This is a genomic window from Chelatococcus asaccharovorans (assembly GCF_003201475.1).
GTDB classification, from domain to species: domain Bacteria; phylum Pseudomonadota; class Alphaproteobacteria; order Rhizobiales; family Beijerinckiaceae; genus Chelatococcus; species Chelatococcus asaccharovorans.
In genome coordinates, this window is sequence record NZ_QJJK01000012.1 from 115344 (window position 1) to 230686 (window position 115343).

The window sequence follows — 115343 nt, forward strand, 5'->3', positions numbered from 1 at the left end:
GGACATGTGGACAGGCGATATCCGCATGAATTCTTGCAGTGCCGGGCGGCAGGATGTGAGATGGCCTATAGACAAGGCCGCGAGTTCGAATAGTTTAGACTTGAAATTTTATCTCGTCAAACGGCATGAACCGCCGCATACTGGTCCGTGGCCACCGTCATCTGTACGGGACGCAGGAGGCAATTCCGTGTTGAAACCACATCCGCTCAAAGGTCCCAATCGCTTCAAGCTCGGCGTCTTTTCGGCCAATGCCGACGGCGGTCTGGCGATCACCACGGTGCCGGAACGCTGGCCGGCGCGCTGGACCGACAATCTCACCGCGGCGCAGATTGCAGACCGTGCGGGACTGGAGTTTTTCCTTCCCATCGCGCGCTGGCGTGGCTACGGCGGCAAGAACCGCGTTCGCGAATGGTCGTTCGAGACTTTTACATGGGCCGCGGGTCTTGCCGCGGCCACGGAACAGATCGCGCTATTCATGACAGTGCATGTACCTGTCGTTCATCCGATCTACGCCGCGAAGGCGCTGGCAACGGTCGACCATATCGCGAGCGGCCGTGCCGGCCTCAATATCGTCTGCGGATGGAGCCCGGCTGAGTTCGGCATGTTCGGCATCGCCCTGCATGAGGACGGCTATACCCAGGCCGGCGAGTGGATGGACGTGATCGAGCGCTGCTATGGCGATGACCAGCCGTTCGACTTCGAGGGCAAGTTCTACACCCTCAAGGATGTGGTCAGCCGCCCCGCCGCGCTTCAGGCACCGCGCCCCGTCACCATGAACGCGGCCTTCAGCCCCCATGGCCGGGACTTCGCGGCCGCCCATTGCGATTTCCTCTTCACGACCTTCGGGACCATCGAAGACGCCGGTAAACATGCCGCTGACGTGCGCCAGCGGGCCGCAGCCGCCGGGCGCGACGTGGGGCTCTACACGGTCTGCCACGTCGTCTGCCGGGAGACGCAGGCAGAGGCGGAGGCCTATTACCAGCGCTATGCGGTTGAAATGGCCGACCAGTCGGCGCTCGAAACCCGCATGTCCGGCAACCGCCACTTCGCGAGCGAGTTCGACAAGGCGGCCTTCGAGCAGGCGCAGAAGCGCTTCGCGGGTGGCGCCGGCAGCTATCCCCTCGTCGGCACGCCGGAGAAGATCGTCGAGGATCTCCTTGCCATCTCCGCGCAGGGCTATGCGGGCGCGGCGCTATCCTTCGTCAACTATACCTATGAGTTGCCTTTCTTCACGGATCGGGTTCTGCCGTTGATGCGCGAAGCTGGCCTGAGAACGGCGTGACGCGCGGCGGACGGCGACCCTATGACGGTGTGGTCATGACCACACCGGTGACGGTGCCCTATGCGCGCTATTCCATCGAAAGCGCGCATTGGTGGATCGGCCGGGCGCTCGCTGCCCTTCTCGCGGCGAGCGGCCTGGACCGCACCGATCTCGATGGCTTCAGCCTGGCAAGTTTCACCGTCGGGCCCGACACGGCGATCGGCCTCACCCAGCATTTCCGGCTCTCGCCGCGCTGGCTCGACCATGTGCCCATGGGCGGCGAGCATACGGGCACCCATTTCGATGCACCCATCCACTGGGTGACCGGGCGCCATCTTCCCGACAACGCAGTCGACACGCTGCCGACCCGGCACATGGTGGCGCCGGCCTGTGTCATCGATTGCGCGGCCGAGGCGGCGGCGGACGCGGATTTCCTCCTCACCGTCGCCCATGTCGAGGCCTGGGAGAAGACAAACGGGCGGATCGATGCAGGCGCATGGGTTCTCCTGCGCACCGATTGGGCGAAGCGCACCGGCCGGGCCTTCGCCAATCTCGGCGACGACGGCCCGCATACGCCTGGCCCTGACGCCGAGGTCATGCGCTGGCTGGTGGCCGAGCGTGGCATTCTCGGCTTCGGCACGGAGACGATCGGCACGGATGCCGGGCAAGCCGCCCATTTCACTCCGCCCTATCCCGCCCATCACTACCTGCACGGCGCCGGTCGCTATGGCCTGCAATGCCTTGCGAACCTCGACCGGCTGCCGCCGCGTGGCGCCGTCATCATCGCCGCCCCGCTCAAGATCCTGCAAGGCTCGGGCAGCCCGCTCAGGATTCTTGCCCTCGTTGGCCCGAAGGTTGCTTTGCACAGCCAGGACGCAGGGAAAACGTCCGGAACAAGCACTTGACCGATGCTTTAAGCTTCAACGAATATGCAATTGCAAGGGTCCGGACCGCCCCACGGGTACGGGGTTTCGTTGTCGGCCGATCATGGAGGCCTTGAATGCCTGCCGGTGCATCCATCGACCTGGAGGGGGTCGGTATCCAGATTTCCGGACAAAAGATTGTCTCGGACATCAGCCTGTCGATCGCGGCGGGCGAATTCGTCTGCCTGCTCGGCCCCTCGGGCTGCGGCAAGTCGACCCTTTTGAACGCCATCGCCGGCTTCATTCCGGTTGAGGGCCGGTTGCGCGTCGGCGGCCGGGAGATTCGCGGACCCGGTATCGACCGGGGCGTGGTCTTCCAGAATTCCGATGCCCTGTTTCCCTGGCTCACGGCGCTGGAGAATGTGGAATATGGCCCGCGCATTCGTGGCGTGGACAAGACCGAACGCCGGAAAGCCGCCAGACACTACCTGGAACTGGTCGGTCTGGGGCATGCCATCGACAAATTCCCGGCCGAACTGTCCGGCGGCATGCGGCAACGCCTGCAGATCGCGCGTGTGCTCGTCAACGAACCGTCCGTAATTTTGATGGATGAGCCGTTTGGCGCGCTCGATGCGCAGACGCGCGAGGTCATGCAGCACGAGCTCGACCGGATCTGGCGGGCGACGCGGTCGACCATCGTCTTCGTCACCCATGATATCGGCGAGGCGATCCTCCTCGCCGACCGCGTTTTCACCATGACGACGGGGCCGGCCGCGCGCATCAAGGCGATCGTCTCGATCGACTTGCCGCATCCGCGTGACGAGACCGATCCCGGCGCCATCGCCATCCATCGCGAGCTGCGCGACGATATCGGAGAGGAAGTGAGCAAGGTTCTCCGCCAACAGGGCTTGCGGGAGAAGACGGCATGAACCAGTCGCCATCGGCCGCAGCCAATGCTGCGACGACCGCACCGCGCGCGGCAAAGGGCGCGCGCTTCGCCGAATTCCGGCAGGCCGCGATCGCCATCGTCGCGGTGCTCGGCGGTCTTATCATCTGGCAGGTCCTGAGCCTCAACATTTCCCCGCTCTTTCTTCCGTCTCCCTCCGACACCTGGGCCGCGGCGATCGAGCTCGCCGAGGACGGCACGCTCGCCAAGTCCGTCGTCGCTTCGCTGGCGCGCATCGGCAGCGGATGGGCGCTCGGCATCCTGATCGGCGTGCCCTTAGGGATTTTGATGGGGCATTTCCGGATCATTCGGGAGATCTTCGAGCCCTATATCGAGTTCTTCCGCTTCGTTCCGCCGATCGCCTTCATCACCCTGGCCGTCATCTGGCTCGGGCCGGGCGAGGAATCCAAGGTGGCCCTCATCTTCTACGCCACCGTCTTCATCATTGTGGTCAACATGATCGCCGGCGTGCAGGCGGTCAGCGAGCTCAGGCTGCGTGCCGCCGCATCCTTGGGGGCTTCGCCGCTGCGGACCCTGCTGACGGTCGTCGTTCCGTCGACCGTGCCCTTCATGATCACCGGCGCGCGGCTCGCGATGGGCAACTCGTTCCTCACCGTGGTCTCCGCGGAAATCGTCGCCGCACAGGACGGGCTCGGGGCGCTCATCTGGACGGCCCGCAACTACGGCCGTACGGAGTGGGTGTTCGTCGGCATCATCATCCTCGGCCTGCTCGGCTATACCTGCGACAGGCTGCTGCGGATCTTCGCCCGCACGTTCCTGAAGCGCTACAGCGTGACGGTTTAGTCTCGGATGCAGCGTCCCACCCCCCTCTCGGCCGACGACCTGCCGGCCCGCCTGTGGCGCACGCGCGTGCCGATCCGGTTCAGCCATTGCGACCCGGCCGGCATCGTCTATACGCCCGTCTATTTCGACCTCTTCAATGGCGTCATCGAAGACTGGTTCGCCGATGCGCTCGGATTGCCCTACCGGCTCTTCATACGCGACCGCCAAACGGGGCTCGGCTACGCTCACGCGGCCTGCGATTTCTTCCTGCCGAACGAAATGGGAGACGTGCTCGACGTCGCCGTGGTCGTCGCGGAGGTCGGCCGGTCATCGTACCGTCTGACCCTCCACGCGATGAAGGAAGGCCGCGAGGTCGTGCGCGGCCATTTCGTGACGGTCACGACGGATATCGTCGCGCGCAAACCTTGCCCCATTCCGGAGGACCTGCGGGAAGCACTGGTCGCCTATCACATCACGGCCGGGCAAGGCCGTGGCCTGTGAAGGGCCATAGAGCAAATCCGGCTTAGATGGAATCGTCTGATACCCTCTAAGCGTTGAATTTACTCGTCAATTTTTGATTCGTGCCAAGTCCGCAACAGACGGACTTGGTCTAGGATCAATCGACATTCAGCACTTTCAGCTGTCATGGCCGGGCTTGTCCCGGCCATCCCGATAAGTTGAAGCGTCTTTCCTGTCGGGATCACCGGGACAAGCCCGGTGATGACAATGTAACTCTTGCGGCAATTCTTGAATGTCGATTAATCCTGTCCTACCGTGACAGCAGCAGCGCGATCGCCGCGGTCCAGGAGAAGCTGCCCCCGCCCAGGCCCTCGCCGGTCGTTGGATCGAAATATTCCGCGAAGCCCTGCGCGGCGATGAGCGCGCGCGTGTCGGAGCGGATCGCATCCGCCCCGTCTGACAGTCCGTAGGCCGCGAGGCCTTCGGCGATCATGGAATTGACGACGCCCCAGACTGGGCCGCGCCAGTAGCGCTTCGGCTCGAAGCGCGGGTCGAACGGCGAGGTGCTCGGCACGCCATGGGCGACCTTGCCCCGCCAACGCTTGATCTCGGCCGCCATGCGCTGAGCCTGCTCCAGCGAGGGCACGCCGGCATAGAGCGGCAGGAAACCGGCCGAGGTCGCGACGTCGACAAGGGCCCCGGTGATGAGATCCCGGGGCTGGAAAACCGCCCGCTCCGCGTTCCATAAGCCGGCGAGCGCGCCGGCGCGCTTCGCGATGCGCGCCGCGATCTCCTGGCGGTCGGCGTCGCTGCCGAACAGGCCGGCGAGATGCAACAGGTCCTGTTCGGCGCGTTGCAGAATGGCGTTGATCGCCACGTCCGCGACCTTGAAGGGCGCCTTCTCCCACATCGCCGCCGGGTCCCAGCCGAGAGCGCTGTAGAGATCGACCAGATAGATGAAGCGGCGATAGTCGTCGTCATGCGGGCGCATGGCCGCGCCCACATGGGCGGTGTCCCGGCGCCGGATTTCGGTCGTGGGCTCCGGTGGCACCCGCGCGAAGGCCTCGTCCCAGGCCGGCGAATTGTCCATGCCCGATTCCCACGGATGCAGGATCGCGACGAGCCCTGTGCCCTCAGGGTCGCGCGCATTCGCCCACCAGCGGTGAGAGGCGAGCGCCGCCTGGTAGAGCGGGCGGGCGCGCGCCGCAGCGCCGGGATCGGTCGCGCCCTCGAGCACCACACGCAGCGCGATCGCGAACACCGGCGGCTGGGAGATACCCGAGGTCGGCGGTTCGTGATGGGTGCCCCAGACGTCAGGACCGGGGAAATAGTCGTCACTCGGCGCATGGAAGACGATATGCGGCACCATGCCGTCGTCCCATTGCCCCTCGATGAGCCGCTCGAGCTCGCGCCAGGCGCGTTCCTCGTCGAAGGTGGCCCAGCCCATGGCCACAAAGGCCGAATCCCAGTTCCACTGGAACGGATAGAGCCGGGAGGTCGGCACGGTATAACCACCGCGGTCGTTGGCGAGGAGGACGTCGCGGGCGGCTTGGATATCGATCGGACTGGTCATGCTGCTGTCTCTTGTCGAAGCGCCTCACCGGAGGCGGCATCCATCCAAACGATGCGGTTGGGATCAGGCTTGAGGCCGAGCCGCGTGTCGGCGGGATAGTCCCCGTTCGGCGGCGCGACGACTCGCAGCATCTGGCCGTGCGAGCGGCCGGTGAGCAGGGTGTGGGAACCGAGCGGCTCGGCAACCATCACATCGAAGGCAAGCCCCTCGCCCGAATGGCTCAAGGCGAAATCTTCCGCCCGGATGCCGGCCAGCAGATTGCCCTCGGGCCGCGGCGCGGCGAGCGAAAGGCCGTCGAGATCGATGGCCCCCGATGCGGCGGTGACCGGCAGGAAATTCATCGGCGGGCTGCCGACGAAGCCGCCGACGAAGGTGGTCTTCGGGCGGCTGTAGACCGCCGTCGGCTTGTCGATCTGCACGATGCGCCCGCCATGCATGACGGCGATGCGGTCCGCGAGCCCCATCGCCTCGGTCTGGTCGTGGGTCACGTAGATCGTCGTCGTCCCGGCCTCGCGTAGCACCGCCTTCAACTCCGCGCGCATCTCGAGGCGCAGCAGCGCGTCGAGGTTGGACAACGGCTCATCCATGAGCAGCACGGGCGGCTCGACGGCGAGCGCCCGCGCCACGGCAACGCGCTGGCGCTGGCCGCCGGACAGCTTGGCGGGATAGCGCTCCAGATAGGGCTCGATATGCAGGAGCTCCGCGGCGCGCGCCACCTGCGCCTTGATGCGTGCCTCGTCGGCCTTCTGCATCCGGAGGCCGAAGGCGACATTCTCGTAGACGGTCATATGCGGAAAGACCGCATAGTTCTGGAAGACCATGGCAAGGCCGCGCGCGCGGGTCGGCGTATCGCTGATGTCCCGTCCGCCGATGATGACGCGTCCGGCAGAGCGTGTCTCGAGCCCGGCGATGATGCGCAGCAGCGTGGTCTTGCCGCAGCCGGACGGCCCAAGCAGGGCGATGAACTCCCCGTCGGCGATGTCGAGCGTGATCTCGTCGAGGGCACGCGCATTGCCGAAGGTCTTGGCGATCTTGTCGATTTTGATGTCGGCCATGACTGAACCTGTACTCTTGACGCCTCAGCGATTGGCGATGCCCCACATCGCGAAGAGATATTTCCTCACGGCGAAGATGAAGACGATGGACGGCACGATGAGCAGGAAGCCGCCGGCGAAGCGGAAATGCAGCGGCGATTCCGCCAGCACCGTCAGCAGATAGGCGGTCAAGGTGCGGTTGCGGACGGTCAACACCGAGGCGGCGAAGACCTCGTTCCACGATATGACGAAGGCAAAGATGGCCGTTGCCGCGATGCCCGGCAGGGCCAGCGGCAGCACCACCTTGAGAAAGGCCTGCAGCCGCGTGCAGCCGAAGACCCACGCCGCCTCCTCGAGCTCGCGCGGGATTGCCTGGAACAGGCTCGCCGAGACGAGCGCCGCGAAGGGCAAGGCGAGCGCCGTGTGGATCAGCGCCACGCCGAAAGCCGTGTCGTAGAGCCCGATGCGGATAAAGGCGACGGTCAGCGGCAAAGCCAGGATGGCGAGGGGGAAGGCGCGCGTCAGCAGGATCAGCAGGCGATACGCGTTCTGCCCCGGGAAGGTGAAGCGCGCCAGCGCATAACCGGCCGGTGCCCCGAGCGCGATGGACAGCGCCATGGTGATGCAGGCGGCGATGATGCTGTTGACCATCGCCTGGCCGACGCCTTCCACCTGGAGGAAGAGCTGCATCGCGGCCAGCGATGTATCGGTCGGCAAGATCGACTTCGGCCAGCGGAACACCCCGATGCGCCCGCCGAAGGCGCCGAGCGCGATGAAATAGATCGGCACCAGCACCCAGGCGCAGAGCGCGACGATGCCGGTGAAATAGACGGTGCGGCGGAGCGCGTTCATGCCTGTTGCTCCGGCTTGGTCCTCAGCGCCCAGAGAAAGACGACGGTTGCGCCGAGCGAGATGGCGACGATCAACATGGCATAGGCGGCCGCGACGCCTGTGTTCTGGTAGTTGCGCTGCCAGTTGTAGGCCTCGCCGACGAGCACCGGGAAATTGGTGCCGCCGATGGCATAGACCACCGCGAAGACCTCGAAGGCGAGCACGGTGCGCAGGATGAGCGCCGTCTGCAGGCTCGGCTTCAGCAGTGGCAGGGTGATGCGGACGAAGGTCGTCCAGGGGCGCGCGCCGAAGACCTCGGCCGCCTCCTTGTATTCCTTCGGGATGAGTTGCAGGCCGGCGAACAGGATAACGAGGACGATGGCAGTGGCCCGCCACACCTCGGCGACGAGGACCCCGAAGAACAGCGCCACCGGCGTCTCATAGGTGAGCCAGGCCGTCGGTCCGTCGATCAGCCCGAGGCCATAGAGCGCGCTGTTGAGATAGCCCCTGTCCTGCAGGATGGCGAGCCAGACGAGGCCGGCCGCGAGATCCGAGATCCCGAGCGGGATCGTCCAGATCCAGAGGACGACGTCGCGGCCGCGCGGCAGCTTCTGCAGCATCATCGCCATGGCGAGCGCCATGACGATCTGGATCGGCACGACGGTGAGCACCAGGAGAAAGGTGTTGCGGACGGCAAGCCCGAAGTTCAGGTCCGACACCATCCTTGTGTAGTTGGCCAGCGAGGGCACGCCGTCCTCCGAAAAGGACAGCGTGATCGTCTGGATCAACGGCACCAGGAACAGGGCCGCGAGGAAGGCGACGGAGGGCGCCAGCAGGAGATACGGCAGAAGCCGTGATCGGACTGTTGTCATGGACTGCGGGCTCGCATGGCTAGGGCTGCGACGCCGGCCTTGGCCGGCATCGGAATCAGTTGACCGGGCAAGCACCCTGGCTCGGCTTGTCCGGCGCCCAGCACGGCGCCTTGGTCGCTTCCATCAGGCCCTTCAGCACGGATGCCTGGGCCGCCAGCACGGTCTTGATGTCCTCGCCGCGCAGGACGATGCGCTGGAAGGTGTCGGAATAGACCTTGTTGAACTCGCCGCCCTTGTCGCCAAGGCCGACCGGCAGCAGCGCCGGCAGGGCATCCTTGGCGTTCTGCGTCTTGTCGACGCCCTCGGCGATCAGCTTGATGCCGGGCGAGAGATCCGCCGGCAGCGTTGCCTTGACCACCGGGAAGAAGCCGACCTCGGCCGCCGTCTTCACCTGCGTCTCCGGCTTCGAGATGAAATCGATGAGTGCCGCCGCGCCCGCCGCATCGGGTGCGTTCTTCGGCACGGCGAGGCCGGCGATGACCGGCATGTAGCCGCGCCCCTTGGGGCCGGCGGGCGCCGGGAAGGTGACGAATTCCTCGGGAGCCTGGGTGAGGGCATCCTTGACGCGGGCCACATGGTCGAAGGCCACCCAGACCTCCTCCGCCATCAGCGGCTCCTGCATGAAGTCGTAGCTCGTGGAGTTCGGATTGACGTATTGCCAGAGGCCCTTGAACTTGGCCCACATGGCTTGCGCCTCCGCCGACTGGAAGGGCGTGACCACGCCGCCGGTAAAGGACGGATAGAGATAGCCCTGGTAGAAGCGCGGCATCAGCCCCTTTGGCCCGGCCGGGAAGCCGATGAGGCGCTTGCCGGTCTTCTCGGTGATCGCCTTGCCCCAGGCCTCGAGCTGGTCATAGGTCAGAGCGTTGATATCGGCGCCGGCCGGCAGATAGGGCAGCGCCTTCTTGTTGGCGACCATGATGTAGGTGGCCTGCATCCAGGGGATATACATCTGCTGCTGGGTGCCGAGCTTGCCGAGATCCATCAGGCTCGCCGGAATGCCGCGGTCCTTCAGCTTGGCGGCGATGTCGTCGATCGGCGTGAGATCGCCGGAGGCGACCAGCGGCTGCAGTTCGCCGTGCAGGGCGCCGGCGAGGCTGATGGTGCGCTTGCCGGCCTGGCCCTCGGCCTTCATGCGCACGTCGAAGGCCGGGGGCTCCTCGACGAGATAGGTCACCTTGCCGGGGAAGCCCTTGAGGATGACGCTGCGGACCTTCTGCGCCTCCTCGATCGGCCGCAACTGCGTCGACAGGAACACGACGTCCTGCTGCTGGGCGCTGGCCGGGACCATGGGACCCAGAAGCGCGCCGGCGACGATGCCCGCACCCATCAGGCGTGCGGCTGGGGAAAGTCTCCGCGTGAATGTCATGTTTTCCTCCCTTCGGTTACCTCAAACACTGCTTCTTGCGCGTCGGCCGTCCGGACAACGCCCTCAAGGTTCGTCTCGCCCGACGAGCCGCGCGGCATCTGGACAAGACCGTGTATTTCGGTGAGATCGCGCAGATCGGCCCCGCCGAGCCGTGCGAGCACCATGTCGGCGAGCCGCGCGCCAATGAGGCGCGTCGGCAGTTCCATGGTGGTCAGCGATGGCTGGCAGTAGGACGCGGCCGGGATGTTGTCGTGACCGGTAATGGCGATATCAGACCCGACCGTAAGGCCCCGGTCCGCTGCCGCGCGGATGGCGCCGATCGCCATCCTGTCCGTCGCGCAGATCAGTGCCGTGGGGCGCGCGTGGCTGTCGAGAACGCGATGGGCCAGGGCGAAACCGCCCTCCTCGGTCGGTTCAGCCTCTTCCACGATATCCGCTGCAAGATCGGCGGCCTGCATGGCGCGGCGCCAGCCGGCGAGCCTGAGGCCGGCAAAGGTGAGATGGGTCGGCGCGGACAGGAAGGCGATACGCCGGTGCCCCCGCGCCACGAGCCGCTGCGTCAGCGAATGGAACCCCTCCTCGCCATCGCCGTCGATGAAGGCGTAGGGCTCGGCCGTATCGGTGCGCCCATGGCAAACGAAGGGCACGCCCTTCGCCATGAGATAGGCGATGCGCTCGTCCTGGTGGCGCGTGCGCACGATGATGAAGGCGTCGGCGCGCCGGCCTTCGACGAGACGGTGGTAGACCGCCATCTCGTCCTTGCCGGGACGAGCCGCGAGCAGCATCAGGTCATGCTCGTGCCGCGCCAGTTCCTCACCCACCGTGACGAGAAGCTCGCTGAAGACCGGCTCGTGGAAATGCCCGGGGTCGGTGGGCAAAACGAAGGCCACGGTCTCACCCACCCCGCGCCGCAGCCGCCGCGCCGCCGGGTTGGGGCGATAGCCCATCGCCTTGGCGGCCTGCTCGACCCGCTCGCGGGTCGCGACGGCAACGTCCGCATAGCCGTCGAGCGCCCGCGACACCGTCGTGATCGACAAACCGAGATGCGACGCGAGCTTGCGCAGTGAGGTCATGCCGTCCTTCCAGGCCCCTTCCCAACTGGGCGCGCCTGCTGAGGGGCGCTTTCCAAAACGTTTTGGAAGACAATCGCCAAGTCGCGTGCTTGTCAAGACGCAGCGCACAAAGCGGGGCGGGTCCCGTTTCCGCAGGCGCGAAAGCCGCGCCGGACAGATCCGCGCACGAGCGGAGGCCGGGGCGTGATGTCGCGCCGGTCGTGGTGTGGGGAGAATGTCGGGCCCAGCTCTTGCCGGGTGGGTCAGGCAGGCGTTGCGCGCAGGCCGAACTTGGCGCGGGGCAGCCGATGACGAAAGCGGGCCCTCAGGACCCGCGCATCATTCTTGAGGAGAGGATCATTGTCTGCAGAAGCGGAATGCGCCGGTCACCGACGAACCCGAATAACAGCGTGCGAGGACGCGGGCTCGACGACCCGCGCTTCTCAGGCATGCATCTCACGCATGCATCTCACGCATGCATCTCACTCATGCGCCTCGGAATGCCAGTTCAGCCGGAGGGCAACGATTGTGCAGATGGCTCCCGACAGCAGATAGGCACCGGCCGACAGGAGCCCGAAATTGCTGGAGAGCAGCAACGCGACCAACGGGGCGAATCCGGCACCGAACAGCCAGGCGAGATCCGAGGTCAGCGCCGAGCCCGTATAGCGATACTGGGTCAAGAAACTGGAAGCCAGCGAGCCCGAGGACTGGCCGAATGACAGGCCGAGCAGGATGAAGCCGAGAACCATGAAGACGGTCTCGCCGACCGGGCCCGCGTCGAGCAACTGCGGAGCAAAGCCGCTGAATGCCGCGATTGCGATCGCAGAGCCCATCAGGAGGGCGGGTCGCCCGACGCGATCCGCGACAAGGCCGGAAACGAGGATCGCGACGATGCCGAACATGGCCGCTATCCCCTCGATGATCAGGAAGCGCGTCGGATTCTCCTTCGTGAACAGATAAATCCACGACAGGGGAAAAACCGTGACCATGTGGAACAAAGCAAAGCTGGCGAGGGGAGCGAATGTACCACTCGCGACGATATGGCCTTGCTTGCGCAGCGTCTCGAAGACAGGTGACGGCTCAAGCGCGCGGCTTTCGAAAAGCTGCGTATATTCCGGCGTGACAACGATGCGCAGCCGCGCAAAGAGGGCCACGACATTGATCGCGAAGGCGACGAAGAACGGATAGCGCCAGCCCCAGGAGTAGAAATCCTCCGCGGACAGGTTGCCGACGAAAAAGGCGAACAGCATACTCGCCACAATCAGGCCGAGCGGCGCGCCCAATTGCGGCAGCATGGCGTACCAGCCCCGTCGCTCCTGCGGCGCGTTCATCGCCAGAAGGGAGGCCAGGCCATCCCACGTACCGCCCAAGGCGAGGCCCTGACCGATTCGCAAGATGGCGAGCACCCAGACAACCGCGATCCCGACCCGGTCATAGCTCGGAAGGAACGCGATGGCGACGGTGGAGCAGCCCAGCAGGAACAGCGCGATCGTCATCTTCGCGCTTTTTCCGTAAGCCCTGTCGACCGCAGTAAATATCGTGGTACCGATGGGGCGGGCCACGAACGCCAACGCGAAAATCGCGAAAGAATAGATCGTGCCCGTCAGAGGATCGACGAAGGGAAATACAAGTCGCGGGAAGACGATGACAGAGGCGATTGCATAGACGAAGAAGTCGAAGAACTCCGACGTTCGTCCGATAACGACCCCGATCGCAATCTCACCCGGATTGATCGCGCCATGGTTTTGGGCATGCACCCGCCGCGCGTCTCTCTCCAGTGTCGATGACGCAGGCGCCATGATGTTCGCACCGCTAGCCAATGTCGTTCCTCGCTTGGCATCCTGCCGCTATCTGATAGCGTCCGCAAGTCTAGTGTTTCGTTTCCAACATTTGCATCCCGTTTTGTATCGGCTCCGGGGGCAAATGCTGGAAACAGAGAATCACTAGGATGTTTACGATTCTAGTGGAATTTTCGAATTTGACATTCGGCCTCGCGGCCGACATCAAGCGGGTACCGAATGCCAAATTCACTCCACTGGTCTGAAATCGCCTTGTGTCTCATGCCGGCCCGTCATGGGATTGGACATTTTGTCCAATGTCCCTTTTGCTGCAGTGCAGCTAGCGGTGCCGACGATGGATGGATCTGGCCATGGGTAAGCTTGTGAGCAAACTTCGCCTCTTCGCTCTGTTGCCACTCGCCGCTTTGCTGACGGGCTGCAACTTCGTGGTTCTCAAGCCCGCTGGCGATGTTGCCGAACAGCAGCGCGATCTCATAATTGCCTCCACGATCCTCATGCTGCTCGTGATCGTCCCGGTGATGGTGCTCACCGTCATTTTCGCATGGCGCTACCGGCACACGAACAAGGACGCGCCCTACGACCCGGATTGGTCGCATTCGACGCAGCTTGAGCTCGTGATCTGGGCCGCCCCACTCATGATCATCATCTGCCTCGGCGCGCTCACCTGGATGGGCACGCATCTGCTCGACCCCTACCGCCCGCTGGATCGCATCGCGCCCGGTGAACCGGTGGCCAAGGACGTGAGGCCCCTTAACGTCGAGGTCGTCGCGCTCGACTGGAAGTGGCTGTTCATCTATCCGGAGCAGAAGATCGCGCTGGTCAATGAATTCGCGGCACCGGTGGATCGCCCCATCAGTTTCCGCATCACCTCCTCCTCGGTGATGAACTCATTCTATGTGCCGGCGCTCGCCGGAATGATCTATGCGATGCCAGGCATGGAGACGAAGCTCCACGCCGTCATCAATAAGGCAGGCGCCTATCAGGGCTTTTCCGCGAACTATAGTGGCGCAGGCTTTTCCGGAATGCACTTCACCTTCCGCGGACTGTCCGACGCCGATTTCGACGCCTGGATCGCGCAGGCAAGGGCCTCTTCCGACAACCTCGGCCGCCAGGAGTATCTGCAGCTCGAGCGCCCGAGTGAGAACGTGCCGGTGCGCCGCTACGGCACGGTCGACCCACAGCTCTTCGCGGCCATCGTCAACCGCTGCGTCGAGCCAGGCAAGATGTGTGCGCATGAGATGATGGCGATCGATGCCAAAGGCGGCCTAGGCCTTGCCGGTATCGATCTGATGCGGCTGCACTACGACAAGACCGTCAGGCGCGGGGCGGTTTTCGGGCCGACCCCGAGCTATCTCGTCAGCATCTGCACGATCGAAGAGGCCAACGCCGCCCTCGATCAGAGCGCCGTCCTCAACCTGCCTATCAACGGCTCGCCGATTCTCGGTGCTGGTCTTCCCCGTCCGTCCTTCACGCCGTTACCGTCGCCACGCTCCACCTGGCTTCTCGACGGACGCCGGCCGCAAAGATCCTGATCGGCTCGATTGATATGTCTGATCCCACAACAACCTACAGCTTTCTCCTCGGGCGTTTCAGCCTTGCCTCGCTGCCGCTGAACGAGCACATCGTCGTCGTGACCTTCGTGGTCGTGGCGCTGCTCGGCCTCGCGCTGCTCGGCGCAATCACCTATTTCCGCCTCTGGGGCTATCTCTGGCGGGAATGGTTCACCACCGTGGATCACAAGCGCGTCGGCATCATGTATATGGTGCTCGGCATCGTCATGCTGCTGCGCGGTTTCTCCGACGCCATCATGATGCGACTGCAGCAGGCGATGGCCTTCAATGGCAGTGAAGGCTATCTCAACGCGCATCACTACGATCAGATCTTCACGGCGCATGGCGTCATCATGATCTTTTTCGTGGCCATGCCGCTCGTGACGGGCCTGATGAACTACGTCGTGCCCCTGCAGATCGGCGCGCGCGACGTGTCCTTCCCGTTCCTGAACAATTTCAGCTTCTGGATGACGGCGGGTGGCGCGGTCATCGTCATGATGTCGCTGTTCGTCGGCGAATTTGCCAAGACCGGGTGGCTCGCCTATCCGCCCCTGTCGGGGATCCAGTATAGTCCGGATGTCGGCGTCGATTACTATATATGGGCGCTGCAGGTGGCCGGTGTCGGGACGACGTTATCGGGCATCAATCTGATCTGTACGATCATCAAGATGCGCTGCCCCGGCATGACCATGATGAAGATGCCCGTCTTCACCTGGACGTCGCTGTGCACCAACGTGCTGATCGTCGCGACCTTCCCGGTCCTGACGGCCGTCCTGGTGCTGTTGGCGCTCGACCGTTATCTGGGGATGAATTTCTTCACCAACGATTTCGGCGGCAACCCGATGATGTATGTCAACCTCATCTGGATCTGGGGCCATCCTGAGGTTTACATTCTCATCCTGCCTGCCTTCGGCATTTTCTCCGAAGTGACATCGACCTTCTCCGGCAAGAGGCTCTTTGGCTATACGTCGATGGTTTATGCGACGGTGTGTATCACCATCCTCTCCTATCTCGTGTGGCTTCACCACTTCTTCACGATGGGCTCCGGCGCCAGCGTCAATTCCTTCTTCGGCATCACCACGATGATCATCTCGATCCCGACGGGTGCCAAGATGTTCAATTGGCTGTTCACGATGTATCGCGGCCGCGTGCGCTTCGAACTGCCGATGATGTGGACGCTTGCGTTCATGCTGATCTTCGTCATCGGCGGCATGACGGGCGTGCTGCTTGCCGTGCCACCGGCGGACTTCGTGCTGCATAACAGCCTGTTCCTGGTTGCGCATTTCCACAACGTCATCATCGGCGGCGTCCTGTTCGGCCTCTTTGCCGGCATGACCTACTGGTTCCCGAAGGCTTTCGGCTTCCGGCTCGACCCGTTCTGGGGGAAGATGTCCTTCTGGTTCTGGGTCACGGGCTTCTTCTTCGCCTTCATGCCACTCTATGTGCTCGGCCTGATGGGCGTGACGCGACGGCTCAGGGTCTTCGATGATCCCTCGCTGCAGATCTGGTTCCTGCTGGCGGGCTTCGGCGCCTTCCTCATCCTGTGCGGCATCCTTTCGTTCCTCATGCAGATCGCGGTGAGCATCATGCGGCGCGCATCGCTGCGTGATGTGACGGGCGATCCCTGGCACGGCCGGACGCTCGAATGGGCCACGTCATCGCCACCGCCCGACTACAACTTCGCGTTCACGCCTGTCGTCCATGACGGCGATGCGTGGTGGGACATGAAGGCGCGGGGCTATCAGCGGCCGCTGAGCGGCTACAAGCCCATCCATATGCCGCGGAATACACCGGCCGGCTTGTTCCTCGCCGGGTTCAGCGTCGTCCTCGCGGTCGCGTTGATCTGGTATGTGTGGTGGCTCGCAGCGATCGCCTTCGTGGGTCTCCTGACGACTGCGATCGGTCACACGTTCAACTACAAGCGCGATTTCTACATTCCCGCCGATGAGGTTGCGCATACCGAGGGCGAGCGCACACGCCTTCTCGCGGCGCAGGTGTAAGCCATGACAACAGCCCTCAGCACCGCGAAGGTCGAGCAAGGCGCCACCATCTTCCATCTCGCGGAGGATCACCATCAGGAAGAGGGGTCGAGCACACTGCTCGGCTTCTGGATCTATTTGATGAGCGATTGCCTCATCTTCGCGGTCCTGTTCGCGACCTATGGCGTGCTCGGCGGCAACTTTGCGGCGGGACCAGGACCGAAGGATCTCTTTGAGCTCCCGCTGGTCGCGCTGAACACGTCGATGCTCCTGTTCTCATCGATCACATACGGCTTCGCCATGCTGACGATGGCGCAGGGGCGGGTTGCAGCCACGCAGATCTGGCTTGCGGTCACAGGCCTGTTCGGCCTCGCCTTTCTCTCGATCGAACTCTATGAGTTCACCCACATGTTTCACATCGGCGCGACCCCGCAGCGCAGCGCCTTCCTGTCATCCTTCTTCACGCTCGTCGGCACCCACGGACTTCACGTGACATTCGGTACGATCTGGCTCATCACCCTGATGGTCCAGGTCGGGCGATATGGCCTGATTGCGGCCAACCGGCGGCGCCTGACGTGCCTCAGCATGTTCTGGCACTTCCTGGACGTGATCTGGATCGGTGTCTTCACCTTCGTCTATCTCATGGGGATGCTTCGATGAGCTCCGATAGTCACGCCGCCCCCGCGCACGGCCACGACGGCCACGGCGAGAGCCACGCGGCCGGCCCCTCACACGGGACCCTGCGGAGCTATCTCGTCGGTTTTGTGCTGTCGGTCATCCTGACCGCCGTTCCGTTCTGGCTGGTGATGGCCCGTCCCATCGCCAGCAACGAGATCACAGCGGTTGCCATCATGGCCTTTGCCGTCGTGCAGATCGTGGTCCACATGATCTACTTCCTGCACATGGACTTCCACTCGGAAGGCGGCTGGACGATGATGGCCCTCATTTTCACGCTCGTCATTGTCTTTATCGCACTCTCCGGCTCGCTCTGGGTCATGTATCACCTCGATACCAACATGATGCCTGGCCAGACGATGGGACAGGCTCCGTGACAGGCTCACCCGGCACGGTGATGTCTCCCGGTCTTATCGATGGGGAGAGGCACCCTGCCGGTCGCGGCGGCAGCGCGGACACCGCCGTTGCCGTGGGGCACCGCTCCTCATGGCTGCTCGCACTGCTCGTCATCATCGCGCTCATCGGCGCGGCCGGCTTCACGGCCCTCGGTATCTGGCAAATTGAACGGCGCGCCTGGAAACGCGACCTGATCGCGCGCGTCGAGGGTCGCATCCATGCCCCGGCGGTCACCGCGCCGGGACCGGCGGCCTGGCCTCAGATCAGCATTGCCAATGACGAGTACCGCCGTGTCACGGCCAAAGGCGAATTCCTTAACGACCGCGAAACGCTGGTCCAGGCGGTCACGGCGTTGGGCGGCGGCTACTGGGTGCTGACGCCTTTCCGTACCGCCGACGGCTTCACTGTCCTCGTCAATCGGGGTTTCGTGCCGCCGGAACTCCGAGATCCGGCGACACGCCCGACCGGGCAGGTCGGCGGCGAGACTACAGTCACCGGCGTCCTGCGCCTGACAGAGCCGAAGGGCGCCCTCCTCCGCGAGAATGATCCGGCCGGCGATCGCTGGTATTCACGGGATGTCGCCGCCATTGCCAAGGCGAGGCACCTGCCAGATGCGGCCCCTTATTTCATTGATGCGGACCGCATCGTCCCGCCGAACCCCGGACCGGTCGGCGGCCTGACGGTTACGGCTTTTTCCAACAACCATCTCGTCTATGCGCTCACATGGTTCAGTCTGGCGCTGATGGTGCTCTGGGCGGCTGCCTTCGTACTGCACAGAGACTATCGCTTGCGGCACCAGCCTGCCGGCACGATCAACTGACCTGCTTTTTCTCGAGCTTGCGCGCAAGCGTACGCCGGTGCATCCCGAGCCGCCGCGCGGCTTCGGAAATGTTGAAGTCCACTTCCACGAGCGTTTCGTGGATACGTTCCCATTCCAGCGTCTTGATCGATGTCGGCCTGACCGTCATGGGGACGGTGGGGTCCCCTGCGCCCCGGCCCAGTGCCGCCTCGATTTCATCGGTATTGGCGGGCTTCGCCAGATAGTGGCAGGCCCCGAGCTTGATCGCCTCGACGGCCGTCGCGATGCTCGCAAAACCCGTCAGCACGACGATCTTCATGTCCGGATCGTGGTCATGAAGCATCTTCACGCATTCGAGGCCGGAGCCGCTGGCCAGCTTGAGGTCGACCACCGCATAATCAGGCGCGGCCTGCTGCAGGACAGCGCGCGCGGCATCGATGCCGTCACTCACGGAGACAACATAACCACGGCGCTCGAACGACTTGCGCAAGGCCTTGGCAAAGGACGCATCGTCTTCAATGATGAGAAGAACGGGCTCAGCGTTCACGGCTGCCTCCGGAGGAAAGCGATGCGATCGGCAGCGTGAGTGTCACCGATGCGCCGCCACGCGGATGATTCTCGGCCTTGACGGTGCCGCCCAGCTTGCGCACGACATTGATCACGAGGAACAGCCCGAGGCCGCCGCCCGGCCTGTTCTTGCTGGAACGATAGGGCTTTCCGAGCTCCGCCAGAATCCTGTCGTCAAATCCGGACCCCACGTCGCTGACCGAAAGAACGAGATCGTCCTCATGGCGCCGGACTGTCACGCCGATCCAGTTTGGCGAAGCCTCGTGGGCATTGTCAAAGACGTTGAAGATGACCTGCTTCAGGGCCGGGTCGGAGATGATGGCGGCATCGGGGCTGAAGGCGCTGACATAGTCGATATGGGTTGGCGAACGGCTCGACCGCCACTCGGCAACAAGATCATCGATGAAGGCATTGACCGTCGTCCGGACCGTGCCCTCGCCCCTTGCCTCCCCTGACGACATGAGGATGCCCGATACGATCTGCTTGCAGCGATCGACCTGGCTCTGCATCTCACCAATTTCCTCGAGCAGGTCGGCGTCGGCCTTGAACTCCGGCATGCGCCGCCAGTCGTTCAGAATGACCGAGAGCGTGGCAAGCGGCGTTCCCAGTTCATGGGCTGCACCCGATGCGAGCAAGCCCATGCGGACGATGAGATTTTCCTCGGCAGACTGCTGGCGCATCGCCGCCAGCCGCGCATCGCGGTCCCGCAGATTGCGATTGATCCGCGTGGTGAACAGCACGAGCAGGCAGGCCGCCAGGATGAAGCATACGAACATGCCCTGGATATGCAGGCTGAAAAGCGCGTGCACGTCACTGTGTGGAATGAGGAGCGGCCGATAGATCGCTGTGAGCGCGAAAAAGCAGCCGCTGGCAACAGCGAGAAGCGCCCAGACAAGGCGTTCCTGCAGGAGCGCGGCCCCCAGTGTGATCTGCAGAAGATAGAGAGATATGAAGGGATTGGACGCACCGCCGCTGAGAAAGAGCTGTACGGTGAGCGCCGCGACATCAAGGATGAGCGCCAGGAACAGTTCGGTATCCGATATCGCGGGCGCGAGACGGTGGCGGATCAGACTGCCGATATTGAGCGCCACCAGGAAGAGGAGCACCGCGACCATCGGCGCAAGCGGCAGCGGGATGCCGAACCAGAACTGAACGAAGAGGATGGTGATGACCTGACCGCATACCGCCAGCCACCGCAGATGGATGAGCAGCAGCAGGTTCTTCTTGCTGGTCGTATCGAGAACGGAAATCGCCGCTTCCTCGCTGGTCACTCAAGGCAAGCCGCACGCGTTGCGTCGCCGCGCGCGCTCACATGCCCGCCTTATAGGTGATGCCCAGGGAAAAATCGACGCCTGCCCGGGAACGCCTCGCCTGAGGACGATGGCTTCATCGCGAGGCAAAAAGAAGCCCGGACAGAAGTCCGGGCCCTGGCAAATCTGCGCTGACGCTTTACTCAGCGGCGCGCTTGACGACTCTGGCCGAAATGAGATCGCCCGTTGCCTGGTCGATGCTCGTCCAATACCAGATGAAGCGTTCCTTGATGGCGTCCACCGTCAGCGCATTGTATTGACCGACGAGGGTATCGACCAGGCGATCACGCTGCTCCTGGGTGAACACCTTGCGGATCAAGGTACCAGCCTGCCCGAAATCGTCGTCGTCGCTCCGCAGCGTGTAGGCCGAGCGGACAAACTCTCCGTCCGTCTCCCAACCGCGGCCTTCGGAGGCCAGCGCGGGGTCCGCCTTCGGGCCAGCGAAGGAGTTCGGTGCGTAGACCGGCTGCGTGTGGGCGGCAAACCCGTGGCGCATGGGGCCGTCCTTGGCATAGGAATGGACCTCGGAGACCGGGCGGTTGACGGGCAGTTCGTTGTAGTTCGGGCCGATGCGGTAGCGATGGGCATCCGCATAGGAGAACACACGCGCCAACAGCATCTTGTCGGGGCTGACATCGACGCCCGGCACGAGGTTCGAGGGCGCGAAGGCGGCCTGTTCGATCTGCGCGAAGTAGTTCTCCGGGTTGCGGTTCAGCACGTACTCGCCGACCGGGATGAGCGGATAGTCGGCATGTGGCCAGATCTTCGTGAGATCGAACGGGTTGAACCGGTAGGTCTTGGCGTCCTCATAGGGCATGATCTGCACGGAGACCTTCCACCGCGGGAAATCACCGCGCTCGATCGCCTCGTAGAGGTCACGCAGATAATAGTCGGCATCCGTCCCGGCGATCTGCGCCGCCACATCACCGGAGATGTTCTGCTCGCCCTGCTGGTTGTGGAAGTGATACTTCACCCACACGCGCTCGCCGGCCGCATTGATCCACTGGTAAGTGTGCGACGAGTAGCCGTTGAGGTGGCGCCAGGACGAGGGCAGGCCGCGGTCGCCCATGAGATAGGTGACCTGGTGGGCGCTCTCCGGAGACAGGGTCCAGAAATCCCATTGCATGTCGGCATCGCGCAGGTGACTGCCGGGCAGGCGTTTCTGAGAGCGGATGAAATCCGGGAACTTGATTCCGTCGCGGATGAAGAACACCGGCGTGTTGTTGCCGACGAGGTCGTAATTGCCCTCGGTCGTATAGAACTTGAGCGCGAAGCCGCGGACATCGCGCCAGGTGTCGGGCGAGCCCAGTTCGCCGGCAACGGAGGAGAAGCGCTGCAGCATCGGCGTTCTCACGCCCTTCTGGAACAGTGCCGCCTTCGTGTATTTGGACATGTCCTCGGTCACGACGAGCTCGCCGAAGGCGCCGCCGCCCTTGGCATGCACGACGCGTTCGGGCACCCGCTCACGGTTGAACTGCGCGAGCTTCTCCACAAGATAGACGTCGTGCAGGACGACCGGCCCATCCGGCCCAACGCTGCGGGAATGCTCGTCAGACGCGACAGGCGCGCCAGCGTTGGTGGTCGTGAAATTCTTCGCAGCCATGGCCCTCTTTCCTCAAGCAAGCGAACGCCTCGGCGCGTATCCCCCGCCGGTCGACGACCGCGGATCTCGCGCCTGGAATTTTTCTAAGGAGATTTCTGGCACAGCACGTCCATAGGTTCAAATTGCATTTTCCGCAATCTATGATAGGATTTTCCTATTGTGATAACCATCAAGCAAATGAGATATTTCGACGCATTGGCCCAGGCTCGGCATTTCGGCCGCGCGGCCCAGCTTGTGCATGTCAGCCAGCCGGCCTTGTCGGCGCAGATCATGGACCTTGAAGCTGCGCTGGGGGTAAAGCTCGTCGAACGGAACAGGTCGCGCATTCTTCTGACACGCGACGGCGAGGCCCTTCTGCCGCGCATCCAGCATATCCTCGCGCAGGTCGCGGAGCTTGAACAGGCGAGCCAGCACAAGCACGGCCCGCTCTCCGGCGTGGCGCGCATCGGGGCTATTCCAACCGTTGCCCCCTATCTCGTGCCGAAGCTCGTTCCTTATCTCCGCGCCGTTTATCCGCGCATCGAGATCGAGCTGCGTGAAGCGACTACGGACAAGCTTCTGTTGGAACTCGAAGAAGGACGCCTTGATGCGGTCGTTGCCGCGCTTCCCGTCGCGGGCGATGGACTGTCCGTGCGTCCCCTTCTGAAAGACCGCTTCTACATGGCCGTGGCGGAGACAAGCCGGGACGTGCTCGCCTCGCCGCTGACGGGCGCGGCGATCGATCCGGGGCGGTTGTTGCTGCTGGAAGAAGGCCATTGCCTGCGCGACCAGGCCCTCGAGGTCTGCAGTGCGGCGCGCCCCAACACCGTGATCAATATCAGCGCGACCTCAATGACCACGCTGTTGCAGATGGTGAACCATGATCTCGGGATCACACTCGTTCCGGAAATGGCGCTGGACGCCGAGGTTTCCCATCACCGCCTGCGGGTCGTGCCCTTCGCGCCGCCTGTGCCTGCCCGCGAGATCGGACTGATATGGCGGCGCAGCAATCCTGATATCGCCGATATCGATGCGCTCGCCGAAGCGATCATCGCCACGACGCCCCATGTGGAAAATGACGCCCCGTGTGGTCAATCAGGATAGCGCCTGAGCGCACGAACCGGGCCGCGCCTTTTGTCGAACGGCCCTCCAGTATCCATGCTCTGAACGCCCTCCTTATTGCATGGAATGGCGATGATAGCCCCCGAATATAATTCATAATTGCCACTCGGTATTTCTCTTATTGGGGTGTGTATCATGCCTTCCTATACATTCAACGACTTTATCGATGAGCTTGGCCTCTATCATTCATCCAATCGCTACGATGCGGTCAACAGCACCAATCATTTAGGGCGCTTCCAGTTCGGGGAGGCCGCTCTCATCGACATCGGCATGGTGCGGAACGACGGGAAGCCGTTCGACAACGACTTCAGCGGCGGGTGGACGGGAAAGCACGGAATCAACAGCAAGGAGGAGTTCCTCGCCTCGCATGTGGCGCAAGACACGGCCATCCATGACTTTCTCGGTAAGCAAGCCCATTTTCTGAGGAACTACCTGCATTATGATGGTCAGAGCATTGATGGCCAGGAGATCTCTCTCTCAGGCCTCCTGGGGGCCGCGCATCTCGCCGGAGCAGGCGGGGTCAGGCGCTTCCTGAATTCAGGCGGCGATTACAACCCCAAGGATGCCAACGGTGCCTCGCTCACCGACAGTCTCAATCATTTCAACGGTTACGATGTTCCCTACACGGTCGACCCAAGCCGAAACTATACATTTGTCGGCAGCAACGGGCCCGATACCATCCGTGGCTATGACGGCAATGATTATTTCGCTGCAGGGGCCGGCAGGGACACCTTCGATGGTGGCGACGGTGAAGACACCATCGCATTGTCGGGGCTCAAGTCGGAATTCACGATCACACGCGGCGAGGCACCCGCCACCTGGGAGATCGCGCGCCAGCTGGACGATGGCCGCAGCGACCTCAAGAGCCTGCGGAATGTCGAGCTGGTCAGGTTCGAAGACGACGAGATTGTCGACTTGCGCACCATGCCGTCCGCCGCGCCCGGCGAAGAGCAGATCGTCGCGCCACAAGCTGGTCTAACACCCACGTCCGTCCGGACCGTCAGGGCACTGCCGTCAACGCCGAACGATCCGGGCTTCGACGAAGATGTATCGGTGACACCGGTCGGCTTGCCGGCGAGCTTTGACGCGAGCGACATGCCGATCCTGTGATGCAGCAATCGTTCCCCGCGGCAGGTCCGATACTCACACCAGCGCTCGGTCCCGCAGCTTAGGGCAAGTCCGTCTTTTGCGGATTGGCTCCGCTCAGAAATAGACGAGCAAATTCACCACTAGCCGATGGCTTTTTCCAGCAAAGCCATCGCGCGCGCGCCATCCGCCGCGTTCGGGACGGGCACGCGCTCCCCGCGCGCCGCGCGTATGAATTCGCCGAGAAGAGCGTGATAGCCCTTGTGGTCCTCGTTCGCCGCGGCGGTGAGGTTTGGTTCCCAGACGAGCGTATCCTCGCCGTCGACGAGGCTCGCGTCGAGCTTGGCGACCTTGAATGGTGGATTGCGGTAGTAGCGCACCTCATGGACGTTGCGCACTTCGACCCGGCGATGGTCGCCCATCACCTGCCACCATTCCATCGGCGTGCCGCGCGACTGGTGGGTCCCCATCACCAGGGTGCCGATACCGCCATTGACGAAGCGGAAATCGACATGCAGCAGCAACTTGCCCGGTTCGATCTCGTGGCGCCGCGCGCTGATGTCCGCGACCTCACCCATAAGATGCGGCACGAGATCAAAGTAATGCACGCAATGGTGCAGGTAGAAGCCTGTATAGTCGACGTCTTTGGCGAAATAAGTCGGCGCCGTCATATATTGACCGAGGAAGCTGGCGGTCGCGCCGAATTCCCCGGAATGGATGACGTTCGCCGCAATGCGGTTGGCTGTCGAATAGCGCTTCATGAAGCCGAGAACCACGGGCACACCGCGGGCTTCGGCCGCATCCGCCAGTTCCTGCGCCTGGCGGGCCGTCGGTGCCGGCGGCTTCTCGATGAAGATCGGCAGGCCCCGGGCGACAGCGGCGAGGCCGATCTCGTAGTGGAGCTGCGGCCCGACGGCGAGGCCGACGGCGTCGATATCGTCGCGCGCGAGCAGCGCCCGCCAGTCGGTCAGCTGGTTCTCCGGCGCAACGCCGTAACGCCGGCCGGTTGTCGCCAGCCGCTCGGTGGACATGTCGCACAGCGCTTGAATCACCGCGTCGTGGCGGGTGAGCTGGGGCAGCAGCATCTCATTGGCATGGGTGCCGCAGCCGATCCAGCCGATACGCAGGGGGGTGGTCATGTCAGTTCTCACGCGACAGGGTGAATGGACAGGTCAGGCCGTCTGGCGCGCAAAGGCGAGCGCGGCCTTGAGATAGGCGATGCTGGCGGCGAGCTCGCCATCTTCGTTCACGGTGGGAGCCCGCCACTGGGCGAGCGTCACACCCGCGCCCTCGTCGGACCGGCGGAACGGCTCCAGCACGATCGGACCGGTATAGGCCACATCGCGGATGGCGCGGGCGACGCTTGCCCAGTCGATATGACCGGACCCCACAAAACCGCGGTTGTTCTCGTTCGCCTGGAAATGGACGATCTTCGATCCCGTCTTGCGGATCGCATCGGCGATGTCGAACTCCTCCATATTCATATGGAAGGTATCCAGCATGACGCCGACGGCCGGATTGTCCACGCGGTCGACGATCTCCAGCGCGTGCCGGGCCGTGTTGCAGACGTCGCTCTCGAAGCGATTGAGCGGCTCCACGCCGAAGGCGACGCCCTGGTCTGCCGCGCGCCGGCCGGCCTGCTTCAGCCCGGCCACGACCGCATCGACGCGGCGCTTGCGCTCGTCCGCGGTGATGGGTGTGGGCGCGCGGCCGGCGAAGACCATCGGCGCGCCGTAGAGCGGGCCGCCGACGATGGTAGCGCCCAGGGCGGCGGCGGTATCGACCGTGCTCTCGAGATAGGCGACACCCCCTTTATAAGCGGCCTCGTCGGCACTGGAGAGATCCCGCGCCAGGTTGACGCGCGCGGCCAGCACGCAGGAAAGGCCCGCATCGGCAATCGCGGCCTTGGTCTCGCGAAGGTCGAGCTCGCCCGGCTCGGGGACGAGCAGCTCGACCACATCCGCGCCCGCCTTCTTCATGCGATGGAAGCAGTCGAAGTGGTCGCGCGTGAACGGGCGCGCATAGAACATCGAAATAACACCGATGGCGTTCTCAGTCTCAATCATGATTTCACCGCGCCGGCCGTGAGCCCACCCACGAGCCGCTTTTGCACCACAAGGAAAAGAAGTGTCACAGGCAAGGCAATCAACGTGCCGCCTGCCGTCAGAAGGCCCCACTGGACCGTGAATTCACCGATGAAGAGCTGCAGCGCCACCGTCACGGTCCTGACAGCCTGCCCCGAGAGCATCATCGCGAAGAGATATTCGTTCCAGGACGTAATGAAGATGTAAATTCCCGCCGTGATCAGGCCGGGCAGAATGAGCGGCAACACGACAAGCCGGATCGTCTCCATCCGAGTTGCGCCATCGATCATGGCAGCTTCATCAAGGTCTTTCGGGATGGCGTTGAAGTAGCTCGTCAGCATCCAGATCGCAAAGGGTATCGAGAATGTCGAATGTCCGATGATGACGCCGAGATAGGTATCGATCAGCCCCAGATTCCGCATCATCAGGAAGAGCGGAATGATGAGCAGGACGATCGGGAACATGTTGATGACCAGGAAACCGGTCATAAGGCCGGTGCGCGCCCGGAAGCGGAACCGTGAAAACGCATAGGCTGCAGGAACCGCGACCCCGAGCCCGAGGACGACCGCTCCCGTCGCAATGACGAGGCTGTTGAAGAGGCTTCCGGCGAAAGAGGTTCGGGCGATCAGGTCGCGATAATGGTCGAGCGTCGCGTTCTTCGGCAGATACTGGACGGGGAAGACTGCGAGTTCGGCCTGCGGCTTGATCGAGGTCAGGATCATCCAGACATAAGGCGCGATGGCGAAGACTACGATCAGGAGGATCGGTATCTCGACTTCGATGAGCCTGCGTGTATAGGAGCGGCGTTCGATCATCGCGACAGGTCCCGCGAGGCGCGCCGGACATAGGCCCAGACGACGGCCATGAGCAAAAACGTGAGGATCAGGGCAAGCGCGGCGCCATAGCCGAATTCCATGCCCGTATAGGCCCTGATGAAGGCATAGAGCGGCAATGTGTGGGTGTCGTATCCCGGGCCGCCGCCGGTCATCACCAGGATGACGTCGAGCGAATTCGCCACCCAGATCGTGCGCAGCAGGAGTGCCGTTGCGATGACGTCGGCAATGGACGGCAGGGTGATCGAGAACAATTGTTGTCGGGGCGTTGCGCCATCGATTTCCGCGGCCTCGTAGAGCTCCTGCGGGACGGTCTGCAGGCCGGCAAGGATCGTCACCGCGAAGAACGGAAACCCCTGCCAGATGAGGGCAAACATGATGGCGTAGAGGGCGGTCGACGGATTGGCGAGCCACGCGATCGGCGTCTCGATGACCCCGAAGCGCAGCAGCGCGTCATTGATCACGCCAACATTGAAATCATACATCCAGGTCCACATCAGCCCGATGATCACGCTGGGAAGCGCCCAGGGAATGATGACGAGCGAGCGGGCGAGGCTGCGCCACCAGAAGCTCTGGTTGAGGAGCAGCGCGGTCCCGAGCCCGAGCAGAAACTGCAGGCCGACGACACCGACGATCCAGATGAAAGAATGGCCGAGCGAAATCCAGAACACCTCGTCGCCGAGGATCGCTCTGAAGTTTCCGAGCCCGATGAAGCGCGTGTCATCGGGGGCGTAGAGAAGGTAATCGTGCAGGCTGAGCCAAAATGTCTGAAGAACAGGAACCAGAACAACGGCGGCCGTCACCAGCAATGCGGGAAGCAGAAACCAGAACGGGGTGAAGTTGCGCCGCGATGGCGGCGCAACCGTGTGAGGATAAGACGACGTAATACTCGCCATGGGACTCGTCAGCCGTGGAAGTGCTGTTCGATGGCCTTCATCATATCATCGGGCGAGATCTGCCCGGTGAGCGCGCGCTGCATGTTGGTCGGCCAGATGCGGCCGATGAAATCGGGCGTCTTCGGGCTGTCCGGCAGCGGACCGGCGATCGACACCGACGCGCGGCTTGCGTCGACGAAGCGCTGCGGCACCCAGTCGGCATTGGCCTTCGACGAAACCGGCAGCTGGCCCGTGAGCTTCGTCAGCGCCGTATTGTTCTCGGCCGTCGACAGGAAGCTGATCCAGCGGAACGTCGCTTCCTTCGCCTTGCTCGCCGCAAAGATCGCGTTGGATTCGTCGCCGAAATAGGTCCAGCCCTTGCCGTCGGGACCGACCGGCACACGCTTCGCGGAGACCTTGTCGCCCAGCGCCGCCTGAATTTCGGCCGCGGAACCGACGTGGTGGATCATCATGCCCGTCCGCCCGGCTTTAAAGGCGTCGACGATCTGCCGGAAGCTGTCGGTCGGAGCGGAGGCCGGCACGATCTTGTCCTTCGTCGCGAGATCGACATAGAACCGGTTGGCCGCGAGCGCCTTCTCGGTCACCATGCCGCCCTTGTCGAAGCTCGCGCCGCCACCAAGGACGAACGGCCCCCAGTTGTCGAAGCCGCCGGCGCCGCCGCGCATGCCGAAGCCCGCGACGTCGCCCTTGGTCAAGGCCTTGGCGACGGCCTGGAAGTCCTGGAACGTCTCGGGCGCCTTCAGGCCGGCTTGCTGCAGCAGGTCCTGACGGTAATACAGATAAATCACGACATATTGCAGAGGCAGATAGTACTTCTGCTGCGACCCGCCGCCGACGATTTTCCAAATATTGTCGTCGATATCGGTCCGCGCGTTCCATTTCGCGAGGAACGGGTCCAGCGGCTCAAGCGCCTTCATCGAATGCAGGCGCGCTGCCCAGGACAGGCGCACCATGGCGCTGTCGGGCGCATTGCCGGCGACGAGGGCGGCAAAGAGCCGGGTCTGATAGTCATTGCCGCCGCCCCACGGGATCGCCTCGGCCTGGATCTTGATCCCCGGGTTTTCCTTCTCGAATTTGGCAACGAGGTCGGCGGGAGAGTTCTGCGGGTTATCGAAATGATACCACCAGCGCACGGTCGTCGGCGCCTGCGCGATCGCCGGCGCGGCGAGGGTAGAGGCGAGCGGTGCGCCGACGGCCGCGGCACCCACGAGTTTCAGGAAATCTCTGCGTTCCATGTGTTTTCTCTCCCAGGATATTGTTCTTCGATTGCCGGGCGATCTCAGCTTCGCCCAACCGTCCCCTCCGGCGCCCCCGCCGATTTTTTGGGCGGAAACGCCGCGCCTTCCTGTCTCAGCATGTCAGCGCGCCTTGCCACCGCAGGCTCTCAACGGCGCTCGTCATCCTCTCTGACATGAACCAGCCTTGCCGCCGCCCCTCCTTCGCAGAGCAGAACGGAAGAGGCCATGACGACTATCTGACCGCGTCCGACGGCTCGTCTTCGAGCACGATCGTATCGATATGCAGGCCGAGTTCATCGGCAAGCCCCTTTCCGTCGCGCGCAGCAAGCCGATCAATCAAGATGTCGTGGCGCCGCGCCGTCTCGTCGAGAGATCGGCGATGGCGCGGCGCCCACAGCTTGGACCGATGGGTATGCATGATGCACCGCGCGAGGATCTGCTCGAGCGCCTCGAGCTGCGAGAGCCTGAAGATCGCAAGATGAAAATCCTTGTCCGCCTCGATGAGCTGGAACTCATCGCCGGCGTCCGCGGCTTCGTTCATCGTCTCGCGAATGGCCATGATCGCATCGAGCGAGCGCGCGTCGACATTCCGGGTCGCGCGCTCCGCGCCGCGCATCTCGAGGCGCCGCCGCAGCGCCAGCATTTCCTCCGCCTCCTCGTCTTCCAGGCGCGTGACAACAGTGCCGCGGCGCCCGGTGCGAATGACCAGCCCATCTTCCTGCAGGCGCAGCAAGGCCTCCCGTATCGTGCCCTGACTGCAGCCGATCTCATGCGCGAGACCGAGTTCGGTCAGCACGGACATCGGCTTGAGCTCGTTCAGCATGATCCGCCGCTTGACGATTCCGTAAACGTGATCGGCTGGACGGATGAGTTTAACGGCTGAGCTGTTCATCATTATAGATATCGATAATGACATCGAGAACGATCGTCAAGCTGAGTCATCGCGGGACGCGTGCGAAGAAGCGCGACCGCGTCCCCTTTGCGGGAGCTGAAAATGCGCGCCGGAAAAAGACGAGCGTCCGAAAGCGGGAGCGCAGATTGCCGGGCCGCCGTGCTACCCCCCCCCGGGGGGGGGGGGGGGGGGGGGGGGGGCAGATGCGCTCACGCCTGGACGCGGGCGCGGACGATCGTGAGGACGGTTTCGAGATGATCCCGGATCGCCGCCTCGGCGCGGGCGGCGTCGCGGGCGACGAGGGCATCGGCGATGGCGACATGCTGCTTTTGCAGTTGAACCACCTCGGCAGCGTTACCGGCGGGTGCAAGCTCGCTGTCGGAATATTCGTAGAATTCCTCGATGAGGTTAGCGAGACGCGTGCTCGCCGACAGTTCACCGAGATGGAGGTGGAACTTCCGGTCGAGATTGGCGCGCTGCTGTACCGCCATCGTCGGCAAGGCCTTCAGAATGCTCTGGCATTCCGCGCGAAAGGCGGCCAGCTCCGCATCGCTTGCCCGCATGCAGATCAGCCGCGCCGCAGCGCCTTCAAGGCTTTGGCGCAGCACGATGACTTCCGAGAGCTTCGAGCTGGTGTCCTCCACCACGACGCCACCGCCGGGCAGGCGACGCACGAGCCCTTCCAGCTCGAGCTTTGAAATGGCCTCGCGCACCGGGGTGCGACTGACATTCAGGAGTTTCGCGATGGCTGTCTCGACGAGCCTGGACTGGACGGCAAAGCGCCCCTGCAAGATGGCGCGCCGCAGCTCCCGGTGGACATGCTTGACCACCGGCTCGCGTTGCACAGCTTGCAAAAGCTCGATCTCGCCATTCATTGAGAGCCGAACCCCACTCCTTCGTCAGCATCATGAAAAGCCATAGCTTCCCCTGCCGTCATCGGCCAGCCCCAAAATTGCGTCGCCGCGCGCCCTGCCATCGCGATCATCCCCGCGATGACAGTTTCTGAATGAGGGCGACGAGCCATAACCCGAGAACGGAGATCAGTGTCATCAAGGTGGATACGGCCGCAATGGTCGGATCGATGATCTGCTGAACATTCACCCAGATCTGCCGCGGCAAGGTCGGCGCGGTCAGCTTGGTCAAAAACAGGCTGAGGATGATATCGTCGAAGGACGCGATGAAGGCGAACAAGGCTGCGCTGATGATCGCCGGGCGCAACATGGGAAAGGTGACATGGCGCAGTGCGGAGAGCGGCGAGGCGCCGAGCCCGCGCGCCGCCCATTCCAGCCGCCTGTCGAAACTGTAGAGCGCTGCCGAAATGATCATGACGACATAGGGCATGGCGATCAGCGTATGGGCCGCGACGAGCCCGAAGGTCGTCCCGAGGATCCGCATGCGGACATACAGAAAATAAAGGCCCACGGCGATGATGATCTTCGGGATGATCAGCGGGCTCATCAGGAAGATGCGAACCGCGTTCTTTCCGGGGAAGCTCGAGCGCACGAGCGCCACCGAAACCATGAAGCCCAGCACGAGGGAGAGGATCGCCGTCAAGGTGGCTACCAGAAAGCTGATGCGCGTCGCGGTCATCCACATGGGGTTCGAGACATAGGCCTCATACCAGCGCAGCGAAAAGCCCTGTGGCGGAAACTCCATGATGTCGCCGGGCGAGAACGAGACGACGACGATCACGACGATCGGCGCGAAGAGGATGGCGAGAACCGTGATCGAGAAGGCCGCCAGAAGAATACTGACGGGCGATCGGCGCGAGGGCGCCAGGGTCATGCGTTGCGTGCTCATCGCGCACCTCCCCACATCTTGTCGAAATCGACGTAACGGTTGGCAAAGATCTGGATGGCGACAGAAACGACGAGCAGGATCATCGACAAGGCAGCTGCCAGTGTCCAGTCCAACGCTTCGTTGATCTGCAACGCGATGACGAGCGGCAGGGTCGTCTGGTCCGGACCGCCGAGCAAGGCCGGCGTGATATACATTCCGACAGCCAGCATGAAGACAAGAAAGCTGCCCGCGAATACACCAGGCTTCGTCAAGGGGACGAAGATCGCAAAGAACGCGCGTAACGGTGAAGCTCCGAGATTCCGCGCTGCAAGCATCAGGTTGCGGTCGATATTGTTCATCACACTGAACAGACACAGGATCATATACGGCAGCAAATAATAGGTCAGGCCGACGAGAACGGCCGTATGCGTGCCGAGGAAGGGCATGGGCTCATCGATCCAGCCGAAGCTTATCAGGGTCGTGTTCACAAGCCCTTGCCGGCCGAGAATGACAAGCCAGGCATAGGTGCGCACCAGCCCGCTGCTCCAGAACGGGATGAGCACGAAAGCCATGAGCACGACGGTCCATGTCTTGTTGAGCCCGACGAGCCAATAGGCCACGGGATAGCCGATGCCCAAGGTCAAGACGAGGGTCACCACGCCGATGACCATCGTATAGCCAAGAACCCACCAGTACACGGGCTCACTGAAGAATTCGGCATAACCGGCAAACGTAAAGCCATCACTCCATATGCTGCTCCACAGCATTTGCAGAAGTGGCCAACCGAAGAAAACGACATAGAAGACGGCCGCCGGTGCCATGAGCCAGGGAAAGCGCCCGGCGAGGCGCCTGGGCCCTCGGCCGGCCGCCGCAGGGATCGGGAAGGTGGTATCCGTCATCGGTTGCTCAACCTCATGGAGATCCGGCACGCCGGGGCAGAAACCCCGGCCCGGCTGCACCCGCCGACATCACGCAAGACCATGGTTTGGATTGCCGCTCTATTTTGCTTGGATGGTCTAATACGAACCTGCGTGATCTCTGCCCTTCCGGCGTTGCGCGGGCTTCGCCGGAAGGTCCATTTTCGACTACGCGATCTCGAATGTGCACATACTGGACACGTCCGCTGAGTTGCTTCAGCGGACCGCCAGCCGCGCCCAACCCTTCGCGATATCGGGGCGAGACTTGCTCAGGAACACCGTATCGATGGGACGCCCGAGGGCCACCGTCTCCGGATTGCCGGGCAGGAGTTTGGCGACCTCCGGCGATATGAACTTATAGGCGTCGACGTTGATCGGCCCGTAATTGGTGGGCGCGGCGATCTTCGCAAGGACTTCGGGCTGGCACACATAAGCCAGGAACTTCATCGCATTATCCTTGTTAGGCGCACCCTTCGGGATCGCGAAGAAGTTCGGGAAGGTGAGATGCTGGTTCCAGTTGATCGCAACAGGCCGACCGGCTGCGACCAAAGGCCCGACACGGCCGTTGGGGATGATCACCATGTCGGCCTCGCCGTCGGCAAGGTATTGTGCGACCTGCGCATAGCCATCGGCGAAGATCATCGCGCTGCCGAGCGACTTGATCTTGTCGAAGGCTGCATTCAGATCGAACGGATAGAGCTTCGCAAGGTCACCATTGATTGCGAGCGTGGCCTGCTCGACCGGCGGACGGGTCGCGCCGATCGAGGCGCGCTTGCCCGGGAAGGCCTCGACGTTCCAGAAGTCCGCCCATGTCTTGGGAGCCTTGTCCTGCGGAACCTTGCTCGTGTTATAGGCCATGACCATAGCCCATTGGATGGTAGGCAGGGCAAAGGCCTTCTTCATGTCAGCCGGGATCCCGGCCTGACAGGACGCGGGAATCTTCGACCAATCGATCTTCTCGAGAAGTCCGGCCTCAGCCAGTGCGGTCATCGTATCCGCAGAGATATCGACGACATCCGCTTCGACATTGCCGGACTCGATCATGACCTTGAGCTTGGCGAAATTATAGCCGGAGGCCTCGGAAACCTTGACGCCGCTCTGTTCCGCGAAAGGCTTGAACCATTCTTTGCTCTGCGCGTCCTGATAGCTGCCGCCCAGCGAGAGAACGACCAGTTCGCCGGCGTTCTTATCCTGCGCGACCGCGGCCCCCGCCCCGACCAGCGCAACAGTCACGGAGAGGGCGGCCAAGCTCCGCTTGAGCCGGCCCGAAATCTGACGTCCTTGCAACATGCGAAATCTCCTCTGGATTGTATTTTTTGGATCAGCGAAATTGCGTCGTTCTCGGCTGCATCCTCTTTCAAGTCTGCAGTATGACACTATCGGTCGTTTTCCATCCCACCATCAGTTCATCGCCTTCGACAATTGGCATGCCGATGCCGCGATTCGGGCGTTTGACCTTCACTTCCACGCCTTCCGCGATGCGAACCCTGTAAAGGGAGGAATCGCCTAAATAGATCTCGCCGGTTATGCGTCCGGGAACCTTGTTGGGGAGCGGATCATCGGCCTTGCACAGCCGCAACCGTTCCGGCCGCAGGAAGATGACGGCGGAAGACCCGGCCGGTGCATCCGTCGGCGCGATCGCGACGGAGTGACCGGAGATGAGTTCGCATCGGCGCGCCTCCCCCTGGTCGCCGAGACGGCACGGGATGAAATTCGACTCGCCGATGAAATTGGCAACGAAGCGGTTCTGCGGCCGCTCGTAGATGTCCCGCGGGCTGCCGTAGCTGGAAATGCGCCCGCCATCCATGACCGCGACGACGTCCGACATGGTCAGCGCCTCTTCCTGGTCATGGGTGACATAGATCACCGTCAGGCCAAGCTCGCGCTGGATACCCTTGATCTCTTCCTGCATCTGCAGGCGCAGTCGCCGGTCGAGCGCGCCGAGCGGTTCATCCATCAGCACGAGCGAGGGACTGAACACCATGGCGCGCGCCAGGGCCACACGCTGCTGCTGTCCGCCCGACAGCTGTTGCGGATAGCGCTTGGCCAAGGCCTCCAGCCCGACCAGCTTGACGAAGGTGGCTATCCGGTCCTCCGCTTCCGACCGGGCAACACCGCGCATCCGGAGCGGAAACCCGACATTCTCCCGCACGGTCATATGAGGAAACAGCGCGTAGCTCTGAAAGACCATGCCCATATCCCGCTTGTGGGCGGGTACGCGCGTCACCGAACGGCCGTTCACGAGAATTTCGCCAGCGGTCGGGTCGACGAAACCGGCTATCATCATCAATGTCGTCGTCTTGCCGGAGCCGCTCGGTCCGAGCAAGGTGAGAAACTTGCCTGGCTCCAGATCGAGCGAGACGCCGAGCACGGCGCCACTGCCATCGTAGTATTTCTCGAGGTCGCGTAGGGAAAGGCTTGCACCCTGCGGCATTTCACCCTCGTCATTCCTGGTCTTCGAACAGATGCGCAGCGCGTATTAGCTTCACGCCACAGCTGACGACGGCTCACGGGCGATGCCGAGATCGGCCCAGGTCTTGGGCTTGTCGACGAGCGCGCCATATTTCTGTTTCGGCGCGTAGTGCCCTGCAACGTCGGCATCGGCGACGAGGCGCAGCAACTGCGATGCCCGCGTATGCAGCGAGGCGGTACGCACGTCCCGCCACAAGCGCTCGAGCGGAGCCGTCTTGAAGAGCGCGCGCGTGCCGACCATGTCGAACACCTTGGTGATGACGTGGATCGCCGTCTCGCGAGCCGTGTGATGGGCACGCAGCGAGGCGAGCGCAGCGTCACCGAAGCGCTCCTGCTCCCACAGTGAGTTGGCAATGAGACAGGACCCGCGCGAGGCCTGGACCTCACCCGACAATTCGCCGAGCGTGACCATCAACCCTTCCTCGTTCTGCAGGAACGGCCGCGCCCTGAGCACCTCCAGCACATAGTCGAGCGCGCCCTGGGCCGCGCCGAGCAGGTGGAACGCCTGCGACAGCTCGAGGGTATAGGGATCCTTCTGCACGAAATCGCCGGGTTCGCCCAGAACGTTGTCCCAGGGGATGAAGACATTGTCGAGCTTGGCGCTCCAGCTCACGGAGCTGCGCAGCCCGATGATATCGTCCCAGCCGTGGCGGGAGAAGGTGAGGCCGGGGCTGTCCTTCGTGACGATAGACAGGGTCAGCCCGTCGGTGGCGGCATTGGCCCCCGGGGCAATGCTCCAGTAGAGCATATAGTCCGCGACCGGCGCATTGGAGCAGAAGTGCTTCGCGGCATTGGCCAGGAAGCCGCCCTTTACCGGCGCCATCTCGGCCTGGAAGATCAGCTTCCGCGTCGCATCCTTGGCAGCCGTCTGCTCTTGGTGGTTCACCTCGCTGCCAAGGGAGCCCATGATGGCGCCCTTGGTGACGACATCGCCCAGAATGCGGCGCTTCTGCTCGTCGTTGCCGAGGCGCGCGACCGCACCGCACTGGTGATAGTGAATGATGAGATCCCAGCCGGTCGCGGCACAAGCGCGTGAGACCTGCTCGGTCACCAGGTAAGCCGTCAGATGTGCGTTGCCGGTGGCAGGCCCCTCCCCGCCGAACTGCCGCGGCACAGCAAGGTTCAAGATTCCCGCCTCACGCAGCAGCGCAAATGTCTCGGTCGGAAACGCCGCCGCCTCATCGTCACGGCGCGACGCTTTCGCAATGTCCGGCGCGAGAGAACTGGCAATATCGACCCAGCGCTGTTGCTCTGCGGTGAGGGTGAAAGCCATGACACATCCCTTTCGATAGCGGCAGCTTGAGCCCGCCTTGTAAGGCGCTGGCTTCAGGGAAGCGCGCCGGTTTACTGCATGCAGAATGCAGCACTTTGCGACCAAGTCAAACCTGAAATGCACGGATTCTGTGCGAAAGCGGTGAGGCAAATGCCCATGAATGCGGCGATCTGCGCGCAGGCCAAGTCATCGCCTTGGCATTGCAGGTCTTTTCAAGCTTGCCGTGTGATGTTCCCGCGCGAAAATTCGGCAATACGATTTAGAGCATATTCGGTGAACTCCGGTTCACCGAATATGCTCTAGGCCTTTGTTTTTACGCATTTTCTTCACGCGAACCGATGTCCACTTCGCTCGAAAATGCTCTAGAGCAAAAATCGACGAGCAAATTCACCGGCTTAGATGGTATCAGACGATTCCATCTAAGCCGGATTTGCTCGAGGAGAAGCGCATAGGCTTCCTGCCCGCGGCGGAAATTGTCCAGGCGCAGAAATTCGTCCGGCGCATGGAAGTTCTCGTCCGGCAGGCCGAAGCCGTAGATCACCGTATAGGCATCGAGTTCCCGGCGAAAAAGATCGAGGATCGGAATGGAGCCGCCCGAGCGGGTGTAATAGGGCTCGCGCCCGTAGAGCGTGACAAGAACATCGCGCGCGGCCCGATTAGCGGGATGATCCATGGGAATGAGATAAGGCGAGGCGGCATTGGGCAGGATATTGACGGTGATCTCAATACCATTGAGCCGCTGGCTTTCGAGATGGCGCTTGACGGCCAGCGCGACCGTCTCCGGCGCTTGATCCGGCACCAGCCGACAGGTGACCGCCGCGCGCGCCGACGACGGAATGATCGTCTTCACGCCAGGTCCGGTATAGCCTCCCGTGATGCCATTGATCTCGAAGGTCGGCCGTATCCCGATGCGTTCGCGGGTCGTGAACCCGACCTCCCCCGCCAGCGCCGACACCCCGATCGCGCGGCGATAACGGGCTTCGTCGAAGGGAATGGCCGCGAGCCGGCGCCGCTCGTCATCGCTCGGCGCGCGCACATCGTCATAGAAGCCGGGGATCGTCACCCGGCCGGATGCATCGTGGATACTTGCAAGGAGGGCGACGAGCGCGTGGACCGGATTGGCGACCGCGCCGCCATAGAGGCCTGCGTGAAGGTCTGTCGCAGGCCCCTGGGCCACGACTTCGAGAGCACAGATACCGCGCAGCCCGACACGGAGATCCGCCTCGGTTGCGCTCCACTGCCAGCCATCGGCACTGATCGCCATGTCGCAGGCGAGACGCGTGCGATGAAGGGCCACGAAATCCGGCAGATCAGGACTGAGGATTTCTTCCTGGCCTTCGAACAGCACTTTCACATTCACGGGCAGGCGCCCGTGCGTCTTCAGCAATGCCTCCAGCGCCAGAATAGGCGCCAGCATATTGCCCTTGTCGTCGGAAGCCCCGCGCGCATAGATGCGTCCATCCCGGATCGTCGGGGAGAACGGCGGATCGGTCCAGGCCTCGACGGGATCCACGGGCTGCACGTCGAAATGCCCGTAGATCAGCACCGTAGGCTGGCCGGGCGCGCCAAGCCAATCCCCATAGACCATCGGATAGCGCCCGGCGCGGAGCACCTCGACATCGGCGAGGCCAGCGGCTTGTAGCCTCGCCGCGACCCAAGCCGCGGCGCGATCGACGTCCGGCAGATGGGCCGGATCGGCGGAGATGCTCGGGATACGCAGGAAGTCCTTGAGATCCTCGACAAAGGAGGCCTGTCGCTCCTCGAGATAGTCCCGCCAATCCGCCATCGCTATCCCCCCTCAGGCTGCGCCGTCGAGCTGGCGCTGGAGCACGAGGCTGTCGCGCAGCACCCAGCTCTCCTGGATCTGGCCATCGGCCACCCGGTAGATCCCGATGCCCGGAACGGTTACCGCACGGCCCGTCGCCGCGCGCCCCTGAAACTCGCCCTGATGGGTCGCTAGCATCGTGTAACGGACGACGACCTTCTCGCCGTCAACGAGGACGTCATCCAGCGTGAAGCGCACGTCCGGAAAGGCCGACACGAGCGAATCATAGTTCTTGTGGATACCGGCCGGACCTGCGAGCACGCCGCGGGCACCCGCGTGATTGAGGTATCCGGGGGCGAACAGACTGTCGATGGCATCGGGCTGACGCTTGTCCCAGACCACATCATAATAGTTGAGGACGACGGCGCGGGGTGAAGCGGGTTCGTTCATGGGAAACTCCGGAAGAAAGTGGACGACGATCTTGGACGCGCTTGACAATCGAGAGGCGCCGGTTCCAGATTAAACACACTGCATGCAGCATGCCATAGCCAATTCGCGATGATTGCCCCTCAATCCGGCTTTAAGGGCAGCCGTCGTTCCGCCGCGAAAGTGCGTCCATGTCCGACCTGTTCTCCACGCGCCGCGACCGTGCGCGCAGGGCCCTGCGATCCGCCGATATCGACCTGCTGCTTTTGGGGCCCGGGCCAGGTTTTCGCTATTTCGCGGGGAAAAACGCGATCGCCACCGAGCGCTTCGTCGCGCTCGCGATCGGCGCCGACGGCCGCGACCGGATTTTCACGCCACGCTTGCAGGCGCCGCTTTATGCAGGCATCGCCGGCGTGGACATCGCGATCTGGGACGAGGCCGAGAATCCGCTGGAGCATGTCGCGCTCGTCGCACAGGAGGCCGCCGCCAGGACCGTTGCGGTCAATCCCGAGTTCTGGAGCGGTTTTCTTCTCGCGCTCAAGGCGCTCCTGCCTGACATCGCGCTCCGTAGCGGCGCCTCGGTCATCGACGGTCAGCGCCGCACCAAGGGCGCGGAGGAAATCGCGGCGTTAGAGGCTGCGGCTGCGCGCATCGATGCCGTATGGGCCCGGTTCTGCGCGACGACACCCTCCATGCTCGGCCGCACGGAACTGGAGCTCAGGGCCGATATCGACCGGCTCATGCGGCAGGAGGGTTTCAGCGAGGTCAGCTGGGTCGATGTCGGGGCCGGCGCCAATGGCGCCTCGCCGCTGCACCACGGCAGCGATCATGTGATCCGCGCCGGGGAGCCGGTGGTCTTCGATTTCGCCGGCTGCTTCGACGGCTACTACGGCGATATCTGCCGCGTCGCGGTTTCCGGCGAACCAAGCCCCGAATTTCAGGCCATTTATGACATCGTCCACGACGCGCAGGAGGCGGCGTTCCGGGCCGTGCGTCCGGGTGTTCCCGCTGAGGAGATCGATGCGATCGCGCGGCGGATCATCAGCGACAAGGGGTTCGGATCCTACTTTACCCATCGCCTCGGCCACGGTATCGGCCTCGCGGCCCATGAGGAACCCTATATCGTGGCGGGCAATGCGACGCCGCTCGCGGCGGGAATGGTTTTCTCCAATGAACCCGGCATCTACATTCCGGAGCGCTGGGGCGTTCGCATCGAAGATATCGTTGTCGTCACGGATGACGGCGCCCGGCGCCTGACCCAATCTCCCCGCCATCTCGTTCGCCTCGGCTGAGCCACCGGAAGTATCGCCATGTCCACACCTAAGGTCTTCGCTTTTCCGCTCGAAGAATATGCCGCGCGCGTGGCAGTCCTACGCGAACGCATGAAGGATGTGGGCGCCGATGTGCTCATCATCGATGAATTCGAGCACCTTGCCTATTTCACCGGACATATTCCGACCGCCGCCATGTACCAGTGCTGCCTGATGCCTGCAGCCGGCGAGCCGGTGATGATCGTGCGCTCCCTCGACGGTCCTATGCTCGAAGAAATGAGCTGGACCAAAGATCATATTCTCTTCGATGACGGGGACGATCCGATCGCGATCGTCATCGCCGAATTGAAACGCCGCGGCTTCGGGAAAAGCCGCATTGCGGTGGAAACCGACTCTCACATTCTTCTTCCCAAACGCCTCAAGGCGTTCAAGGCGGCCCTTGATGAGGCGACTTTCATCGATTTCGGTGGCCATATGTGGGAGCAGCGGCTGCGGAAATCGCCCCGCGAGATCGACTATCTCCGGCGCTGCGCCGGCATCTGCGACGTCGCGACGCTTGCCGGTGCAGAGGCATCGCGCGCCGGCGTGCCCGAACGTGAGGTCGCGGCCGCCATCACGAGCGCTGCCCTGAAAGCCGGAGCCGATAATACGCGGCTTCTCCTGATGCAGTCCGGTCCCCGCTCCAGCACCCTGCATGGCGGCCTGGGCAACCGCATCCTGGCCAATGGCGATATCGTCCATATCGAGATGGTGCCGCATCTGCGCGGCTATACCGCGCGCTCCATGCGCCCCGTCTCGGTCGGCGCCCCCAGCGCGCGACAGCGAGAGGCCGCGCAGGCTCTCATCAGCCTCCAGGATGCGCAGTTCCAGGCCATGCGGCCGGGCGCTCATGCCGGTGAAGTCGACGCCATTCTGCGCGAGGGCGTCCTGAAGGCAGGCCTGCGCGACAGCTACACCAACATCACGGGCTACACCCTCGGGCTCGTGACGATCCCACGCACCAGCGATTTCACGCGCGTCTTCCTGGCCAATTCGGCGTGGCGCCTCGAAGAGGGCATGGTGTTTCACATGTATACCTGGGCCGAGGGAATGGCGTTCAGTGAAACCATGCTGGTCACCGCGACCGGCGCCGAACGACTGACGCAGATCGACAGAAAGCTCTTTATTTCCTAGTGATCGGCTTGCGCAGGCCGGCAGCCGAGAGCCCGAAACAGGGCGTCTTTGAGAGCGCATGGAGCACCGACATGCCCGACATTTCGTTCCCCCCATTTGACAGTGCAAGCTTCCGCCGGGCGCTTGGGCATTATGCAACGGGTGTCGCAGTCATCACGGGCCTCGGCGACAAGGATGAGCGCTTCGGACTGACGGTCAGCTCCTTCAACTCCGTCTCGCTCGACCCGCCGCTTGTCCTTTTCAGCATCGATCGCGCGGCACGCAGCCTCCCCCTGCTCCTGGCGGCCGAAGGTTATGCCGTCAATATCCTGTGCCGGAACCAGGACCACCTGTCGAACCGCTTCGCGCGATATGGTGGAGACAAATGGACCTCTGTCGAACACACACACGGCCATGCACAGGCGCCTCTCCTGCCAGATACGCTGGCTCATTTCGAATGTGTCCATTACGCGCATTACGATGGCGGAGATCATGTGATCTGCGTCGGACGGGTGCTGACATTTTCCTGGAACGAGGCGGAGCGCCCCCTCATCTTCTTCCGCGGGGCCTATCGCGACCTTCATCTGGAGGCGTGACGGCTGGCGCAGAGCCTCCGTATTCCAACTGCAGGTCGGCCGTTGGCGCGCGAAACGCGACGGCCACCTGCGTTCGACGCCTGCCGCGCCTGTGGACAACCGGCGATGAGGCCAGCGCAACCCGTGACGCCGATATTGTTCTTCTTGTTGTTCCCTCGCAACATCTTCGCGCCATTGCCGCGCAACTGCGCGGATTATTGCCGGCGCAGGCGACGGTCGTCATCTGTTCAAAGGGCGTGGAACAGGATACGGGGGCTTTGCTCTCGGTGGTGGTCGAGGAGGAGTTGCCGGATCACGCTATAGCGGTTCTCTCCGGCCCCACATTCGCCGCCGAAGTCGCCGCGGGAATGCCATCGGCCGTGACCATTGCATCATCGGATGCAGCCCTCAATCCTGCCCGCTCCCAGGCGGCGCGGGTCGCCAGGGCGCTCGGCACAAAGACGTTCCGCCCCTATGTGTCGGACGACGTGATCGGGGTCGAGGTCAGTGGCGCGGTCAAGAACGTGCTCGCCATCGCGAGTGGAATTGCAACGGGATTGGGCTTTGGCGCCAACACGCGAGCGGCGCTGGTCAGCCGCGGTCTCCACGAAATCCAGGGGTTGAGTGCAGCGCTCGGCGGCCGCCGCGAAACAGTCACCGGATTGTCGGGTGTGGGCGACCTCACCTTGACCTGCTCGAGCGAGCAGTCCCGCAACATGCGTTTCGGCATGGCTCTTGCCACCGGTCGCTCGGCGGCGGATGTCTTCGAGGGCCGGCCCGTCGTCGTCGAAGGCGCAGACAATGCCGTCTCCGTCACCAATCTCGCCCGCCGGCACGCGATCGATATGCCGATCTGCGAGGCCGTTCGCGCCATCGTCGTGGACCGCCTTCCCATTCCCGATGTGATGAATGCGCTGTTGCAGCGCCCCTTCAAGGATGAGCGGGCGGATCTTGGTCTGTCTATTTCTCACAGTATCAGCCGGAATGCTGCCAAGTCCATGGCCGGGATCTGAGGCATGCGGGGCAATCTTGAATGCCGGCGTTGGCTTTCACATTCCACGCTACGCGGTAAGTTTCGTGTCCACGGCGCGCAGTCTCAAGGATGTGGAGATTGTGGAGGAGACCCCGGTGGAGGAGAGCCTGACGCCATGCGGGGCGGCCCTCTCGGAGCCGGTGATGCCGACGCGCCTGCGCCACCGCGGCCATGAGATCCAGATCGATGCGTTTCCGGTGGGCGCCAACGCGTCTTACATTCGCGCGCTCTGCCAGCGCGACCTCACGCGGCAGCGCGAGGAGGCGATCCGCAAGGATCTCGACGGAAAGCGCTTCATCATCTCCGTGGGGCGTACCGACTACACCAAGGGAACGCGGGATATGCTGCTCGCCTTCGAGCGGCTTCTGGAGCGGCGGCCGGAACTCCTGGGCACCATCCAGCTCCTCGTGACATCCGTGTCGTCAAACCCCGGCATGAGCGTCTATCGCAACGTACAGCGCGAGATCGAGCAGATCGCCGGCCGCATCAACGGCCGTTTCGCCACCCTCTCCGGTCAGCCGCTGCTGCTGTTCACGCGCGCGCTGCCCTTCGAGGAACTCGTCGCCTATTATCGGTGCGCGGACGTCTGCTGGATCACGCCGCTGCGCGACGGCCTCAATCTCGTCGCCAAGGAATATGTGGCGGCGCGGCTTGGCATGGGCGGGGCGCTCGTGCTGTCCGAATTCACCGGCGCTGCGGTCGAGTTGTCCAGCGCGGTCCTGACAAACCCCTATTCGACCCGCGCCATGGACGCCGCCATCGACGAGGCGCTCGACATGCCGAAGGATGAGCAGTTGCGGCGGATGGACGTCATGTGGGAGAGCGTCGAGAAATACGACTCGGCCCACTGGGCGAAACACATCGTAAGCCGCTTCGCATTGCCCCTGAAGACTATCGATCCCACCCGCATAGCCGCCGAGTAGACGGCGCAGGTCAAGTGTCCGGGCTGAGGTGTCCGGGCTGAGGTCTTCGGGCTTCCGTTTTTGCTTGCGCCAGGATCCGCGTCCTGGGCGTCGAGCGTCACCGACAATCGGCGGGAAACCGTTTCGCGGATAGACCGTTAACGTTGCGGGGGAAACCTTGCAGGAGAGATATCCGGCGTCTCGACTTCGATAAGGGAGCAACGCGACGATGCCCGCCGCCATCAAGCCTGCTCTCGTGACGCAACTTCTGGCCAGGGGCGTGTTCGTGCTGATCCTTGCCGTGATCCTGACTGTCGCGTTGTTTCCCTTGTATTACGCCTTCGTCTCGTCGTTTCGCACTGGTACGGAGCTCTTCGTCCCGCGGCTGTGGCCGGAGCGCTTTGACCTCACGAACTACACGCTGATCTTCCAGCGCAAGATTGTGACAGGTCTCACGGCCGGTGCCGTCAAGGGATGATGCCAGTCGTCGCGACGACCATGTTGGCCCTACCCGAGGCGTGCCAGCAGCCGCTCGGCGCGCAGAAGATGGGGGCGGTCGAGCATTTCGCCGTCGACGCCCGTCACACCCGCATCGGGATTGGCGCGAAAAGCCGCGACGACCGCCCGTGCCCGCTGAACCGCCTCCGCCGACGGCGTGAACGCCGCGTTGATGACAGGCACCTGCGCCGGGTGGATGGCCATCTTGGCGACGAAACCATCGCGGCACGCCTCGCGGCATTCCGCTTCGAGCCCCGTGAGGTCGCGGAAATTGGTATAGACCGCATCGATGGCATCGACGGATGCGGCAGCCGCGGCAAACAGCGTTAGCGAGCGGGCAAGCCGGTAAGGCTCCGTATAGGCACCGCGCGCGTCACGGTTGGTCTCCGCCCCGACATCAGCGGACAGATCCTCGCCGCCCCAGGTGAGCCCCATCAGCCGCCCGCCGGCTTCGGCATAGGTGCCGAGCCCGAAGATGCCGCGCGCACTCTCGGCTGCAAGCGCCAGAATACGGGTGGCGCCATCGGACGCGCCCGCGCGCGCCTCCCAGACTGCAAGTTTGGCCCCGAGGCGAGCGACGTCTGCGCCACCCGAAGCCTTCGGCAGCACGATGCCGTCGGGCATTGCCATCATCACGCCGGCAAGGTCCGCATCGGTCAGCCCGGTCTCGAGCGCGTTGACCCGCACATAGAGCCGCGGGCGCTCGGCCTCCGCGGTCGCTTCGGCAAGAAAGGCTGAGACCGTGCGCCGGGCGCCGTCCTTCGCGGCGGGCGCGACGGCATCCTCCAGGTCGAGCAGGAGGGCGTCCGCCCCTGCGGTGAGCGCCTTTTCGAGCTTGCGCGGCGAATCCCCGGGGACGAAGAGCAATGACCGCATGGTTCAGGCCTTCATCGTGCTATTGCGCTTGCGCATGAAGGCTTGCCGTACGCATTCGGCGACAAGGGCGTCGTCCTGCTTGTAGGCCCGGTGGATGAGCGTGACGATGCCGGCATCCGGCCGCGATCGCGATTCGCGCTTGGATGCGACCTCCGTCGTGACATGGACCGTGTCGCCCTCGAAGAGCGGGGTTGGAAACTTCACATCCGTCATCCCGAGATTGGCAATCGTCGTGCCGACGGTGGTGTCGTTCACGGAAATGCCGACCATGAGGCCGAGGGTGAAAAACGAGTTCATGAGCGGCCTGCCCCATTCCGTCTCGGTCGCGCAGAAATGGGCGTCGATGTGGAGTGGCTGCGGGTTCAGCGTCATATTCGAGAACAGCATGTTGTCCATCTGCGTCACGGTACGCGTCAGACGGTGCCTGATGACGGTGCCGACGACGAAATCCTCGAAATAGAGTCCACCGCGGGGATGGGGCTGCGGCTGCGCTTCGGACATGCATCGGCTCCAGGCTGGGTTGGCCGGTAAAGACGAGCATCAGACCGCTTGCCCGCGCCGGCACGGCTGCGACGCAGGCAGTATGCCACGGCCTGCGCCATCAGGCATGCCGCATAGGGCTTTCATCGGCAATACCGGCGGCCGCACCCGGGTTTGCCGAGGATCAGATCGGCAAAGACCTCAGTTCGGCGACGGCCGTCATGACACCCCGCAATTCGGCGAGCCCTTTGAGACGGCCGACGGCCGAGTAGCCGGGGAAGGAACCCTTGCCGACATCGTCCAGGAGCTCGTGGCCGTGGTCCGGACGGAAGGGCAGCCGCCAGCGCGGGTCACCGGCATCCAGGCGGCGCTTCTGTTCGGCGAGCAAGGTGGCGATGACCGCCACCATATCCGTGTCCCCGCCCAGGTGATCCGCCTCCATGAAGGAGCCGTCCGGCTCCTTGGCGACGTTGCGCAGATGGACGAAATGGGTCCGGCTGGCGAACTGCCGCGCGATCGCCGGCACGTCATTCTGCACGCCGGCGCCAAGCGAGCCGGTGCACAGCGTGATGCCATTGGCGACCGAATCGACGGCCGCGGTGATGAAGGCGAGATCCTCGGCGCCGGAGACGATGCGCGGCAGGCCCATCAGCGGGCGCGGCGGGTCATCGGGGTGGATCGCCATGCGGATACCGAGTTCCTCGGCCAGCGGGACCACCGCGCGCAGGAAGCGAACGAGATTGGACCTGAGCCCCTCGGCATCGATGTCCCTGTAACGCTCGAGCATCCTGCGCAACGCGGGAATGTCGTAACGGTCGAAAGCACCGGGCAGGCCCGCCATGATGCTTGCGAGCAGCGTCTCCTTCTCGGTGTCCGTCGCCGTGGCGAACCAGTTGCGCGCGCGGACCAGCACATCCGCGGAATGGTCCGCTTCAGCGCCTGGACGCTCCAGCATGAAGCAATCGAAGGCGGCATATTCATGGGCATTGAAACGCAGCGCCCGGCCGCCGCCCGGCAGCGGATGGGCCAATTCCGTCCGCGTCCAATCCACGACCGGCATGAAATTGTAACAGATCGTCTTCACGCCGCAGGCCGCGAGATTGCGCATGGACTGGCGGTAGTTCTCGAACAGCGGCGTGAGATCCCCCTCCCCGAGCTTGATGCGCTCGTGGATCGGCAGGCTTTCGACGACATTCCAGTGGAGCCCGAGGGATGGATCCGCGGCAATCTCCGCCTGCCGCGCCTCGATCGCCTCAACCGTCCAGACCTCACCATAGGGGATCTGGTGCAGAGCGGTCACGACACCACGCGCGCCCGCCTGACGGATGGCATGCAAGGGGACGACATCACCCGGGCCGAACCAACGCCAGCTTTGTTCCATATGCTTCCCGCCCATGTCTTTCTGCGTCGATCCGGCCTGTGGCCGTTCCCGTCCCGTGGTGCCAAGGCGTCCCCCCGGAACATCGGATATAAGCGCCCGAACCTCCTTCCGTATAGAGGCGACTGTCCGCCGGGACTGAAATGGCGGTCAACACAAGGCCCAATGCCTGTCGGAGCCGCACCTCGCCCGCCGATTCGCCCTCATGATCTGCGCCTCCGGTTCCCGCGCCCCGCGAAAAGCGCATGTCCAGGTGCCGGCAGGCGCGCCTGTTGGACCTCATCCGATGGGCGAGTTCCTCTGGAGATGCATCGACCGGTACAGGCCTTTCCAGGGCCGGCGATTGCGCGGCGCGGGAAGACGCCGATGCCGACACCGGCCTCCTTTACGTCTCGTTAACGATTGAAGGCGCTTCCTCGTAGCCAATGAGGTGCGCGGCGGGAGAACCTCTCGCCCCCGTGAGAAGAGCGTGGGCCGGCTCCACAACTCTTCGACAGTGAAAGGACGACCGGCAACCCTGGAGGACGAGATGAGCGACTGGCGCTTTGCCACCCCTGTTCGCCTGACGTTTGGCCCCTCGCAGCAGCGCACGATCACAAATGCCTGGGAGGCCGTGGAGCTGCTCCTCAGGGATTGGCCCGGGCGCCGCGATCACAGGTACAAGGTCGCTCTCCTCGCTTGCCAGGATGCGCTGGAAGGTTTTCGCTCCGGCCGCCTTGCGCGCAAGGCCCTGGTGCGCGCCGCCAAGATGGCCGGCTTCGGCGTGTCATCCACGTAGGTTGCCGCGCACAAGCCGCGGCCGGCGTGGGATGCATCTGCGGGCCGTGGCTTATCCCGACAGGGCTTCAGGCCATGTTCGGCAGCATGGACTTGGTGACCTCATGGCGCAGAGGCGCGCCGGCGAGAAACCGCAGCGCCTCGTCAACCGCGGTCGCGCCCTGGCGCAGATAGGTCTCGTGGGTGTGCCCCGCGGCATGGGGGGCGAGGATCGCATTGGGAAGCGCGCGCAAGGGGCTGTCGTCGGCGAGGGGCTCCTTCTCATAGACGTCGAGCACGGCGGTGAAGCGTCCCTTCCGCAATTCGGCAATCAGCGCCTCCTCGTCGATCAGGGCGCCACGCGCCGTGTTGATGAAAAGCGCGCCGTCCTTGACCCGGGCAAGCTGGGCCGCGCCGATCATGTGACGCGTCTCGGGCAGAGACGGCACGTGCAGCGAAATGATATCGCTTTCGGCGAGGAGTTGATCGAGGCTGACCAGTTCAACGCCGAGCTCCGTGACGCGGGCGTCGTCGAGGAACGGATCGTGCATGAGGACCCGTGCACTAAAAGCCTTGAACTGCCGCACCATCATGCGGCCGATATAGCCTGCTCCCGCAAGCCCAACGGTCTGTTCGCCGAGGAGGCGGCCGAGCAGGCGCGAACGCAGCGCAAGCCATGGCTCCCTGGCGCGCATGCCTTCGGCGAGCTCGACAGGGTGACGCAGGGCATTGAACACCTGCGCCATCACGAATTCGGCGACGGCCTCGCCGATATGGACCGCTGAATGCGTGACGCGCAGCCTGTCGCTCTCGATCGCTGGGAAAGGAACGAGCTGACGAATGCTGCCGGCGGCATGTGCGACGAGTTGCAAGTCATCGCGCTGCGCCAGAACCGCCTCATCCAGCCGCGGCGTTCCCCAGCCCGTTATCGCCACCGTCGCGCCCTCCAGAAGCCCGGGCAAGGCGGCGGCCGACAGTTCACCGTCTGCCGGCGCCACGACGCGGGCCCGCGCTGACAGTTGCGCTTCCGCGCCGGGCGGAATGAGCTGCTTACGCATCTGCGGCGTGAGCAGGATGGCGACAGTCGGCTTCGCTGGTTCGGACATGGATCCATTTCCTCCTGGCACGCGAGCGTCGACCGCGCCGGCTCGCGTTGTTCGTTCTGCATAGCGAAAGGCGTGTCGTGATCGGCTAGAAGCCGACACCGCCATTGATCTGCGTGATCTCGCCGGTGATGTAGGAGGCCCGGTCGGATGCCAGGAACAAAACGGCGTCGGCCACATCCTGCGGCACGCCCTCGCGCCGCAATGGCGTGCGTTCGACGGATGCGGCACGTCCCTGGGGTGTGTTGAAAGTGTCATGGAACCGTGTGCCGATGAGGCCCGGCGCCACGCCATTCACGCGGATGCCGATCGGCCCCACCTCCTTCGCCAGCGCCCGCACGAAAGTCGCCACCGCCGCCTTGCTGGATGCATAGTGGGCGGCTCCCGGGCCACCGCCATCAAAAGCCGCCAGCGACGACATCATGACGATGGCGCCGCGGCCGCGTGGCTCCATCGACTTCAGCACGGCTTGCACGACAAGAAAGGTGCTGAAGACATTGACGGAATAGGCTTCCTGCCAGAGTTCCAGACTCGAGTCCACACAGCGCGCCCGGCGCAGAAGCCCGCCGGCATTGGCAAACAGGACATCGACCGGCCCGAGCTCGCGTTCCGTCCTGGCGACGATCGCGGCGACTTCGTCCGGCTTGCTCATATCAGCTTTGAAGCCGCGCGCGACCTGTCCGTTCGCAGCGCATTCCGCCTCCAGCGCGCGGGCCTCCGCCTCGCTGGTGATATAGGTGAACGCGACCTGGGCGCCCGCCTGCGCGAAGGCCCGCGTCGTGGCGCCACCGATCCCGGAGGCTCCACCCGAAATCAGGACGACCTTCCCAGAAAAATCCATCAGTTTCTTCCCTAGTTCGCGTTCGCGTCTTGCCGATAGGAGCGAAGACTGCGTTTTACGGTCGATGAATTGGGCTTCGCACCCATGAGGACGCCTTTGCGGCGGCGCTCACCGTTGGCTCGGTCCGATATGCAATTCGGCCACATGCGCCCTGGGCGGCAGCCGCAAGACGAACAGGCACGCCGCGGCAACGTCTTCCGGCCGCAGGGCCGATGCGCGTGCCTCCGGCGTCACGGGCGTCGGCCGGCGATCGAGAAGCGGCGTGTCGGTCATGCCCGGGAGGATCGCCGTGGCGCGAATGCCATTCTGCCATTCCTCCTCCATAAGCGCGTGGGTCAAGGACAGCACGCCCGCCTTGGTGGCCTGGTAGGCCGCGCCGGATTTGTCCGGCTTCCGTGCGGCTGTCGATGCAATATGAATGATCAATCCGTTCTCGCGCGCGCGCATGAGGGGCAGAAAGATCTTGGACAAATTGAACGCGGCCGTCAGGTTGCTGTCGATCATCTGTTGCCAGCTCTCCGTCGTCAGTTGATCGAAGGCGCGCTCGGGAATGTTCGTGCCCACGGAATTGACCAGAGTGTCGACCTGGCTCAGATCCGTCCCGGCGGTGGCCTCCGCCAAGGCCGTGGCATCCGATGCATCGGCGACGAGCGTGCGGATGCTACACCCGGGCGCGGCCTCGCGGGCCAAGGTCGCAGTAATATCGAGCCCGGCCTTGTTGCGTCCGAGCAGGATAAGAGCGGCGCCCGCGCGTGCTGCGGCGATGGCGATCGCGCGCCCCATACCGCTGCTTGCGCCGGCGATGAAGACCTCGCGCCCTTCCAAATCGTGACCCATCTTCCGTCCTCCCTGATCCTTGCCACCGTGTCTTGCCGCCGTGTCTTGCCGCCTTGTCTTGCCGCGTGATGTCCGGCGGGCCTACGTCCGGATTGGTGCGGTCGACCCCCTGACGATCAGCTGCGGGGGCACGTGGATGAAAGCCTCGTCGACGGGGATCTCGTCGCCCTCGACGCGGCGGATCAACAGCCCGACGATCTGTTCCGCCATGGCCAGCACCGGCTGACGGATGGTGGTCAGCGGCGGGTAAACGATTTCCGCCATGGCGATGTCATCGAAGCCGACGATCGAAACATCATCCGGCACGCGGTAGCCGAGATCACGCGCACCGGCATAGGCGCCGAGCGCGTACATATCGTTGCCGCAAATCACCGCCGTTGGCGGGTTATCGCGGCTCAAGAGCTCGCGAATGCCGATCCGGCCGAGTTCCGAGCCCTCCATATCGCCGAAGCCGATGACCCCGCCGCCCTGCCAGCGCAGATCCTCCGGCAGCTCCAGCCTGGCACGCGCGAGCGCCGCACGGACGCCGCTGACACGGTCGATACGGCTGTTCGTCTTGATCGGGCCCGTCACCACCCCAATACGCTTGTGGCCGAGACCGATCAGATGCTGGGCGACGAGCATGCCGCTGAGGTGCTGGTCGACGCTGACACTGCAGGCGACACCGTTCTGCTCGACCTCGGCGACGCGCTGGTCAAAAGCCGCGATCTTCAACCCGCGCCGGATGAGGTCGCGCAGGTGATCGAAATTGAGCGGCGACGAACCGAGGATCACCCCCGTGACGCCCGAGCCAAGCAATGTCTCGGCATAGCGCGCCTCGACATCGCGATCGCGTTCCGCGTTGCAGATCAGCAGCCGGTATTGGTGGTTGCGGGCCGCACGCTCGACATGATGGGCGACCGCGCCCCAGAACGGATTGGCGGCCGATGGAATGATCAGGCCGAGCGTCGTGTTCTGGCCCGATTTCAGCTGCCGTGCGGCACTGTTGGGCGTGTATTTCAGGCTCTCGATGGCGTCCAGGACGCGCTGCCGCGTTTCGGGGCGCATCTTGTTGCCACGACCATTGATCACGTTGGACACGGTGCTGGCCGAAACGCCGGCGACCTTCGCCACATCGTGAATTCCAGTCATGTCCCACCGTGTCCGGATCATGCAACAGTTTACTGCAACGATTTACCGATAGGATTGAATGAGCCATTTGTCAAACCCAGAGCCCAGGCGTCGAAGAAATTACGAAAGCCTGAAATCGTCACTATTCGACGGGTTGACGGCCCTTTCGTTTTGGTGTTTCGTTGCACTAATGACGATCGATAACGATGATCGACCGAACGACGATCCACGAAAAGACGACCGCTTAGAGGTCCACATACCCGGAGGAAAACCATGTCGGTGCATTTGAACCGGCGCGCCCTGTTGCGCCATGGCGCGACCATGATGGGTGGCGCCGCTCTATCCAGCTTACCGCTCGCCTCCAGTTTCGCTCAGGACAAGGTTCGCGTCCGCTTCGCCGGCTATGTGGAATCGCAGGAGCAGCTCACGCAGACGCTCGCTGTTCTCAAGCTTTACACGCAGAAACATCCGAATGTCGAAATCATTCCCGAGTTCACCAATTTCGGGGCGTTCACGGACAAGATCGCGACCGAGACCGCGGGTGGAAATGCGCCCGATATGTTCAGCGTCAACGTCGACCTGCTCGCGGAATACGCGCGAAGGGGCGTGACTACACCGCTCGACAGCTATATTCCGAACCCGATAAACCTTTCCGACTATCTGCAGAGCGCAGTGAATGCGGCGAAGTTCGATGGCAAGCAGTTTGCGATCCCGAACGATGCGATTGGCCCTGCCATCATCACCAACGCAAGTGCGTTCGAGAAGGCAGGCATCACGCTTCCGCCCGAGATGTGGACCTGGGAAGAGCTGGCCGAGACGGCGAGCGCCTTCAACAAAGCCTTGGGGCCGCGTTTCTGGGGCGTCGAAGATGCCGGCGGAAACTATATCCCCTGCGACATTTTCTTGCGGTCACGCGGAAAATCCATGTTCACCCAGGATCATCGCCTCGGCTTTGCGCCGGAGGATATGGAGGCCTGGTACGCCTATTGGCAAAAGCTCCGCGAGACGCGCGGCACCCCGCCCGGCGACGTGCAGGCGCTGGCGGGCAACGACGATCCGAGCACTTCGGGCATTGTTGCCGGCCGCGCCGCGATGAATATCACGCTGACGGACAGCTTTGCCGGCTTCCAGGCGCTGACGCAGGACAACCTCATCTTGCATATGATGCCGAACGGGTTCCGCGGCGGAGAGATGAAACAGCGGCATTATTGCTATGCCGGCAATTCAACCACGGTCTCGGCGAAATCACCCAACCAGAAGCATGTCATCGACATCATCCGCTTCATGCATTTCGACCCCGAGGGTGCGAAGACCTACTATGTCGGCAGCGGCATGATCCCATGCTCGAAGGCAGGGCGCGACGCTTTCGCAGCGACCGGCTCGGAGGCCGATCGCAAGATCATCGCCTATCTCGACGTCCTGCAGAAGGAGCCGGCACCGCCGCGCTATCCCGGCGTCCCTGGCATGACGGGAATGCTGACCCGCGCCAACGAAGGCGTTGCCTTCGGCAAGCTCACGCCAAAGCAGGCGGCGGAGCAATTCATCAGAGAGGTCAGCGCACGGCTGAAGAAATAGCGGGGAACCGTTCCAGAAACCGATCGTCGAAACGCTCGACCACCCTGTCTGCACGGCTCCAAACGGCAAACCGCAGTAGACATGTCCGGATGTGCGCCTGGCACGGATGCCGCGGTGGCTTATCAAAGCCACCGCCCCAATTCTCGTAGGGATGAGCAACCATGAGCATGATCGCGCAGGAGAAGCTACCGGTTTCCGCGACGCGACGGCCCGCCCACCGTCAACGCGCGGCAGTCGGCATCAACGCGAACAACAATGCGGCCGCCTTCCTGTTTCTATCGCCGTGGATTCTCGGCATGGTATGCCTGACGCTTGGACCCATCCTGGCCTCGTTCTACCTGTCCCTGACAAGCTATGACATGTTCACGGCACCCCAGTGGATCGGCCTGGACAATTACGTGAAGATGGCTTTCGAGGATAGCCGTTACTATCAATCCCTCAAGGTCACCTTCACCTATGTCTTTCTTTCGGTGCCGCTCAAGCTCGCTTTTGCATTGGGCATCGCGATGCTGCTGAACCGCGGCTTGCGCGGGCTCGGTTTCTATCGCTCCGTGTTCTACCTGCCCTCCCTGCTTGGCGGCAGCGTCGCCGTCGCCATCATGTGGCGGCAGGTCTTTTCCTATGACGGGATCATCAACCAGATCCTGCTGAAATTCGGCATCGACGGCCCAAGCTGGATTACCAGCACCGACTACGCCCTCTACACATTGGTCGCTCTCGCTGTCTGGCAGTTCGGATCGCCCATGGTGATCTTTCTCGCGGGCCTCAAGCAAATTCCACAAGACATCTATGATGCCGCAGAGGTCGATGGTGCCGGCTCGGTTCGCAAATTCGTGAGCATTACGCTTCCGCTGCTCACACCGATTATCTTCTTCAACTTCGTGATGCAGATCATCGGCGCATTTCAGGCCTTTACGCCGGCCTATATTATCAGCGGCGGCAAGGGCGGCCCCGCAGACGCGACGCTGTTCTATACCCTCTATCTCTACGAGCAGGCCTTCACCAATTTTCAGATGGGCTATGCCTCCGCAATGGCCTGGGTTCTGGTCGGCATCATCGGACTGGCCACCGCCATATCCTTTCTCTCAGCGCGTTACTGGGTGCATTACGGCGACGAACGCTGAGCCCGATGGAGTGACAGGATGACCAACGCCGCCACGACCTCACACCACGCCAGGAGCATCGCGATAAGCTGGCAGAGCCTGGCAATCCATGCCTGCCTCATCATCGGTGCGCTGGTGATGATCTATCCCTTGCTCTGGCTGGCGAGCAGCTCCGTGAAGCCGCCCAATCTCATCTTTTCCGATCTCAGCCTGTGGCCGGCACGTTTGAGGCTACAGAACTATGTGGATGGTTGGCGTGGTGCGGCCCTGCCCTTCAGCACGTTCTTCCTCAATTCCTTCATCATTTCCGGCTTTGCCGTGATCGGCAATGTGTTGGCCTGCAGCATGGTTGCCTACGCTTTCGCGCGTCTCAATTTCGCGCTCAAGAAGACCTTGTTCGCCTTGATGATGCTGACCATCATGATACCGCTGCACGCGACGCTCATTCCGCAATACGCATTGTTCTACAACCTCGGATGGGTCAATACATTTCTGCCGCTTATCGTACCGAAGTTTCTCGCGGTCGATGCCTTCTTCATCTTTCTGATGGTTCAGTTTATTCGCGGCATCCCGCGCGAGCTCGACGAAGCAGCGACGGTCGACGGTGCGGGTCCCATACGCATCTACTGGTCCATCATCCTGCCGTTACTTACGCCCGCTTTGGTCACGACGGCAGTTTTTTCTTTCATCTGGACCTACGAGGATTTCCTTTCGCCGCTGGTCTATTTGACGTCGATGGATAAGTACACGGTCCCGCAGGGCTTGAGCCTCCTGATGTCGTCGAAGGGCGCTTCCTCCTGGGGACCACTGCTTGCCATGTCTCTCTTGTCGCTGGTGCCACTCTTTCTGGTGTTCTTCATCTTCCAGCGGCGCCTGATCGAGGGTATCGCGGCCACAGGCCTCAAGGGTTAGAGCATTTCCGGCGAACTCCGGTTCACCGGAGATGCTCTACGTCTTTTTATCTACGCATTTTCTTCACGCGAACCGGCGTCCACTTCGCTCGAAAATGCTCTGGAGGAGATCGTTCATGTCCGCGTTTCCCATCATTGTCTTCACCAAGCCCTGGGTTTCAGAGACTTTGCCCGAGCTTGCCGACAAGATCGCCGCCGCCGGCCTTGATGGCGTGGAATTGGCGGTACGTCCGGGCTATCAGGTGACGCCGGAGACGGCCGCAGGCGGATTGCAGGAGGCGGCGCGCATATTTGCAGCGCGCGGATTGAAGATCGCCAGTATTGCCGGCAGCGCGGATGAAGCCATGATTGCCGCCTGCGGCGACGCGGGAATACCCTTGATCCGCGTGATGGCGCCGATCGACATGTCAATCGGATACCACCGCTCGATCGAGAACCATCAGCGTCGGTTCGATGCCGTACTGCCGGCGCTCCAGCGACACAAGGTCACGATCGGCGTGCAGAACCACTATGGCTTTTTTGTCGGGAGCAGCGCTGGCCTTCTCCATCTCCTTGGGAAATACGAGCCGCGCCATATCTGCGCGGTTCTTGACATGGCCCATTGTGCGCTCGACGGTGAGCCCGTGCCCATGGCCGTCGATATCATCAAGGACCATCTCCATGGTTTGGTGAATTTCAAGAGCGCCTACAGGGCTCGTGTCAACGGACCTGAAGATGAGGCTATATTCAAGGTCAAATGGACGACGCATCGCCACGGCGCCTATTCATGGGGTGAATTCGCGGATTGTCTGCGAGCGATCGGGTTCCACGGCACCTTGTGCCTTCCTGCAGAGTATTCCGATCCCGCCAGCGGAACCCAGCGCATGGGCGATGCGGTTCTCCCCTACCTGAAGAAAGACCTCGCCCATCTCAGCGCGTTGACGTCCGGCTGGTGACGGCCGCTCTCGGGCCAATCGCCTCCACCACCGTGGCAGCGGTCCCGCTTTACGATACCGCCCGTCTCATGTCATATTGATAGGACAAGTTACGCCGTTCGGCCGATCTGTCCCGGGGAATGACATGCTGACGAGAACGCTGGGCCGACCATGGCAGGGCCAATCGATGCCGAGAACGGCCTCAGGACGGTCGTCACTCGTGGAGCCATTGCCGCATCACATCAGCTGCGACGCGATCCACGTTTCGTTTCGGGCAGATCCGGCTGCGATCGCCGCTTTCCTCCCGCCGGGGCTGGAACCGCTGGAAACCGGCGACGGCTGGGCGATGATCGCGGAAATGGCCAAGGTCAGTGCGTCGGCGCCTGACCAGGCCTGGGAGAACCCCGCGCGGTCCACTTACAACGAAGGTGTCGTGGGATTTTATTGCAAGTTCGGCGACAAGGTCGGCCGCTATAGCGCGCTCGTCTGGGTGGATCGCGACTGGTCGATGGGCATGGGGCCGATCTTCGGCTGGTCGAAACGGCTGGCGCAGGTCGACCGCTCCCGCCTCCACGCGCACAACCCGGGCATGGTGAAAGCAGGCCCCGGTGCCGCCGCCGGTGGCACCGTGAGCCGGTACGGAGAAACGGTGCTGCGCCTGTCTGTCCAGGTTCCCGATGATGCCCAGCCCATGACCGCCTTGCCCGGGCATGCAGCGTCCACGTTCCTTTATCGCTACATTGCCAGCCCGAGCCCGGATGTCCCGGACATCGAGCAGCTCTTCGAGCTTGGCCTTGCGAATACATCGATGTCAACCGTCTGGCCCGGCATGGGAACTGTCAGTTTCGGAACAGCGGAGGACGAGGAGTTGTCCGTGCTGGGGGACGTCACCGTGACGGGGGGATACCTCTATCAGCGTGGCTGGACGACATCCGCCTCGGCCAGGTTACTCCATGACTATGGACAAGACGGGCGCTAGAAAAGCCCGGAGCCTCGCCTGTTACTGATGCACCTTCCAAGGAAACGCGTCGCGAACGAAGACCTGCTTCGTCACTATTCCTCAAGACCTTTCACGTCGTTTGCCAGGGATCGACGTCTGATAGCAGAAAGCATGGCAGATCTTCGTATCGAAATTAGGTTCGTACAACAACAAGAAGGGGATATATATGTCAAAGCTTGATCGGCGCACGTTCGTGAAAGCCACCATGGCCTGCGCGGCAGCAGGCCTCTTGCCCATGAGCGCTGAAGCCCAGTCACTGCAGAAGATCCGATATCTCACGCCATTCGGCTTCATCTTCGGCTTCTCGGAAGCGCTGTATGGCCGCACGGGGGGCTTCTTTGCAAAGGAAGGTCTGGATGTCGAGATTGAGGGTGGTCGCGGCTCGGCGATGGCCGTCCAGCAGGTCACGGCAGGTAATACGCTGATCTCGCGCACCGGCGGAACGGATCTCATCAAGGCTTACGCAAAAGATCCCTCCATCATTGCGGTGGGTGAGTGCTACCAGAAGGATATCTTTCACGTCATCAGCCTCGCGGACAAGCCGATCAAGCGTCCGGAGGACATGGCGGGCAAGACGATCGGCATCGTCTCGACCGGCGGCGCCACCGAAAATCTGCTCGATATGATGCTGGTGAGCAAGGGCGTTCCGGTCGCGGACGTGCGCCGCGAAGTCGTCGGCAATGCGCCGCCGGCCTTCGAGTTCATCAAGCTCGGACGCATCGACGCCTTCATTGCAACGAACGACACGCTGTTCTCGCTGCAATCCGACAAGCAGCCCGTCGCCTCATTTTCCGTAGACGAATTCGCGCCGTCTCCCGGGCAAGTCTACATGGTCTCCAAGCGAGCGCTTGACGCGCAGGCGGAGACGATCGCGAAATTCATGCGCGGTTGCTATGCGGCCATCGGCGACATGATCGCCAAGAGGGCCGACCTCGCCCCTGTCATCGCCTCGATGACGAGCGAATTCGATATCGTCGAAGCCAAGCGTCCCGACAAAGGCGTGACGGTGCTCGCCAATGCGGTTACCCAGACATTCGAGCCCGTCTATCGCGATAAGTTCGCCTCGAAGGAGGGACCGTGGGTTTCGGCGGTGGATCTCATGGTCAAGGCCAAGATCGTTCCGCCGCTCGATCCCAAGAGCCTTTATAACGACTCTGCACGAAAGCTGGCTTTCGGCTGAGAAACCTCTCCACGTCGGCCGCCATGGGTTCATGGCGGCCGACGTCCCGAAATTTATCTCTTGGTCAATCGATAGATGCGTTCGACATTGCCGCGCAGAAACTTCTCTCTGACGACGGACTTCAAGTCGAGCGCGGCGATCTCGCGCAGTGTTCTGGCAAAATCGAGGACAGGGAAGTCCGTGCCGAAGATGACCTTGTCCTGGCCGTAGCTGTTGAGATAGTTGACGAACGCCTGTGGCCAGTATTTCGGACTATGGGCGTCCGCGCCAATGAATACATTCGGATGTTTCCAGGCCATGGCGATCATCTCCTCCACCCAGGGAATACCGACATGGATGCCGATGAGGCGCAATTCGGGGAAATCGCAGGCAACGGCGTCGAGCGTGATCGGCCGGCCGACGCTGCGGGTGCGATGCTCGGGGGCGTAGATCATGGACTGCCCAACCTGGAGCTGGTAGGGCACGTCGAGTTCGACGCATTTGGCATAGAAGGGATAGTATTTGGCATGATCCGGCGCGAGATCGAACCAATGCGGATAGCAATGCGCGCCGATGAACCCATCATCGCGGACGGCGCGCTCGAGTTGTCGCACTCCCTCCATCCCCTCATAGGGATCGACGCCGGCGAGTCCATAAAAGCGATCCGGATAGCGCTCGACGGCTCTGGCGACAACCGCATAGGGCAGATGATAGCAGCCCGGCAGACCGACCCGGCCCGATTTCGGTGCAATGAGAAAGGCCTTCTCGATACCGGCGGCATCCATGCGGTCGATCGTCGCTTCGAGCGAGATTCCTTCCATCAGGCCCTGGTCGGCCTTCATCTTGCCGACAAAGAAGCCCGGGCCCCAATTGGGCCGGTGGGCAAGCGCCTCCGGCGTCCAGATATTCACAACGGCGTCGATCGCCTTGATGCTGCCTGACATTCCCGCGCCAATCCTTCCATGTTGGGATTGAGCCCCTTATACCCAGTCCTGAGGGTCCAGTTGCAATGAATCTTGCCTCCCTGCTGCAGTCTCATGCAAGAGGTCGACGCAGCCACCCGGCCATCGAACAAGATGGGATCGCAATATCCTACCATGAGGCGGCCGCGATCACCGGCCGCTATGCAGCCGTGCTTGCCCGTGAAGACATTCGATCAGGCGATCGGGTCGGTCTCTGCCTGCAGGATAGCGCAGACCACCTCCTGCTCCATTATGCGGTGGCCTGGCTTGGTGCGACCATCGTTCCGATCGACTATCGCTGGAAGGAGGCCGAGAAAGTCGCGGTCGCACAGGCCTTTGCCTGCAAGCTGGTCGTCGTCGAGCCGGCGGATGCAGCCATCTCCGCTCTTCCGGCGCTTGCGTTCTCGCCCCATTGGCGCGCGCAAACGGGCGACCTCCCAGAGCTTGTGGATGACGGCGGTCCGATCGTGCTGTCCCTGTCCTCGGGCACGACGGGCCGGCCGACCGGAGCACTGGTCTCCCACGCTCAACTGTATGAGCGCTTCATCAGCCAGTGGGTCGGCATGGGCTTCAACGCCAGCGACCGCTATCTCTTGGCCACACCACTCTATTTCGGCGGCGGCCGTTCCTTCGCCATGAGTACGCTCGCGGCCGGCGGCACGGTCGTTGTCTCCAGCACGCCGCTCAAGGCGGCCGATATCATAGCGACTGTTGCCGACGCCCGGATCACGTCGCTCTTCCTGGTGCCGACACAGATCGGGCGGATGCTGGAGAGCTGGGACGGGCCGGGGCTCGCGCTCCCCCATATCCGCTGCCTCGTCACAAGCGGCGCGGCCATGCGGCCGGGTGAACGCAAGCGCGTGATCGACCACCTGACGCCGATGCTGACCGACTACTATGCGACAAGCGAAGGCGGCGGTATCGCCGTGCTGCTGCCGCACGAGCAGCTGGACTTCGCGGACACGGTCGGGCGGCCCGCATTCCGGGTGGAGATCGAGGTGGTGGATCCCGATGGTGTCGCCCTATCCGAGGGTGACATCGGCATCCTGCGCTATCGCGGTCCCGGTGTGTCGACGCATCTTGTCGACGGCGAGGGGAAGGTCGTCTCCACCGCTCAGGGCGGATGGTTTGCGCCCGGCGATCTCGCTCAGCTTACCGCCACGGGACACGTACGCCTGGTCGGACGGATCAAGGACGTCATCATTCGCGGGGGCGTGAACATCTATCCGGCAGAGATCGAAGCCACGCTCGCGACCCATCCCGATATCATCGAAGCCAGCGTATTCGGCATGCCCGACAAGGACCTGGGCGAGGTCATCGCCACAGCTGTGGTTCTGCGCCAGGGTTCAGCGATCGAAGAGGATGATATCCGTGCTTATGTCAGGGACAGGCTCGCCATCTATAAGACGCCCCAACACGTCATTTTTACGGAAGAGCTCCCGCGTAATCCCAGCGGAAAGGTCGTGCGTGCAGAGCTCGCCTCCCTCCTCGATCGTCGGCGCTGACCCGCTTATTCGGCCAGACGTCGTGACAGCGATCAGCCTGCTGTAAGGCTGTCACCTTCTACGAGGTAAGGCAATATTTTCACGCGATCACCGGACCTGGCTCTCCGCCATTGTCTCTATGAGATTTTAACATTTCGGGCCCTTCCGTCTGATCGAATTCATACAATCAGCCGTCTATATTGCAGAATGCGGCGGCAATGAACGTTCCGGCATTGCTGAGCGACGCAACGCCAGCCAAGGTAAGGAGCAATCCATGCAAGGGCGCGAGCTACATGATTTCCTCCATGGAACGAGTCTAGCCGAACGCAGACATGTACAACGTGAGATGGAAGCAGCCATTTCCCACCCATCGTCGGAAAACAACAATGATCTCGGCATATTCCTGAGGTTGGGTGTGGTCGTCGCAACGGCTTTCGTCGCCATGAGTTGCGCACTCTGGCTGACACAATAGGAGCAGATCCAGCGCGGGGGGCGGCCCGATGCTAGTTTTCAATTGCGTTCTGATCCGTCTTTATCGTTACCAGCACGCCATCGTCAGCGGCCGAGCGCAGCGGGCCTTCACGAACATCGGCGTATCGCGGCAGCGAAATCGAAGTGGCGATGATTTTAAAAACTGATGCGAAAATTCAACGACTTAGATGGCGATGACGATTCCATCTAAGCCGGATTTGCTCTTGCCTTGCGATACCTCGAGCTTGCGATGGCCGTCACCTGCGCGCGGTGTCAGGAAGGATCGGCAGAGGCTCCGCCCGGCCGACGATGAAGGCGTAGGAGAACGCGCCGAGAACCGCGAAGCCTGAAGCGACGGCGAAGGACGGCGTATAGTCGCCATGGAACTTGTCGAGCAGGAAGCCGAACATGAAGGGGCTGACGATGCCGGCGATGTTCGACGCGAAGTTCTGGATACCGCCGATCGACGCGACATGGTGCGAACTCGGCGCCACATCCGCCGGCAGGGACCAGATGCCGGTCGCGGCAACGGCGAGGCTGCTGTAGGAGATCGCCAGGAAGAAGAGCGCCATATAAACCGAGGACGCGAAGGCGGCCGGGAGGATCGCCGCCCCGCCGAGGAGCCCGCCCACCATCACGACCTTGCGCACGACGGTGACATTGGCGCCACCGCGGATCAGGCGGTCGGCATAGGCACCGGCGGCCCAGGCCGCGACGACGGCGGCGAGGCCCGGCAGCATGCCCAAGGTCCCGAGCTGTGTCAGGTTCAACCCGCGGGCATTCTTGAGATAATCCGGGAACCACGTCAGGAAGAAATAGATGACGAAGTTCAGGCAGAAGAAGCCGAGCATCATCCCCCAGACCGTGCGGTAGCGGAACAGCTGCGACCAGCGGATCTTGGCGGCCTCGCTGTTGTCGCTGGCTTCGCTGCGGCTGCCGTTTTCGGCGATATACTGGCGTTCCAGGTCGTTGGCCGCGGAATGCTCGCCGGGATCGCGATAATACCAGTACCAGATCCCCGCCCAGACGATGCCGACGGCACCCAGCACGACGAAGGAATAGTGCCAGGTCGTCAGGGCAATCAGGCTCGTCACGATCGGGAGCGACAGGACCGTGCCGACGCGGGAGCCGGAATCGATCACCGCGGTCGAGAAGGCGCGCTCGCCCACGGGAAACCAGCGCGACGCCGCTTTGGTGGCACTCGGATAGGCGGGCGCTTCACCGGCGCCGAGCATGAAGCGGAAGGCGAAGAAGCCCCAGAAACTGCGGGCGAGCGGCGTCAGCGCCGTGAAGATCGACCACCAGATCGCCGCGATGGTGAAAGCCCGGCGTGAGCCGACCTTGTCCGTAAACCATCCGGCAAACAGCATCATGCCGTCATAGGCCCAGAAGAACGCCCCGAGAATGAGGCCTTTTTCCGTGTTCGAGAGGTTGAGCTGCAGTTCTGCATCGATATAGGGCAGCGCCACGCTCATATTGGCCCTATCGAGATAATTGACGACGAGCCCGAAGAAACACAGCGTCAATATCACGTAGCGAACACGCGTGGCCCCGGCTGGCGCCCTGGCGCTGCCCCTGGCGGATGCGACATGTGTCATGGAAGCTCCCTTGAGTATTTTCGATGTCCCCCATCATCTGGGCGAGACCGGCTATTACCGATCGCGCGCGGTGCCTTGGAGCGAGGGAATTGATGCTGTTTCGGGCCCTGCCGACGCGGGACCGCTACGGGAGGTATCAGCCCCCGAAACGATAGTCCTTCAGGCTCTCCGGCTTCATTTCGATGGAGAAACCGGGCGCGGTGGGCGGCCTATAGGCAGCGTCGCGAATGATGCAGGGTTCCTTGAAGTGCTCGTGCAGATGGTCAACATATTCGATGACCCGCCCCTCGCGCGTGCCTGATACGCAGACGAAATCGATCATCGACAGGTGCTGGACATATTCGCACAAGCCGACGCCACCGGCGTGCGGACATACCGGCAGGCCGTATTTGGCGGCCATCAGCAGAATGGCCAGGATCTCATTCACGCCGCCAAGACGGCAGGCATCGATCTGCACCACATCGATGGCGCCGCGCATGATGAACTGCTTGAACATGATCCGGTTCTGGCACATCTCACCGGTCGCGACCTTGACCGGCGCGACCCCTTCACGGATCTTGCGGTGGCCTTCGATATCGTCGGGGCTCGTCGGCTCCTCGATGAACCAGGGCTTGGCGAAGGCCAATTCACGCACGTGTTCGATCGCCTCGCCGACCTCCCAGACCTGGTTGGCGTCGATCATCAGCTGACGATCCGGTCCGATGACGTCCCGGGCGATACGCAGGCGACGCTTGTCGTCGTCAAGGTCTCGCCCAACCTTCAGCTTCACATGGTTGAAGCCTTGGTCGATGGCCTCCTGACAGAGCCGCCGGAGCTTCTCATCGTCATAGCCGAGCCAACCGGCCGAGGTTGTATAGCAGGGGTAGCCCTCGCGCTCGAGGACCGCGATCCGCTCCGCCTTGCCGGCCTCCTTATCGCGCAGCATGGCCAAGGCTTCATCAGGCGTGATGCAGTCGGTGAGGTAGCGGAAGTCGATGGCGCGGACAAAGTCTTCCGGCGACATATCGCTCACGAGGCGCCAGACCGGCTTGCCGGCCATCTTGGCGATCAGGTCCCAAACGGCATTGACCACGGCCCCGGTCGCCAAATGGATCGCGCCCTTGTCCGGGCCGATCCAGCGCAATTGACTGTCCGACGTGATGTGACGCCAGAAGGCGCCGAGGTCGGCCCGAATGTCCTCGGCGGACAGCCCGACGACGAGATGGCGCATCGCTTCGATGGCGGCGCAGCAGATCTCGTTGCCGCGGCCGATCGTGAAGGTCAGTCCATGCCCTTCGAGGTCCGGTCGGTCGGTTTTCAGGATGACATAGGCGGCCGAATAGTCCGGATCCGGGTTCATCGCATCCGACCCGTCGAGATGCCGGGAGGTCGGAAAGCGAAGGTCGATCACCTCGATGTCGACGATCTTGGTCATGTCGAGTTCTCCGATGCGGCGACAGGCGCATAGGTCACGCGCAGATGCACAGCCCCCGACCGTCTGCGGCGCCGTGGCCGGACAGGCAGGTCAATTGCGTCCATGGGAGCTTCCAGCTCGCATCGCCGCCCGTGCGTGTTGCACACCGCGCAGCTTGGCCAGATGGTCGCGCCCGATTCCCCGACCGGTTTGATGATGAAGGTGCGTTTCCGAATTCTGGCGCATGACGCTGCCTCCCTCGTGAACGCGCTTTCTCATCGTTGACGGATCAAATATGAACATTGTATTCACCTGTCAACAAGAGACCACGCCGCACGGCGTGAATGGGGGAAATGCTGCATTGGCGAAATCTGCCGTCAATTCGTCCAGACTGTCGAGCCGGGAGGAGCTCTACCGCGCGCCCGCGCTCGACAAGGGCCTGGATATTCTGGAATTGCTCGCCTCCCGTTCCGGCGCGCTCACCCGCGCTGAAATCGTCAAGGAACTGGGCCGTGGTGCAAGCGAGATCTATCGCATGCTCGAGCGGCTCGTCGCGCGGGGGTATGTCTACCGGTCTGCGGAAGGGGATCGCTTCGCCCTGAGCATGAAACTCTTCGTGCTCGGCCAGCGCCATCCGCCGTTGCGCCGCCTTACGGCCCGCGCTGCGCCCATGATGGATGCATTCGCCTTGGAGGCGGGACAATCATGCCATCTCGTCGTGCGCGAGCGCGATGCCGCGGTCGTCGTGGCGAATGCGGCCGCCTCCGCCGACTGGGTCTTCACCGTCCGGGTCGGCACGCCGATTGATCTGCTGTCGACGAGTTCGGGACAGCTCCTCCTCGCCTTCCTGGCGGAGGAATGCCAATCCGAACTGATGGCCCACTGGAAGGGGACAGAGAAGGAAAGGGTATTCGCTCGCCTCGCGCCGCAACTCGCCCGCTATCGCGACGCTGGCTACCGCATCGACGAGAGCCAGCAGATTTTTGGCGTGAGCGATATCAGCGTGCCAATTCTGTCGGCGGAAGGCCACACGCTGGCCGTGCTCACCTGTCCCTACATCAGGCGGATGGCGGCGGAGGCCATCGACATGGAGCGCGCCCTTGCGCTCCTGCAGCGAGTGGCGCGCGAACTGACCGTATAGTGGGTCGGCCCGAATGCTGATGTTTCCCGGCCCGGACGCAATCCGGGATGCGCCCGCACCTTCGCCCGCGTTTCAGGAGGCCCGTGAGGCGTCGCCCTGGCCGGTGGCGCAGAGCATGATCATCTCGACCTTGAGATCGGGACTGGCCAGCGTCGCCTCGAAACAGGCACGCGCCGGCGGGGTGACATCGGACACCCACGCATCCCATACGGCGTTCACCGCATCCTTGTCGTCCATGGTGGCGACGATGATCGCGACGAACAAAAGCCTGTCCTTGCCGCTGCCGATCTCGGCGAGCCGGCCGTCGGCCTTCGCCAGGAGCTGGCGTGCCTGTTCCGCAGCGGGCAAAGCGCCGTCATAGGGCGCCTGCGGCGTCACCGCAAAATAGCCGACGCCGTTATGCGTGACGGCAAGGCTGGCGCGCGCGCCAACGCCGAAATGTTGGACCAGGCTGGATATGTCACGCGCTGCCGTCATGGCTTTCCTCTCCCAGCGGGCCGACACCGATGCTCCGCCTGTGCGCCCCCTCGTAACCCAGGGATGCGGCGCGCTCAAGCCAAGGCTTGCAGGAACGGCCTGCCAAACCCGTCAGCGCGCCCCGTTGCCGTAACCGAGCTTGCCTGACAATTCGCGCGCGCCTTCGACGACGATCTCAGCCAGCCGCTGTTGCTGCTCCTCATCAAAGCGGTATTTCGGGATCGCGATATTGAGAACGGTCGCGACCTTGCCGTGAAAGTCATAGGCCGCAGCTGCGACGCCACAGGATTCGAGCTCGTTCTCTTCGATATTAAGCGCATAGCCGGCACGCCGGATGCGGCCGATTTCAGTCGCCAGCGCGACAGGATCGACGATGGTGAAAGCGGTGTAGCGCTCGAGCGGCGCAGCCAGAACCGCGCGCACCTCATTGTCGGGCAGAAAGGCCAGAAACACCTTGCCCACGGCGGTGGAATGGGCCGATACCGCCTTGCCACGCCACGTGTAGTGAACGACGGTGCGCGTTCCGAGCACCTGTTCCACCATGACGGCTTCCCGCCCGTTCCAAAGCGCAAGGCTGACCGTCTCGCCTGTTGTGCTGGCGATACGTTCAAGCACAGGCCGGCCGATAGCGATGACGTCCATCGCCCCAAGCATCGGCCCGGCCAGCGCCACGACGCCGAGCCCCAGGCTGATCCGTCCATGGGACGCGTCCCGTTGGATGAAATGGTGATTTTCGAGAGTGCGGAGCAGGCGGGACACCGTGCTCTTATGCAGCCCGATCCGGCGGGCAAGCTCGTTGACTCCGAGCGGCTCGGCACTTGTCGCGAGCGTCTTCAGGAGCGAAAGCGCATGATCGACTGCGGCGATGCTCTGGAAGCCGCCCTGCGCGCTCTCGGTCTTCCGATTCAGGCTGCCCTCCATCGATGCCTCGCTTTTTTGCATGGCGGCGCTCAAAGTTACGTTGACATTCTTTTTAGCTGTAGTTTAGATTTATTGAAGACGCAACACTGTTGCGGCTGACGCAACACTTCAAGATACAACAGCGGTATCCTGTGATCTGCTGATAAAGTCGCGTTAGACGGGGATCATATTCTCTTTTGTAAAGCCGGCCCGGGAGGGTCGCCGCGCTGTCTTACTGAGACGTGATCACCCGCCGTGGTGGTTTTGAGGCGTATAGTTGGCCCGAATTTTCAATGCCATCGTCATTTCGATAGTCGAGCGTCCTTTGGCGGTGGCCATATCTTACTTGATGTAAAGCCGAACATTCACGCATCAACGTGACCAGTCTTGATGTATTGGACCCGCTCTATGGGTCCGGCCGTGCGAGCATCAGCCCAGTCGACGAGAGAGATGACGTTCGATGGACCTATTACTGCAGGTAATCGCCAATGGATTGACAGTCGGCGGCACCTATGCGCTAGGCGCCATCGGTGTTTCCCTCGTCTTCGGCGTACTGAATATTATCAATTTCGGCCAGGGCGCGTCATATACGGTTGCGGCCTATATCGCGATGGTACTCATGGTGAGCGCAGGCGCGCCCGTCGTGGTCGCGTTTGCTGGCGGCATTGTCGCGGCTTTTGTCGTCGGCTGGATTGTCGAGCGCATCGCCGTCCGGCCGCTCAGGGACCAGCCGCTGCTGATGTCCCTGATCACGACGATGGGCCTGGGGCTCATTATTGAAAACCTCGCTCATTTCATCTTTGGCCCGCAAACGCAGCCCCTGTCGCCAACCCTCACGGCCGACGTCTTCCAGCTCGGCATGATCACGGTGAGCACCTGGGAGCTCGTGACCCTCGCGGTCGTCGTCGCGGCCATCGCCTGCCTCCATTATGTTCTGCATCATACGGATTTCGGCACGGCGGTCCGTGCCGTCGCCGAGGACAGGCGCGCCGCCCAACTTCTCGGCATCGACGTCGATCGGCTCATCGTGGTCTCCTTCTGCATCGCATCGGCGATGGGGGGCGCCGCCGGCGTGCTCGGCGCGGCTCTCTATAATTCGATTTATCCCACAATGGGTTCGCTCAGCATGACGAAGGCCTTCGCAGCCTCGGTGCTGGGCGGAATGGAGCAGATCGCCGGCGCCATCGTCGGCGGCCTCCTGCTCGGCATCGCTGAATCCGTGACGAGCGTCTACCTGTCGTCGGCCTGGCGCGACGCCATCGCCTTCGGGCTTCTCGTCGCGGTTCTCGTCGTCAAGCCGACGGGACTGCTCGGCCGGCGTGGGCTCGACAAGGTGGAGCGGACGAACCTCAGCATCTTTCCGCTCCCCCCCGTGCCCAAGCTCGATCTGCGGCAGCCGCTGCTGGCGCTGCCCATTGCGATCGCGATCGCCCTGCCGCTCGTTGTCACCGATACCTACTACCTGCGCATCCTCACCATCATGGCGATGTCGGGCACGATCGCACTCAGCCTCAACCTCATTGCCGGCTTCGCAGGGCTCGTATCATTGGGACACGCCGCCTTCTACGGCTTCGGCGCCTATGCCACGGCCATTCTGAGCACGCGCTACGGCGTACCGACATGGATCAGCATGGGTATCGCCATCGCGGCGACCGGCGTTTTCGGGGCCTTGTTCGCCTGGCCGATGATGCGCCTGCGCGGCCACTATGTCGCCATGGGCACCTTCGGATTATCCGGCGTCGTCTGGATGGTCATGCTCAACTGGGTTGACCTGACACGCGGTCCCATGGGTATTCGCGCCATCCCAGCGCCCAGTTTCTTCGGAAGCGAGCTGCGTGGCGTCGGCTTCTACTATCTGATACTGGCGATCCTGGTCATTTCGACCTTTGTCGTGCTGGCGCTGCTCAATTCACCTTTCGGCCGCGCCTTGCGCGCCATGCGCGACGACGAACTCGGAATGGCGAGCGTCGGTGTCGACCCCCGTGTCATCAAGGCGAAGGTCTTCGTCGTTTCCGCCGCGATCGCCGGGGCCGCCGGCGCGTTCTGGGCGCATTACATCAGCTTCATCAGCCCGGACAGCTTCACCCCCGTCGCCTCCATCTCCTATCTGGCCATGGTCGTCCTCGGCGGTCTCGGCAGCGTACCCGGTGCCATTTTCGGCGGCGCGGTCCTGGCGGCCCTCCCCGAACTCCTGCGTTTTGCATCCGAATACAGGCTCGCGATCTACGGGCTCATCATGGTCCTCATCATTCTGTTCCGCACCCAGGGTCTATTGGGTCGGCGCCATGACATACCCTCCCGCAAGGCGCCTGTAGCGCGCCGCGCCGTTGTGAAGGAGGTCGGCTGATGCGGAACGCCCTTCTCGAAGTCACTGATCTCAGCCGCCGCTTCGGAGGTCTGACGGCAGTCGACGGGCTCAATTTCCACGTCAATGACGGCGAGATCGTCAGTATTATCGGCCCCAATGGCGCCGGCAAGACAACGGCGTTCAATCTGATCACCTGCATTTATCCCCCCTCCGCCGGCGCCATCTCTTTCGACGGCCTGAACCTGGTCGGGCTTCCCCTGCACCGGATCGCCGCAGCCGGGATCGGCCGGACCTTCCAGAACCTGCGCGTCTTCGCCAATCTCACGGCGCGCGAGAACATTCTGGTCGGGCTGACCCGACACGCGCGGGCCTCCTTTCTGGAGACCCTGTTCCATGGCGGCCGCTTTCGCGCCGAGGAGGAAGCGCTGGCGGCCGAGGCCGACCGTCTCGTCGCCCTGCTCGACCTGACCCCGGTGGCAGACCAGTTGGTGCGCAACCTCCCCTATGGCGATCAGCGGCGGGTCGAAATCGCCCGTGCCCTGGCGACCAAGCCCAAGATCCTGCTGCTGGACGAGCCCGCGGCGGGCATGACCCCGCCGGAGATCGAGGAACTGAACGGGATGATCCGGCGGCTCAGGGACGAACTGGGGAAAACCGTGCTCATGGTCGAGCATCACATGAGCCTGGTGATGGAAATTTCCGATCGCATCATCGTCATGGACCAGGGACGCAAGATCGCGGAAGGCACCCCCGACGAAGTCCGCAGCAACCCCCTCGTCATCAGCGCCTATCTCGGATCGGGGGTGGTCTAGCCATGTTGCTTGAAACCCGCGATCTTCATGTCTCCTATGGGCCGATCGTCGCCGTCCGCGGTGTCTCGCTGGCCATTCCCCAGGGCCAGATCGTCTCGATCGTCGGCGCCAATGGTGCCGGCAAGAGCACGATCGTACGCGCCATCTCGGGTGAGCTGGCACCGGCGCGCGGCGAGATCGTCTATCGGGGAAGCACCCTCACCGGCTTGCCGGCCTTCCAGGTCGCCCGCCGCGGTATCGTGCAATGCCCGGAGGGGCGGCGCGTCTTTGCAGGCCTGACCGTCATGGAGAACCTGCGGCTCGGCGCCTATGGCCGGGGTCAGCTCGCCCAGGCCGCCGAGACCCTGGAACGGATCTTCACGATCTTCCCGCGGCTCAAGGAACGTCGCACGCAGCTCGCCGGCACCTTGTCCGGCGGCGAGCAGCAGATGCTCGCCATCGGCCGGGCGATGATGGCCGCACCCGAGATCCTGCTTCTGGATGAACCCTCCCTGGGGCTGGCCCCCATTCTGGTTCAGACGATGTTCGAGGCCATTCGCGCCATCAATGCGGGCGGCACCTCGGTCCTCCTCATCGAGCAAAATGCCTTCATGGCCCTGAATATCGCCCATTACGCCTATGTGCTCCGGACTGGAACGGTCGTGGCCGAAGGCAAGGGCATGGACCTCCTGAAGGACGAAGACACCATCCGTGCGTACCTCGGCTGATATCGCGGCCCGGGCGTCCGCACAAAAAATGGAAATGACACGACAGATGGACACGACCCTTTCGATAGCGATCGACGTCGGCGGAACCTTCACCGATGTCGTGGGTATGACCGACAGCGGCGCGATGACGCTGATCAAGGTCCCGAGCACGCCGGCCAACCCCTCCCTCGGTGTCGTCGATGGCATGACGCGCCTCCTTGGCGGCACGGCGCTGACGCCCGCCAACGTCACGCGCTTCATCCATGGCACCACCGTCGCAACCAATGCCGTGGTCGAGCAGAAAGGCGCGGTCACCGGGCTCCTCACGACGGAAGGTTTCGAGGATGTGCTGGTGATCGGACGCCAGAAGCGCTCCGAACTCTACAATCTGTTCATTGACGCCGAGACGCCGGGCTTCCTGGCGCCGCGGCGACGGCGCATCGGCATCCGCGAACGCATCGCCGCCGACGGATCCGTTCTCAAGCCGCTCGACGAGGCAGGCGTGCGCGCTGCCGTGCGCGAACTCGTCGAAAGCCACGGCGTCGAGGTGATCTCGGTCTGCTACCTGTTCTCATTCCTGCATCCGGCCCATGAGCAGCGGACGAAGGCCATCATCGGCGAGATGTATCCCGATCTGCCGGTCTCGCTGTCCTCGGCGATCGATCCGACCTTTCGCGAATATGAACGGACGCTGGTGACGACCTTCGACGCCTATGTCCGTCCGAAGGTGGCCAATTACATCGACGCGCTGGAGGGCAAGCTCACGGAGACGGGCGTGCCGGCGCGGCTCGAAATCATGCAGTCGCGCGGCGGCATCGCGGCGGCGCGCAGTGCGGTCGAGCGGCCGGTGAGCCTCCTGCGATCCGGCCCCGCCGCTGGCGTCGTCGCGGCGCAGATGGTCGGCGAGCTCTGCGGTGAGAAAAACCTGATCTCCAATGATATCGGCGGGACGACCGCCGATATCGGCCTGGTCGTCGACGGCAAGCCGCTCACGTCGGCGGAAGGCAAGGTGCTCAAATATCCGCTGCGTATTCCGATGCTTGACGTCGTCTCCATTGGCGCCGGCGGCGGCAGCATCGCCTGGCTGGACGATGCCGCGAGCCTCCATGTCGGCCCCCAGAGCGCAGGCTCCGTCCCCGGCCCCGCCTGCTACGGCCAGGGCGGCAGCGAGCCGACCGTGACAGATGCGAGTATCGTGCTCGGCTATCTCAACGCCGACTATTTCGCCGGCGGCCATGTCAAGCTTGATGCCTCCGCCTCCCACCGCGTGATCGAGGCGATGGGCGCGAAGCTCGCCATGAGCAAGGTCCGCGTCGCGCATGGCATCCATACCATCCTCAACAACCGCATGGCCGACGAGATCCGTCTGCTCACCATCGCCCGCGGCTACGATCCGCGCGAGTTCGCGCTCATCGTGCTCGGCGGCGCCGGTCCCCTGCACGGCAGCGCCCTGGCGCGTGCCTTGCGCATCCCCCGCGTCATCGTGCCCTTCGCTCCTGGCGTGCTCTCGGCCTTCGGCCTTCTGGTCTCCGATATCGAGCACGACCATACGACGTCTTTCCGACAGCCGGCTTCCGGCTTGTCTCTGGCTGACCTGGCGGAGGCCTTCGACAAGCTGGACCGCGCCGGGCGCGAGCGCATGCGGCAGGAGAACATCGCCGATGCGCGTGTCGGCGTGCGCCGCTACGCCGAGATGCGCTACGTCGGCCAGTCGTATGAACTGGAGATCCCGATTACCGAAACCTTCGACGACGGGCTGATCGACGGTCTTATCGCCGCTTTTCACGAGCAGCATGAGCGCGTCTATCGGCAGCGCAATCCGGCGGCCGCCGTCGAGTTCGTCAACCTGCGCACCGTGCATTTCGCGACCGTGCCGAAGATCCGGCTTGAACCGCCGAAGCCCGGGCCCTCCTGGGAGAAGGCGCAGCACGGCGTCCGCTCCGTCTATCTGAGCGATCGTGACCGCCACGTCGATATTCCGGTCTACCGCCGCGGCCTGTTGCCGATCGGGGTCAAGCAGGCCGGACCGTTCATCGTCGAACAGCTGGACAGCACCACCGTCGTGCTGCCGGGCGAAACGGCCTTCGTCGAGCCCAACGGCAACATCATCGTGGAGATGCCGACAGATGCCTGAGATCGCCGAGCCCTGGACGCTGGGACCCGTCGTAGTCACCGGCGGCACCGGCCATGTCGGAATGGCAATCGCCCGAGCCTTCCTCGCTGCCGGGGCGACCACCATTGCGATCGGCTCGAACCCTCAAAGAACCGAGGCCGCCGGCGCCGAGCTCGCCGCTCATGGCAAGGCGCATGTCATGGCCGCCGACATCAGCGAGCCGGACAATGTTCGTCTGGTGTTAGACGACGTCGAACAGCGCTTCGGGACCCCGGCCGTGCTGGTGAATGGCGCGGGCATCAATTTTCATCGTCTCATCCGCGATCTCACATCCGACGAATTCGACCTGATATTCAAGGTCAACGTCAAATCCATGCTGTTCATGAGCCGGGAGGCCTGCGAACGCATGGGACGGGCGCAGATCCGCGGCCGCGTCGTGAACATCACGTCCGGCAACTACCGCTATGCGCGGCCGGACGCGGCCCTCTACAGCGCCACCAAGGCGGCCATGGAGATGCTGACGCGCGGCTTGGCCCTCGAATACGGTCACTCCGGTATTGCGATCAATGCCGTCGCGCCCGGTCTCGTCGACCGGCCCGGTACGACTGATCCGGCATTCCTGAAGGTCGCCGACTACTACCGCGGCCAAAGCGCCAACCACGTGCTCGCGACCCCAGAGGCCGTTGCAGGCGCTGTCATGTTTCTGTCTTCCGCGGCGGCTCAAGCGATCGCCGGCGACACCATCGTGATCGATGGTGGTTTCTCGGCCGGACGTCTCGACTTTCCGCGGCGCTCATCCTGAAGGATCCGCAATGATGCTCAACACGATCGAAGCCCGTGGCGACAGCATGACCGTCGACCCCATCACGCTCGAGGTCATCCGCAATCGTCTCGACGTCGTGGCGGCGGAGATGGAAGGAACGCTGATCCGAAGCGCCTTTTCCGTCGTGCTGAAGGAAGGGGCGGACTGCTCCTGTGCGCTGTTTACCGTCGACGGGGACACCATGGCGCAATCCGTCGCCCTGCCGCAGCATCTCGGCGTGCTCGCCGCCACCGTCAAATCGCTGCTGCGCGCTTTCCCGCGCGAGATGATGGAAGACGGCGACGTCTACATCATGAACGACCCCTATGACGGCGGTACCCATCTGCCGGATATAACGGCGCTTACGCCGGTGTTCTCATCGGGGCGCTGCGTCGCCATGGCCGCCTCCATGGCGCATCATTCCGATCTCGGCGGCATGGCCATCGGCAGCCTGCCTCCGGATGCCACCGAGCTGTTCCAGGAAGGCATTGTCCTGCCGCCCATCAAGCTCGCCAGCAAGGGGATCTTCGACAAGCAGATCTTCGGCCTCCTCCTCAAGAACGTGCGCATGCCGAGCTTTCTGGAGGCCGACCTCGGCGCCCAGATCGCGTCCATCCGCACGGGCGCCGCGCGCTTTGGCGAGATCTGCCAGGAATTCGGCGAAGATCAGGTGCTCGCCTATATCGACGAATTGATGGACCGGTCAGAGGCTCTCACCCGCGCCCGTATCGCGGAGATCCCGGACGGAAGTTACACCTTCACCGACTATATCGACAACGACGGCATTGTCCTCGACAAGCGCGTCAAGATCCAGGCGACCCTGACCATCAAGGGTTCCGACATCCATGTCGACTTTGCCGGAACCGATCCGCAGGTCGCGGGCGCTGCCAATGCAGCCTTCTCCCACGCTGCCTGCGTGGCCTATTATTGCGTCCGCTGCATCACCGATCCGAGCCTTCCCAACAATGCCGGCTGCTTTCGCCCCATCAGCGTGAGCCTGCCGGAGGGCACGCTGGTCAATCCGCGTCACCCCGCCCCGGTCAATGCCCGCACCATGACCGTGTGCCGCATGACGGATGTCATCTTCGGCTGTCTCGCGCAGGCCGCACCCGAGCGGGTCCGCGCCTCCTCCAGCGGCATGCAGGGTGTCAGCTTCTCCGGGCGGCGTGCCTCCAACGGCCGCGCCTATGTCTATCTCGAGCTGTTCTGCGGCGGCATGGGCGCGCGGCCGACGAAAGATGGCGTGGACTATATCGAGACCGACATCACCAATATGATGAACGCGCCGACCGAGGCCGTCGAACTCGAGTATCCGCTGCGCATCCATTCGATGTTGCTGAAGACCGATTCCGGCGGTGCGGGTCTCCACCGCGGCGGTCTCGGCATGTGCAAGATCTTCGAAGTGGTCGAAGGCCCCCTTGAAGTCACCCATCGCGGCGATCGCCATTTCTCGCGCCCCTGGGGGCTGAAAGGCGGAAAGCCCGCCATGCCCTGGTCCTCAGTCATCAAGCGCACCGACGGCAGCGAGCACAAGGTGCCTGCGCGCGAGCGCTTCACCCTGCGCACCGGCGACATCCTGGTTTCCGACACGGCCGGCGGCGGCGGCTACGGGGATCCGCTGAGCCGCTCCGCGGCGCGCGTCGCCCACGACGTGGCCGAGGCCCAGGTCTCCGCCGATGCCGCCAGAGCCGACTACGGTGTCGTGCTGGACGCCACGCTGCAGGTCGATGCCGGGGCGACAGAGGCCTTGCGGGCGCAGATGGCGGCCGAACGCGGCCCCATCACCTGGACCTTCGATCGCGGCGAGGACGGCCGCGACTGACGCTAAAGACGAGCACACGTTGCAATCAAGTCAAACAAGACGACAGACAGGAGCAGACAATGAACGACCTTTCCACCACGGCGGCGGCCGATATCCAGGTCAGCGAGCGCCTGCAGAGCATCCGAGTCAGGACCGACTATCTCGGCAACTACCAGAGCGTCAATCACGTCCGGGACTTGCCCCCGATCTATGTGGACGAACCGGTCGAGCTCGGCGGCAAGGACAGCGGCCCGACGCCCCTCGAGATGACATTGTGCGCGCTCAATTCCTGCACGGCCATGATCATGAACATCCTGCGCAAGGAGATGAAGTTCGAGATCACGGGCGTGCGGCTCGAGGCGGTTGCCCAGCATGACGTTCGCCGCGCGGAGATGCGGCGCACCGGCAAGCTGTTCTCGCAAGTGGAGCCTATTGCCTATCACTACCACAAGATCGACCAGAAGGTCTTCATGAAGACGCCCGAATCCGACGAGCGGCTCGCCAAGTTCCGCTCGGAAGTCGAGCGGCTTTGCCCGCTTTACCATCTGATGACTGACGCAAAGGTCAATATTGTCTCTGAATGGGTGCGTGAATAGTTCTGCGTTCCGACGATCAAGAATTCAGTCGCAATGATCAAGACGAGAGCATTTTCGAGCGAAGTGGATACCGGTTCGCCTGAAGAAAATGCGTAGAATCAAAGACTTGGAGAATCTCCGGTGAACCGGAGTTCACCGGAAATGATCGAGATAACAGGCCGGCGCACCGCGCCTCGCCATCAGAAGGGGACCTGACATGTCGCTTACGAGAAGACATATTGTACAACTCGCGACGGCCGGTGCAGCGGCAGGCCTTTTGCCTGCCACGACCTTCGCGCAGGGCGCCAAGAAGACGCTCACGCTCGGCCTCTCCGCGCCGATTACGGGCAATCAGGCGCAATATGGCGAGGATATCAAGCGCGGCGCAGAACTGGCGATCGCGGAGCTCAACGCGAAGAACGCCGTTCCGGATATCACCTTCCAGCTCGCCGTCGAGGATTCCAAGGGCGATCCGCAGGAAGCGGCCAATGTGGCGCAGAAATTCGCCGCGCGCGGCGACATCACTGCAGTCGTCGGCGATTTCTCGAGCACCGCTTCGCTCGCCGCCGCGCCGATCTATCAGCGCGCCGGCATCATCATGATCACGCCGACCGCATCGCATCCAGATATCACCAAGACCGGCAACTTCATCTTCCGGAATACGCCGATCGCCGCCACCGAGGCCGACGCCACGACCGATTGGGGCACCAAGGACCTCGGCCTGAAGAAGATCGCCATCATCGGCCGCAACGACGACTACGGCCGCGTCTATGGCGAGTTGTTCAAGAAGCGCGCCATCGCCAACGGCGCGACCGTCGTCGGCGAGGATTATATCAATGCCGAAACGCCGGACCTGAAGCCGACCATCACCAGCCTGCGCGCGCGCCAGCCGGACGGCGTGCTGCTCGCCCTGTTCCAGGTCGAGGCGGCCCTGCTCTTCCGCCAGTCGCGCGAGATGAACTTCCGGCCGACGTTCCTGTCCGGCGCCGGCCTGTTCAACCCGCAGGTCATCAGCCTGGCGCGTGAGGCCGCGAATGGGCTTCTGCTCGTCTCGACCTATCATCCCGCATCGGACCGCGTCGAGGTGAAGAGCTTCGTCGACCTGTTCAAGTCGAAGTATTCCATTGTTCCAAGCAAGTTTTCGGCCCATGCCTTCGACGCCGTCAGCCTCATCGCCAATGCGACGAAAGCGGCGGGCTCGCCGAATACGACCCGTATCCGCGATGCCCTCGCGGCCACCAAGAATTTCAATGGGGTCACCGGCGTCATCTCGATCGACCCCAATCGCGAGATCATCCTGGCGCTGCAGCGTATCATGGTGAAGAACGAAGAGTTCGTACCCTGGCAGAAGTCCTGACCATGGATGAGACGGGGCGCCCGGTCGCCATCGTCACCGGTGCGGCCCAGGGCATGGGCCGTGCCCACGCTCTGGGTCTCGCCGCAGCCGGTTTCCGCGTGGTCGGCCTCGACCACGCCCCGGATCCGCTGGCGGCGTTCACAGCGGAGCTTCGCGCGGTCGCGCCTGACAGCCTGACCGTTGCCGTCGACGTGACGTCCGAGACGAGCGTGGCCGCGGGCATCGCGCAGATCCTGGATGCGGCCGGCCGCATCGACGTGCTCGTCAACAATGCCGGCGGCGCCACCACCGGCAAGCCCCTGGCGGGCATGTCGCTGGCGGAGTTCGAGGCCGAGTTGCGCCTCAACCTCACCAGCCAGTTCCTGTGCATCCGCGCGGTGCTGCCGGCCATGCAGCAGCAGGGCGCCGGCAGCATCGTCAATATCGCCACCACGTCCGCCTTCAGCGGCGTCACCGCGGCCCTGCACCGGCCCGGCGAGACCGCCAATCTCGTTGGCTATGTGGCGGCCAAGGGTGGCGTCATCGGCCTGACGCGGGCGCTGGCGCGCGAGCTCGGCCCGACGGGTATCCGCGTCAATGCGGTCGCGCCGGGCTTCACGCCGACGCCGCGCGTCAAGGCGACCTTTCCCGCGGCGGCGATGGCGCGCATGGTGAGCGACCAGGCCTTCGCCCGTCCGCAAGAGCCCGACGACGCAACAGGCGCCGTCGTTTTCCTCGCCTCGCCCGCCGCGCAATTCGTGACGGGCCAGGTCATCCGCGTCGATGGCGGTGGGAGCATGGGATGAGAGAGCTTCTCGACGGCAAGACGGTGGTCATCACCGGTGCCGGATCCAACGTGGGTCGAGCCGCCACGCGGCTTTTCCTGGCGCACGGGGCACGGCTGGCGCTGGTCGATCGCGATGCCGACCGCATCGCCGCTGTGCCCGATGTCGAACCCGACAGGCTGCTCGTCCTCACGGCCGATTTGACGGATGCCGCGGCCGGCGAGCGCATGGTCGCCGACACGCTGGCCCGCTTCGGGCAGATCGACGGCCTGTGCAACACCTTCGGCATCGATCCGCCCACGGCCAAGGGGACGCTGGACACCAGCGAAGAGGACTGGAACAGGATCATCGCGGTCAACCTCACCGCAGTCTTTCTGGCCTGCCGCGCCGTGTTGCCCGCCATGCGCGCCGGAGGCGGCGGCTCCATCGTCAATATCGGCTCGCAGGGCTCCTTGCTGACGCTCCCCGGGATGACCGCCTATGGCGTCTCCAAGGCCGGCGTCCTGCAGCTCACCCGTCAGATCGCCTCGGATCACGGTGCCGACGGCATTCGCGCCAATTGCATCTGCCCGAGCGGGCTGGAGCAGCCGTCCGTGGACCGTCTGCAGATCCTCTCTGACGATCAGCTGTCACGCCGAGCCGACACGATGAAGAAGATGTCGCCGCTCGGCCGGGTATGCACGCCCGATGACGTGGCGAAGGCGATGCTGTTCTTCGTCAGCGACCTCTCGTCCTTCACCACCGCCGCAGCACTGCCTGTCGAGGGCGGGGGCACGGCCGTGATCCGCTTCTAGAGCATTTCCGGTGAACTCCGGTTCACCGGGAATGCTCCAGGTCTTTGATTCTACGCATTTTCTTCACGCGAACCGGCGTCCACTTCGCTCGAAAATGCTCTAACCGCAGGAAAGCCATTCGCCATGCGTTGGGGATTGATAGGTGCCGGCGCGCATGCGCTGCAGAAGATTGCTCCCGCATTGACTGCGACAGCAGGCCAGAGCCTGCAGGGCGCGCTCGGCAGCACGCCGGAAAAGTCCGCGGATTTCGCCACGAAGGCCGGCGGCATCGCCTATCCCGCGCTGGAGGCGATGCTGGCCGATCGTGACGTCGACGCCGTCTTCATCGCCACGCCGAATGACCAGCACCGCGAACAAACCGAGAAGGCGGCGGCGGCCGGCAAGCATGTCCTCGTGGAAAAGCCGATGGCGCTGACCGAGGACGATTGCCGCGCGATGATCGCCGCCTGCGACCGGGCCGGCGTGGCGCTCGGCATCGGCTTCCAGCAGCGCCATGCGCCCGTGCATCGGGCCCTGCGCGAACTCATCGCCTCCGGCGAGCTCGGCGAGATCGTCCTGGTGCGCGGCGAGTGGCACACCGCCTACGGCCCCTGGAGTAACTGGCGCGCCGATCCAGCCAAGTCCGGCTCCGATATTCTCGGAGCCGTGGGCGTCCATGTCTTCGACCTGCTCGGCTTTCTGGTCGGGGCCGACGTCGTCGAGGTCGCGTCCATCGTCGATCGCGCGGCCGACACCGGCCTCGACCAGACCATCGCCGCCGCGCTGCGCTACGGCAACGGCACCATGGGAACCGTGACGATCACCCGCCGCGCGCGGGCCGCCGTCAACAGCGTGCATGTGCTCGGGACGAAGGGATCGGCCAGTGGCGTCGGCACCCTCGGCATGGCGCCGACCGGGCGTCTCGAAATCACCCGCGATGGCCGCACGGAGACCCGCGATCTCCCGGTCGTCGATCTCTATGCCGCGCAATTCGAAGCCTTCGCGGACGCCGTCGCGGCCGGACGATCGCCCTCGGCGAGCGGCCTAGACGGGTTGAAATCCGTTGCGCTGACGGCGCAGCTCCTGAAGGCGTGACGCCATGGCGACGCGATACACCGCCAGCCACTGGGGGCTCTATGAGGTCGGGCGGAAGGCCGATGGCTTCCCGAAGCTCATGCCCTTCAGCGGGGATCCCGACCCCTCGCCCATCGGCCTCGACCAGTTGGAGAGCGATGTCGCACGGCTGCGCGTCGCCCGGCCGGCCGTCCGCCAGTCCTGGCTGGAGCACGGGCCCGGCTCCCATCCGGAGCAACGCGGCCGTGAACCCTTCGTCGAGGTCTCGTGGGAGGACGCCCTTGCGCTTGTCGCCGCAGAGCTCACGCGCGTGCGGGCGACCTATGGCAATGAGGCCATTTTCGGCGGGTCCTATGGCTGGTCGAGCGCCGGCCGCTTCCACCACGCGCAAAGCCAGGTGCATCGCTTCCTCAACATGGTCGGGGGTTATGTCCGCCATGTCGACACCTATAGCCTCGCCGCCGGCCGGGTGATCATGCCGCATGTCGTCGGGCCGATCGACGACCTCCACGCTGAACATACGTCCTGGGATGTCCTGGCGGAGCACACGCGGCTCCTCGTCTCCTTCGGCGGGGTGCCCTTGAAGAACTCCCGCGTCTCGCCGGGCGGCGCCGGGCGCCACCGCGTCAAGGAGGCGCTGGCGCAAATGGCAGCAAGCGGCACCCGCTTCATCAATATAAGCCCGCTGCGCGAGAACCTCGTCACCGACGGTGACGTCGAGTGGATCCCGATCCGGCCCAACACCGACACATCCGTCATGCTCGCGCTCGCCCATGAACTGTTCAAGACCGGGCACGCGGACGATGCGTTCCTCGAGCGCTGCTGCGTGGGTGGCGAGGCCTTCCGCGATTATGTGCTCGGATTGTCCGACGGCCAGCCGAAGACGCCGGCCTGGGCCGCAGAGATTTCCGGGGTGCCGGCCGCAAGGATCATCGACCTTGCCCAGGAGATGGCCGGAACACGCACGCTCCTCAATGTCGCCTGGTCCCTCCAGCGCGCCGAGCACGGCGAACAGCCGTTCTGGGCGATCGTGGCGCTGGCCTGCGTCCTCGGTCAGGTCGGATTGCCGGGGGGCGGCTTCGGCCTCGGCTATGGCGCAATGAATGCCATCGGCAGCCCGCATCCACGGCTCAAGGGGCCGTCCCTGCCGCAGGGCAGGAATCCGGTGACGACGTTCATTCCGGTCGCCCGCATTGCCGACATGCTTCTCAACCCCGGCGGCCGTTTCACCTATGAAGGGAAGACGCACCGCTATCCGGACATCCGCCTCATCTACTGGGCCGGCGGCAATCCCTATCATCACCATCAGGATCTCGCGCGCCTCAGGCGCGCCTGGGCGAAGCCCGACACCATCATTGTCCATGAACAGTTCTGGAACGCGCATGCGCGCATGGCGGATATCGTGCTGCCGGCGACACTGGCCGCCGAACGCAACGACATCGCCTTTGCCACGCGCGAAGGCATGCTGGTGGCGATGCACCAGGCGGCCCCGGCCCATGCGGAGGCGCGCGACGACTTTGCGATCTTCAGCGATCTTGCCGACCGCCTAGGCGTCGGCGCGGCCTTCACCGAGGGGCTTGATGAGCGGGCATGGCTCGCGCGGCTTTACGCGACCTTCGTGGCCAGCGCTGCGGCCAACGGCATCGCTGTTCCCGACTTCCCGGAATTCTGGGAACGCGGCGTCGTCGACCTCGCCCCGCATGACGAGCCGGTCGTGTTTCTCGATCAATTCCGCAGTGATCCCGTGGCCCATCCCCGGCCAACGCCGTCGGGGCGCATCGAGCTCTTCTCCACGACGGTCGCCGATGCCCAGGCTGCCGACTGCCCCGGCCATCCCGCCTGGCTGCCTCCCACCGAGTGGCTTGGCGCGCCGACGGCGGAGCGCTGGCCGATCCATCTGGTGTCGGACCAGCCGGCAAGGCGGCTGCACAGCCAGCTCGACCATGCGCCCTGGAGCCTCGCCGGCAAGAGCGGTGGCCGCGAGGTCGTTCTGGTCAATACCGCTGACGCGGCCGCAAGGGGCATCGCCGACGGCGATGTGGTCGACATTGTCAACGGCCGAGGCACCGTCCAGGCGGTGGCCGCGGTCAGCGACGACATCGTGGCCGGCGCCGCTCGCCTTGCCACGGGAGCCTGGATCGACCCGGCCGAAGACGCCGATGCGCATGGCAATCCCAATGTCCTGACCGCCGATCGGCCGGCCTCCAGCTTCTCGCAAGGCTGTGCCGCCTTGAGCTGTCTCGTCGAAATCCGCCGGTGCGCGGCGCCTCTGCCGCCGACAGCGCACAAACTCCCGCCTCTCATTCACAGAAACAGCATCCGCAACGCGAGCTGACCCCTAGAGGAAACGTCGATGAGTGCCCCAACCACCCCTCACCTGCCCGAGAAATCGGAACTGCCGAGCCGCCACGTCACGCTCGGCGTCGAACGGGCCCCGCATCGTTCCTTTTACTACGCGATGGGCCTCGGCCCGGACGAAGTCGCCAAGCCCTTCGTCGGGGTCGTGAGCTGCTGGAACGAGGCAGCGCCATGCAACATCGCGCTCGATCGGCAGGCGGCCGCCGTCAAGGCCGGCGTCGCGGAATGCGGCGGCCTGCCACGCGAATTCTGCACCATCACCGTCACGGACAGCCTCGCCATGGGCCATGAGGGCATGAAGTCGTCCCTTGTCAGCCGGGAAGTCATCGCCGATTCCGTGGAAGTGTTCATCCGCGGCCATTCCTATGACGCGCTCGTCTGCGTGGGCAGTTGCGACAAATCCTTGCCCGGCATGATGATGGCCATGCTGCGGCTCAACATCCCCGCCTTGTTCCTCTATGGCGGCTCGATCCTTCCGGGGCGCTATCGCGGCCATGACGTCACCGTCCAGGATGTCTTCGAGGCGGTCGGCGCGCGCCAGGCCGGCACGATGACCGACGAGGAACTGCACGAGCTCGAATGCGTGGCCTGCCCCTCGGCGGGCACCTGCGGCGGGCAATATACCGCCAACACCATGGCCTGCGTCTCGGAAGCGCTCGGTCTCGCCCTGCCCGGCTCGGCCTCGCCGCCGGCGGTCTACGAGAGCCGCGACCGGGTCGCCCGCCAGAGTGGCCGCTCGGTGATGGACCTCCTCTCGAACCGCGTCCGGCCCCGCGATATCGTCACGCGGAAGGCGCTCGAGAATGCCGCCCGCGTCGTCGCCGCCTCCGGGGGTTCGACCAACGCTGTGCTGCATCTCCCCGCCATCGCCAACGAGGCCGGCGTCGACTTCACCCTCGATGACATCGGCCACATATTCGCGACGACCCCCTATCTCACCAGCCTGAAGCCCGGCGGCAAATATGTCGCCAAGGACCTCTATGACGTCGGCGGCGTGCCGGTGATCATGAAGGCTCTGCTCGACGCCGGGCTCCTGCACGGGGATTGCATCACCGTTTCGGGCAAGACCGTTGCGGAGAACCTCGCCGATACGCGCGTACCGACCGGACAGGATGTGGTGAAACCCGTCGCGGAAGCCTATTCCCCGACCGGCGGTCTCGTTGTTCTCCGGGGCAATCTTGCGCCCGAAGGTGCCATCGTGAAGGTTGCCGGCCTCGCGACCTCCGTCTTCAAGGGGACGGCGCGCTGCTTCGACTCGGAGGAAGAATGCTTCGCGGCCGTCCAAAACCGCGCCTACAAGGACGGCGATGTCCTGGTCATCCGCTATGAGGGTCCGCGTGGCGGCCCCGGCATGCGCGAGATGCTGTCGACGACGGCAGCGCTCGCCGGCCAGAATGTCGGCAGCCGCGTCGCCCTCATCACCGATGGGCGCTTTTCCGGCGCGACGCGCGGCATCAGCGTCGGTCACATCTCACCCGAAGCCGCCGTCGGCGGCCCAATCGCGCTCATCCGCGACGGCGATACCATCGTCATCGACGGCGAGAATGGCCGCCTCGACGTGGAGATATCCGACGAGGAACTGGCCGCGCGGCACAAGGCATGGACACCGCGCAAGACGCGCTATGGCAGCGGCGCACTCTGGCGTTTCGCCCAGTTGGCGAGTTCGGCCGCGACCGGCGCCGTGACGCACCCCGGCGCGAAAGGCGAAGTCTTCGACTATTCCGATATATAAGGACGGAGAGCATCTCGATAGATCAACGTCCTCCATTCGCCTGATAGGCACAGGTGTTGAACGGGCCCTGCCGATTGATCCGGCAGGGCCTTTTCTGTTTCGCTGGCGCCGATTTCTTTATAAGATTTTTATGTCTCCCCGCCGTGGCGGCTCTCGAACCTTTATGGCCTTTGGTGCCATATCTCCGCCGAAACCACGATGGCATGGACAATGTCATCGCGGAGACCGCGCGGCGCGGGATCTCGGGGTGAGAGTTCTAACCCTGCCCACGCCGGGCATATGGAGCCAACATATGGATGTCGTCTTCATCGGACTGGCCGCCTTTTTCTTCCTGCTCGCATCCTCCTATGTTTGGATCTGCGACGTGCTTTAGCGAGTTCGCAACATGATTCTGGAATACACCTTGGGCGGACTGGTGGCGCTTTTCCTCTCTGCCTATCTGACTTACGCCCTCGTGCGCCCCGAGCGATTTTAATGTCCGCCTCGGTTTCAGGGCGACGCAATCCTGCTTGCTGTCATCCCTCGGCGCGGGCCGCGCGCGTGCGCCTGGAGCATTTTCGAGCGAAGTGGATACCGGTTCGCGTGAAGGAAATGCCGGAAACCATGATTGAGAGCGTTCCCGGTGAACCGGCGTTCACCGAGAAGGCTCCAGAACAACCGCGGCTTGGATTGAAGCAGCCGATGCCATCCGAGCCGCTGAATTTGCGTGTCTATTTCTTGCGGGGCACATCCGCAGCCGGCAGACGTCCGCCGGGGGATGGCCGTGCACGTCGTCACGGCGTAGCGGGACAATCAATCGAAAGCGACCATCATGACCCTCAACGGGTGGCTACAAATCGTCGTTTACTGCGGGATCGTCATCCTGCTCGTAAAGCCGCTCGGCGGCTATATGACCCGCGTCTTCAATGGTGAGCGCACCTGGCTGAGCGTGGCCTTCGGCCCGTTTGAACGCATCCTCTATCGCGTCGCCGGGACGAGCGACAAAGACGAACACCATTGGACGACCTATACGGCCGCGCTCCTCGTTTTCAATGCGGCCGGATTGATTGTTCTATACTTTATCCAGCGTTGGCAGGGCGAACTGCCATTCAATCCCGCAGGAATGCCGGGGGTTGCTCCCGATCTCGCCTTCAATACGGCCGCGAGTTTCGTCACCAATACCAATTGGCAATCTTATAGCGGTGAGACCACGCTGTCCTATCTGACACAGATGATGGGGCTGACCGTCCAGAATTTCGTGTCTGCTGCCACGGGCATCGCCATTTCTATCGCCCTTGTACGGGCATTCGCGCGGAAATCCGTCAAAACACTCGGCAATTTCTGGGTCGACCTGACGCGTTCTATTCTTTACATCCTGCTGCCGATCTGTGTCGTCGGAACACTGATACTGGTGTGGCAAGGCATTCCGCAGAACCTCTCGGCCTACACGGTCGCGACGACGCTCGAAGGCGCCCAGCAAACCATCGCGCAGGGTCCTGTCGCCTCGCAGATGATGATCAAGCATCTCGGCACCAACGGCGGCGGCTTCTTCAATGTCAATGCAGCCCATCCCTTCGAGAACCCATCCGCGCTGACGAACCTCATCCATATGGTCTCGATCTTCGCGATCGGCGCGGCGCTGACCAACGTGTTCGGCCGCATGGTCGGCGACCAGCGGCAGGGCTGGGCGATCTTCGCCGCCATGGGCGTGCTCTTCATCGCCGGCGTCGCGGTCTGCTATTGGGCTGAAGCCGCGGGCAATCCTCTCGTGCATGCGCTCGGTATCGAAGGCGGCAACATGGAGGGCAAGGAAACGCGCTTTGGCATCGCCGTGTCGGCGCTGTTCGCGGTGATCACCACTGCCGCCTCCTGCGGCGCGGTCATCGCCATGCATGACAGCTTCATGGCGCTCGGCGGCATGGTACCCCTCGTCAACATGATGCTGGGTGAAGTCATCGTCGGCGGCGTGGGCGCCGGGCTCTACGGCATTCTTCTGTTCGTCGTCGTCGCCATCTTCGTAGCCGGCCTCATGGTTGGCCGGACACCGGAATATCTCGGCAAGAAGATCGAGGCGAAGGAGGTCAAGATGGCGATGCTTGCCCTGCTGATCCTCCCGCTCGTCATGCTGGGCTTCGCGGCATTCGCGGTTGTCCTCCCGGCGGGCGTGGCCGGCATCGCCAATCCCGGTCCGCACGGCTTTTCGGAAATCCTCTATGCCTATGTGTCGGCGGCGGCGAACAACGGCTCGGCCTTCGGCGGCCTGACCGCCAACACGCCCTGGTACACGGTCAGCCTCGGTATCGCGATGTTGCTCGGACGCTTCTTCATGATCGTGCCGGTCATGGCAATGGCGGGATCGCTCGTGACGAAGAAGGCGGTGCCGGCCTCGGCTGGAACCTTCCCGACCCATGGTCTCCTGTTCGTCGGTCTCCTGCTCGGCGTCATCCTGATCATGGGCGGCCTGGAGTTCTTCCCGGCGCTGGCGCTCGGGCCGATCGTCGAACATCTCGCCATGCTCGGCGGAAAGACATTCTGATGACAGCCGATCGCCATCCGCGCGCCTCGAGCATCATCCTCGCGATGGTGCTCGTCACGCTCGCGGTCGTATGCCTGATCGCTATGCTCGCCGCCCTTCTGGCCGCTGCATGATCCGCACCCCGCGGCGCAGGGCCATTCGCTGGAGCCTCCTATGAGCCAGTCAAAATCCACGAGCCTGATCGATGCTCGTATCCTCGTTCCCGCCATCGGCGATGCCTTGCGCAAGCTCGACCCGCGCAGCCTCGCCCGCAACCCGGTCATGTTCGTCGTCGCGGTTGTCTCGGCGCTGACCACCGTCCTTCTGATCAGGGACGTGATGATCGGCGGGCGGGATATCGCCTTCTCCTTCCAGATCACGCTGTGGCTGTGGTTCACGGTGCTTTTCGCCAATTTCGCGGAGGCGGTCGCCGAAGGCCGCGGTAAGGCACAGGCGGATTCGCTACGTCGGACACGCAGCGAAACCCAGGCGAAGCTCCTGGTCGGCGAGAGCCGTGCCGACTACAAGATCGTGCCGGGCACGAGCCTGAAGGTCGGCGATATCGTGCTGGTCGAGGCCGGCGAGATCATTCCCTCCGACGGCGAGGTCGTCGAGGGCGTCGCGTCGGTGAACGAAGCCGCCATCACGGGCGAATCCGCACCGGTCATTCGCGAGTCCGGTGGCGACCGCTCGGCGGTGACCGGCGGCACGCAGGTTCTGTCGGACTGGATCCGCGTGCGCATCACGGCGGCCGCGGGCTCCACCTTCATCGACCGGATGATCGCCCTCGTCGAGGGCGCCGAGCGTCAGAAGACGCCGAACGAGATCGCCCTCAACATCCTGCTCGCGGGCATGACACTGATCTTCGTCTTCGCGGTCGTGACCATCCCGAGCTTTGCCACTTATGCGGGCGGCTATATTCCGGTGATCGTCCTGGTCGCCCTGTTCGTTACGCTTATCCCGACCACGATCGGCGCGCTGCTTTCGGCCATCGGCATCGCGGGCATGGATCGACTGGTGCGCTTCAACGTCCTCGCCATGTCCGGCCGCGCCGTGGAGGCGGCCGGCGATGTCGATACGCTTCTGCTCGACAAGACCGGCACGATCACGCTTGGCAACCGTCAGGCCACCGAATTCCGTCCCTTGCGAGGTGTCAGCGAACAGGAGCTTGCCGATGCGGCGCAACTCGCCTCGCTGGCCGACGAGACACCGGAAGGGCGATCGATCGTCGTCCTTGCCAAGGAGATGTATGCGATCCGCGCGCGTGACATGGCAGCCCTTCACGCCACCTTCGTGCCCTTCACCGCGCAAAGCCGCATGAGCGGCGTCGATCACGACGGCACGACGATCCGCAAGGGTGCGGTCGATGCGGTCCTCCGGCATGTCGAAGAGGCAACGGTCACAACCGGCCAGCCGCGCGCAAGCGCCGACAGCCTCCGTGAAATCCGCGTGATCGCCGACGAGATCGCGCGGGCGGGCGGCACGCCGCTGGCCGTTGTCAAGGACGGCCGGCTGCTTGGTGTCATCCATCTCAAGGACATCGTCAAGGGCGGCATCCGCGAGCGTTTCGCCGAACTCCGGCGGATGGGCATCCGCACCGTGATGATCACGGGTGACAACCCGATGACCGCCGCCGCCATTGCCGCGGAGGCCGGCGTCGACGATTTCCTGGCCCAGGCAACACCTGAGAACAAGCTCACCCTCATCCGCGAGGAGCAGGCCAAGGGCAAGCTCGTCGCGATGTGCGGCGACGGCACCAACGACGCGCCTGCGCTCGCCCAGGCGGACGTCGGGGTGGCCATGAACACCGGCACGGTGGCCGCGCGCGAAGCCGGCAATATGGTCGATCTCGATTCAGACCCGACAAAGCTCATCGAGATCGTCGAGATCGGCAAGCAGCTGCTGATGACCCGCGGCGCCCTGACCACGTTCTCCATCGCCAATGACGTCGCGAAATATTTCGCGATCATCCCGGCGATGTTTCTCGCCTTTTATCCGCAACTCGGCGCGCTCAACATCATGGCCCTCGCGACGCCCCAGAGCGCCATCCTGTCCGCCATCATCTTCAACGCGCTCATCATCATCGCGCTGATCCCGCTGTCGCTGAAGGGCGTGACATATCGCGCGGTCGGCGCCGGCAGCCTCCTGTCCCGCAACCTCCTCGTCTACGGCCTCGGCGGCGTGATCGTTCCGTTCATCGGCATCAAGGCAATCGACCTCGTCATTACCGGCCTCGGCCTCGTCTGAAGGGCAGTTCCATGTTCAAGCAATTGCGCCCCGCGCTCGTCATGATCACCGCATTCACGGTGCTCACTGGCCTCATCTATCCCCTTGGCATGACGGGTATCGCCCAGGCCCTATTCCCTGCTCAAGCCGACGGCAGTCTCATCGAACGCAACGGCCAGGTGGTGGGATCCGCCCTCATCGGGCAATCCTTCACGAGCGATCGCTATTTCCACGGACGGCCTTCCGCGGCCGGTAACGGTTATGATGCGGCGAACTCGAGCGGCTCCAACCTCGGTCCGACAAACGCCAAGCTGATTGACCGTGTCAAGACCGACGCGGACGCGCTGCGGGCAGAGAACCCCCAGGGCGAAATCCCCATGGACCTGGTGACGACCTCCGGCAGCGGTCTCGATCCCCATATCTCGCCCGAAGCGGCCTATTTCCAGGTGCCACGGGTCGCCAAGGCGCGGGCCATGGACGAAGCCACCGTCCGGGCTCTGATCGAGCGCCATGTCGAAGGTCGCCGCTTCGGATTCCTCGGCGAACCGGTCGTCAATGTGCTCGCGCTGAATCTAGACCTCGACGCCGCGATTGCGCGTTAAGATGCCGTGGAAGGCCCCCCGGGACGTATGCCCTTGGGACCACAGGTGTCATCCCCGGCGGGCTGCACAGCAGCCCGGGAAGGGGATCCAGAGATCAAACGTCGTCGTTCCATGGATCCCCTTCCCGGCGCTACGCGCCGCCGGGGATGACACAAGCCGGGAACGGACATATGCCTCTGAATGCGAACCGGACATTAGGCTCTGATCGCCGCGAGGATTAAGCTGGACGTGATGCTCGACGATGTATCCCACCCCGAAGGCCGCCCCTCTCCGGAAGCGCTCCTGCAGGCTGCGGCCATCGGGACGCGCGGCCGGCTAAAAATCTTCCTCGGCGCCGCTCCCGGCGTCGGTAAGACCTATGAGATGCTGATTGCCGGCCAGGCCGCGAGAGCCGATGGGATCGATGTTGTCGTCGGGATCGTCGAGACCCATGGGCGCAAGGAGACCGAGTCCCTTCTTCCCGGCCTGGAAATCGTGCCGCGGGCGCGCATTCCCTACAAGGACCAGATCCTTGAGGAGATGGACCTCGATGCGGTGATCGCCCGGCGACCGGCCCTGGTCCTGGTCGATGAACTCGCCCACACCAATGCGCCGGGCAGCCGCCACCCCAAGCGCTATCTCGACGTTCAGGAGTTGCTCGATCGGGGCATCGACGTCTTCACGACGCTCAACATCCAGCATGTCGAGAGCCTCAATGACGTCGTCGCGCAGATTACGCGGATCCGCGTGCGCGAGACGGTTCCGGATTCGATCATCGACCGCGCCGACGATATCGAGATCATCGATATTACGCCGGACGATCTCATCAAGCGCCTCAACGATGGCAAGGTCTACCTGCCCACGACGGCCAAGCGCGCCGTCGCCAACTATTTCTCCCCCGGAAATCTGACGGCCCTGCGTGAGCTCGCCTTGCGCCGCACCGCGCAGCGTGTCGATGACCAGTTGCTCAGCCATATGCAGGCGCACGCCATCTCCGGCCCCTGGTCGGCCGGCGACCGCGTGCTGGTGTGCGTGGATCAGCAGGCGCACGGCCCCTCCCTGGTCCGCTACGCGCGGCGCCAGGCCGACAGGCTGCGCGCAACCTGGGCCGCGCTCCATATCGAAACCGGCCGAGCCGCCACATCCTCCGAGGCTGAGCGGGACCAGATCGCGACGACGCTGCGGCTTGCCGAACAGCTCGGCGGGGAGGCCCTGACCATTCCCGGCCAGGATGTCGCGCGGGATATCCTGCGCTACGCCACGGCCAATAATTTCAACCATGTGGTGATCGGCAAGCCACGCAAGTCGCGCTGGCGCGAACTTCTCGTCGGTTCGGTCTCCCATGACCTGATCCGCAACGCCGGTGACATCAGCATCCACGTCATCTCCGGCGAGGAGCGTGAGCCCTCGTCCGAACGTGGCATGGGCGTGGTCGAGCCGCGCCGGTTCGAGATGAAGCCCTACGGCCTGGCGCTCGCCTATGTCGCCATTGCAACCGTCTTCGGCTCCCTGCTCACCCGGGTCCTCGACGTCCGCAATATCGCTCTCGTCTTCCTGATGGCGGTCCTGACATCGGCGGTCACGGCAGGCTTCGGGCCGGCGCTCTTCGCCTCGCTCATCGGCGCGCTGGCCTTCAACTTCTTCTTCCTGCCGCCGCTCTATACGCTTGACATCGGCGACCCCGAGAGCGTTATCGCCTTCTTCTTCTATCTCGGCGTTGCCGTCATCGCGAGCAATCTCACCGCACGCGTGCAAAGACAGGCAGCGGCAACCCGCCAGCGCGCCCGCACCACGGAAGATCTTTATCTCTTCTCCAAGAAGCTTGCAGGCGCAGGGACGCTCGATGACGTGCTGTGGGCCACTGCCCACCAGATGGCCGCCATGCTCAAGCTGCGCGTGGTCATCCTGCTGCCGGAAGACGACACGATTGCGGTGAGAGCCGGCTATCCCCCCGACGATACCCTCGTCGATGCCGATATTGCCGCGGCGCGCTGGGCCTGGGAGCACGACAGGCCGGCCGGACGCGGGGCGGACACGCTTCCCGGCGCCAAGCGCCTCTATCTGCCGCTCAAGACGGGCCGGAAGCCGGTCGGCGTGGTCGGGCTCGACGATGACCGCCAGGGGCCGCTCCTGACCCCGGAACAGCGACGCCTGTTCGATGCTTTGGCCGACCAGGCCGCCATTGCCATCGAGCGCATCGAGCTTGTGGCCGACGTCGACCGCGCCCGCCTCGCCGCGGAAGCCGACCGGTTGCGCTCGGCCCTGCTCACCTCGATTTCGCACGACCTTAAGACACCGCTCGCCGCCATCATGGGGGCGGCCGGCACCCTGCGCGACTATGGCGGATCCCTGCCGGCCAGCGATCAGGCGGATCTGCTCGCCACCGTCGTCGATGAAGCGGAGCGGCTGAACCGCTTCATCGGCAATCTTCTCGACATGACGCGCATCGAATCCGGCGCCATGATCCCGAATGCCTCACTGCACTATGTCGGTGACATCGTCGGCGCAGCCGTGCGGCGCGCCACGAAGATCCTCACCAACCACAGCATCGTTGTCGATATCCCGTCAGCACTCCCCATGGTGAAGCTGGATGCGGTCTTGTTCGAACAGGTGCTGTTCAACCTGATCGACAACGCCGCAAAATACGCCCCCCCCGGTTCAACGATCCGTATTCAGGGATGGGCCGACGGTGGTTTCCTGTCCCTGGAGGTGATCGATGAGGGACCCGGCATTCCGCCTGCGGATCTTGAACGCATTTTCGATATTTTCTACCGCGTGGCCAAAACCGACCGGGTGCTGGCCGGAACCGGCCTCGGCCTGACCATATGCCGGGGCTTCGTCGAAGCCATGGGCGGCACCATCACTGCAATGAACAGGTCGGATCGATCAGGGGCAATCTTCCTCATTCGCCTGCCCTTGCCAAGCGAGACGCCCGAGATGGACGACCTCAGATGACGACATCTGCCGTGAGGATCCTCGTCGTGGACGACGAGCCGCCGATCCGCAAACTGCTGCGGCTGGGGTTGACGGCCGAAGGATTTGCCGTGAGCGAAGCGGCAAATGCCCGCGCGGCAGCGGAGGCGGTGGAAACCGAGCCGCCGGATCTGATCATTCTCGATCTTGGACTGCCGGACAAGCCGGGCCATGTGCTCCTGGAAGGCTGGCACGCAACTCACCCGGCGCTGCCCGTCATCATCCTGTCGAGCAGGACCGATGAGGCCGGCATCGTGCACGCCCTGGAACATGGCGCCGACGACTATGTGGCCAAACCCTTCGGCATGCGTGAGCTTGTTGCGCGCATCCGCGTGGCGCTTCGGCACAAGCTGCAGCAACAGGGTGAGAAGCCCATCTTCCAAACGGGAGAGCTCGCGGTTGATCTCGTCCGGCGCATCGTCAGGATCGCAGGCCAGGAGGTGAAGCTCTCGCCGAAGGAATACGATATCTTGCGCGTGCTCGTGCAGCATGCCGGCAAGGTCCTGACACACCAGTACCTCCTGAAGGAGGTCTGGGGCGCATCCGCGGACGTCCAGTATCTGCGCGTCTATATTCGCCAGATCCGCCAGAAAATCGAGACTGTCCCGGACCAGCCGCACTACATCATCACCGAAACCGGCATCGGCTACCGCCTTCGCGATGCCGACCCGGCATGAGCTTTCCACCCGCAGTGTTACAACGGCCGCAAAGGAACAGGTCAAGCACACCATGGGCCAACCGATGAAAATAGCGCAATTCCTCAAACCTGAGGATGTCATCAGCGATCTGGCGGCCGCCAACAAGCCGCAACTGCTCACTGTCCTGTCACGGATTGCCGCCGGCAGGCTCAAGCTGGACGCAGATGCCATTTCAAGCGCATTGATGCAGCGTGAGGCCCTGGGCTCGACGGGGATCGGGGATGGCACCGCACTACCCCACGCGACGATAACCGGGATGACGGCGCCCTTCGCGCTTTTCGCCAGGCTGCAACGACCGGTCGACTTTGAATCGGTCGACGACGTTCCCGTTACCCTTGTGTGCCTGCTGCTCATGCCACCTGAACGCAACGCTGAGCATCTCAGCGCCCTTGCGGCGATCGCCAGAAGGCTGAGTTCGAAGGACTGTCGCACGCAGCTGCGCAACGCAAAATCTGCCGATGCGCTCTACGCGATCCTGGCGCAGGAGGCGCCGTAGGATGTTCCGCCGCCGCGGCTACCCGATCGCTTTGCGATATTGAACGAAGCCGGAGCGTTCGGCGACCTTGTCGTAGAGCATCATCGCCCGGCTGTTCGTCTCGTGGGTCAGCCAGTAAACGCGCGGTGACGCCGCGTCCCGCGCCTTCGTATAGACCGCCTCAACGAGCTGGCGCCCTATGCCGAGACCCCGGGCCTCCTCGCGCGCGAACAAATCCTGCAGATAGCAAACCGGGGTGATCGCGCTCGTGCTGCGATGGAAGATGTAATGCACCAGCCCGAGAAGCGTCCCGTCATGCGAGGCGACAAGCGCATGTACCGGCTCGGAGGGATCAAAGAAGCGCTGCCACGTTGCTTGGGTGACGTCCGGCGGGACAACACGCTCATAGAAGCTGTTGTACCCCTCCCAGAGCGGGAGCCATTGGTCCCAGTCGTCGCGCATCACGAGACGTATCATCGCCTCACGCATGTCGAAACACCTCTTCCAACAGCAGCGAACGATTCCACCGTAGGTCGGATGGCGCGATCGCGCTGCTTCATCGAACCGCGCCAGCAGGGGGAGCACATGCGCTGCGACGGCGCGCCGTAGGTCGCGCGGCCGCCTCCGCGGAGTTCGCGCGCGTCGTTCAGGCGCCGCCTTGGAGCATCATGACATGTGAGGGTGTCTCAGGCCAGCGCGTGCGATCGCTCCAGGCGCTCGCTCCAGCCGTCTCCCTTGACCCAGCGCAGAAGCCCGTCGCGGGTCGCCGTGGCCGGATCGCGCAGCGCGATGGCCTTCCAGCCCACGCAGAGCATGCAGGAGAGCACGGGCGCCTTCCCGATGAACGGCACATGGGCGATCGCATCGAGGGTCGGCATGCCCGTTCCCAGCATCAGCACCGCGTCGATATCCCTGCCCTCGAGGCTTTTGACGGCGCGCTCGGCCGCCAGGGCATCCAAGCTGTAGATCGGGTGGAAATCGCTCGATTCGCGATAGGCACTGGCTTCCGCCGCCACCGTGAAGCCGCGCGATTCCCAATAGCCCGCACTTTCGGCATCCAATGCGGAGTTATACGGCGAGACGAGACCGATCCGTTGTGCGCCCAGCATGCGCAGCGCATCCACGGAGGCGCTCGCCCCGGTGAAAGCGGGGACACCCGTCCGGGTCTCAATGTCGGCAATCAAAGCATCTTCGCTATCCCGGCCGATGAGATAGGATGCGCCGGTGCAAGCAATCGCAATCGCATCGACGGGTGCATTGGCGAATTGCGCGAGAGGGGCCGGAAACTGGGCCATGTAGTCGATGAGGCGCGCGGTGATGGTGTCCTTGTCACTGACCATGCGGGCGTTGATCCAGGCGTAGCCCGGCGGGGTCAGCAGGGCGATCTCCGGTTCAACGGTGGTGTTGGCCTGCGGCGTGAACACGCCCAGAAGCCCCTTCGGCGCGTAGGCGACTGACATGACCCTCTTTTCCTCGCGATTGACGCTTGCTCAAAAAAATAAATTTGCCATCGAAAATATATTCCGCTTAGTTGTATTAAACAACAGACATCTTATCCGCCAGAATGGGAATGCATCGACATGATTGAGACCGCCGCTCCGAGGGCGCGCGCTATCGAGAGCCAGGCCGGCGGTGGCGCGCCGCACAAGGGCGCCATCCGCATGGAGGCGCTGGAGAAGTGGTACGGGACACGCGATCCCAGGGTGCATGCACTCGCACCCACGGATCTGAACATCCCCGAGGGAGAGCTGCTCGTTCTGCTGGGCCCGTCCGGCTGCGGCAAGACCACGTTGTTGCGCATGATCGGCGGGCTGATCGAGCCGACCTCCGGCGATCTCCTGGTCGAGGGGCGGCCGCTCTGGCGCGACGGCGTCCGGCAGAATGAGGTTCTGTCGGAACTCGGCATGGTGTTCCAGGAGGCCAATCTCTTCCCCTGGCTCACGATCGAGGACAATGTCGCGCTTCCCCTCGAGCTGAAGGGCATGCCAAAGGCGGAACGCCGGGCGGCGGCGGCGAAGCTCCTCAAGATGGTCGGTATCAGCGGCTTCGAGAAACGCTGGCCGCGGGAACTCTCCGGCGGCATGCGCCAGCGCGCGGCGATCGCGCGAGCCCTGTCCTACGATCCGCATATCCTTTTGATGGACGAGCCCTTCGGTGCGCTCGATGCGATGACGCGCGACCAGATGAACCTCGAACTCCAGCGCATCTGGAGCGAGACGGGAAAGACCGTCGTTCTCGTGACCCATTCCATCAGCGAGGCCGTGTTCCTGGCCGACCGGATCGTCCTGCTGTCGCCGCGGCCGGGCAAGATCGACACGATCCTCAATGTCGACCTGCCGCGTCCCAGGACAGCGGAAACGCAGGCGACGCCAGCCTTCCAGGACTACGTGCGCGATCTGCACCACCGCCTGGCCGCGATATCCTGACCCGTCACGCCCCTTCGAAGTTGCGCAGGAGCGCATGATGATCCAACGCTCGCTCTTTCATCCCGCCAATCGGGCCAAACTCCTTCCTTATGTCACGACGCCCCTTCTCGTCGCCCTGATCATCCTGATCTGGCACAGCTATGTGACGCTATCGGGCGTGTCGCCCTTCATCCTGCCGAGCCCGCAGTCCGTCTGGACGGCGTGGATCGCCATGCTCTACGATCCGCGCGCCTGGAACCACACCCTGATGACCGTCTACGCGACGCTGACGGGCTTTGCCTGGGCGCTTGTCGTCGGTGTCGGCCTCGGCGTGCTGATCGGCCGCTTCCGCTGGCTCGAACAGACCTTGAACCCTTTCATCGTGGCGACCCAGGTAGTGCCGAAGGTGGCCTTCGTGCCGCTGTTCGTCGTGTGGTTCGGTTTCGGCCTCACCGCCAAGGTCATCGTGGCCGCGGTGCTCGCCTTCTTCCCCATCCTCACCAACACGGTGCTGGGGGTCAAATCCGTCGATGCCGGCCACCGCGATGTGGCGACCAGCCTGAATGCCACGAGCTGGCAGCGCTTCCGTCGCCTCGAGCTGCCCTCCTCCCTTCCCTATATCCTGACGGGCATGGAGGTCGGCATCGTGCTCGCGATCATCGGCGCCATCGTCGGCGAATATCTCGGCGGCACGCAGGGCCTCGGCTATATGATGATCGCCCGGATGAACGCCTTCGCGACCAACGAATTATTCGCCGTCATCATCCACATGACGCTGCTCGGCTTCATCTTCTACTTTTCGATCGGCATCCTGCGGCGCATCCTCATTCCCTGGCACCAGTCCACCCAGCGTTGACGGGCAAAGCCGGTGGCCTTGCGCCACCGGCACCTTCGGGGACGCGTTCCCGTCCCGCGCCTGATCGCCCGAAAACGCTTCCCAGCCCGGGGGCGCACGTATAAGTCTCAGCCTTTAGCCCTTCCGGCGTCATCACGGCGACCCTCGGAAGGGCGAACGGGCCAACGGTTATGCAGGGCGGCTGTTTCCGTTGCCCTGCCGGAGAACGATAAGAATGCCGGAGATGAACAAGGAGATGGCGAGAGGGCGTCGTGCCGGCCAGCCCCGCATTCAGCCCCTTTATCATCAGATCTACATCCACCTGCGGCAGCTTCTCACCGAGACGGAACTCGATACGAACGAGGCGCTGCCGTCGGAGCCGGCGCTCGCGCAGCGCTACGGCGTCAGCCGCGTCACCATCCGCAAGACCCTGGACCAGCTCGAGAGCGAGGGGCTCATCACCCGGGTGCACGGCAAGGGCACCTTCCCCGCCCGGGCTGCAGGTCCGCAGGACAAGGCGAATATATCAAGCGGCCTCGACAATCTCCTGTCCTTCGAGGCACGCACCAGTGCGGTCAATCTCGAATGGCAGATGATCGCGGCCGATCCTGCGATCGCGCAGCAGCTCGACAGCGCGCGCTGCCTGCGGATCACCCGCCTGCGCAGCCGCGAGGGCGCGCCCATGTCCTACACTACGCTCCATGTGCCGGAGCGTTACGTCCATCTGTTGGACGAAGCCGAGACCGCCGACGAGCCGATCGTGCGGGCGCTCGACCGGAAGGGCGTGACCGCGCAGCGCGCCGAACAGGTCATCAGTGCCATCGCGGCGCCTGCGACGATGGCGCGCGAGCTCCACGTGAAGGCGGGGTCCCCGCTCATCGTCATGCGGCGCGTCATCTACGATCAGCACCAGGTCCCGGTCCTTCACCAGGAGAGCCGCTATCCCCCGGACCGGTTCGAATACCGCATGACGCTCAACCGGCTCAGTGTCGGGCCCGTGGCACAGTGGGGCCCGACCGCCTGAGTGCGGGGCGCGTGCGCCCCGCTCCGTGAAGCATCAGGATTTCAGAGCCTGGTCGATATAGGTGTTCGTATAGAAGACCTCCGGGTTGGTCTCCTTCGACATATTGGACGCGCGCAAGGTGTCCAGGCCCTCGGCCCACAGCTTCGGCACGTTGCGCATCAGGTTGTCCCGGCCGTGGGAGAGCCACAGCTCCTCAGCGGACGTCTTCACAATCGCCGTCAGCTCCTGCTTGTTGTCGATACGCGGGATTTCGAAGATCTTGGCCGCGCGGTCGAATATCGGCCCCGTCGGCTGCGTGATCAGCTCGTTCACGGATCCCGTCAGGGCGCGCAGGATGCGGACGAACTGATCCGGCTTCTTTTCAAGCGCCTCGCGAGTCACGACATAGCCCTGTCCGGGCATTGGCGCGTAGCGATCAGTGGACCACACCTCGACCGGCGCGTTCATCTCGCGCAGCGCGACCACCACATTGATCGAACAGATGAAGCAGTCGATGCGACCGGCATTGACGAACTGCAGTGCGGCCGGCGTGTCGCCGGAGACTTCGCGCTTTACCTCGGACGGGGCAATGCCGACCTTGTGCAGCATCAGGTCCAGGAAGATCTCGGTCGAGCCACCGACCGACACGAGGCCGACCGTCTTGCCCTTCAGGTCCTCCGCGCTCTTGATCGGCTTGCTCTTCGGCGAGACCATATGGAACGTGGAGCTTTGATAGAGCGTCGACACACAGACGAGATTTGCGGGCGAAGCCGCCATGGCCCGCATCTGCTCGATCGATGAAATGCGGATCAGTTCGGCCTTCCCGGCGATCAGCTGCTGAAGCGTCTGGGAGCCGCCGCGTCCGGCCTGCAAATCGACATCCAGGCCTTCCTTGGCGAAGAAGCCGCCGGACACGGCATTCATCATTTCGATGAAATTCGGGCCGAAGGCAAAGGGTGTCAGAATGGTGATCTTGTCCTTGCCCTGCGCCCGGAGAACGGCGGGCGCGCTGAGCATGCCGGCGCCGGCAAGCGCGGCTTTCAAAACGAGACGACGTGTCGGCATTGTAATCCTCACTCTGGTTTTCTTGTCGGCTTCAGGGCTTCATCCCGATCTTCTTCACGGCGATCGGGGTGGTGGGAATGGTGACCGTCTTGATCTCGGTGTAGAACTGCTCGCTGGCCTCGCCGCCCTCGCGGCCGACGCCGGAATCCTTGTAGCCGCCGAAGGGTGCGCGCAGCTCGCGCGTCATCGTGGTATTGACCCAGACGACGCCGGATTTCAGGTCGCGCGTCGCAGCCTCGACCGTGGGCAGATGATCCGACCACAGGTACGACACCAGCCCGAAGGTGGTGTCGTTGGCCATGCGCATGGCCTCCTCGTAGCTGTCGAAGGTCAGGAACGCGGCGAAGGGGCCGAATATCTCGTCCTGGCAGACACGGGCGCTGTTGGTCGGCGCCAGCACAGCGGTCGGCTCGACGAAATAGCCACCGGCGAGGTCCCCTTCCATCGGCGCCGCAACGCCGCCGGTCAGCACCTCCGCGCCCTCGCCGCGCGCGATCTCCGCGTAGGACAGCACACGATCGCGGTGCGAAGCCGAGGCCAGCGGGCCAAGCTCCGTCGTATCGAGCATGGGATCTCCGATGCGGATCTGGCGGGCGCGCGCGACGAAGCGGGCGATGAAATCATCGGCGATCGAACGCTCGAGCAGGATGCGCGATCCCGCGAGGCATTGCTGGCCGTTGTTCGAATAGATGCTGACCAGGGCCGCATCGAGCGCCCGATCGAGATCGGCCGAGGCGAAGACGATATTGGCACTTTTGCCGCCGAGCTCCAGCGTGCACGGCTTCAGGCGCTGAGCCGCCGTCGCCATGATATGCCGGCCGGTCTCGGTGCCGCCGGTGAAGCTGATGAGATCGACGCCTGGATGCTTGACCAGGGCCTCGCCCGTGACGGGACCGCGGCCATTGACGATATTGACGACGCCCGGCGGCAGGCCCGCCTCGTGCAGGAGCTCGACGAAACGGCGCAGGGCCAGCGGCGTCTGCTCGGAGGGCTTCAGCACGCAGGTGTTGCCGAAGGCGATCGCCGCCGCGACCTTCATGGAGGCGAGCGCGGTCGGGGCATTCCACGGGGCGATCAGCGCCGCGACACCAACGGGCTCGCGTACGACGATCGAGCGATAGCCGGCGCTCTGATCGTAGACGTCGCCCTTCGTCTGACCGATATATTCGGCGAAGAAGCGGAAGTTATAGGCGGCGCGCTTGATCTGGCGCTCGCGCAACTCGCGCATCGAGACGCCGAGATTGAGGCATTCGAGCCGCGCCAGTTCCTCGGCATGGTCGAGGATCCTGGCATGGATCGCCAGCAGCATCTCCTGCCGCCTTTCAACCGACATTCGTGCCCAGGCGCCGTCATCGAAGGCGCGACGGGCGGCTTGCACCGCGAGATCGACCTCGGCGGCATCCGCCTCGACGAGCTCGGCGATCTGTTTGCCCGTAGCGGGATAATAGACCGGCAGCCGATGGCCTGATGCCGGCAGCACCTGGCCGTCGATCAGGCTCGTCACTTGAGTGGTGGCGAGAGTGGTGGGGGACACAGCATTCATCGCATCACACCATGAGCAGTCCGCCGTTCACGTGCAGGGTCTGACCCGTCACATAGGCGGACGCGTTGGAGAGCAGGAAGAGGATCGGGCCGACGACATCCTCGGCCGTGGCAAGCCGGCCGAGCGGCACGGTCTTGAGATAGGCGTCGAGATCGAGCCGGGCCGCCTTGCCGTCATCGTCGCCGCCCCGTCCGGTGCCGCCGCGCAGAAAGGCGGTGTCGACCGCGGACGGCGCCACCGCATTGGCGCGCACCACCGGCGCGCCCTCCTGCGCGAGGAGACGGGTCAGCGCCAGAACGCCGGCCTTCGACACGGAATAGGGGCCGTAGCCCGGGGTCGGCTTGAGCGCGAGGCCCGAAGACGTATTGACGATCGCGGGCGCATTGCCGCGCTGCAGAAGGGGCATGGCAGCGCGCGCGATAGAGAAGGCCGAATGGAGATTGCCGTCGACGACCTCCCGCCAGAGCTCGTCAGAAATCTCGGCGATCGGCCGCCGCTCGCGGGCAAAGCCGACGAGATTGACCAATCCGTCGAGCGCCGCAAAACGCTCGGCGACGGACGCGAAAGCCGCATTGACGGACTGCGGGTCACTGGCATCGAAAGCAATCGTGCCGACCCCCTCCGGGGCACCGTGCCGGGCGATGGAATCCGCGAGATCCAGGACGACGGGAACGGCCCCACGGTCGACCAGAGCCTTGACGAGCGCACGGCCTATGCCGCCACACCCACCGGCCACGACGATCCGTCGCCCCACCCAAGCCTCGTCCATTCTGTCGCGCCCCACTGGTATCGGCCAACTCTTGCTTGATCGGCCCATCTGAGTTGTTCTATTGATAATACAACATGGATGCGCGTCAAGCCTGAAGACCGAGAAGAAGGCGGAAATGGAAAAGAACACGCGGTATGACTGCGACGTGGCGGTCGTGGGCGGCGGCCCGGTCGGCCTGTGTCTCGCGTTGCTGCTCGCACGCGAGGGGACAGAGGTCGTGGTGTTCGAAAAGGAGCCCGACGTCTCGCTCGACCTCAGGGCCTCGACCTTCCATCCGCCGACGCTCGACATGCTGGACAGGCTCGGCATCGCCGAGACGCTGGTGGCGCAGGGGCTGATCTGCCCGCACTGGCAGATCAGGCTGCATCCGGACGGCGACAGGGCGATCTTCGACCTGTCCGTTCTCCAGAACGACACGCGTCACCCCTATCGGCTGCAATGCGAGCAGTGGAAGCTGTCGCTTGCGCTCATGGACGCGCTGAAGAAGGAGCCACGGGCGCGCGTTGTGTTCGGCCGCGAAGTCACCGGCTTCACCCAGGACGACGACGGTGTGACGCTGTCCCTGCGTGATGGCTTCGAGGAGATCGGGTCTGGCGAGGTGGGCAGCGCGAATGAGACCATCCGGGCGCGCCTCGTCGCCGGGACCGACGGCGCGCGCAGCACCATCCGCAAGGAACTCGGCCTCGAATTCGCGGGACTGACCTATCCCGAAACGACTTTGCTCGTGACGACGCATTTCCCGTTCGAGGAGCACCTGGAAGGGATTTCCAACGTCTCGTACTGCTGGAAGGCGGATGGCAATTTTGCCCTCCTGAAGGTGCCCGGCCGCTGGCGCGTCTCGATCTACCCGCGCGAGGACCTGCCGATCGACGAGCAATTGACCGAGGAGGCGATCGAGGCGAGCCTGCAGGTCATCGTGCCGCGCAGCGAGCGCTACGAGGTGATCGAGAAGCGGCCCTACCGTGTCCACCAGCGTATTGTTCCGTCCTACGTTCACGGCCGGGTCGTGCTCGCGGGGGACGCCGCCCATCTCAATTCACCCTCCGGCGGCATGGGGCTGAACGGCGGCATCCACGATGCCTTCGAACTGGCCGAGGCGCTGACGGAGATCCTCGCAGGCCAGGCCCCGCTCACGCGCCTTGATCTCTACGATCGCCGCCGCCGGCCCATCGCGCGCGACCAGATTCTCGCTCAGGCCGATGCCAATCGCGCCCGGATGCGCGAGAAGAGCCCGGAAAAGCGCCGCGAGATCCTCGCCGGCCTCAAGGCCATCACCCGCGATCCCGAGCGCCTCTACGCCCATGTGCTGAAAAGTTCGATGATCGACGGCCTGCGCCTCGCGGCCGCCATTCAATAAAGTCGAAGGAAACCGGCCGAAGGGGACCGTCATGCACACCATCGCCATTCCGCAGTCGGTCGTCGAGCGCGTCACCGCCCGACGCGGCCGCGCCCATCCCTATGCGGACTTTGATCCCGGCCGAACGGCCCTTGTCGTCATCGACATGCAGAACGGCTTCATGATGCCGGAAGTCGCCCATGCGCTCTGCGTCCATGCGCCCGCCATCGTCCCCAACATCAACCGGCTGGCGGCGGCATTGCGTGCCGCGGGCGGCAAGGTGTTCTGGATCCAGAACACCCATGACGAGGCCTGCTTCAGCGAATGGTCGGTGATGTATGACCTTCTTCTCCCCGAGCGGCGCGCCAAGCGCGTCGCTGCCATGACGGAAGGCTCCCTCGGCCATCGGCTATGGGCCGGACTCGATGTCCAGCCTGAGGACGAGGTCGTTGCGAAATATCGCTATTCGGCCTTCATCCAGGGGTCTTCGGATCTCGCCCAGCGCCTGCGCGCCCGGAACCTCGACACGGTGCTGATCACGGGGACCGTCACCAACACCTGCTGCGAGAGTTCCGCGCGCGACGCGATGATGCTGAATTTCAAGACGATCATGGTGACCGACGCCAATGCCGCCAATAACGATGAGGAACATAATGCATCCCTCATCGGCTTTTACTTGACTTTCGGAGACATCATGTCGACCGACGAACTTGTGGCGGCGATGGCGGCGCGTTGAGGGGAAGATGTGCGGCCTTTCCGCCAGGGATAACGGGGATCCGTGTTTCCAACGCGTTGCATCAATCGCTCATAGGACCCAGCATCAGATGCCGATTGACGCTGCTTCGGATGCATGGCGGGGCAGGTTATCGGGATAATGCGCGACCGTGCTGCGCGGCGCCAGGTGAATGCCCGCCAGCATGCAGCGCACGGAGCCGCCCGCCAATTCGATGGTCGGCACATCGAGCGGCAGCGGCCTGACGTGCTCGACCAATAGCGCAAGCTGGTCCGGCGTGAGCGCCCGCAGCGCCCGGCTCGACAACGCCAGGATCCGGCCCGCGTGGCTGTCGAGCTCGATGGCGTTGCCGGCGAATGCATTGATCTGAGCATGGGTCAGATCGACGAGCACGCGGCCCGTATCGGCGAAGCGACCGGCAATCTCCGCCCGACGCTCGGGATTGGAGATCGCGGAGAGGCCGATCATGCAAACGTCGGTGCCGATGCACATCAGCACGTTGGTGTGGTAGATCGGCCGGCCCGCGCGATCGGCCGCGTCGAACACCACCGGCTCAAAGTTGAAATGCGTGCAGAAGCGCTCGAGCGCCACTTCGTTGGTGCGGTTGGACCGCGCCGCATAGGCGACGCGCTCGATATGGTCGAGCACCATCGCGCCGGTTCCCTCGAGATAGACCGCGTCCTGTTCGAGACCGGAATAGTCGATGACGTCCTGCACCCGGTAGCGATGCTTCAGCATCTCGATGATATCGGAGCGCCGTTCCCGCCGCCGGCTCGGCGAGAACATGGGATAGAGGGCGACATGGCCGCCGGCGTGGGTCGAGAACCAGTTGTTGGGGAAGACCGAATCGGGCGTCTCCCGAGTCTCATCCTCGAAGAGATGCACCGTAACGCCAGCGGCGACGAGCTGGTCCGCGGCGCGGCTGACTTCGTCATAGGCCGCCTGCGCGATCGCCTCGGCCGTGCGTTCGCTGTCCTGCGCCTGGAAAGCATTGTCATGGGCCGTGGCGGGGTTGGGCGAGAAATGATGCGGGCGGATCATGACGACGCCGCGCGGCGCCTGCACGGACAGTTTAGGGGCCATCAGCGTGCCCCTGCGGCCGACATCATCGGCGCCGTGCCAGGGTGCCTGGCAATCAGTCCGAAGAGATCGCGCGGATCGTCCGGCTCAGCCACGAGGTCGATCTCGTCGAAAAAATCCGTGCCCGCAACGCGATCGCTGACGTAGCGCAGCGCGGAAAAATCCTCGGTCGCGAAGCCGACGGAATCGAACAGCGTGATCTGCTCCGGTGCATGCCTGCCCGGCGCCTCGCCGGTGATGACGCGCCAGAGCTCCGTCACGGGGAAGTCAGGTGCCATCTGCTGGATCTCGCCCTCGATGCGCGTCTGTTCGGGGAACTCGACGAAGACATCCGCGCGCAGAAGGATGTCAGGATGAAGTTCCGTCTTGCCCGGACAGTCGCCGCCAACTGCATTGATATGCACGCCGGCCCCGACCATGTTGTCGGTGAGGATGGTGGCATTGAGCTTGTCGGCGGTCACCGTCGTGATGATATCGGCGCCGAGCACAGCCTCCTCGGCGCTGGCCGCACTGGCGATCGAGAAGCCATAGCCTGCAAGGTTGCCGCGGAACTTGGCAGTCGCAGCCGGGTCGATATCGAACACACGGAGGTCGCGAATGCCGAGCAGAGCCTTGAAGGCAAGTGCCTGGAATTCCGACTGCGCGCCTAGACCGATGATCGCCATGCTGGCCGCATCGGGGCGTGCGAGATAGCGCGCCGCGAGCGCCGATGTTGCCGCGGTGCGCAATGCGGTCGTGATGGTCATCTCCGACAGGAGGGTCGGATAGCCGGTCGCGACGTCGGACAGGACGCCGAAGGCCGTGACGGTCTGCAGGCCGGAGCGGATGTTCTTCGGATGACCGTTGACGTATTTGAAAGTATAGAGCGCACCGTCGCTCGCCGGCATGAGCTCGATGACGCCGTCCCGGGAATGGCTGGCGATGCGGGACACCTTCTCAAACGCGGTCCAGCGGCGGAAATCCGCCTCGATATAGTCGGCCAGTCCGACGAGAAAGGGCTCAACCCCCAGCGTCTCAACGAGCCGGATCATATTATCGACTCCCACATACCGGACCATTGCCGCCTCCACGCTCTGATTTCATTCTTAGAATTGTACTCCGAGCGAATTGCAGCTAAAATTGATAAGCTGTACGAATTTCTTCGAACAAATGCACAAATTGCTCAGTCGGTGCGCGTAAATTGTAATCATGCATATCTTCGATGATCTCGATCGCCAGCTGATCGCCGCCTTGCGCGAGGACGGGCGGGCGCCGATCTCCAAACTTGCGACGATTCTCGGAATCTCACGCGCCACGGTGCAGAGTCGCCTCGATCGGCTCATCGACAGCGGCGCGGTGCTCGGCTTCACCATCCGCTCCCGCCAAGACTATGACGCCAACTCCGTGCGGGCGATCATGCTGATCGAGGTCACCGGCCGCTCGACCACCGCGGTGATCAAGCAGTTGCGCGGCCTACCCGAGTTGCATTCCCTGCATACAACCAACGGCGCCTGGGATCTGGTGGCGGAGATCCGCGCATCGAGCTTGAGCGACTTTGACCGCGTGCTGCGCGAAGTGCGCACGATCAACGGCATCTTGAACAGCGAGACCAGCATTCTGTTGTCGTCGGTGGAATAGGCGGCCGTCAGTTCGCCAATATGCTGTGCGCTCCTGAATTGGGGGCTGCGGCTGCGGCTGCGGTTGCGAATCGCCTGCGCATGGGCGCAGCATCTTTGGGAACAGCCGGAGGATCCATGGCATCGGTACAGCAACCGAATTTCTTTGCGCTGCTCGACGCGGACGGAGACAGGCTGGACGCGGAAGCGCGGGAGAAACCCCGCCGCAAGGCCCGCACGCGCGCTGGCGCCGTTCCGCCAGCTGCGAATCACACGGCGGCCGTTGGCATGCCCGCCGGTCCGACCCTCGCCTATGACGCAGAGCAGGAAGCCTGGGCCTGCGCGCTCGAACGTTCCGGCCGCTATCGCATCCTCCGTCAATTGCAGTTCCGCCCGGTCGTCGCGCGCGATCCGTTGCCGGACGAGAAGGTCGCGGTGATCGTCGATGTGGAGACCACCGGGCTCGATCACACCAAGGATGAGGTGATCGAACTCGGCATGGTCGCCGTCACCTACAAGGACGACGGCAGCTTCGGCGACGTCATCGCCACGTTCAGCGAATTGCGCGAGCCGAGTATCCCCATCAGCGCCGAGAGCGTGCGCATCACCGGCATCACGCCGGAGATGGTCGCGGGCAAGGTGCTCGACCTCGCTGCCGTCACACGCTTCATCGAGCCGGCGTCGCTCGTCATCGCTCATAATGCCCGCTTCGACCGGCCGTTCTGCGAGAAGCTGGCGCGCGGCTTCGACGTCAAGGCCTGGGCCTGCTCGGCCTCGGAGATCGAATGGGCGAGCTTGGGCTTCGAGGGGGTCAAGCTCGGCTATCTCGTCGGCCAGTCCGGCTGGTTCCACAACGGCCATCGGGCGGTCGACGATTGCCACGCCTTGCTCGAGGTGCTCGGCGCTCCGCTTAAGAACGGAGCCGGCTCCGCTTTCCCGCTGCTTCTCGCCAGCGCCCGATCTGCCCGCTATCGCATCTGGGCCGAATACAGCCCCTTCGACATGAAGGACGTGCTGAAGGCGCGCGGCTATCGCTGGAACGACGGGTCTGACGGGCGCCCGAAGTCCTGGTGGGTCGAGACGAGCGAGGAGGCCCTCGCGGCCGAGCTCCAGTTTCTGCGGACCGATATATACCAGCGCGATGCCGACCCGCGCGTCGACCGCATCACGGCGTTCGAGCGCTTTAAATCCGCGCGGTGATCGCGACAGGGGTCAAGCGTTGTTCTTGAGGAATTGCTGATAGCGCTCTTTGGTGTCGTCATTCATGGGGTAGAGGCCGGGCAAGGGAACGCCGCGATCGACCTCCCGCATGATCCAGGCTTCCATGCGCTCCTGATCGACCGCTTCGGTAGCGACAGCCTCCACGAGCGCGGCCGGAATGACAACCGCGCCGTCGTCATCGACGACGATCACATCGTCGGGAAAGATGGCGACGCCGCCGCAGGCCACAGGCTCCTGCCAGCCAACGAAGGTGAGGCCCGCGACCGATGGCGGCGCGGCGACACCCTGGCACCAGACGGGCAGGCCGGAGGCTTCCACGCCTGCAATGTCGCGGACCACGCCATCGGTGATGAGGGCGGCCACGCCGCGCTTGGCCATGCGGGCGCAGAGAATGTCGCCGAAGATGCCCGCATCGGTCACGCCCATGGCATCGACGACGGCAATGACCCCCTCAGGCATGGCCTCGATCGCGGCGCGCGTCGAGATCGGCGAGGCCCATGACGCCGGTGTCGCCAGATCCTCGCGCGCCGGGACGAAACGGAGCGTGAAAGCGGCACCGACGAACTTGCTCTGGCCTGCCCGCAGCGGCTTCGCACCGCGGATCCAGACGTTACGCAATCCCTTCTTCAGCAATACGGTCGTCAGCGTCGCTGTGGAGACGCCTTCCAGCGTCGCACGCAGGTCCGGGGTAAGCGCCATCTGATCTTGTCCTCGCCAGGGATCGGAAAAACTCGGATCCTATGACTACGTCGCGCGCAAGCGAGGGACAAGCCCGCCTGTCAGAGCTTGGCGAGCGCGTATTCCGTCTCGATGGACGAGGCATGCATCTGATGATCGAAACCATAGATGTGGATGGAAATCGCCTCGCGATCCCCGCAATTCTCCATGCGGTGGATATTCGGCCCGGAGGGCAGCATGCAGGCGACATAGCCGGGCGCGCGATCATGCGCTTCGACAGGGACCGCCTGGGACGCATTGATGGCGCGATACCAGGTCTCGCGAACGACCCCGCTGACGACCCCGAAGCAACAGGAACAATGATGATCGTGGATCGATGTGGCGCAGCCCGGGCTCCAGACCATCGCCCAGATGCTCACTTGCGCATCGCCAGCCAGGAGATTGCGGGCATATCCGCCCGGCTTGCGCTGCAGAGTCAGTCCCGCGAAGGGATCGGGATGCGCGACAAGGTCCTCAAGCACGCGCCGGGCCGCCTTGAGGTAGTCCCGCGACAGCATATCAGGTCCGGTATGCAGGCCCTGGAGGAGTGCACCACTGCGCGCCTCGTCGATCAACAGTCCCTGCACCGCCGCACCCCTCGTTCGAAATTCATGCCGGGAAATTTACAGCGAGGCCGACGAAACTGGTTTGCGAAGTTCGGCGGAGAAGCGCGCCGGGACAGTATCATTTCCTAATCGGCACGATGTCCGGAGAATTTTTTTGCGCCACGCGCTCACGAGTTGACAGCAGGTTCCTTCCACTCATACTGCCGCGCATGAAACTCGATGCCTTTGACCGGAAGATTCTGGCGCTCCTGCAGGACGATGCGAGCCTGCCCCTGGCGGAAATCGCCGCGCAGGTCGGCCTGTCGCAGACCCCGTGCTGGCGGCGCATCCAGAAGCTGGAGGCATCCGGCATCATCCGCAAGCGCGTCGCCCTGCTCGACCGCAGGCAGCTCGGCGTCGGCGTCACCGTGTTCATCGCGGTGAAAACAAACGTGCATTCCATCAAATGGCTCGAGCAGTTTCACGATGCCGTCCGTGAACTCCCGGAAATCATCGATTTCTACCGTATGAGCGGCGATATCGACTATCTCCTCAAGGCCTATATTGCCGACATCAGTGCCTATGACGCGCTCTACAAGAAGTTGATCTCGCGGATCGAACTGAGCGACGTGACGTCCATGTTCGCCATGGAAGAGCTGAAATCGACCACGGCGATATCGCTGGCGGCCCTCCCCTAGAGCATTTTCGAGCGAAGTGGACACCGGTTCGCGTGAAGAAAATGCGCTAAAACAAAGGCATGGGCATTTTTGTGATTCGGAGAAACGCGAAAATGCTCTAGGGGTGAGGGCCCATGACCGTGATGGAATGGCGCCTGAGACGGTAACGCGAGGCCTTGAGAGACGCGTCGGAGTCCGCCTGCGCAACGCCCTGCATAGCGTTGCGCAGCGGCGGCGCGATGATCGCCCATCCCGCGTCGGACCTCGCGTCGCGTCGTCTCTTTCGCCCTCCCGAACCGGGAGCCTGAAGCGCGACAAGAGCGAATCGTCAAATTTATGAAGGGGACTGGTTAGCTGAACGACAGCAATCTTGTCGCGAGATAGGCGTCGATACCCTCGGTGCCTCCCTCCATCCCGTACCCTGACTCCTTCATGCCGCCGAAAGGCAATTCGGGCAGAGCAAGCACAACGTCGTTGGCGATGAGATTCCCGCATTCGACACTGGTCGCGAGACGTTTTGCTGTCGCGATCGATCGCGTATAAGCATAACACGCCAGCGCATAAGGTAGTCGGTTGGCTTCTGCGATTGCTTCGTCAAGCTCGCGAAAGCGCGTCGCGACGATCAGCGGGCCGAAAGCCTCGATCTGGCGCACCATCGCGTCGTCAGGGGCCTCTTCCACCACCGTGGGCTGGAAATAATACCCCTTGTTGCCAATCCTCTGACCGCCCGTCGTAAGCTTGGCACCCTTTCTCAACGCGTCGGCGCAAAAGCTCTCCATCATCTTTAACCGGCGGATATTGGCGAGCGGGCCCATCTGCGTGTCTTCGCTCATCCCGTCGCCGACACGGATCTTCGCAAATCTGGACGAGAAGGCCGTCACGAAGCGGTCGTAGAGATCTTCATGGATGATCAGTCTATTGGGCGCGGCGCAGGTCTGCCCGCAGTTGAACGGCTTGATGCGCGCCATTTGCTCGACAGCGAGATCAACGTCCGCATCTTTGCAGACGATGACCGGCGCATGGCCGCCGAGTTCCATTGTCGAGCGCTTCATATGCGCGCCGGCCAAGGCGGAGAGCTGCTTGCCGACTGCGACAGAGCCGGTGAACGAAATTTTGCGAATGGACGGATGCTTGATCAGGTAATCCGAAATATGTGCAGGCTCGCCGAAGACGAGATTGACAACGCCAGGCGGTAGTCCGGCATCGTGGAGAGCTTGGACGAGCGCTGCGGGCGAGGCCGGCGTCTCCTCCGGCGCCTTGGCGACGACCGAACAACCCGCCGCCAGGGCTGGAGCCAGCTTGCGGGCAAGCTGGTTCAGCGGAAAGTTCCAGGGCGAGAAAAGCGCGACCGGACCAAGAGCATTGCGTGTCGTGAGCACCGTCGCATTGGGATTGCGCGCCGGTATGACCCGGCCATAGGCGCGGCGCGCTTCCCCGGCCGCCCATTCCAACTCGCCGGCGGCGCGCAGGGGCTCAAACCTCGCCTCATCACGGATCTTTCCCTGTTCCAGGGTGAGCGACCGCCCGATATCTGCAGCACGCTCCTTCAGAAGGCGAGCGGCTTGAAGCATGATCTCAGAGCGGTCGAATGCCGACATGCCGCTCCATTTTTTGAAACCGCCATCGGCGGCTGCGACGGCCATTTCAAGATCAGCGACTTCAGCGCACGCCACCGTGCCAATCGGCTCCTCGGTGGCGGGGTTGATGACCCCAAGTCGGCGCTTGGCCGCTCCCCCCACCCATTCGCCGGCGATGAAAAGTTGCGTATCCCTATACATGGGTTCTCCCAAGATCCGACGGCTGTGATTACTCAAGCATTTCACAGAGCGCTGTGATGTCGCTCTTCGTCTCGAGCGCGAGCACGAATTGCATCGCCGCTTCGGCTTTATCCGACGAAATCACTCCGTCCGCGCAACGCGTAAACTTCTGGTTCATGCGTTCCGGCGACATGGGTCTTGGAGGCGACCCGAGCGGCGCATCGTAACGCGCGGACAGCGCCTCGGTTTCCCCCTCAAGAAAAACATCAACGGCGGCAGGAAAGAAACCGTTATCCGGTAGCGCGTCGGATACGCGCATTTCGGTGATCGCCATCAGTCGAGCGACCTCCTGATCTTCCACCGCCGCCATGGTGAACTGATCGCTGTCCAAGCGACCGAAGCGCAAAGACGCAGCAATGCAATACTGCATATTGACGCGCGCCCGCAGCGTATCTCGCGGTACGCCCTCACGAAGGGTCATGAAGTTGTGCGGGTGTACATGGCAGATGATCTTGCTGATCTTGCCGGTGTCGCCATTGAGCTTTCCACTCAGCTCGATCGCCGCGTCGACGGCGGCGTGCGTGGGAGCGCCGGACGGATAAGGTTTGAATATAAGTCCCGAACGCACGATCTCGTAGTCCTTCCCAAGCGGAGGCAGGTCAGGAACAGTTCCGGCGAACAGGTTGAAGTAACCGTAGCGGCCTTCGAGCGCCTCATCGTCGGAGCGGAAGCCCTTGCCGGCCAGCAAGGCAGCATGGATAGCGTCGCGAGCCGTCAGCCCGGCGTGAAGCGCCATCGCCATCGTCCCGAAATTCTGGCGCATGCCGCTTGCCATTGTCGCCGCAATGCCGAGCGCATGACGGACAGCGTCCGGTGGCAGGCCGATGAGGCGACAACACGAGGCGGTCGCCCCGATAAGGCCCAGCGTCCGCGTCACATGCCAGCCGCGCTCATAATATCCGGGGTTGAGCTGCCGGGAGAGACCGACATTGATCTCGAAGCCCGCAAGATAGGCGTTCAGGATCTCGCGACCGGACACCTTGTGCTTCTGACCAAGCGCCAGGAGCGACGACACCAGAACCGCGCTTGGGTGCGAGATCATGGGTTCGTTGTTGTCGTCGAAGAGCTCCGCATGGGCGGCCGTGCCGTTGGCGAGCGCGGCGGTGAGCAAGTCGGCTTTCCGGCCGCGACCGACGATGCTGGCCACCGGATCGCCCGCGCCAATGTCTTCCGACAGGCCGAGGACAATGCGTGACGAGTCGAGCTGCGAGCCGGACAGCGTTACCGCGATTGTGTCCAGAAATGCCCGCTTGATCAGAGTGACGGCCTCGCTCGGCAACTCCCCGATGCTCGCCCGGCTTGACCAGTCCGCGAGATGGCCGGCAAAGGTGGAGTGCTTTTCGGACGCCATGCTGTTCGTCTCCGCTGAAGGTGTCACAACAGCTAGCGCGGCGCCCGTCGATCGTCAATATTATTGTATGACAGCCTGTTCGTATGATGTCGATTTTTCAGGTTCAGGCGTAACCGCCCTGACACGAGCCCTTGGGGTCGGCCCCCGCGGCGTCAGGGTGGCCGGCTCTTTATCCCGCCGGATTGGCATCGCGCGCGTCGATGGCGGCAAGCGCCGCACTCGCCGCGTTCTCGAGATGTTGCTCCATGAGCTTGACCGCCTTTTGCTCGTCGCGGCCGACGATGGCATCGAGGATGTGGCGCATTTCCTCCGTCGAGGCGCGGATGCGATCTTTCTGTGAAAGCGATGTGACCCGCAGCAAATGCACGCGGTTGTGTATCGACTTCAGCATCTCGGAAACGACGGTGTTACGGCATCCATCGAGGAGAATGCGATAGAATGCGCTCTTGGCATCGAGATAGGTCAGCGAAGAGCCTCTCGCACGCGTGGAACTCATCGTCTTGAAGGCAAGGGCGAGCGCCTGCACCTCCTCATCGGAAGCGCGCTGGACGAAAAGCCTGACGGCAAGACCTTCGAGCGACATCCGGACCTGGTAAATTGACTCCGCCGTCTCCCGGCTCACCATGGCAACGATGGGGCCGCGGTTGGGAAGGTTGGTCACCAGCCCTTCCGACTCGATTTCACGGAGGGCTTCGCGTACCGACGTGCGAGATACGCCCAGCATTTCGCAAAGCTCGCGCTCAATCAGGCGCTGCCCAGGCTTGAAGCGACCGGAAGAGATGGCCTGCCGGATGCGCCCCGCAACAAGCTCGCGTAAATTCGGCTGCGCAACAACCCTCATCTCTTCCATTCTCGACCTTTCAATACTCGAGGTGGGACACAATACCCATGGATGCAATATACCATCACGTCTGAGCAATGTGAGACAAAGCCGCTGAGGATCGATCAGTCAAGTCTCGGCTTATGCGAAAGCCTGGGAGACGAACTTGTTGACCATGTAGGGATCGATGCCCTCGATACCGCCCTCCTGGCCATAGCCGCTTTCCTTGACACCGCCGAAGGGCGCTTCGACCATGGAAACAAGGAGGGTGTTTACGCCCACCATGCCGCTTTCGATATCCCGGCTGAAGCGATTGGCCATCTCCAGCGAGCGTGTGAACACATAGGCCGACAAGCCCAATGTGGAGGCGTTGGCCTTGCCGATGACCTCCTCGTAACTGTCAAAGCCTATGACCGGAATGACTGGTCCGAAGATCTCCTCGGTCGCGAGAGTGGCCGCGTCGGATACACTGTCGAGAACCGTCGGCTCAAAGAAGTACCCGACAGTTCCGTGGCGCTGACCTCCGGCGCAGAGCTTCGCGCCCTTGGACACGGCGTCCTCCACCAATCGTCCAACAGCATTGAGGCGCCGCTCGCTGGTCAATGGTCCGAGTGTCACGCCGTCATCCATGCCGTTCCCGAGCCGAAGCGCGGCCACGCCCTCGACCAATCGCGCGACGAAACGCTCACGGACGGCATTGTGAACAAAGAAGCGCGACGGGCTGCTGCACACCTGCCCCGACGTGCGGAACTTGACGGGGATCAGCTTCTTGACGGCATCGTCCACGTCTGCATCGTCCCAGATGATGACCGGCGCGTGGCCGCCGAGTTCAAGCGTCATTCTCTTCAAACCAGCTTCCGCAGCCTGCGCGGCCAGCAACTTGCCGACCGGCACCGAGCCGGTAAACGAGACTTTGCGGATCTGCGGCGCGGCTATGAGCTGGCGCGAGATCTCCCCGGGAATGCCCATGACGATGCCTAGCACACCACTGGGCAAGCCCGCGTCGAGCAGGGCTTTGGCGAGCGCGACCGCGGCCGATGGCGTCTCCTCGGCCGGCTTCAGAATGACCGAACATCCTGCCGCCAGGGCTGGAGCGACCTTTCGCGTGGACGTGACAAGCGGCCAGTTCCACGGCGACAAGGCCAGCACCGGGCCGACGGGCTCCTTGGCGACGTACTGGTGCATATCCGGCATCTTTTCCGGGATGATGCGTCCATAGGCTCTCCGCCCTTCCTCGGCGTACCAATCCAGCGTGTCCGCCGCCCAATTCACTTCGGCAATCGATTCGCCGATGATCTTGCCGTTCTCGCGCGTGATGTCCTCGCCGATGGCGCGCGCATTCTCGCGCAGGCGTGTCGCGGCGCCCCGGAGAATTGCGCTGCGCTCAAGGGACGTCTTCCGCCTCCAGAGCCGAAAGCCCCGCTCGGCGGCCTCCGCGGCTCGGCTCAGATCCTCGGAGGTGGCGATTGCATGGCGCCCGACCTGCTCTTCCGTCGCCGGATTGACGATCGGCGACCATTGTCCGTCGGAGCTCGCGGACCATGCTCCGTCGATAAGCAATTTCACATCGTACATTGGGAACTCGTCATCTTTCACGCCAAAGCCGCGCGTCGGCGGCCGGCCGGATTCCATTGGCGATGACACTAGCAACCTTGGCAATTACATGTCAATAATACCGTATGACGATCGGACTGGAAGCTTATCTGCGGGTGAGCGCGTGATCCGTCATTCAGATTTCTCGCAAATGAGCCCGACAGAGTGACCAACCTCTCCACCAGTATCTCCCTGCAAACCGCGCACTTCGCATCCGAGACGACCTGGAACGACGTGCCCGACACTATCCGACACCAAGGCAAGCGCGCGCTGGTGAACTTCTTTGCTTGCTGCCTTGCTGGAGCTTCCGCGCAGGCGATCGGTATGATGCTTGCGGTTGCTGGCACGCCGGGGGGCGCCCGCATCGTGGGGCGCACGGCAACGGCCGATGCGATGACGGCAGCATGGGTGAATGCGGCCAGTGCGAACATCCTCGATTTCGACGATACACTTCCCGATACCATCGCCCATCCAACGGCGCCGGTCGCTGCGCCGCTGTTGGCTTTGGCTGAAACGCGGACTGAAAGGCCGATCCCGGGACGGGATCTGCTGATGGCCGCAATACTGGGTATCGAGCTTGAATGCCGGATCGGCAGGGCCCTCTCGATCCGGCACTACCGGCGCGGCTGGCACATCACGTCGACATGCGGAGGCCTCGGTGCCGCACTGGCTTGCGGGCGTCTGCTGGAGCTTTCGCCGCATCAAATCGTATGCGCCATGGGCGGCGCCGTCGCGCAGGCGGGCGGCGTGGTCGAAACGCTCGGAACCATGTCGAAGAGCCTTGGCGTCGGCGGCGCGGCGCGCGCAGGATTGCTCTCGGCGCTGATGGCGACCCGTGGCATGACCGGTCCCAGCCAGCCGCTCGAAGGCCGCTACGGCCTGTTCGCCGTGATGGGTGAAGATGTCGAGCCTCATGACGTCGTGGCAGACCTCGGCAGCCGCTGGGAACTCGCGGATCTGGCCTACAAACCCTATCCCTGCGGCGTGGTGTTGAATGCGGTCATCGATGCGTGCCTTGCGCTGCGGATGGACATTGCCGATATGACGGCCTTGGCCTCGATTACGGTCTCGGGACATCCGCTGCTCAAGGAGCGGGCGGACCGCCCCGGCGTTGGCAGCGGCAATCTTGCACAGGTCAGCGCGCAGCATGCAGCCGCGGTGGTCCTGCGCAAGGGCCGCGCGGGCCCGGCGGAGTTCTCGGACGCAGCAGTGACAGACCCGGACACCCGCGCATTGGCGGCGCGCGTGAGCGT

At 63.5% G+C, this 115343-nt stretch carries 105 protein-coding genes (1 of these 105 only partly in view); 56 read left to right on the top strand and 49 right to left on the bottom strand.

Translation table 11 applies throughout. The features are described from left to right. Positions 1 to 187 precede the first annotated feature (187 nt). From C7450_RS25625 to C7450_RS25645, 5 genes are all read left to right on the top strand, one after another. On the top strand, positions 188 to 1282 hold the full coding sequence (locus tag C7450_RS25625; RefSeq protein ID WP_110377317.1) for an LLM class flavin-dependent oxidoreductase: 1095 nt from the start codon (positions 188 to 190) through the stop codon (positions 1280 to 1282). Further along, the gene (locus tag C7450_RS25630) at positions 1279 to 2166 is read left to right on the top strand and encodes a cyclase family protein (RefSeq protein WP_245450116.1); all 888 of its coding nucleotides are present in this window, start codon (positions 1279 to 1281) and stop codon (positions 2164 to 2166) included. Before C7450_RS25625 ends, C7450_RS25630 begins: the two co-directional genes overlap by 4 nt. A 95-nt stretch (positions 2167 to 2261) precedes the next feature. Next, on the top strand, positions 2262 to 3053 hold the full coding sequence (locus tag C7450_RS25635) for an ABC transporter ATP-binding protein (protein WP_110377318.1): 792 nt from the start codon (positions 2262 to 2264) through the stop codon (positions 3051 to 3053). Next, positions 3050 to 3874: an ABC transporter permease gene (locus C7450_RS25640; protein ID WP_110377319.1), complete on the top strand. Its 825-nt coding sequence runs from the start codon at positions 3050 to 3052 to the stop codon at positions 3872 to 3874. The genes C7450_RS25635 and C7450_RS25640 overlap by 4 nt, the downstream gene beginning before the upstream one ends. A gap of 6 nt (positions 3875 to 3880) precedes the next feature. Beyond that, positions 3881 to 4354, top strand: coding sequence for an acyl-CoA thioesterase (locus tag C7450_RS25645; protein ID WP_110377320.1), 474 nt, complete (start codon positions 3881 to 3883; stop codon positions 4352 to 4354). Between the two features lie 268 nt (positions 4355 to 4622). Here C7450_RS25645 and C7450_RS25650 read toward each other — a convergent pair whose 3' ends face one another. From C7450_RS25650 to C7450_RS25680, 7 genes are all read right to left on the bottom strand, one after another. Then, positions 4623 to 5885 carry an amylo-alpha-1,6-glucosidase gene (locus C7450_RS25650; RefSeq protein WP_110377321.1) on the bottom strand — a complete coding sequence of 421 codons (1263 nt, stop codon included), beginning with the start codon at positions 5883 to 5885 and terminating at the stop codon, positions 4623 to 4625. Further along, on the bottom strand, positions 5882 to 6940 hold the full coding sequence (locus C7450_RS25655; RefSeq protein ID WP_110377322.1) for an ABC transporter ATP-binding protein: 1059 nt from the start codon (positions 6938 to 6940) through the stop codon (positions 5882 to 5884). Before C7450_RS25655 ends, C7450_RS25650 begins: the two co-directional genes overlap by 4 nt. A gap of 24 nt (positions 6941 to 6964) precedes the next feature. Beyond that, positions 6965 to 7771: a carbohydrate ABC transporter permease gene (locus C7450_RS25660; RefSeq protein WP_110377323.1), complete on the bottom strand. Its 807-nt coding sequence runs from the start codon at positions 7769 to 7771 to the stop codon at positions 6965 to 6967. Beyond that, complete coding sequence (locus C7450_RS25665) at positions 7768 to 8622, bottom strand: carbohydrate ABC transporter permease (RefSeq protein ID WP_110377324.1); 855 nt, start codon at positions 8620 to 8622, stop codon at positions 7768 to 7770. Before C7450_RS25665 ends, C7450_RS25660 begins: the two co-directional genes overlap by 4 nt. A 55-nt stretch (positions 8623 to 8677) precedes the next feature. Beyond that, positions 8678 to 9991 (bottom strand): ABC transporter substrate-binding protein, encoded by a 1314-nt coding sequence (locus C7450_RS25670; RefSeq protein ID WP_425351260.1) that lies wholly within the window; start codon positions 9989 to 9991, stop codon positions 8678 to 8680. Next, positions 9988 to 11064 carry a substrate-binding domain-containing protein gene (locus C7450_RS25675; protein ID WP_110377326.1) on the bottom strand — a complete coding sequence of 359 codons (1077 nt, stop codon included), beginning with the start codon at positions 11062 to 11064 and terminating at the stop codon, positions 9988 to 9990. Before C7450_RS25675 ends, C7450_RS25670 begins: the two co-directional genes overlap by 4 nt. Positions 11065 to 11525: 461 nt before the next feature. Then, entirely contained in the window at positions 11526 to 12842 is a 1317-nt protein-coding gene (locus C7450_RS25680) for an MFS transporter (RefSeq protein ID WP_110377327.1), read from the bottom strand. Between the two features lie 362 nt (positions 12843 to 13204). On the opposite strand from C7450_RS25680, the gene cyoA reads away from it, so the two are divergent. The 5 genes from cyoA to C7450_RS25705 are packed head-to-tail and all read left to right on the top strand — an operon-like array spanning position 13205 to position 18262. Then, positions 13205 to 14374, top strand: coding sequence for a ubiquinol oxidase subunit II (gene cyoA, locus C7450_RS25685; protein ID WP_110377468.1), 1170 nt, complete (start codon positions 13205 to 13207; stop codon positions 14372 to 14374). A 14-nt stretch (positions 14375 to 14388) separates the two neighbouring features. Then, positions 14389 to 16392 (top strand): cytochrome o ubiquinol oxidase subunit I, encoded by a 2004-nt coding sequence (gene cyoB / locus C7450_RS25690; RefSeq protein WP_110377328.1) that lies wholly within the window; start codon positions 14389 to 14391, stop codon positions 16390 to 16392. Positions 16393 to 16395: 3 nt separating this feature from the next. Next, a complete protein-coding gene (cyoC, locus tag C7450_RS25695; RefSeq protein WP_110377329.1) occupies positions 16396 to 17031 on the top strand; it encodes a cytochrome o ubiquinol oxidase subunit III in 636 nt (211 codons plus the stop codon). Then, entirely contained in the window at positions 17028 to 17423 is a 396-nt protein-coding gene (gene cyoD, locus C7450_RS25700) for a cytochrome o ubiquinol oxidase subunit IV (protein ID WP_110377330.1), read from the top strand. The genes cyoC and cyoD overlap by 4 nt, the downstream gene beginning before the upstream one ends. Further along, positions 17420 to 18262 carry an SURF1 family protein gene (locus C7450_RS25705; protein ID WP_245450117.1) on the top strand — a complete coding sequence of 281 codons (843 nt, stop codon included), beginning with the start codon at positions 17420 to 17422 and terminating at the stop codon, positions 18260 to 18262. Before cyoD ends, C7450_RS25705 begins: the two co-directional genes overlap by 4 nt. Here C7450_RS25705 and C7450_RS25710 read toward each other — a convergent pair. From C7450_RS25710 to C7450_RS25720, 3 genes are all read right to left on the bottom strand, one after another. Next, entirely contained in the window at positions 18255 to 18788 is a 534-nt protein-coding gene (locus C7450_RS25710) for a response regulator transcription factor (RefSeq protein ID WP_110377331.1), read from the bottom strand. The two genes, C7450_RS25705 and C7450_RS25710, sit on opposite strands and share 8 nt — an antisense overlap. Beyond that, positions 18778 to 20079 carry an ATP-binding protein gene (locus tag C7450_RS25715; RefSeq protein ID WP_245450118.1) on the bottom strand — a complete coding sequence of 434 codons (1302 nt, stop codon included), beginning with the start codon at positions 20077 to 20079 and terminating at the stop codon, positions 18778 to 18780. The genes C7450_RS25710 and C7450_RS25715 overlap by 11 nt, the downstream gene beginning before the upstream one ends. A gap of 178 nt (positions 20080 to 20257) precedes the next feature. Continuing rightward, a complete protein-coding gene (locus C7450_RS25720; RefSeq protein WP_110377332.1) occupies positions 20258 to 21721 on the bottom strand; it encodes a catalase in 1464 nt (487 codons plus the stop codon). A 159-nt stretch (positions 21722 to 21880) separates the two neighbouring features. Here C7450_RS25720 and C7450_RS25725 point away from each other — a divergent pair, with 159 nt between their 5' ends. Together C7450_RS25725 and C7450_RS25730 are read left to right on the top strand one after the other, a co-directional pair. Next, a complete protein-coding gene (locus tag C7450_RS25725) occupies positions 21881 to 22804 on the top strand; it encodes a hydrogen peroxide-inducible genes activator (RefSeq protein ID WP_110377333.1) in 924 nt (307 codons plus the stop codon). 153 nt (positions 22805 to 22957) lie between these two features. After that, complete coding sequence (locus C7450_RS25730; RefSeq protein WP_146227533.1) at positions 22958 to 23932, top strand: hypothetical protein; 975 nt, start codon at positions 22958 to 22960, stop codon at positions 23930 to 23932. 119 nt (positions 23933 to 24051) lie between these two features. Here C7450_RS25730 and C7450_RS25735 read toward each other — a convergent pair whose 3' ends face one another. From C7450_RS25735 to C7450_RS25800, 14 genes are all read right to left on the bottom strand, one after another. After that, positions 24052 to 25047 carry a Gfo/Idh/MocA family protein gene (locus tag C7450_RS25735; RefSeq protein ID WP_110377335.1) on the bottom strand — a complete coding sequence of 332 codons (996 nt, stop codon included), beginning with the start codon at positions 25045 to 25047 and terminating at the stop codon, positions 24052 to 24054. 33 nt (positions 25048 to 25080) lie between these two features. After that, positions 25081 to 25974, bottom strand: a complete 894-nt coding sequence (locus C7450_RS25740) for a sugar phosphate isomerase/epimerase family protein (RefSeq protein WP_110377336.1) — start codon at positions 25972 to 25974, stop codon at positions 25081 to 25083. Beyond that, positions 25971 to 26807, bottom strand: coding sequence for a carbohydrate ABC transporter permease (locus C7450_RS25745; RefSeq protein WP_110377337.1), 837 nt, complete (start codon positions 26805 to 26807; stop codon positions 25971 to 25973). The genes C7450_RS25740 and C7450_RS25745 overlap by 4 nt, the downstream gene beginning before the upstream one ends. Then, positions 26804 to 27721 (bottom strand): carbohydrate ABC transporter permease, encoded by a 918-nt coding sequence (locus tag C7450_RS25750; protein ID WP_110377338.1) that lies wholly within the window; start codon positions 27719 to 27721, stop codon positions 26804 to 26806. Before C7450_RS25750 ends, C7450_RS25745 begins: the two co-directional genes overlap by 4 nt. A gap of 8 nt (positions 27722 to 27729) precedes the next feature. Next, positions 27730 to 28956, bottom strand: coding sequence for an ABC transporter substrate-binding protein (locus C7450_RS25755; protein ID WP_110377339.1), 1227 nt, complete (start codon positions 28954 to 28956; stop codon positions 27730 to 27732). 235 nt (positions 28957 to 29191) lie between these two features. Further along, on the bottom strand, positions 29192 to 29854 hold the full coding sequence (locus tag C7450_RS25760; protein ID WP_170147434.1) for a GntR family transcriptional regulator: 663 nt from the start codon (positions 29852 to 29854) through the stop codon (positions 29192 to 29194). A 206-nt stretch (positions 29855 to 30060) separates the two neighbouring features. Continuing rightward, positions 30061 to 30726, bottom strand: coding sequence for a GntR family transcriptional regulator (locus C7450_RS25765; protein ID WP_110377341.1), 666 nt, complete (start codon positions 30724 to 30726; stop codon positions 30061 to 30063). Between the two features lie 106 nt (positions 30727 to 30832). Next, the gene (locus C7450_RS25770) at positions 30833 to 31651 is read right to left on the bottom strand and encodes an ABC transporter permease (RefSeq protein ID WP_110377342.1); all 819 of its coding nucleotides are present in this window, start codon (positions 31649 to 31651) and stop codon (positions 30833 to 30835) included. Beyond that, complete coding sequence (locus C7450_RS25775) at positions 31648 to 32529, bottom strand: ABC transporter permease (RefSeq protein ID WP_110377343.1); 882 nt, start codon at positions 32527 to 32529, stop codon at positions 31648 to 31650. Before C7450_RS25775 ends, C7450_RS25770 begins: the two co-directional genes overlap by 4 nt. Positions 32530 to 32763: 234 nt before the next feature. Then, the gene (locus C7450_RS25780) at positions 32764 to 33837 is read right to left on the bottom strand and encodes an ABC transporter substrate-binding protein (protein ID WP_110377344.1); all 1074 of its coding nucleotides are present in this window, start codon (positions 33835 to 33837) and stop codon (positions 32764 to 32766) included. A gap of 67 nt (positions 33838 to 33904) precedes the next feature. Continuing rightward, a complete protein-coding gene (locus tag C7450_RS25785; RefSeq protein WP_110377345.1) occupies positions 33905 to 34981 on the bottom strand; it encodes an ABC transporter ATP-binding protein in 1077 nt (358 codons plus the stop codon). Between the two features lie 51 nt (positions 34982 to 35032). Beyond that, positions 35033 to 36292, bottom strand: coding sequence for an acyl-CoA dehydrogenase family protein (locus C7450_RS25790; RefSeq protein WP_110377346.1), 1260 nt, complete (start codon positions 36290 to 36292; stop codon positions 35033 to 35035). Between the two features lie 313 nt (positions 36293 to 36605). Beyond that, on the bottom strand, positions 36606 to 38078 hold the full coding sequence (locus C7450_RS25795) for a dipeptidase (RefSeq protein ID WP_110377347.1): 1473 nt from the start codon (positions 38076 to 38078) through the stop codon (positions 36606 to 36608). Positions 38079 to 38090: 12 nt separating this feature from the next. Next, positions 38091 to 38507: an ester cyclase gene (locus tag C7450_RS25800; protein WP_146227535.1), complete on the bottom strand. Its 417-nt coding sequence runs from the start codon at positions 38505 to 38507 to the stop codon at positions 38091 to 38093. A gap of 167 nt (positions 38508 to 38674) precedes the next feature. Here C7450_RS25800 and C7450_RS25805 point away from each other — a divergent pair, with 167 nt between their 5' ends. From C7450_RS25805 to C7450_RS25830, 6 genes are all read left to right on the top strand, one after another. After that, positions 38675 to 39775, top strand: a complete 1101-nt coding sequence (locus C7450_RS25805) for a M24 family metallopeptidase (RefSeq protein ID WP_110377349.1) — start codon at positions 38675 to 38677, stop codon at positions 39773 to 39775. 18 nt (positions 39776 to 39793) lie between these two features. Beyond that, positions 39794 to 40927 carry a M24 family metallopeptidase gene (locus C7450_RS25810; protein WP_110377350.1) on the top strand — a complete coding sequence of 378 codons (1134 nt, stop codon included), beginning with the start codon at positions 39794 to 39796 and terminating at the stop codon, positions 40925 to 40927. Between the two features lie 71 nt (positions 40928 to 40998). Beyond that, a complete protein-coding gene (locus tag C7450_RS25815; RefSeq protein WP_110377471.1) occupies positions 40999 to 41502 on the top strand; it encodes a flavin reductase family protein in 504 nt (167 codons plus the stop codon). Beyond that, entirely contained in the window at positions 41499 to 42494 is a 996-nt protein-coding gene (locus C7450_RS25820) for an NAD(P)H-dependent glycerol-3-phosphate dehydrogenase (protein WP_210206535.1), read from the top strand. Before C7450_RS25815 ends, C7450_RS25820 begins: the two co-directional genes overlap by 4 nt. A gap of 16 nt (positions 42495 to 42510) precedes the next feature. Continuing rightward, positions 42511 to 43437 (top strand): alpha,alpha-trehalose-phosphate synthase (UDP-forming), encoded by a 927-nt coding sequence (locus C7450_RS25825; protein ID WP_210206536.1) that lies wholly within the window; start codon positions 42511 to 42513, stop codon positions 43435 to 43437. Between the two features lie 208 nt (positions 43438 to 43645). Next, a complete protein-coding gene (locus C7450_RS25830) occupies positions 43646 to 43894 on the top strand; it encodes a hypothetical protein (protein ID WP_110377352.1) in 249 nt (82 codons plus the stop codon). 29 nt (positions 43895 to 43923) lie between these two features. On the opposite strand, the gene C7450_RS25835 is transcribed toward C7450_RS25830, so the two are convergent. From C7450_RS25835 to uxuA, 3 genes are all read right to left on the bottom strand, one after another. Next, positions 43924 to 44790 carry an HpcH/HpaI aldolase/citrate lyase family protein gene (locus C7450_RS25835; RefSeq protein ID WP_110377353.1) on the bottom strand — a complete coding sequence of 289 codons (867 nt, stop codon included), beginning with the start codon at positions 44788 to 44790 and terminating at the stop codon, positions 43924 to 43926. Between the two features lie 3 nt (positions 44791 to 44793). After that, a complete protein-coding gene (locus C7450_RS25840; protein WP_110377354.1) occupies positions 44794 to 45291 on the bottom strand; it encodes a MaoC family dehydratase in 498 nt (165 codons plus the stop codon). 163 nt (positions 45292 to 45454) lie between these two features. Next, positions 45455 to 46651, bottom strand: a complete 1197-nt coding sequence (gene uxuA, locus C7450_RS25845) for a mannonate dehydratase (protein WP_110377473.1) — start codon at positions 46649 to 46651, stop codon at positions 45455 to 45457. Positions 46652 to 47177: 526 nt separating this feature from the next. On the opposite strand from uxuA, the gene C7450_RS25850 reads away from it, so the two are divergent. Further along, positions 47178 to 47426: a DUF982 domain-containing protein gene (locus C7450_RS25850; protein WP_110377355.1), complete on the top strand. Its 249-nt coding sequence runs from the start codon at positions 47178 to 47180 to the stop codon at positions 47424 to 47426. A gap of 67 nt (positions 47427 to 47493) precedes the next feature. On the opposite strand, the gene C7450_RS25855 is transcribed toward C7450_RS25850, so the two are convergent. From C7450_RS25855 to C7450_RS25870, 4 genes are all read right to left on the bottom strand, one after another. Next, complete coding sequence (locus C7450_RS25855) at positions 47494 to 48510, bottom strand: hydroxyacid dehydrogenase (RefSeq protein WP_110377356.1); 1017 nt, start codon at positions 48508 to 48510, stop codon at positions 47494 to 47496. Between the two features lie 85 nt (positions 48511 to 48595). Beyond that, positions 48596 to 49348: an SDR family NAD(P)-dependent oxidoreductase gene (locus C7450_RS25860; protein WP_110377357.1), complete on the bottom strand. Its 753-nt coding sequence runs from the start codon at positions 49346 to 49348 to the stop codon at positions 48596 to 48598. Positions 49349 to 49456: 108 nt separating this feature from the next. Continuing rightward, on the bottom strand, positions 49457 to 50185 hold the full coding sequence (locus C7450_RS25865) for an SDR family oxidoreductase (RefSeq protein ID WP_110377358.1): 729 nt from the start codon (positions 50183 to 50185) through the stop codon (positions 49457 to 49459). An 81-nt stretch (positions 50186 to 50266) separates the two neighbouring features. Further along, the gene (locus tag C7450_RS25870; RefSeq protein ID WP_170147435.1) at positions 50267 to 51316 is read right to left on the bottom strand and encodes a LacI family DNA-binding transcriptional regulator; all 1050 of its coding nucleotides are present in this window, start codon (positions 51314 to 51316) and stop codon (positions 50267 to 50269) included. A 252-nt stretch (positions 51317 to 51568) separates the two neighbouring features. On the opposite strand from C7450_RS25870, the gene C7450_RS25875 reads away from it, so the two are divergent. The 6 genes from C7450_RS25875 to C7450_RS25900 all read left to right on the top strand — a co-directional run bounded on the left by C7450_RS25875 (position 51569) and on the right by C7450_RS25900 (position 57978). Next, positions 51569 to 52870, top strand: coding sequence for an ABC transporter substrate-binding protein (locus C7450_RS25875; RefSeq protein ID WP_110377360.1), 1302 nt, complete (start codon positions 51569 to 51571; stop codon positions 52868 to 52870). A 161-nt stretch (positions 52871 to 53031) separates the two neighbouring features. Beyond that, positions 53032 to 53994, top strand: coding sequence for a carbohydrate ABC transporter permease (locus C7450_RS25880; RefSeq protein ID WP_110377361.1), 963 nt, complete (start codon positions 53032 to 53034; stop codon positions 53992 to 53994). 18 nt (positions 53995 to 54012) lie between these two features. Next, positions 54013 to 54885 carry a carbohydrate ABC transporter permease gene (locus C7450_RS25885; protein WP_110377362.1) on the top strand — a complete coding sequence of 291 codons (873 nt, stop codon included), beginning with the start codon at positions 54013 to 54015 and terminating at the stop codon, positions 54883 to 54885. 115 nt (positions 54886 to 55000) lie between these two features. Further along, a complete protein-coding gene (locus C7450_RS25890; protein WP_170147436.1) occupies positions 55001 to 55819 on the top strand; it encodes a sugar phosphate isomerase/epimerase family protein in 819 nt (272 codons plus the stop codon). 166 nt (positions 55820 to 55985) lie between these two features. After that, positions 55986 to 56777: an acetoacetate decarboxylase family protein gene (locus C7450_RS25895; RefSeq protein WP_170147437.1), complete on the top strand. Its 792-nt coding sequence runs from the start codon at positions 55986 to 55988 to the stop codon at positions 56775 to 56777. A 187-nt stretch (positions 56778 to 56964) separates the two neighbouring features. After that, positions 56965 to 57978 (top strand): ABC transporter substrate-binding protein, encoded by a 1014-nt coding sequence (locus C7450_RS25900; protein WP_110377365.1) that lies wholly within the window; start codon positions 56965 to 56967, stop codon positions 57976 to 57978. A 53-nt stretch (positions 57979 to 58031) separates the two neighbouring features. On the opposite strand, the gene C7450_RS25905 is transcribed toward C7450_RS25900, so the two are convergent. Then, the gene (locus C7450_RS25905; RefSeq protein ID WP_110377366.1) at positions 58032 to 58901 is read right to left on the bottom strand and encodes an amidohydrolase family protein; all 870 of its coding nucleotides are present in this window, start codon (positions 58899 to 58901) and stop codon (positions 58032 to 58034) included. A 65-nt stretch (positions 58902 to 58966) separates the two neighbouring features. On the opposite strand from C7450_RS25905, the gene C7450_RS25910 reads away from it, so the two are divergent. Then, the gene (locus C7450_RS25910) at positions 58967 to 60424 is read left to right on the top strand and encodes a class I adenylate-forming enzyme family protein (protein ID WP_110377367.1); all 1458 of its coding nucleotides are present in this window, start codon (positions 58967 to 58969) and stop codon (positions 60422 to 60424) included. Positions 60425 to 61131: 707 nt separating this feature from the next. On the opposite strand, the gene C7450_RS25915 is transcribed toward C7450_RS25910, so the two are convergent. Then, on the bottom strand, positions 61132 to 62472 hold the full coding sequence (locus C7450_RS25915; RefSeq protein WP_110377368.1) for an MFS transporter: 1341 nt from the start codon (positions 62470 to 62472) through the stop codon (positions 61132 to 61134). Positions 62473 to 62608: 136 nt separating this feature from the next. After that, positions 62609 to 63886, bottom strand: coding sequence for an L-fuconate dehydratase (locus tag C7450_RS25920; RefSeq protein WP_110377369.1), 1278 nt, complete (start codon positions 63884 to 63886; stop codon positions 62609 to 62611). A gap of 340 nt (positions 63887 to 64226) precedes the next feature. On the opposite strand from C7450_RS25920, the gene C7450_RS25925 reads away from it, so the two are divergent. Next, complete coding sequence (locus C7450_RS25925; protein ID WP_245450119.1) at positions 64227 to 65006, top strand: IclR family transcriptional regulator; 780 nt, start codon at positions 64227 to 64229, stop codon at positions 65004 to 65006. 72 nt (positions 65007 to 65078) lie between these two features. Here C7450_RS25925 and C7450_RS25930 read toward each other — a convergent pair whose 3' ends face one another. Beyond that, the gene (locus C7450_RS25930) at positions 65079 to 65483 is read right to left on the bottom strand and encodes a RidA family protein (RefSeq protein ID WP_110377370.1); all 405 of its coding nucleotides are present in this window, start codon (positions 65481 to 65483) and stop codon (positions 65079 to 65081) included. A 111-nt stretch (positions 65484 to 65594) separates the two neighbouring features. Further along, the gene (locus C7450_RS25935; RefSeq protein ID WP_110377371.1) at positions 65595 to 66425 is read right to left on the bottom strand and encodes an IclR family transcriptional regulator; all 831 of its coding nucleotides are present in this window, start codon (positions 66423 to 66425) and stop codon (positions 65595 to 65597) included. A gap of 418 nt (positions 66426 to 66843) precedes the next feature. Here C7450_RS25935 and C7450_RS25940 point away from each other — a divergent pair, with 418 nt between their 5' ends. The 20 genes from C7450_RS25940 to C7450_RS26035 all read left to right on the top strand — a co-directional run bounded on the left by C7450_RS25940 (position 66844) and on the right by C7450_RS26035 (position 93006). Continuing rightward, complete coding sequence (locus C7450_RS25940; RefSeq protein WP_110377372.1) at positions 66844 to 68730, top strand: ABC transporter permease; 1887 nt, start codon at positions 66844 to 66846, stop codon at positions 68728 to 68730. Then, complete coding sequence (locus C7450_RS25945) at positions 68730 to 69503, top strand: ABC transporter ATP-binding protein (RefSeq protein WP_110377373.1); 774 nt, start codon at positions 68730 to 68732, stop codon at positions 69501 to 69503. Before C7450_RS25940 ends, C7450_RS25945 begins: the two co-directional genes overlap by 1 nt. A gap of 2 nt (positions 69504 to 69505) precedes the next feature. Continuing rightward, the gene (locus C7450_RS25950; protein WP_110377374.1) at positions 69506 to 70210 is read left to right on the top strand and encodes an ABC transporter ATP-binding protein; all 705 of its coding nucleotides are present in this window, start codon (positions 69506 to 69508) and stop codon (positions 70208 to 70210) included. 46 nt (positions 70211 to 70256) lie between these two features. Continuing rightward, on the top strand, positions 70257 to 72323 hold the full coding sequence (locus C7450_RS25955; protein ID WP_170147438.1) for a hydantoinase/oxoprolinase family protein: 2067 nt from the start codon (positions 70257 to 70259) through the stop codon (positions 72321 to 72323). Next, on the top strand, positions 72316 to 73104 hold the full coding sequence (locus C7450_RS25960; protein ID WP_110377376.1) for an SDR family NAD(P)-dependent oxidoreductase: 789 nt from the start codon (positions 72316 to 72318) through the stop codon (positions 73102 to 73104). The genes C7450_RS25955 and C7450_RS25960 overlap by 8 nt, the downstream gene beginning before the upstream one ends. Before the next feature lie 10 nt (positions 73105 to 73114). Then, a complete protein-coding gene (locus C7450_RS25965) occupies positions 73115 to 74926 on the top strand; it encodes a hydantoinase B/oxoprolinase family protein (RefSeq protein WP_210206538.1) in 1812 nt (603 codons plus the stop codon). Between the two features lie 59 nt (positions 74927 to 74985). Continuing rightward, a complete protein-coding gene (locus tag C7450_RS25970) occupies positions 74986 to 75501 on the top strand; it encodes an OsmC family protein (RefSeq protein WP_110377378.1) in 516 nt (171 codons plus the stop codon). A 196-nt stretch (positions 75502 to 75697) separates the two neighbouring features. Further along, positions 75698 to 76837 (top strand): ABC transporter substrate-binding protein, encoded by a 1140-nt coding sequence (locus tag C7450_RS25975; protein ID WP_110377379.1) that lies wholly within the window; start codon positions 75698 to 75700, stop codon positions 76835 to 76837. A gap of 2 nt (positions 76838 to 76839) precedes the next feature. After that, on the top strand, positions 76840 to 77622 hold the full coding sequence (locus C7450_RS25980) for an SDR family NAD(P)-dependent oxidoreductase (RefSeq protein ID WP_110377380.1): 783 nt from the start codon (positions 76840 to 76842) through the stop codon (positions 77620 to 77622). Beyond that, positions 77619 to 78395 (top strand): SDR family NAD(P)-dependent oxidoreductase, encoded by a 777-nt coding sequence (locus tag C7450_RS25985; protein ID WP_110377381.1) that lies wholly within the window; start codon positions 77619 to 77621, stop codon positions 78393 to 78395. Before C7450_RS25980 ends, C7450_RS25985 begins: the two co-directional genes overlap by 4 nt. A gap of 123 nt (positions 78396 to 78518) precedes the next feature. Beyond that, on the top strand, positions 78519 to 79469 hold the full coding sequence (locus C7450_RS25990; protein ID WP_110377382.1) for a Gfo/Idh/MocA family protein: 951 nt from the start codon (positions 78519 to 78521) through the stop codon (positions 79467 to 79469). Between the two features lie 4 nt (positions 79470 to 79473). Next, positions 79474 to 81783, top strand: coding sequence for a molybdopterin-dependent oxidoreductase (locus C7450_RS25995; protein ID WP_110377383.1), 2310 nt, complete (start codon positions 79474 to 79476; stop codon positions 81781 to 81783). An 18-nt stretch (positions 81784 to 81801) separates the two neighbouring features. Further along, a complete protein-coding gene (gene ilvD, locus C7450_RS26000; RefSeq protein WP_110377384.1) occupies positions 81802 to 83538 on the top strand; it encodes a dihydroxy-acid dehydratase in 1737 nt (578 codons plus the stop codon). A 385-nt stretch (positions 83539 to 83923) separates the two neighbouring features. Beyond that, complete coding sequence (gene kdpF / locus C7450_RS26005; RefSeq protein ID WP_110377385.1) at positions 83924 to 84013, top strand: K(+)-transporting ATPase subunit F; 90 nt, start codon at positions 83924 to 83926, stop codon at positions 84011 to 84013. A 336-nt stretch (positions 84014 to 84349) separates the two neighbouring features. Continuing rightward, on the top strand, positions 84350 to 86053 hold the full coding sequence (gene kdpA / locus C7450_RS26010) for a potassium-transporting ATPase subunit KdpA (protein ID WP_110377386.1): 1704 nt from the start codon (positions 84350 to 84352) through the stop codon (positions 86051 to 86053). Positions 86054 to 86206: 153 nt separating this feature from the next. Further along, positions 86207 to 88279: a potassium-transporting ATPase subunit KdpB gene (gene kdpB / locus C7450_RS26015; RefSeq protein WP_110377387.1), complete on the top strand. Its 2073-nt coding sequence runs from the start codon at positions 86207 to 86209 to the stop codon at positions 88277 to 88279. Between the two features lie 11 nt (positions 88280 to 88290). Beyond that, positions 88291 to 88860 carry a potassium-transporting ATPase subunit KdpC gene (gene kdpC, locus C7450_RS26020; RefSeq protein WP_110377388.1) on the top strand — a complete coding sequence of 190 codons (570 nt, stop codon included), beginning with the start codon at positions 88291 to 88293 and terminating at the stop codon, positions 88858 to 88860. A 231-nt stretch (positions 88861 to 89091) separates the two neighbouring features. Continuing rightward, positions 89092 to 91794, top strand: coding sequence for a sensor histidine kinase (locus C7450_RS26025; protein WP_110377389.1), 2703 nt, complete (start codon positions 89092 to 89094; stop codon positions 91792 to 91794). After that, on the top strand, positions 91791 to 92489 hold the full coding sequence (locus C7450_RS26030; RefSeq protein WP_110377390.1) for a response regulator: 699 nt from the start codon (positions 91791 to 91793) through the stop codon (positions 92487 to 92489). Before C7450_RS26025 ends, C7450_RS26030 begins: the two co-directional genes overlap by 4 nt. Beyond that, positions 92473 to 93006 (top strand): PTS sugar transporter subunit IIA, encoded by a 534-nt coding sequence (locus C7450_RS26035; protein ID WP_210206539.1) that lies wholly within the window; start codon positions 92473 to 92475, stop codon positions 93004 to 93006. Before C7450_RS26030 ends, C7450_RS26035 begins: the two co-directional genes overlap by 17 nt. Before the next feature lie 18 nt (positions 93007 to 93024). Here the strand turns inward: C7450_RS26035 and C7450_RS26040 are convergent, their stop codons facing one another. After that, positions 93025 to 93474 (bottom strand): GNAT family N-acetyltransferase, encoded by a 450-nt coding sequence (locus C7450_RS26040; protein WP_110377391.1) that lies wholly within the window; start codon positions 93472 to 93474, stop codon positions 93025 to 93027. A gap of 197 nt (positions 93475 to 93671) precedes the next feature. After that, entirely contained in the window at positions 93672 to 94445 is a 774-nt protein-coding gene (locus tag C7450_RS26045; protein WP_110377392.1) for a maleate cis-trans isomerase family protein, read from the bottom strand. Between the two features lie 120 nt (positions 94446 to 94565). On the opposite strand from C7450_RS26045, the gene C7450_RS26050 reads away from it, so the two are divergent. The 3 genes from C7450_RS26050 to C7450_RS26060 all read left to right on the top strand — a co-directional run bounded on the left by C7450_RS26050 (position 94566) and on the right by C7450_RS26060 (position 97249). Further along, a complete protein-coding gene (locus C7450_RS26050) occupies positions 94566 to 95411 on the top strand; it encodes an ABC transporter ATP-binding protein (RefSeq protein WP_210206540.1) in 846 nt (281 codons plus the stop codon). A 37-nt stretch (positions 95412 to 95448) separates the two neighbouring features. Next, positions 95449 to 96246 (top strand): ABC transporter permease, encoded by a 798-nt coding sequence (locus tag C7450_RS26055; protein ID WP_110377477.1) that lies wholly within the window; start codon positions 95449 to 95451, stop codon positions 96244 to 96246. 214 nt (positions 96247 to 96460) lie between these two features. Continuing rightward, positions 96461 to 97249: a GntR family transcriptional regulator gene (locus C7450_RS26060; RefSeq protein ID WP_110377393.1), complete on the top strand. Its 789-nt coding sequence runs from the start codon at positions 96461 to 96463 to the stop codon at positions 97247 to 97249. A 33-nt stretch (positions 97250 to 97282) separates the two neighbouring features. Here C7450_RS26060 and C7450_RS26065 read toward each other — a convergent pair whose 3' ends face one another. From C7450_RS26065 to C7450_RS26075, 3 genes are read right to left on the bottom strand one after another with little or no spacing between them, the layout of a single operon-like run. Further along, positions 97283 to 98293: an ABC transporter substrate-binding protein gene (locus C7450_RS26065; protein WP_110377394.1), complete on the bottom strand. Its 1011-nt coding sequence runs from the start codon at positions 98291 to 98293 to the stop codon at positions 97283 to 97285. A gap of 31 nt (positions 98294 to 98324) precedes the next feature. After that, on the bottom strand, positions 98325 to 99827 hold the full coding sequence (locus tag C7450_RS26070) for an aldehyde dehydrogenase (RefSeq protein ID WP_210206541.1): 1503 nt from the start codon (positions 99825 to 99827) through the stop codon (positions 98325 to 98327). Positions 99828 to 99840: 13 nt separating this feature from the next. Then, positions 99841 to 100605, bottom strand: a complete 765-nt coding sequence (locus C7450_RS26075; protein ID WP_170147440.1) for an SDR family NAD(P)-dependent oxidoreductase — start codon at positions 100603 to 100605, stop codon at positions 99841 to 99843. Positions 100606 to 100720: 115 nt separating this feature from the next. On the opposite strand from C7450_RS26075, the gene C7450_RS26080 reads away from it, so the two are divergent. Together C7450_RS26080 and C7450_RS26085 are read left to right on the top strand one after the other, a co-directional pair. Next, the gene (locus tag C7450_RS26080; RefSeq protein ID WP_110377397.1) at positions 100721 to 101962 is read left to right on the top strand and encodes an FAD-dependent oxidoreductase; all 1242 of its coding nucleotides are present in this window, start codon (positions 100721 to 100723) and stop codon (positions 101960 to 101962) included. Positions 101963 to 101993: 31 nt separating this feature from the next. Beyond that, the gene (locus C7450_RS26085) at positions 101994 to 102677 is read left to right on the top strand and encodes a cysteine hydrolase family protein (RefSeq protein WP_210206542.1); all 684 of its coding nucleotides are present in this window, start codon (positions 101994 to 101996) and stop codon (positions 102675 to 102677) included. A gap of 84 nt (positions 102678 to 102761) precedes the next feature. On the opposite strand, the gene ctlX is transcribed toward C7450_RS26085, so the two are convergent. Together ctlX and C7450_RS26095 are read right to left on the bottom strand one after the other, a co-directional pair. Next, positions 102762 to 103757 (bottom strand): citrulline utilization hydrolase CtlX, encoded by a 996-nt coding sequence (gene ctlX, locus C7450_RS26090; protein ID WP_210206543.1) that lies wholly within the window; start codon positions 103755 to 103757, stop codon positions 102762 to 102764. Beyond that, complete coding sequence (locus C7450_RS26095) at positions 103757 to 104812, bottom strand: ornithine cyclodeaminase (RefSeq protein WP_110377398.1); 1056 nt, start codon at positions 104810 to 104812, stop codon at positions 103757 to 103759. Before C7450_RS26095 ends, ctlX begins: the two co-directional genes overlap by 1 nt. A gap of 130 nt (positions 104813 to 104942) precedes the next feature. Here C7450_RS26095 and C7450_RS26100 point away from each other — a divergent pair, with 130 nt between their 5' ends. Together C7450_RS26100 and C7450_RS26105 are read left to right on the top strand one after the other, a co-directional pair. Further along, positions 104943 to 105371 carry an Lrp/AsnC family transcriptional regulator gene (locus C7450_RS26100; protein WP_110377399.1) on the top strand — a complete coding sequence of 143 codons (429 nt, stop codon included), beginning with the start codon at positions 104943 to 104945 and terminating at the stop codon, positions 105369 to 105371. A 266-nt stretch (positions 105372 to 105637) separates the two neighbouring features. Beyond that, complete coding sequence (locus C7450_RS26105) at positions 105638 to 106549, top strand: 3'-5' exonuclease (protein ID WP_110377480.1); 912 nt, start codon at positions 105638 to 105640, stop codon at positions 106547 to 106549. Between the two features lie 12 nt (positions 106550 to 106561). Here the strand turns inward: C7450_RS26105 and C7450_RS26110 are convergent, their stop codons facing one another. Together C7450_RS26110 and C7450_RS26115 are read right to left on the bottom strand one after the other, a co-directional pair. Then, complete coding sequence (locus tag C7450_RS26110; protein WP_110377400.1) at positions 106562 to 107269, bottom strand: ribonuclease activity regulator RraA; 708 nt, start codon at positions 107267 to 107269, stop codon at positions 106562 to 106564. Between the two features lie 80 nt (positions 107270 to 107349). Beyond that, entirely contained in the window at positions 107350 to 107874 is a 525-nt protein-coding gene (locus C7450_RS26115; RefSeq protein WP_146227537.1) for a cysteine dioxygenase, read from the bottom strand. Positions 107875 to 108062: 188 nt separating this feature from the next. Here C7450_RS26115 and C7450_RS26120 point away from each other — a divergent pair, with 188 nt between their 5' ends. Further along, positions 108063 to 108530: an Lrp/AsnC family transcriptional regulator gene (locus C7450_RS26120; protein WP_110377402.1), complete on the top strand. Its 468-nt coding sequence runs from the start codon at positions 108063 to 108065 to the stop codon at positions 108528 to 108530. 329 nt (positions 108531 to 108859) lie between these two features. On the opposite strand, the gene C7450_RS26125 is transcribed toward C7450_RS26120, so the two are convergent. From C7450_RS26125 to C7450_RS26140, 4 genes are all read right to left on the bottom strand, one after another. Then, positions 108860 to 110287, bottom strand: coding sequence for an NAD-dependent succinate-semialdehyde dehydrogenase (locus C7450_RS26125; RefSeq protein ID WP_110377403.1), 1428 nt, complete (start codon positions 110285 to 110287; stop codon positions 108860 to 108862). Between the two features lie 28 nt (positions 110288 to 110315). Continuing rightward, complete coding sequence (locus C7450_RS26130; RefSeq protein WP_110377404.1) at positions 110316 to 111677, bottom strand: MmgE/PrpD family protein; 1362 nt, start codon at positions 111675 to 111677, stop codon at positions 110316 to 110318. Between the two features lie 169 nt (positions 111678 to 111846). Next, positions 111847 to 112596 (bottom strand): GntR family transcriptional regulator, encoded by a 750-nt coding sequence (locus C7450_RS26135; RefSeq protein ID WP_146227539.1) that lies wholly within the window; start codon positions 112594 to 112596, stop codon positions 111847 to 111849. Positions 112597 to 112638: 42 nt separating this feature from the next. Further along, positions 112639 to 114072, bottom strand: coding sequence for an NAD-dependent succinate-semialdehyde dehydrogenase (locus C7450_RS26140; protein ID WP_170147442.1), 1434 nt, complete (start codon positions 114070 to 114072; stop codon positions 112639 to 112641). A gap of 183 nt (positions 114073 to 114255) precedes the next feature. On the opposite strand from C7450_RS26140, the gene C7450_RS26145 reads away from it, so the two are divergent. After that, positions 114256 to 115343, top strand: the 5' portion of a protein-coding gene (locus tag C7450_RS26145) for an MmgE/PrpD family protein (RefSeq protein ID WP_110377407.1). The gene runs 253 nt beyond the window's last position; the window shows 1088 of its 1341 coding nt (coding positions 1–1088); it begins with the start codon at positions 114256 to 114258; its stop codon lies beyond the right edge, outside the window.

Coding starts and splice junctions, on each gene's coding strand:
- C7450_RS25910 (WP_110377367.1), top strand. CDS start 58,967: ATGAATCTTGCCTCCCTGCTGCAGTCTCATGCAAGAGGTCGACGCAGC.
- C7450_RS26035 (WP_210206539.1), top strand. CDS start 92,473: ATGCCGACCCGGCATGAGCTTTCCACCCGCAGTGTTACAACGGCCGCA.
- C7450_RS25920 (WP_110377369.1), bottom strand. CDS start 63,886: ATGACCAAGATCGTCGACATCGAGGTGATCGACCTTCGCTTTCCGACC.
- cyoD (WP_110377330.1), top strand. CDS start 17,028: ATGAGCTCCGATAGTCACGCCGCCCCCGCGCACGGCCACGACGGCCAC.
- C7450_RS26060 (WP_110377393.1), top strand. CDS start 96,461: ATGCCGGAGATGAACAAGGAGATGGCGAGAGGGCGTCGTGCCGGCCAG.
- kdpF (WP_110377385.1), top strand. CDS start 83,924: ATGATTCTGGAATACACCTTGGGCGGACTGGTGGCGCTTTTCCTCTCT.
- C7450_RS25670 (WP_425351260.1), bottom strand. CDS start 9,991: ATGACATTCACGCGGAGACTTTCCCCAGCCGCACGCCTGATGGGTGCG.
- C7450_RS26130 (WP_110377404.1), bottom strand. CDS start 111,677: ATGGCGTCCGAAAAGCACTCCACCTTTGCCGGCCATCTCGCGGACTGG.
- C7450_RS25940 (WP_110377372.1), top strand. CDS start 66,844: ATGGACCTATTACTGCAGGTAATCGCCAATGGATTGACAGTCGGCGGC.
- C7450_RS26085 (WP_210206542.1), top strand. CDS start 101,994: ATGCACACCATCGCCATTCCGCAGTCGGTCGTCGAGCGCGTCACCGCC.
- kdpB (WP_110377387.1), top strand. CDS start 86,207: ATGAGCCAGTCAAAATCCACGAGCCTGATCGATGCTCGTATCCTCGTT.
- C7450_RS25755 (WP_110377339.1), bottom strand. CDS start 28,956: ATGGAACGCAGAGATTTCCTGAAACTCGTGGGTGCCGCGGCCGTCGGC.
- C7450_RS25800 (WP_146227535.1), bottom strand. CDS start 38,507: ATGAACGAACCCGCTTCACCCCGCGCCGTCGTCCTCAACTATTATGAT.
- C7450_RS25770 (WP_110377342.1), bottom strand. CDS start 31,651: ATGAGCACGCAACGCATGACCCTGGCGCCCTCGCGCCGATCGCCCGTC.
- C7450_RS26025 (WP_110377389.1), top strand. CDS start 89,092: ATGCTCGACGATGTATCCCACCCCGAAGGCCGCCCCTCTCCGGAAGCG.
- C7450_RS25635 (WP_110377318.1), top strand. CDS start 2,262: ATGCCTGCCGGTGCATCCATCGACCTGGAGGGGGTCGGTATCCAGATT.
- C7450_RS25915 (WP_110377368.1), bottom strand. CDS start 62,472: ATGACACATGTCGCATCCGCCAGGGGCAGCGCCAGGGCGCCAGCCGGG.
- C7450_RS25885 (WP_110377362.1), top strand. CDS start 54,013: ATGACCAACGCCGCCACGACCTCACACCACGCCAGGAGCATCGCGATA.
- C7450_RS25675 (WP_110377326.1), bottom strand. CDS start 11,064: ATGACCTCACTGCGCAAGCTCGCGTCGCATCTCGGTTTGTCGATCACG.
- C7450_RS25740 (WP_110377336.1), bottom strand. CDS start 25,974: ATGATTGAGACTGAGAACGCCATCGGTGTTATTTCGATGTTCTATGCG.
- C7450_RS25890 (WP_170147436.1), top strand. CDS start 55,001: ATGTCCGCGTTTCCCATCATTGTCTTCACCAAGCCCTGGGTTTCAGAG.
- C7450_RS25960 (WP_110377376.1), top strand. CDS start 72,316: ATGCCTGAGATCGCCGAGCCCTGGACGCTGGGACCCGTCGTAGTCACC.
- C7450_RS26080 (WP_110377397.1), top strand. CDS start 100,721: ATGGAAAAGAACACGCGGTATGACTGCGACGTGGCGGTCGTGGGCGGC.
- kdpA (WP_110377386.1), top strand. CDS start 84,350: ATGACCCTCAACGGGTGGCTACAAATCGTCGTTTACTGCGGGATCGTC.
- C7450_RS26125 (WP_110377403.1), bottom strand. CDS start 110,287: ATGTATAGGGATACGCAACTTTTCATCGCCGGCGAATGGGTGGGGGGA.
- C7450_RS25750 (WP_110377338.1), bottom strand. CDS start 27,721: ATGGCGAGTATTACGTCGTCTTATCCTCACACGGTTGCGCCGCCATCG.
- cyoB (WP_110377328.1), top strand. CDS start 14,389: ATGTCTGATCCCACAACAACCTACAGCTTTCTCCTCGGGCGTTTCAGC.
- C7450_RS25930 (WP_110377370.1), bottom strand. CDS start 65,483: ATGACGGCAGCGCGTGACATATCCAGCCTGGTCCAACATTTCGGCGTT.
- C7450_RS26075 (WP_170147440.1), bottom strand. CDS start 100,605: ATGGACGAGGCTTGGGTGGGGCGACGGATCGTCGTGGCCGGTGGGTGT.
- C7450_RS25660 (WP_110377323.1), bottom strand. CDS start 7,771: ATGAACGCGCTCCGCCGCACCGTCTATTTCACCGGCATCGTCGCGCTC.
- C7450_RS25875 (WP_110377360.1), top strand. CDS start 51,569: ATGTCGGTGCATTTGAACCGGCGCGCCCTGTTGCGCCATGGCGCGACC.
- C7450_RS25805 (WP_110377349.1), top strand. CDS start 38,675: ATGTCCGACCTGTTCTCCACGCGCCGCGACCGTGCGCGCAGGGCCCTG.
- C7450_RS26110 (WP_110377400.1), bottom strand. CDS start 107,269: ATGGCGCTTACCCCGGACCTGCGTGCGACGCTGGAAGGCGTCTCCACA.
- C7450_RS25905 (WP_110377366.1), bottom strand. CDS start 58,901: ATGTCAGGCAGCATCAAGGCGATCGACGCCGTTGTGAATATCTGGACG.
- ctlX (WP_210206543.1), bottom strand. CDS start 103,757: ATGGCCCCTAAACTGTCCGTGCAGGCGCCGCGCGGCGTCGTCATGATC.
- C7450_RS25815 (WP_110377471.1), top strand. CDS start 40,999: ATGCCCGACATTTCGTTCCCCCCATTTGACAGTGCAAGCTTCCGCCGG.
- C7450_RS25865 (WP_110377358.1), bottom strand. CDS start 50,185: ATGGGTCACGATTTGGAAGGGCGCGAGGTCTTCATCGCCGGCGCAAGC.
- C7450_RS25780 (WP_110377344.1), bottom strand. CDS start 33,837: ATGTTGCAAGGACGTCAGATTTCGGGCCGGCTCAAGCGGAGCTTGGCC.
- C7450_RS26100 (WP_110377399.1), top strand. CDS start 104,943: ATGCATATCTTCGATGATCTCGATCGCCAGCTGATCGCCGCCTTGCGC.
- C7450_RS25955 (WP_170147438.1), top strand. CDS start 70,257: ATGGACACGACCCTTTCGATAGCGATCGACGTCGGCGGAACCTTCACC.
- C7450_RS25880 (WP_110377361.1), top strand. CDS start 53,032: ATGAGCATGATCGCGCAGGAGAAGCTACCGGTTTCCGCGACGCGACGG.
- C7450_RS25655 (WP_110377322.1), bottom strand. CDS start 6,940: ATGGCCGACATCAAAATCGACAAGATCGCCAAGACCTTCGGCAATGCG.
- C7450_RS25830 (WP_110377352.1), top strand. CDS start 43,646: ATGCCCGCCGCCATCAAGCCTGCTCTCGTGACGCAACTTCTGGCCAGG.
- C7450_RS25855 (WP_110377356.1), bottom strand. CDS start 48,510: ATGTCCGAACCAGCGAAGCCGACTGTCGCCATCCTGCTCACGCCGCAG.
- C7450_RS25850 (WP_110377355.1), top strand. CDS start 47,178: ATGAGCGACTGGCGCTTTGCCACCCCTGTTCGCCTGACGTTTGGCCCC.
- C7450_RS25985 (WP_110377381.1), top strand. CDS start 77,619: ATGAGAGAGCTTCTCGACGGCAAGACGGTGGTCATCACCGGTGCCGGA.
- C7450_RS25645 (WP_110377320.1), top strand. CDS start 3,881: ATGCAGCGTCCCACCCCCCTCTCGGCCGACGACCTGCCGGCCCGCCTG.
- C7450_RS25835 (WP_110377353.1), bottom strand. CDS start 44,790: ATGCGGTCATTGCTCTTCGTCCCCGGGGATTCGCCGCGCAAGCTCGAA.
- C7450_RS26095 (WP_110377398.1), bottom strand. CDS start 104,812: ATGGTCCGGTATGTGGGAGTCGATAATATGATCCGGCTCGTTGAGACG.
- C7450_RS25975 (WP_110377379.1), top strand. CDS start 75,698: ATGTCGCTTACGAGAAGACATATTGTACAACTCGCGACGGCCGGTGCA.
- C7450_RS26065 (WP_110377394.1), bottom strand. CDS start 98,293: ATGCCGACACGTCGTCTCGTTTTGAAAGCCGCGCTTGCCGGCGCCGGC.
- C7450_RS25995 (WP_110377383.1), top strand. CDS start 79,474: ATGGCGACGCGATACACCGCCAGCCACTGGGGGCTCTATGAGGTCGGG.
- C7450_RS25950 (WP_110377374.1), top strand. CDS start 69,506: ATGTTGCTTGAAACCCGCGATCTTCATGTCTCCTATGGGCCGATCGTC.
- C7450_RS25860 (WP_110377357.1), bottom strand. CDS start 49,348: ATGGATTTTTCTGGGAAGGTCGTCCTGATTTCGGGTGGAGCCTCCGGG.
- cyoC (WP_110377329.1), top strand. CDS start 16,396: ATGACAACAGCCCTCAGCACCGCGAAGGTCGAGCAAGGCGCCACCATC.
- C7450_RS26120 (WP_110377402.1), top strand. CDS start 108,063: ATGAAACTCGATGCCTTTGACCGGAAGATTCTGGCGCTCCTGCAGGAC.
- C7450_RS26040 (WP_110377391.1), bottom strand. CDS start 93,474: ATGCGTGAGGCGATGATACGTCTCGTGATGCGCGACGACTGGGACCAA.
- ilvD (WP_110377384.1), top strand. CDS start 81,802: ATGAGTGCCCCAACCACCCCTCACCTGCCCGAGAAATCGGAACTGCCG.
- C7450_RS25935 (WP_110377371.1), bottom strand. CDS start 66,425: ATGCAAAAAAGCGAGGCATCGATGGAGGGCAGCCTGAATCGGAAGACC.
- C7450_RS26045 (WP_110377392.1), bottom strand. CDS start 94,445: ATGTCAGTCGCCTACGCGCCGAAGGGGCTTCTGGGCGTGTTCACGCCG.
- C7450_RS25790 (WP_110377346.1), bottom strand. CDS start 36,292: ATGGCTTTCACCCTCACCGCAGAGCAACAGCGCTGGGTCGATATTGCC.
- C7450_RS25945 (WP_110377373.1), top strand. CDS start 68,730: ATGCGGAACGCCCTTCTCGAAGTCACTGATCTCAGCCGCCGCTTCGGA.
- C7450_RS25980 (WP_110377380.1), top strand. CDS start 76,840: ATGGATGAGACGGGGCGCCCGGTCGCCATCGTCACCGGTGCGGCCCAG.
- C7450_RS25765 (WP_110377341.1), bottom strand. CDS start 30,726: ATGAATGGCGAGATCGAGCTTTTGCAAGCTGTGCAACGCGAGCCGGTG.
- kdpC (WP_110377388.1), top strand. CDS start 88,291: ATGTTCAAGCAATTGCGCCCCGCGCTCGTCATGATCACCGCATTCACG.
- C7450_RS25895 (WP_170147437.1), top strand. CDS start 55,986: ATGCCGAGAACGGCCTCAGGACGGTCGTCACTCGTGGAGCCATTGCCG.
- C7450_RS26030 (WP_110377390.1), top strand. CDS start 91,791: ATGACGACATCTGCCGTGAGGATCCTCGTCGTGGACGACGAGCCGCCG.
- C7450_RS25785 (WP_110377345.1), bottom strand. CDS start 34,981: ATGCCGCAGGGTGCAAGCCTTTCCCTACGCGACCTCGAGAAATACTAC.
- C7450_RS25665 (WP_110377324.1), bottom strand. CDS start 8,622: ATGACAACAGTCCGATCACGGCTTCTGCCGTATCTCCTGCTGGCGCCC.
- C7450_RS25840 (WP_110377354.1), bottom strand. CDS start 45,291: ATGTCCGAAGCGCAGCCGCAGCCCCATCCCCGCGGTGGACTCTATTTC.
- C7450_RS25970 (WP_110377378.1), top strand. CDS start 74,986: ATGAACGACCTTTCCACCACGGCGGCGGCCGATATCCAGGTCAGCGAG.
- C7450_RS25900 (WP_110377365.1), top strand. CDS start 56,965: ATGTCAAAGCTTGATCGGCGCACGTTCGTGAAAGCCACCATGGCCTGC.
- C7450_RS25870 (WP_170147435.1), bottom strand. CDS start 51,316: ATGACTGGAATTCACGATGTGGCGAAGGTCGCCGGCGTTTCGGCCAGC.
- C7450_RS26050 (WP_210206540.1), top strand. CDS start 94,566: ATGATTGAGACCGCCGCTCCGAGGGCGCGCGCTATCGAGAGCCAGGCC.
- C7450_RS25795 (WP_110377347.1), bottom strand. CDS start 38,078: ATGGCGGATTGGCGGGACTATCTCGAGGAGCGACAGGCCTCCTTTGTC.
- C7450_RS25810 (WP_110377350.1), top strand. CDS start 39,794: ATGTCCACACCTAAGGTCTTCGCTTTTCCGCTCGAAGAATATGCCGCG.
- C7450_RS25965 (WP_210206538.1), top strand. CDS start 73,115: ATGATGCTCAACACGATCGAAGCCCGTGGCGACAGCATGACCGTCGAC.
- C7450_RS25990 (WP_110377382.1), top strand. CDS start 78,519: ATGCGTTGGGGATTGATAGGTGCCGGCGCGCATGCGCTGCAGAAGATT.
- C7450_RS25680 (WP_110377327.1), bottom strand. CDS start 12,842: ATGGCGCCTGCGTCATCGACACTGGAGAGAGACGCGCGGCGGGTGCAT.
- C7450_RS26055 (WP_110377477.1), top strand. CDS start 95,449: ATGATCCAACGCTCGCTCTTTCATCCCGCCAATCGGGCCAAACTCCTT.
- C7450_RS25720 (WP_110377332.1), bottom strand. CDS start 21,721: ATGGCTGCGAAGAATTTCACGACCACCAACGCTGGCGCGCCTGTCGCG.
- C7450_RS26105 (WP_110377480.1), top strand. CDS start 105,638: ATGCCCGCCGGTCCGACCCTCGCCTATGACGCAGAGCAGGAAGCCTGG.
- C7450_RS26140 (WP_170147442.1), bottom strand. CDS start 114,072: ATGTACGATGTGAAATTGCTTATCGACGGAGCATGGTCCGCGAGCTCC.
- uxuA (WP_110377473.1), bottom strand. CDS start 46,651: ATGGAACAAAGCTGGCGTTGGTTCGGCCCGGGTGATGTCGTCCCCTTG.
- C7450_RS25760 (WP_170147434.1), bottom strand. CDS start 29,854: ATGATGAACAGCTCAGCCGTTAAACTCATCCGTCCAGCCGATCACGTT.
- C7450_RS25775 (WP_110377343.1), bottom strand. CDS start 32,529: ATGACGGATACCACCTTCCCGATCCCTGCGGCGGCCGGCCGAGGGCCC.
- C7450_RS25745 (WP_110377337.1), bottom strand. CDS start 26,807: ATGATCGAACGCCGCTCCTATACACGCAGGCTCATCGAAGTCGAGATA.
- C7450_RS25640 (WP_110377319.1), top strand. CDS start 3,050: ATGAACCAGTCGCCATCGGCCGCAGCCAATGCTGCGACGACCGCACCG.
- C7450_RS25650 (WP_110377321.1), bottom strand. CDS start 5,885: ATGACCAGTCCGATCGATATCCAAGCCGCCCGCGACGTCCTCCTCGCC.
- C7450_RS25730 (WP_146227533.1), top strand. CDS start 22,958: ATGCCTTCCTATACATTCAACGACTTTATCGATGAGCTTGGCCTCTAT.
- C7450_RS25735 (WP_110377335.1), bottom strand. CDS start 25,047: ATGACCACCCCCCTGCGTATCGGCTGGATCGGCTGCGGCACCCATGCC.